Here is a 112,362-nt window from a genome sequence, read left to right on the forward strand (position 1 = left end):
GCCGCAAGCGGGATGGCAGCTTCAAGGACATCGCCTATCCCCTGAACAACCCCCTCCGCGAGCAGATCGAGGAGAAGGTGCTCCTGGCCTATGAGACCGCCACCGGCCACCGCGCCCTCAGCCGCCTTGAGCGCGGCGAAGCCGCCCAGGTGCGCCCCGACCTGCTGAGCGTCGAGGAATTCGGTTTCACCCCCAAGACCAACTCCTGAGGCCGCGCTCCGGGCCTCAGGGCTTGGGCGGGACGCGAACCCGCGCTATGCTTGCCTTTCCGCCTGGGGAGTAGCCAAGTGGTAAGGCAGCAGGTTTTGATCCTGCGTACCGAGGGTTCGAATCCTTCCTCCCCAACGAAAACGGCCGCCGCCAGGCGGTCGTTTTCGTTGGGGAGCGCCTGAAGGATTCGAATCAGGGATGGCGCGCAGGTAGGGCCAGGTGGGGACAGCCCGGGGGGCTGTCCCCGGCGGTCCGGCGGCAGCCGGAGGCCCGTGCGCAGCCAGCCCTGCGGCCGGAGCGTCACCCGCAGGGTGACGTGAAGGGAATCCTTCCTCCCCAACCAATGCGTCCGGGGGTTCCGCGCTTCGCGCATACCCCCGGGCCCCCGCGCGAAAGCCCGGCATGGCCGGGCTTTCGCTTGCACCTCTCCCCTGCGGTCAAGGCCCGGTCGAGGCTAAGCCGCGTCGTGGGGTCCGACCGGAGGGTGGAAGGACCGCGCATCGGTCCAGGCTTTGATGAGGTGGGGCTTGGCGTGCTGGTACCAGTAGCGGATCAGGTCGATCCGCCGGCGGTCCGATTCGCCGGCCAGGAAGGCTCCGTCGGCCATGGCGAAGGATGCGTCGACGCCCGGACCCAGGACATGGAAGCGGGAAGCCCCGCGTTCATCCAGCCCGATCACGATCCGCAGGCCACTCACGGCGCCCACGGTGCCCTGCCCCGCCAGCAGCAGGGGCTCCGCCCCATCGAAGAACACGCACACGCCACTGTTCAGCACGGTGGCGAGGTGCTCCTCGAACGCCTCGAAGCTGGAGAGCTCCTGCAGCCGATCCAACTGAAGAACCTGGCGGGCGTCGTCTGCCGCGGACCCTGCCAGGGGGACCTGCCACCCCGCCCGCTTCGGCCTGAGCCACGGGGCGTAGGCCGCCACGCGCGCTGGGGCCGAATGGGGCTGAAGATCGCTGGAAAGGAATGGCATAGCGGGCGGGCTCCTCGCGGGACCCACCCATGAAACCGGACCTGAGGCCGCTCAGCAGCAGAAACGGCCGAACGGTCGTTTCTGGGGGCCGAATGGTTGGAACGGCTTGAACCGTGCTGAGCGGCCAGTTGATGCAGCGGCAGGGCATGGCGCCAGTGGCCCCGCTTGCGCGGAGGCGTTGAGCGAATCTGAGGGCCTGAGAAGCCAAGCGAGGACATGAAGACGACGCATGCCGGACGCGAGCTGAGCAGAAGGGTGGGCTCACGCGCTGCCAACGGTTAAAAATGCACATTCCCAGTCATTTAGCGGGATCAATGACTGCTACAGCCTCGATCTCGATCAGCAAATCCGGGCGAGCGAGACGAGATACCTGGACGAGACTGCTCGCTGGGTGGTGTTGGGTGAAATAGGTGTCTCGGACATCCCGGAAGGCTTGAATATCTGAAACGTCGGTCATGAAGACTGTGATTTTAACAACATGATCAAGGGTCGCTCCAGACGCCCTGAGCGCTGATTGAAGGTTCTCGAACACCTGTCGAGTCTGGGTTTTTAGATCCCCCTTGCCAACGAGGGCCCCATCCTTGTCGAGCGCAATCTGACCGGAAACATATAAGGTTCTACCGCCTTCAACCTCCACGACATGAGAGTAGCCATTGGGTTTGGGTAAGGTGGCGGGATTCAGGTATCTCACGACTGGCTCCTTGTGAGCGCATCCGGCAAGGATGATGAGAAAACATGGAAATAGAAGGAGGATTCGTCGCTTCATGTCCACTCCCTTCAGCTGAGTGATTGTCTTGAATGCGGGCTTAGGCTGACGAAAGAAGCCAATCGACCCAACCGCGGCCGGGCGATGGGAGGAGGGCGGAAATCTCAGCCACCACGGAGCGCACGACAGGGGCGGCGGGGTCGCATTGAGCGAAAGGTTAGGCCCACAGGCCGAAGGTTCAAGCGCGCACCCCATGTCGAAGGAGGGCATCGACGCCAACGGAATGCCCAAACCGCTGCCCTTCCTCGAGCGGCGTGGCGTAATGATCGATGCGGGTCCGGGCGGAAGCATCCGCACCTCGGGAAAGCAGAAGCTTCACAGCGTCCCCATCCTCGTTCGAGACTGCAAAGTGCAAGGGAGTGTAATCGTTCACCCCCCGCTGCTGGATATCTGCGCCGAAATCGAGAAGCAGCTGGATTCGGCTGCATCGGTCCTGGTGATTGGACGTGAGCGCGGCAAACAAGGATGGAAAACCCGAGTCTGGGTAATTGGGATCAGCCCCTAATTGCAAAAGTTCCCTCACCAGAGAGATCGGCGAATGATAGAGCGCATAATCAAGGCAGTAATCGCCGCATTCCCCCCGTGGTGAATTGGGGAAGTCGATAGGGTCCCCGAGCTCGCTGCGAATCGCCCGCAGGTCACCTTCTAGGAATGCAGAATGGATCCGACCGTAGTTCATGTCTGGATGATGGTGGATGTCGGGCGAAGGAGGCTCACGGAACCGCTCGCATCAAGATGCTGTACGGTGACTAGGAAACGGGGGTCTGAGAGAACGAAAAACAATTCAGGGAGGGTCCGAGCTGAGCGGAGAGTTAGGCATCAATGCTATCGGGAGTGCCAAAATAGCGATCACGCGAGAATCGAACCTGAATAAATTTATCTAGGCCAGGATAGGGACGAGCTATTCGCTCTGCCCCTCGGTACTCAACACGATATGTCTTATAGGTCATATCCATGTAAGGGCCTCCCATTGTTAGAGCGACGCCTTCTTTGATCCGATAGCTGGGCATTAAATATTCGCGAACCATGTCGCAAACATAATTTACAGCTCTTGTCAGTTCAAGGGTCAGGTCTTGGACTAGGTCTACATGGAAATCGAATTCTTTGCTTAATTCATCATAGAGTTCTCGATCGTCGCGAACCTCACGATAAAATTTTGAAGTTTGCCAAAGGTGACCACCACGCAATTCTGCATGCTCATTAAATACAAGCATAAGATCTTGCAGAACTAACCTGAAATTTGAAAAAGATTCTTCGAGTCTTATATTTCTCTGCGGCCAAACTCTGGATAACAACCACCCGGTTAATTCCTCAAGGTCCATTTTGACTTCAGAATTTAAAGATGGTTGTCCGGAACCTAACAACCATGATGTCCATTCCTTCCATATTTTTAAATTTGCTTTTTCCGACCAAAGTTCGACATAATCGGCATATATTTCATCGTCTCGTTGCTTCTTGGGATCATAATCGAGTTGAGTGCGGACCCAGACCTCATGGTCCGATTTAATTGTTGTCAATCGATCAATAGTGAACAAATTGATTTGATCATCAATCTGCTTATGATGAACATTACACAGGAGAATCAAGTTGGAATATTTATCTCGTTGATCTAAGGGAAGATCACTGTCTCCTCTTGGACCATCAGCGTTTTGAGCAACGACGTGGCAGGCCTCGCCAACTATCGATTCATCATCCGTCTCGCTAGCATCCATAACCAATTCGCGGCGGCAGATCGCGCATCGGTTTGCGGATCTTCCCCAGAGCATTTTATGGGTTTTTAATGTAATTGTCATAAGAAAGCATCCTTGATGCCTAGTTATATCTGGAGGGCGATTTCAGTCGATTTCGAAACTGCCAAATCTGGCTCATGGTGAAATATAAATGCTGAAATAATCGTGAGATCAGAAAACAAGTATGACCGAATGGATGGACTAAATAACCTAAGTGGATGTGAATGGCTACAGGCAGGAAATAGCAATAGCGGTTAAAAGAATCTGAGAAGGTCCGAGGCCCTCCTTCCTTCTCTCAGCTCACAGCGGGAACCTCAACCCCTTGTCCCCTCGCACCTCCACGGTCTCGCTCTTGCTGCCTTTGGGGCCTCGGACGGTGATGGTGTGGCGGCCTTCGGCGAGCTTGACGCCGCTGCCGTCGCTTTCGATGCCGGTGTCCTGGCCGTCCACGAGGACCTTGCCGGTGCCGGGGAAGGTCTCGACGGTGAGGGTGGCGAGGGCGGGCAGGTTCAGGGGCAGGGTCTGGCCGGCGGTGACGCTGAGGCTCCGGCTGTCCTTGAAGTAGTGCCTGGCGCTGGCCAGCTCCACCTTGTGGGTGCCGGGAGGCAGGGGTAGCTTGGCGCCGGGGGCGAGATCGCCCATGTCCTTGCCATCCACCTTCACGCGCACGCCGAAGGCGCCGGCCAGCTTGAGGGTTCCGGGGGAGTTGGGGTCCAGGGCCGGTTCCTGGCGCGTGTCGGCGGTGGAGGCCTCCTTCAATTCGAAGGCACGGCCGGCCGGGACCTCGCCGGGGGCGAAATCCGAGGCGAAGCCCAGCTGCTCTTTGGTGAGGGTCAAGCGGTGGGGCTGGCCCTGGTTCCAGCGCACCTTGAGGGGCGTCACGCCCTCCTGGGCCTTCTCATCCAGCACCACCGTGGCTCCGGGCGGCACGGAATCGATGACCTCCTCGCTGATGATGGGCTCCAGTGGGAAGACGGGCGGGGCCTCACCGGGCTTGAAGGCATAGGTCAGGGGCCGGAAGCCCTTGAGCTCGAGCCGCAGGGTGTCGCCCGCCTGGAGGGGCTGGTTCATGGGCGTGGCGCCCACGGCCAGGTCGTTCACGAAGACCTTGGCGCCCGTGGGCTGCGAATTGATCTGGAGGCGGGCGGCCTTCGGGCCCCGGAACATGAACCAGCCACCCACGGCCAGGATGGCCACGGCGGCCGCCGCGATCCAGATCCGGCCGGCGCCGCGGGGCTCGGGACGGGCCACCACCATGGTCTCGTCGTAGGCGGTGGAGCGGATGGCCGGGATGGGAGCCTCGCCGTTCATCTTGAGGATGCCCAGAAGCTCGCGGCGGTCCTCCTTGGCGATGTCGGTCACGGCATCCAGCAGGTCGCGCACGAAGGCCGTGCAGGTGGGGTGGCGGTCCTCGGGATGCTTGGAGAGCACCTTGTCGAAGACCCGGTGCCAGCCGTCGGGAAGGACACCCAGCACCGGTGGCTGCACCTCCACGGGCGGCTCGTTGACGATGCGGTAGAGGATGGTGTTGATGGAGGTGCCGGGGAACGGGGACTGGCCGCTCATCAGCTCGAAGACCAGCACGCCGAAGCTGAAGATGTCCGAGCGGCTGTCCACCTTGCCTTCGCGGATCTGCTCAGGGCTGGCGTAGCTGGGCGTGCCGAGGAAGGTGCCCGTCTGGGTGAGGCTGGCGTCCTCGCGCTTGGCGATGCCGAAGTCCATGAGCTTGGTGCGCCCGTCTTCGCCCACCATGACGTTCCCGGGCTTCACGTCCCGGTGGACGATGCCCTTGGCATGGGCGTGGTCCAGCGCTTCGGCGATGCCCGCGGCGATGCGGAGCTTCTCCTTGTTCGGCAGCGGGCCGCCTTCCTTCATCAGCCCGTCCAGAGGCTTGCCGGGCACGTACTCCATGGCCAGGAAGGGGCCGTGGCCCTCCTCCTCGCCCACATCGTAGATGGCCACGATGCCGGGGTGGTTCAGCAGGCCGGACACCTCGGCCTCGCGCTGGAAGCGCATCAGGTGCTCGTGCTGGTCGGCTTCGGTCCGCACCGCATCCAGCTTCATGAGCTTGATGGCCACCTTCCGCTTGATGCGGGGATCCTCGGCGAGCACCACGCTGCCCATGGCCCCCGAGCCCAGGAGGCGAAGGACCTGGTAGCGACCGATGGTCCTGGGGAGGTTCAAGTTGTCGAGGTCGGCCATGCCAGCATCCTACCGGACGCATCGGGATGAAGTGGTAGATTGTCATGTTTTTCGTGGTTTTTCCGACTCCCCATGGCACAATAACGGCAGGTCCGCTGGCCCGGGCCGTGGGAGGTTTATTCCGTGATGGAAGTCGTCAAGACCATCGTGCTCGGCACCTACTTCACGCTGCTCACCATCCTGAGTATCTACGGGGCGCACCGCCTCTGGATGCTGCTGCTCTACTACCGCCACAAGAAGGACGTGCCGCAGCCCGTGGGCGACGCGACCTACCTGCCGGTGGTCACCGTGCAGCTGGCGGTGTTCAACGAGATGAACGTCATCGAGCGCCTCATGGACCACGTCGTGAAGATGGACTGGCCCAAGGAGAAGCTCGAGATCCAGGTGCTGGACGACTCCACGGACGAGACCGTCAAGGTGGCCAGCGCCGTGGTGGACCGCTACAAGGCCCTGGGCTTCGACATCCACTATCTGCACCGCACGGATCGCACGGGCTTCAAAGCCGGCGCCCTCTCCGAAGGCCTGAAGGTCGCCAAGGGCGAGCTGGTGGCCATGTTCGACGCGGACTTCTTGCCCACCGAGGACTTCCTCCGCAAGGCCGTGCCTCACTTCGCCGACGGGAAGGTGGCCTTCGTCCAGGGCTGCTGGGCCCACCTGAACCGCGAGTTCTCCCTGCTGACCCAGGTGCAGGCCATCCTGCTCGACGGCCACTTCGTCTTCGAGCACACGGCCCGCCACCGGTCCCATGCCTTCTTCAACTTCAGCGGCACCGCCGGCATGTGGCGCGTCTCCGCCATCGCGGACGCGGGCGGCTGGGAGCACGACACCATCACCGAGGACGCGGACCTGTCCTACCGCGCCCAGCTCAAGGGCTGGAAGGGCGTCTACCTCAAGGACCTCGTCGTTCCCGCCGAGCTGCCCGTGGAGGTCAACGCCTTCAAGAGCCAGCAGCACCGCTGGGCCAAGGGCAATGCCCAGGTCATCCGCAAGCTCATGAAGACCATCTGGAAGTCCGACGAGAGCCTGCACACCAAGCTGGAGTGCTGGTTCCACCTGACCGCCAACTGCAACTACATCCTGATGGTGATCCTCAGCGTCATCATGGTGCCGAGCATGATCTTCCGGGCCGGGACGCCTATGCACGTCCTGCTGCTCACGGACGGCCCCTTCTTCCTGCTGAACGCGGTGAGCGTCGGCCTCTACTTCGGCCTCTCCCAGAAGGAGCTGACCGACAACACCGGCTGGAAGACCCGCCTGAAGTACATCCCCGGCCTCATGGGCCTGGGCATCGGCCTCGCCCTGAACCAGGCCAAGGCCGTGATGGAAGGCTTCTTCACGGACGACAAGGAGTTCAAGCGCACTCCCAAGTACGGCGTGGATGCCAACGGCAAGTCCGTCACCAAGCGGGCCTACAAGGTGCCCAAGAGCCTGCTGACCTTCCTGGAGCTGGGCTTCGCGATCTACTACTTCGTCGCCCTCTTCGTGGCCATCTACATCCGCAAGTGGGCCTCCGTGCCCTTCCTCTGGCTCTTCTTCAGCGGCTTCTCCTACATGAGCATCCTGTCCCTGGCCGACGTGAAGCTGTTCCGCCGCCTGGCCATGGATGAGCCTGTGGACGACGCCCAGAGCGCCTCGAACTTCGTCCAGTAGCGCGAGCTTTCGAGCTGGGGCCCTGCCCCGCCCCGGGTCCTCGTTCCGGTCCGTGCCGGAGGCGTCCCCGGTGCGAGCCCATCCACCTGGTACCCCCCATCCACCTGGTACCCATTGATCGACCTCCACTGCCATACCCTCCATTCAGACGGCACTGATACGCCAGAGCGCTTGGCGCTGCTTGGCGAGGAAGCCGGGCTGACGGCCCTCTGCCTCACGGACCACGACACCCTGGGCGGCATCCCGGAGTTCCTGGCCATGCAGCCGAAGGTGAAGGTGCGCCTCCTGGTGGGCACCGAGCTGAGCTGTCGCTTCCTGGGCCGTTCCCTGCACGTGCTCGGTCTCCTGGTGGATCCCGCCGACGCCCGATTCCAGGACCGCCTGGACGAGCTAAGGCTGCGCCGGGATGATCGCAATCGCCGCATGCTCACCCGCCTGGCCGAGCTGGGCTGCCACATCACCTACGAAGATGTCCAGGCCCAGGCCGAGACCCCCCTCATCTCCCGGGTCCATTTCGCCAAGGCCCTCGCGGCCCGGGGCTTCGTCAAGCGGGCGCCCGAGGCCTTCGAGCGTCTCATCGGAGACGACTGCCCCGGCTTTGTGCCGCGGGAGGAACTGAGCCCCGCGGAGGCGGCGCGCTGGATCCGCGAAGCCGGCGGCGTGCCCGTCGTGGCCCATCCGGGACGCTTCGCGGGCGGCTCCTTCCGCTGGGACGAGGCCATGAAGGATCTCCAGCACGAAGGGATGGAGGGCCTGGAGGGCTACTACGGCGAATACCGGGCGGCGGAGCAGAAGCACTTCGTGGCCTTGGCGGCGCGCCTGGGCATGGTGGTCACCGGTGGCAGCGACTACCACGGCGCCAACAAGCCGGGCCTGCGCCTGGGCGCGGGCCGGGGCGGCCTCAAAGTGCCGGACAGCCTTCTGGACGACCTGGAAAGACAGCAAAAAGACGGAACTTACCACTGATTGCCGATAGGCTGGTGCAAACGAGGCAGCCATGGCAGAGCGAATCCTCCTGGTGGAGGACGACCCGATCAACATCAAGTTCATCCAGACCGTGCTGATCAAGAAGGGCGGTTACGAGGTGCTGGTGTCGGAGGAAGTTGATGAGATCCTCCGGCTCGCCCGGGAGGCCGACCTGAAGGCCATCATCATGGACGTGAGCCTTTCCCGCTCGAGCTACCAGGGCCAGAAGGTGGACGGGATCTTCATCACCAAGCTGCTCAAGGGGGACGAGGCCACCCGCCGGATTCCCGTGCTGCTGGCTACCGCCCACGCCATGTTCGGTGACCGGGAGAAGTACCTGGAGCTGACTGGCGCAGAAGGCTACATCTCGAAGCCGATCCACGATCCCGCGGCCCTCATCGAGGCGGTGAAATCCGTCGCCGGAGCCTGAAGGTGGCTGCGAAACCCGTGCCCTACACCGCCTTCCGCCTGCTGGTGGAATATGACGGCAGCCGCTTCCACGGCTGGCAGAAGCAAGGCCCCAAGCAGACCCGCGAAGGCGTCCGCACCGTGGCGGGCAGCCTGGAGCATGCGATCCACGAAGCGGGCCTGCGCCTCGTCTACCTGGGCGGCGCTGGGCGCACGGACGCCGGCGTGCACGCCCTGGGCCAGGTCGCTCACCTGCACCTGGAGACCAAGGGCGCGCCGAGGCCCGGCGAGCTGCGCCGGATCTTCGACGCCACCCTCCCCCAGGACATCGCCATCCGCGACGTCCGGTCCTGCGCACCGCGCTTCCACGCCAGGTTCGACGCCGTCGACCGCACCTACCTCTACCAGATCAGCCGACGGCGCAGCGCCTTCGGCAAGCCCTGGATCTGGTGGGTGAAGCGCAGCCTGGACCTGGACCGGCTGCGGAAGACCTGGACCGCCTTCGAGGGCGACCAGGATCTGGGCTCCTTCGCGGACCTGGACGCCGAGGAGGATGGGCTGAGCCGGATCCTCCGCTGCGAGGTCGCCGAATCCGGATCCCTCATACTGCTGCGGGTCCGAGCCACCCACTTCTTCCGCCGCCAGGTGCGGCGCATGGTCGGCGCCGCGGTGGCCTGCGCCCTGGGCGAGGAAGAGCCCCGCCGTGTGCTGGAGGACCTTCATGCGCCCACCGAGGCGGCGAACCTGTACTGGGCGGCCAAGGCGGCTCCGGCCTCCGGCCTGTTCCTGGAGTCCGTGCGCTATCCCGGGGATCCCGAACCCGCGCTGCCCAGCCCGGCCATCCCCATCTCCTGAGGCCCGTGATGCTCACCCGCGATGAAGCCTGGACCCTGCTCTGCCAGTGGACGCCCTCCGAGAAGCTGCGGACCCATGCCCGGGCCGTGGAGCTGGTGATGCGCGACCTCGCCGAGAAGCTGGGAGAGGACGCCGGGCGCTTCGGCCTGGCGGGCCTGCTGCACGACGCGGACTACGACAGTTGGCCGGAGGAGCACCCCAAGCGCATCGTCGCCTGGCTCCGAGAGCGGGGCGAGACGGAGCTGGCCCACGCCATCAGCGCCCACTACACCCGCTGGAACGTCCCCTACGACCACCTGCTGGATAAAGCCCTGCTGGCCTCGGACGAGATCACGGGCTTCGTCATGGCCTGCGCCCTGGTGCGCCCCACCCGCACCGAGGGCCTGGAGCCGAAGAGCGTGAAGAAGAAGCTCAAGGACAAGGCCTTCGCCGCGGGCGTGGACCGCTTCGAGGTCGCTGAGGGCTTCCGCATGCTCCTGGAGGCCGTGGGAGGCACCGAAGATGAGCACCTGGCCCGCATCATCGCCGTGCTGCACGAGAACCGAGCGGAATTGGGCCTGGCCTAGCGGACAAATGCCTCGCCCAGGGTCTCGGCGATCCGCCGCCGCCGGAGGATGAGCGTCCGGAGGTATTCTTGCCTCTCCAGAAGGGCCGCCCGGCGGGCCTGGGCTTCCGGGCCCTCCTGAGGCGTCGAGAGGGCCTCCACCTCCGCCCGTGCCCGGGCCTCGGCGGCAGCCACGCGGATGACGCGGATCTCGCGTTTCGCGGCGGGAGCCCCCCAGTTGTTCTCGGTCCACAGGGGCTCGAAGGAGGCTTCGGCCAGGGCCACGTGCGGCCGCCCATCCAGGTCCCGGCGCTGCTCGAAGATGGCCTGGAGCGCCGCGCCATCGCGACTATCGCCCCCCGCCACCGGGAACAGGTCGGCCCGGTACATGCGGTCCTGGTTGCTGATGAAGTTGCCCAGGGAATAGGCCACCAGGGCCTTGCGGCCACCTGCCTCCAGAATTTCCGCGGGCTGCAGGACGTGGGGATGGTGGCCCAGCACCAGGTCGCAGCCGGCTTCCACCAGCCGCCGGGCGATGTCCCGCTGGCGCTTCGTAGGCTGGCGCTGGTACTCGTTGCCCCAGTGGACGCTCACCACCACCAGGTCCGCCCGGGAGCGCGCGTCCCGCACGGCGGCCACCGCGGGTTCCAGGTCCAGGGGGCGCACCCAAGGCTCGGTGGCCTTGCGGTCGAGGTTCACATTGAAGATGTCCGTGAAGCCGAGGAAGGCCACCTTGAGGCCCTGCCGCTCCAGGATCTGGAGCGCCTCCGCCTTGGGCCGGTCCTCCCCGCTGCCCACCGCGAGCAATTGCTCGGCCCTCAGGCGGTCCAGGGTCTCGCGAACGCCCTTCGCCCCCTGATCGAAGGCATGGTTGTTGGCCGTGGAGAGCACGGTGAATCCGCTTGCCCGAAGGGCGCCCGGCAGGACCGCCGGGGCATTGAACTGGAAGGGCACGCCGGGACGGCCGGTGGTGGGCGCCACGGGCGTCTCCAGATTGCCGAAGGCCAGGTCCGCGCCACGGAAGAGGGGCACGAGATCCGCCCAGAGCGCCGGAAAACCCTGGGGGGCATGCTCGGCGGAGGCCTTGACGTCCTGGTGCATGAGGATGTCGCCCACGGCCACCAGGCGGAGGCGCGGCGGCGGAGATGGCGGCGGGGGCGTGCGGCGGGAACGGCAGCCCACCAGGGTGCCCAGCCCCGCCGCCAGGATCGCGGCGGCGAATGGCCATCGGGAGCGCATCAGCCCCAGGCCTCCGGCCCGTAGTAGACCTCGATCGGCAGGCTGGGCAGCCGGGTGCCCACCTGCGCCGCGAGGTCGTCCATCTCCTGCCGGGACAGCGGGCGGGCCTCGGCTTCCGGCGTGGGCCGGGCCACCGTGTAGAGCTGGATGGCCCGGAGCCGGCCGCCCTGGGCCAGGATGGCCTCGAGCCGGTCGCAGTAGGCCGCCACCTCGGCGGCGGAGGGCCCCTGCCCCTTCCAGCTGAGGAAGAGGGTCTGGATGAGGATGGGCCAGCGCCGCGCCGTGGCCAGGAGGTTGTCGAGGATCTTCTGGAAGGGCACCTGGCTGCGGCAGATCTCGCGGTAGAAGGCCTCGGTGCCTGCGTCGAGCTTGGCCCAGATCTCACCCTGGTTCGCCATGAGCGTCTCCAGACCCTTCACCACCTCGGGGGCCTGCAGACGGCTGGAATCCGTGATGAGCACGAGCTTCACCAGGTCGAGGCCGCGATGCTTCTTGAGGCTGGCGACCCTCGCCACCACATCGGCGAACTCGCGGGCCGTGGTGGGTTCGCCGTCGCCGCTGAAGGCGATGTCGTTGAGCCGCCGCTGTTCGGGGCGGGCCGAATCGAAGGGCGGGATTCCGTAGATCTCGCCGCTGGTGGCCAGATCCAGCAGCAGGCCCAGCTCCTTGTCCAGCAGGTCCAGATCCAGATCCTTCCGCTTGGCGGGCGTGAGGCGGTCCACCTCGCAGTAGACGCAATTGAAGTTGCAGACCTTGTCCGGGTTCAGGTTCACGCCCAGGCTCACCCCGCGGCTCCGGCGTGAAATCACAGGGTAGCAATAGTCGAAATCCCGCCAGACGCGGCGGTGATCCAGATGGGCCTTGATGAGATCCGTCATGCCACCAGGATACGCCCTTCAGGCCTGGCCGCTCCGCGCCCGGTGGGCCTCCGCCGCGGCCTGGACCGCCTCGGGTTTCCATAGGATGGGCTCGGGATGCTGCCCTTCGTCCACGGCCACCATGACGAATTCGCCGCTGGTGACGGCCCGCCGGGCATCAGACACCGGCTGGTAGACCTGCACTTCGATCTGGAGCGTCATGCTGGTGCGCCCCTGACGGGCGACCGCCACGTAGAACTCGATGATCTCCCCGGCCCGCACGGGGCTGTGGAAGACCAGCTCGGAGACCTTGAGGGTGAGGAACCGTCGGTTCCGGGACATGAGCGAGGCGGTGATCCCCGCCACCTTGTCCATGCGGGACATCATGTCCCCGCCGAAGAGGGTGGCGTTGAGTCCGATGTCCTGGTCCAGGACCATCTCTCTGGATATCAGCACGAGCCCTCCGTCCCCAGCATAGCGGCGCTACCAGGCTCTGGAGGCGACGAGGATGGCCGTGACCAGCCCACCCAGGGCCAGGATGGCGGACAGGAGGCGCGGGCCCGCCAGCCGGGTCCAGAGCAGCGTCCCGCTCAAGGCAAGGAAGACCAGGGCTCCCGCGAAGCAGTCCGTGAGCAGGATCCAGCCGGCCTGCCCGGCCTCGGCCTTGTGCAGCCGCTGGAGGGTCTCGACGACGTTCGCATCGCTCCGCTCCACCTCCACGGTCCGGTTGCCCGGCAGGTAGATGGCGCGGGAAAAGTGGGCGTGGCCTCCCACTTGGATCAGCCACTGGGCGGAGGCTTTCACGTCCTGGCCGCCGAATCGCGCGGATTTGGGAGGCAGCACCCGCGACCGGATGCGGCTCATGGGCACCCCGAACCGGGTGGCGAGGATGCCCGCCAGATCCTCGATGGTCGCCGGCGGCTGATCCAACTCAAGCTGCACCTTGTGAGCCTCCACCTGCCCCGCCTCGATCTTCATGACGGCGCGGTGGTTCTGGAGGAACCCAGTCAATCCGAACAGCAGGCCGAAGGCCGCTCCGCTCAGGCCCACCCAGGCATGGAAGCGCCGGAGATGGCGCAGGAATGCGCTCCGGCGGGGTTCGGATCGGGAACCAGAATTGGGCGTCATGACAGTCATCATGAAGCCTCCGGCCCCGCCCCGTGAAGGCGCAAAAACAGGGCGGCCCCGGTGGGGCCGCCCTGTTCCGGTCGTGGGCGAGCGGCTACTTCAGCCGCTCGGCCAGGGCCTTGCCCATGTCGGCGGGGCTCTGCACGACGGTGATGCCGGCGGCGGTGAGGGCCTTCATCTTCTCGGCGGCGGTGCCCTTGCCTCCGGAGATGATGGCGCCCGCATGGCCCATGCGGCGGCCCGGAGGGGCCGTCTGGCCGGCGATGAAGGCCACCACGGGCTTCTTCATGTTCGCCTTGACCCAGGCAGCGGCGTCTTCCTCGGCGCTGCCGCCGATCTCGCCGATCATGATGACGGCGTGGGTGTCGGGGTCGTTGTTGAACATCTCCAGCGCGTCGATGTGGCTGGTGCCGCTGACCGGATCGCCGCCGATGCCGATGCACGTGCTCTGGCCGATGCCGAGGGCGGTGAGCTGACCCACGGCCTCATAGGTGAGGGTGCCGGAGCGGCTGACCACGCCCACGTTCCCCTGCTTGTGGATGCGGCCGGGCATGATGCCGATCTTGGCCAGGCCGGGGCTGATGATGCCCGGGCAGTTGGGGCCGATGAGCCGGCTCTTGGGATAGTTGGGAAGCACCCGCTTGACCTTGACCATGTCGAGGACGGGGATGCCCTCGGTGATGCAGACGACCAGCTCGATGCCCGCGTCGAGGGCTTCGAGGATGGCATCCGCCGCGGCCACGGGGGGGACGAAGATCATGGTGGCGTTGGCGCCGGTCTTGGCCACGGCATCCTTGACGGTGTTGAAGACGGGGAAGCCTTCGATCTCGGTGCCGCCTTTGCCGGGAGTCACGCCGCCGACCACGTTCGTGCCGTAGTCACGGCAGCCCTTGGCGTGGAAGAGGCCTTCGCGGCCCGTGATGCCCTGGACGATGAGCTTGGTGTGGTTGCCCACGAGAACAGCCATGTCATACCTCTCGAAAATGTGATTCCGGGTTCCGTGGATGGACTACTTGATCGAAGCCACGACCTTTTCGGCGGCGTCCTTCAGGTCGGCTCCGACGATGAGGTTCAGGCCGCTTTCCGCCAGGATCCTCTTGCCCTCCTCGACATTGGTGCCCTCCAGGCGGACGACCACCGGCACCTTGATGCCGATCTCCTTGGCCGCATTCACGATGCCCGAGGCCACGATGTCGCAGCGCATGATGCCGCCGAAGATGTTCACCAGCACGGCCTTCACGGCCTTGTCCTGGAGGATGATGCGGAAGGCGTTCTTCACCGCGTCCTCGGTGGCGCTGCCGCCCACATCGAGGAAGTTGGCCGGGGAGCTGCCGCAGTACTTGATGATGTCCATGGTGGCCATGGCCAGGCCCGCGCCGTTCACCATGCAGCCGATGCTGCCGTCGAGCTTGATGAAGTTCAGGTTGTACTTGCTGGCTTCCACTTCCTCTTCCGCCTCTTCGTTGAGGTCGCGGTAGGCCAGGACATCCGGGTGGCGGACGAGGCCGTTGTCATCGAAGCCGATCTTGGCGTCCAGGGCGGTCACGTCGCCCTGCTTGGTGACGACCAGCGGATTGATCTCCACCATGGAGCAGTCCTTCTCCACGAAGAGCCGGTACAGGTTCTGCAGGAAGACCACGCCCTTCTTGAAGGCATCGCCCTCGAGGCCGAGGGCGAAGGCCACCTGGCGGGCCTGGAAGCCGCTGAGGCCCAGGGCCGGGTCGATGGCGACTTTGACGATCTTCTCGGGGGTCTTCTCGGCCACTTCTTCGATTTCCACGCCGCCTTCGGTGGAGGCGAGGATGGTGACCCGGCTGGTGACGCGGTCCACCAGGAAGCTCAGGTAGAGCTCGCGCTCGATGTCGATGGGCTTGGAGATGAACACCGTGCGGACCTTGCGGCCCTCGGCGCCAGTCTGCTTGGTGACGAGCTGCATGCCGATCATGGCCTTGAACAGCTCGGCGGCCTTGTCGGGATCCGTCGCGAACTTCACACCGCCGCCCTTGCCACGGCCGCCCGCGTGGATCTGCGCCTTGACGACACTGGCCCCGCCGAACTCCTTCGTGATCATGCGGGCTTCTTCAGCGTCCTGGGCGACCTTCCCGTCGGGCGTGGCCACCTTGTACTGCCGCAGCAGCTCTTTGGCTTGGTATTCGTGGATATTCATGCTCACTCCCGAAAAGGTCGCCTTCCAGTCTACCGCCCGGGCCGGCGCGGCCGAACCCTGAAGGCTGTGACTCGTGGCATCCTTTTAAGCAGGAGCTGTACATGCCCCAGATCGACCGGCTGTTGTCCCACGTCATCGCTCGCGGAGGCGGCCGCCTCCACCTGGTGGCCGACCAGAAACCCCGCCTCGAGCTCAAGAGCGGCGAGGCCATGGATCTCCTGCCCAACCCCCTCCCCGCGCTGATGGTGGAGGTGCTGGCCGGCGAGGTGGTTCCCGGTGACCTCAAAGCCTCCTGGCAGATGGAAGGAAAGGCCCAGTTCCAGCACGAGCTGGACGGTCAGATCTTCGGAATCCGGCTGGATCGGGAAGGTGGGATCCCGGTCCTCATCGCGGAGTGGCAGGGGCCGGTGCCTCCCCGTCCGGCCGCCCCCCCGCCTGCTCCGACGGCCTCACCCTTGCGGTCCGAGCGGAGTCAGGGCCATCCCCTGGCGGAACGTTTGTTCTCGGCGCTTCTCTCGAAGCAGGGCTCCGACCTCCACTGCACGTCCATGGAACCCCCCCTGGTCCGCGTCCACGGGGACATGAGGGAAATCGAGGGTTTCGATCGCCTGGAACCCGCCACCCTGCTGGAGATGATGGAGGCCCTGGCCACTCCAGCGGCCTGGCATCACTTCCAGGAACACCACGACGCGGATTTCGCGTACGCCTACGAGGCGGGCGGCTGCCGCCTGCGCGTGAACTACTTCATGGATCGCGTCGGCCCCGGCCTGGTCTGCCGGGTCATCCCGAACCAGCTCCCCGACCCCGACAAGCTGGGCCTGCCCGATCCCGTGCGGCGCCTCTGCGACCTCTCCAAGGGCCTGGTGCTGGTGACCGGCCCCACGGGCAGCGGCAAGTCCACCACCCTGGCGGCCATCATCGACCTGGCCAACCAGAAGCGCCATGACCACATCCTCACCATCGAGGACCCCATCGAGTTCGTGCATCCCCGCAAGGGCTGCCTCGTGAACCAGCGCGAGGTGGGCACCCACACGGACAGCTTCAAGAACGGCCTCCGCGCCGCCCTCCGCGAAGATCCCGACATCATCCTCGTGGGCGAGATGCGCGATCTCGAGACCATCGCCATCGCCCTGGAGACCGCCATCACGGGCCACCTGGTCTTCGGCACCCTGCATACCAGCAGCGCCATCGGCACCATCGACCGCATTGTGGACCAGTTCCCCGCGGACCGGCAGCAGCAGATCCGCGTGATGCTGGCAGACGCCCTCAAATGCGTGATCAGCCAGAACCTGCTCAAGAAGATCGGTGGCGGCCGCCTGGCGGCCCTGGAAACCCTCTTCATCACCCCCGCCATCGCCAACCTCATGCGGGAAGGCAAGAATTTCCAGATCCCCAGCGCCATGCAGACGGGCCGCAGCTACGGTCAGAAGCTCATGAACGATTCTCTGGTGGAACTCATCAAGGATAAGAAGGTGGAGCCCATGGAGGCCTACCTCAAATGCCCCGACAAGGAGAGCTTCATCGCGGCCTGCAAACGGGCCGGGATCCCGTTCGATCTGCGGCTGGGGGAAGTTGATGGCTAGAACCCTCCCCTTGCGCGGCTGAACCCGCATCCCATGCTGGATACCACCTGCGGGTGGGGGTGCGTGTGTCCATCCACCCCGGCCTCCGGTTTCCGATCCCGCCGATGGAGACACGCCAAAAGTCTCCTCTATTCATAATGATGCATCCAGCAAGCCTGGACCCGCACGGCATGACATCTGTCCTGGAGGTGGAACATGACCCTGCACCTGGGCAAGTCCCCCCGGTCATATGGATCGGCCGCCATAAAGGGATCCCTGCTCCATCCGAAAGCGCGAAGGGGGTTGGCGGTGGTCGCGGTCCTGCCCTTCCTGAACCCGCGACCGGATGGCGTCGACGACCATCTCGGCGAAGGCACCGCCGATGAGGTGCTTCAGGGCCTCAACCGGATCGAAGGTCTCCAGGTCCTGTCCAGGACCACCTCCTTCCGGTATGGAGACTCACCCTTCTCGCCCGCGGAGGTGGGTCGGCGGCTGCACGCCACCGCCATCCTGGCGGGCACGCTCATGCAAGAAGGGGCCCTCCTGACCCTGAACACGACCTTGGTGGATGTGAAATCGGGCAAGGTGGCCTGGGCCAAGCCCTATGTCTTCAGCCGCCCGGAACTCTTCGCCACCCTCGACGATGTCATCCGGTGCGTGGCCTCGGCCCTGCATGTTCCCGCCCCTGGGCATACCAGGCACACGGTGGGACTGGACGCCTATGACTACTACCTGAGGGGCCGCCAGTACTATTTCCGCTTCAGCCGGCAGGGCATGGGCTTCGCGGCCCAGATGTTCAGGCATTCCCTGGACCTGGACCCGGCCTTCCCTTCCGCCTGGGCAGGCCTGGCCAACTGCGCGGCCTACAGTTACATCTACCTCGATCGCGCCGAGACGCAGAGGGAACTGGCAGAGTCATGCAGCCGGAAGGCCCTGGAACTGGATCCCGGCCTGGCTGAGGCCCACGCCTCCCGGGGAGTGGCTCTCTCCGCGGCGGGCCTAGCCGATGAAGCGGAGGAAGCCTTCGAGACCGCCCTCCGGCTGGATCCCAACCTCTACGAGGCCGCCTATTTCTACGCGCGCCACTGTTTCGCCACCGGCAAGCCGGAGCGGGCCATCGAGTTCTTCGAATGGGCGGCGGCTCTCCGCCCGGAGGATTTCCAGGCGATCCTGCTCGTGGCGCAGGTCTACCACAGCCTGGGCCTGGAGGATGAGGCGGAACGCGCCCGCAGGGCCGGCCTCGCCTTAGTGGATGAGCGCCTGGAGCGGGTGCCCGACGATGTGCGGGCCCGCTACCTGGGGGCCAACGCCCTGGTGGCGCTGGGCGATCGGGAGAAAGGCCTGGCCTGGGCCCGGATGGCCCGGAGCCTGGACCCCGACGATCCCATGCTCCTCTACAACCTGGGCTGCATCCACGCCCTGGCTGGCGCCCCGGAGGAGAGCCTGGACTGCCTTGAACGCGCGGTGGCCGGCGGCCTGACCCAGAAGGGCTGGTTCCTCCACGACGGCGACCTGGATTCCGTCCGGTCGCACCCGCGGTTCCAGGATCTGATGGTCCGCCTCGGAGACTGAGGGCGGAACCTCACATGCTCCGCGACAGAAGGGCCTCGGGAATCTCCCGCAGCAGGCCTCCTGTGGCGTCATCCCCCTTCACGGCCGACACCTGGACGACGGCGTTCCGGGAGGCCTTGAGCGCCAGCTCCCTCGTTTCGGAGAGTGCGTCATGCCGCGCGATGAGATCCCTGAGCCGGGCCTCCTCGTCAGGCGGGATGGGCACTTCCTCGCCCCGGTCCCAGATGGTCCGGACCAGGGACCGGGCCTCGTCCGGGGCCTTCTCCAGCAGGGTGAGCATGGGCAGCGTGAGCTTGCCCTCGCGCAGGTCGCTGAAGGCCGGCTTGCCCAGCTGCTCGCTGGTGGCGGTGTAGTCCAGGAGGTCATCCACCAGCTGGAAGGCCCGGCCCACTTCCAGCCCGTACTGGCGCATGGCGACGCATTCCTCCTGGCTCCGGCCCGTGAGGACGGCACCCGTCTCCGTGCAACCGCTGAACAGCAAGGCGGTCTTCCGCTCCTGGATGTCGAAGTAGTCCTTCCGGCTGGTGTCCAGCTTGAAGAGGACGTCGTTCTGGATGAGCTCGCCCTCGATCATGCGGGTGGTGACCTCCGCGAAGATCTCCATCATCCGCCAGCTGCGGCCCGCGATGGCCTCGTTCATGGCCACCAGGTAGAGCAGATCGCCGAACAATACCGTCAGCGTGTTGCCCCAGAGGCGGTTGAGGGTGGGCATGCCCCGCCGGAGCTGGGCGTGGTCGATGACGTCGTCATGCACCAGGGTGGCCGTGTGGATCAGCTCGAAGACCGCGCCGAAGCGCACGTCCTCGTCGTTGGGCACCCCGCAGAACCGGGACGACAGCATCACGAGAGCCGGTCGCAGGCGCTTCCCCTGCCCGCCACGCACATGGTCGGCCAGCTTCTGGACCACCTCCACGTCGCTCTGGAGGATGCGCTGGAGCTCCGCCTCCACGCCCGCCAGCTTGGGGGCGATGGGGAGGAAGTAGCGGGAGAGGTCGAGTCGGCTCAACGAAGAACTCCTAGCCCCGGTAGTTGGTGAACTGCAGGTCCAATCCCTGATCATCCTTCTTGAAGAGGGCGATGACTTCCTGCAGGTCGTCCCGGCTCTTCCCGCTCACCCGGAGCTGGTCACCCTGGATGCTGGCCTGGACCTTGATCTTCGAATCCTTCAGCGCCTTGATGAGCCCCTTGGCCTTCTCCACGGGTATGCCCTGCTGGATGGTGACCTCCTGGCGGACGCTGCCTTTGGCGGCGGGCTCGATCTTGCCGTAGACCATGCTGCGGATGCTCACGCCCCGCTTGTGGAGCTTGGTCTGGAGCACGTCGATGACGGCCTTGAGCTTCACCTCGTCATCGCTGGTGAGCACCAGCACCTTGTCATCCTTCAGCTCGATCTTCGACACCGAGCCCTTGAAGTCGTAGCGCTGGCCGATCTCCTTCATGGCCTGGGACACGGCGTTCTTCACCTCGTCCAGGTCCACCTTGCACACCACGTCGAAAGAGCATTCGCTGGCCATGGGCACTCCTCATCTGGATACACCTTTCAGACTAGCGCTTCGCCTTGACTTAGGAAAAGGCCGAGACAGGATTAACAGGATGAAAAGCCGGATTAACAGGGTGGGTGCGGTGTTGTACCCCGCTTGAACCCTGTTAATCCTTAATCCTGTCTCCGCGGTTGGCTTGGGTTCTCCAGCCGCTCCTGCAGCTCGGACCAGCCGTCCCACAGGCTCAGGAGCTGGAAAGCGGCCAGGACCAGGGCGTGGTGGACCTCGCCGCGGGCCATGCGGGCGCGCCACTCAGGCCAGGCGCAGGCCCAGACCTGCAGTTCCTCGGCGGGATCCAGCGCCAGGGCTCCCTCCGGGTCGCAGTCCACGGCCAGGAAGGTGTGGCAGCGATTGTTCTGGGTGGCCGGATTCGGAGTGCACGAGCCCAGGGATACCCAGTGGTCGGATCGGAATCCCGTCTCTTCCCGCAGCTCCCGCCGGGCCGCCGACTCCGGGGCTTCGCCCGCGTCACAGCCCCCGCCCGGGATCTCCAACGTCGAGGCATCGATGCCGTGCCGGAACTGCTCCACCACCAGCAGGTCGCCCTCCCGTGTGAAGGCCACCACGTTCACCCAGTCCGGGCCCTGCAGGCGGTAGAACGCGTGCTGCCGCCCCGTGTGGGGGCTGCGCCGCTGGGCCACGATCTGCTTGAAGAGCCGCGAATCCTGACGCACGCTCTCGGACTCCTGAGTCCAGGCCGTGTTCGGATCGAATCCCTCCGGATGGCGGTGCAGCAGCCGCATCAGTACCTCGGCACGGAAGGATCCATGCGGCTGTAGGCGTCGATGCCTCCGGCCAGGTGCGCGATGTCCGTGAAGCCTGCTCCATGCAGGAACCGGAGCGCGTGGAGGCTGCGGGAGCCGTGGTGGCAGTAGGCGGCCACGGGGCGGGACGGATCCAGCTCACCTACGCGACTCGCCAGCTCGCCAAGCGGGATGAGGATGGCGCCCGGAAGGTGGGCCAGGTCGTATTCCCACCGCTCGCGCACATCGAGGCGCTGCACCGCCTCAGAAAGGTCCCGGTAGGTCTCGGGGGAAAGGTGGATGCCCTGCTCAAACACGAGGATGATCTCCATGGTCCAGCACACGGCTGAAGATGTGGTGGGTGATGACGTCCAGCGCCGTGCGGTTCTCCACCCCCGTCGGGACGATGAGGTCCGCCCAGCGCTTGCTCGGTTCCACGAACTCCAGGTGCATGGGGCGCACGCTCTGTTCGTACTGATCCATGACGCTCTCTAGGCTGCGACCCCGCTCCTTCGTGTCCCGCCGGATGCGGCGGAGGATGCGGATGTCGGCGTCCGTGTCCACGAACACCTTCATGTCCAGCTGGTCGCGCAATTCCGGCAGGGCGAAGAGCAGCAGGCCTTCCAGGATGACCACCTGCCCCGGCGGAAGCGGGTCGCCCCAGCCGGTCCGGTCGGAGATGGTGAAATCATAGGTCGGCTTGCGGATGCTCTCCCCGCGGCGCAGGGCGGCCAGGTGCGCGGCCATGAGCTCCAGGTCGAAGGCGTGGGGGTGGTCCCAGTTCACGGGCAGGCCGTCGAAGCGGGATTTCACCAGTTCCAGCGGGGCGTAGTAGGCATCCATGTCCAGCAGGAGGGTGACCACCGACCGGCGCTTCAGTCGCTTCACCAGTTCCACCGCCACGGACGTCTTCCCGCTGCCCGAGCCTCCCACGATGCCCACCAGCATCGGCCTGTCGATCATGTGTCCCCCAATCCCTCCATCCTACAATCGAGTAGCTCTGCTAAGGTTCATGCCATGAATCGCGCGCGCTTCGTCCCTGCCCTGGCCCTTCTCGCCCTGCTTGCCGGATGCAGTTCCGAGGACCCCAGACTCCCTGGGAACCTCTACGAAGAAGCCCGGAAACTGAACCTGGAGGGCCGGAGCCTCGAGGCCCGGGCCATGATGAAACAGCTGGTGGACCGCTACCCGGACTCGGAGGCCGCCCACCAGGCCACCAAGGATCTCTTCCTCATCGAGGCTTTCGTGAGCCGCGACTTGGCCGATCGCCAGAAGCAGGTCCGCGCCGCCCTCAAACGCATCACGGACGCCCTGATCCGCTACAAGGCCAAGACCGGCGAGTACCCCGAGACCCTGCAGGGCCTCGTGCCCGAATACCTCGACCAGGTTCCCGAAGCCCCCTGGGGTCATCCGTTCCTTTACCGGCCCTATGTCGCCCGGCCCATCGAGGACGTCCAGGTGAAGCGGGGTCCTGCGCGGCAGAAGTTCAACACCAAGCTGGACGGCTACTACCTTGCCTGCCTCGGCACCGACGGCCTCCCCGGTGGCGAGGGGCTTGCGGGTGACATCCTCATCAAGGACGGCGCCCCCTGGACCGACGGCCCCTACCCTCCGGTTCCCCAGCCCCAGCCGGTGCGCTGAGGTTCCAACCAACGTCTTGGCCAGCTGCGCACTGCGTGCGCAGCAAACAAAATGCGGCCATCGGCCGCATTTTGTTTGTGCCTCATGCAAGGATCTACTTCACGCCCCAGTCCAGGATGACCTTCCCGCTCTGTCCGCTCCGCATGGCATCGAAGCCCTTCTGGAAGTCGTCGATGCTGTAGCGGTGGGTGATGACGGGGGTGATGTCCAGGCCGCTCTGCACCATGGCGGCCATCTTGTACCAGGTCTCGAACATCTCGCGGCCGTAGATCCCCTTCAGAATCAGCCCCTTGAAGATCACCTGGCTCCAGTCGATGGCGCAGTCGCCGGGGAGGATGCCCAGGAGGGCCACCCGGCCGCCGTGGTGCATGGATTCCAGCAGGGACTCGAAGGCGTTGCGATTGCCGCTCATCTCCAGGCCCACGTCGAAGCCCTCGGTCATGCCCAGATCCTTCATGACCTCAGGCAGGCCCTTCTTCATGGGATTCACGGCCACGGTCGCGCCCATCTTCCGGGCCAGGTCGAGGCGGTACTCGTTCACGTCGGTGATGACCACATGCCGGGCGCCCACGTGCCGGGCGATGGCCACGGCCATGATGCCGATGGGGCCCGCGCCGGTGATCAGCACATCCTCGCCCACCATGTCGAAGCTGAGGGCCGTGTGCGTGGCGTTGCCATAGGGATCGAAGATGGAGGCCACCTCGTCCGGGACGTTGTCCGGCACCTTGAACACGTTGAAGGCCGGGATGGAGAGGTACTCGGCGAAGGAGCCCGTGCGGTTCACGCCCACCCCCACTGTGTTCCGGCACAGGTGGCGCTTGCCGGCCCGGCAGTTCCGGCAGTGTCCGCAGGTGATGTGCCCCTCGCCGCTCACACGGTCGCCAGGCTTGTAGCCTTCGACCTCGGCACCGACCTTCTCGATGACGCCGTAGTACTCGTGGCCCACCACCATGGGCACGGGAATGGTCTTCTGGGCCCACTCGTCCCAGTTGTAGATGTGCACGTCGGTGCCGCAGATGGCGCTCTTGTGGACCCTGATGAGCACATCGTTGGGGCCCATCTCCGGCATGGGCACCTCGCCCATCCAGATGCCTTCCTCCCGCTTGGTCTTCAACAGGGCTTTCATGGCGCCTCCAACCGCACCATTATCATCATCAACGGCAAGGCCGGCCACCTCCGCATCCATGCTTGACGGTTCGTGAAGCCTCCCGATATGGTTCTTTCAGGCGGCCCATGACCTTCTCCTCTCTGCGGACCAACCGCAACTTCAATAATCCGCTCCCTCGCGCGAATCGCGCGTGGGCCGGAGAGGGTCTCACCTAGACACCTGAATTCCCGGACCACCCCCGATTCGCGAGAGCGGATCGGGGGTTTTTCTTTTTGGAGCTCCCATGTGCGGCATCCTCACCATCCTCGACATCGATCCCTCGCGCTCGAACGCGGCGGAGCTCCGGCGCCAGGCCCTGGCCATGGCCCGGAAGATCCGCCACCGCGGGCCGGACTGGAGCGGCATCTACAGCGATGACCGGGCCATCCTCGTCCATGAGCGCCTCTCCATCGTGGATGTGGAGCACGGCGCCCAGCCCCTCGTCGACACCCTCCAGGGCACCGTCCTGGCCGTGAACGGGGAGATCTACAACCACCGCGAGCTGCGCCATGGGCTGCGGGAGGCCCACGACTTCCAGACTCTCTCGGACTGCGAGGTGATCCTCTACCTCTACGACGAGCTGTCGCCCAGGGACTTCCTCAACCGCATGAACGGGATCTTCGCGTTCGTGCTCTACGACCCCAAGCGGGAGACCTACCTCATCGCCCGGGATCCCATCGGCGTCATCCCCCTCTACCTGGGCTGGGACCGGGAGGAGCGGCTCTACGTGGCTTCGGAGATGAAGGCCCTCGTGGGCCACTGCGAGCGCATCCGCGAGTTCCCCCCGGGGCACTTCTACCTTGGCCACGAAGCGGACAAGGGCTTCCAGCGCTACTACGAGCCGGACTGGGCCCAGCCCGGCTACGTCCCCCAGGAGCCCTACGAACCGGTGAAACTCCGCGAAGCCCTGGAAGCCGCGGTGCGTCGACAGCTCATGTGCGACGTACCCTACGGCGTATTGATTTCCGGGGGCGTGGATTCCTCCTTGGTGGCGGCCATCGCCGCCCAGTACCGGGATGGACGGGTGGAGGAAGGGGGCACCACGCCCGCCTGGTGGCCCCGGATCCACAGCTTCGCCGTGGGCCTGAAGGGCGCGCCGGACCTTGCCCCCGCCCGGCTGGTGGCGGACCACATCGGCGCCATCCACCATGAAATCCACTTTACGGTGCAGGAAGGATTGGACGCCCTCTCGGACGTGATCCACCACCTGGAGACTTTCGACATCACCACGATCCGGGCCTCGACGCCCATGTACCTCATGATGCGGAAGATCCGGGCCATGGGCATCAAGATGGTGCTCTCCGGCGAGGGCGCCGACGAGATCTTCGGCGGCTACCTCTACTTCCACAAGGCGCCGGACGGTCCGGAACTGCATGCGGAGACAGTCCGCAAGCTCCAGAAGCTGCATCTCTACGACTGCGCCCGGGCGAACAAGTCCAGCGCGGCCTGGGGCGTCGAAGCCCGCGTGCCCTTCCTCGACCGGGAGTTCCTGGACGTGGCCATGCGCCTGGATCCCGCGGTGAAGCTGCCCCGGAACGCTCCGCGGCCCAGGCCCATCGAGAAGTACCCGCTGCGCCAGGCCTTCGACGGCCTCATCCCGGACGAGGTGCTCTGGCGGCAGAAGGAGCAGTTCTCGGATGGCGTGGGCTACGGATGGATCGACAGCCTCAAGGCCACCGCCGAGCGCGAGATCAGCGACGCCATGATGCGCGGCGCCGCGGAGCGCTTCCCGGTCAAGACCCCGGAGACCAAGGAGGCCTACTTCTACCGCCAGATCTTCGAGCACCACTTCCCCAGCGCCACGGCCGTCAACTGCGTCCCCTTCGAGCGCAGCGTGGCCTGCAGCACGGAAACCGCCCTGCGGTGGGACGCTTCCTTCGCGAACCAGGCTGACCCCTCCGGGCGGGCCGTGACCGATGTCCACCTTCAGGGCCATGGCTCCGCGCTATCATCACCGGGCCAGCCGAACCCGGAAGCCCATTGATGAGCGCGACTCCCGACCAGCGACAATACCCCCGCGTTCCCATCGCCTATCGCGTGAAGGTGGTGACCCCCGAACGTATCATCGCGTTCCCGTCGGCCATCAACATCAGCATGGGCGGCATCCTGATCGGCGGGCCGGATCGGCTGCCCGTGGGCACCACCTGCGGCGTGGCCATCCTGCTCGAAGAGGCGGAGGCCGGCAGGCGGGTGGTGACCCGGGGAACCGTGGTCCGCTCCGATCCCAACGGGATGGCCATCCAGTTCTCGCGGGAGCTCGAGCCGAATGGGGTCGAAGCGCTGAGGGCCTTGATCCGGTCCGTCTCCCCCGAGGCGGATCAGGCCTTCGAGGCCCGGAACCATCTCGGCGGATAGCCGTTCCTCCTCGAACCGTCCGCCTGTCCGAACCGATCGCCCGGAGCCTGCATGTCGAAACCTGAAGCCGCGCTGGCGCGCCTGCTGGATTACATCAAGCCAGGATCCGCGGCCAGGGGGGCCGGAGGCGAGGCCTGGGAGCCACCCGCCTTCGAGCGCTACGAGGACATCCGGGAGTGGCTGAAAGAGTCCGTCCTGAGCGCCACGATGTACGAGCGCTACCCGGACGGCCGCTGGACCATCCAGCTCCTGCTGAAGGAGCAGGAGCCGGGAATCTACCGCTACATCGTGCTGTAGGTCAGGCGATCACCTTCAGCTCGCGCCCCACCTTGGTGAAGGCGGCGATGGCGTGGTCCAGATCGGCCTTCGTGTGGGCGGCGCTCATCTGAGTGCGGATGCGTGCCTGGCCCTTGGGCACCACGGGGAAGAAGAAGCCGATAACGTAGACGCCTTCGTCCAGCAGGCGCTTGGCGAACTCCTGGGCCAGGGGGGCGTCGTAGAGCATGACGGGCACGATGGGATGCTCGCCGGGCAGCAGCTTGAAGCCGGCCTTCTCCATGCCGGCGCGGAAGTACCTGGCGTTCTCGTGGACCTGCTTGATGAGCCCCTGGCTGTTCTTCAGGAGGTCGAGCACCTTCAGGGTGGCGGCCACGATGGCGGGGGCCACGGAGTTCGAGAACAGGTAAGGACGGGCCTTCTGCCGCAGCCAGTCGATGGCGATCTGCTTCCCGGCGATGTAGCCGCCGGAGGCTCCGCCCAGAGCCTTGCCGAAGGTGCCGGTCATGAAGTCCACGCGGCCCATGACGCCGCAGTGCTCGTGGGTGCCGCGGCCGTTGGCGCCCATGAAGCCCACGGCGTGGCTGTCGTCCACCATGACCATGGCACCGTGCTTCTCGGCCAGATCGCAGATCTCGGCCAGCTTGGCGATGTAGCCGTCCATGCTGAAGACGCCGTCCGTCACCACCAGCTTGAACCGCGCCCCGGCGGCGTCCGCGGCCTTGAGCTGGGCCTCCAGGTCGGCCATGTCGGAGTTGGCGTAGCGGAAGCGCTGGGCCTTGCAGAGGCGGATGCCGTCGATGATGGAGGCGTGGTTCAGGGCGTCGCTGATGATCGCGTCCTCCTCACCCAGGAGCCCTTCGAAGATGGCGCCGTTGGCATCGAAGCAGCTGGAGTAGAGCTGGGTGTCTTCGAAGCCCAGGAAGGCCGCCAGCTTCTGCTCCAGCTCCCGGTGGATGTCCTGGGTGCCGCAGATGAAGCGCACGGAGGCCATGCCGAAGCCGTGGCCGTCCATCACGGCCTTGCCGGCGGCGATCACCTCGGGATGGTTCGCCAGCCCCAGGTAGTTGTTCGCGCAGAGGCAGACCACATCCCGCCCGTTGGCCTTCATCTGCGGCTGCTGGGGCGAAGTGATGACGCGCTCGGTCTTGTAGAGCCCGGCCTCCTTCAGCTGCTCGATCTCGCGGGTCAGGTGGGCCAGGTAGGCAGGGTTCACGGCGGTCTCCTAAGCGTCGAAGCTCCATAGGATACTGCGAGGTTGCGTGACGGGCGCCCGGTTGTGTCACCATCCTTGCGAACTGGAAAGGATCCATCCATGCGCCCTGCCCTGCTCCTGCCCGTCCTCCTCCTGACGCTGGCCTGCAGCTCCAAGCTGGAGCGGGCGAAGGCCGAGGACCTGATCCGCAAGGACTACCCCGTGGTGGTGCCCGTCACCGTGCCCGAGAAGGCCTCCGCCAAGAAGGGCAGCCCCGAGCACCTGCGCCTGGTGACGTTGAAGGAAAATCTGGACAAGAGCGGCTGGTTCGACAGTTCCGTCCAGGCTGACGGCGGGCGGGAGGCCTTCACCTTCCACTTGAAGCCGTCCGCTCCGAAGGACATCAAGGCCGCTCCCAAGGGCTTTTCCATGCCCGCGGCCGAGGCGGTCTTCGTGCGCGCGGTCCGCATGGAGCCCACCCGCGAAGGCGCCCGCGTGACCTACGAGGTCCGCCTGGACAAGCCCACCGCCCAGTTCCCGATCTTCCAGTCCCTGCACCCGGACGCCCGGATCGGCCAGACCAAGCAGCGCCACGCCACCTTCGAGCGGCGTCGGGGAGGCTGGGAGCTGACGGGCACGGACGAGGCCTTCCGCAAGGCGGAGTGATCCGCGTTACATCCTCGTTGCTTGGGTCCCGGGGAGCCCTCCACTACCCTTGAAGGCATCGAGGTTCCCTTGGATCACAGTCCCGCCTTCCGCTTCCGCCGGTTCCTGAACTGGTTCCCCCTGGGACTGACCTACGCGGCCATGTACATGGGCCGCTACAACTTCAACATCGTGAAGAACGACATCGGCGCCTGGTACCACCTGGACAAGGCGCAGATGGGCCTCATCGCCTCCGCCGGCTTCTGGACCTACGGCTTGGCCGTGGCGTTCAACGGCCCCCTGGCGGACCGCATCGGCGGACGCAAGGCCATCCTGGTCGGCGCCATCGGCGCGGCCCTCCTGAACCTGATGATCGGATTCATGTTCCTGAACAACCATGTGACGCAGATCCTGCTGAGCATGAGCCTGCTCTGGAGCCTGAACATGTACTTCCAGAGCTTCGGCGCCCTCTCCGTGGTCAAGGTGAACAGCACCTGGTTCCACGTCAGCGAGCGTGGGGTCTTCGGTGGCATCTTCGGCATCATGATCAGCTCGGGCTACTTCCTGGCGACGACCATCGGCGCCTGGCTGCTGGCCAGCTTCCGCAGCTGGACGGTCATCTGGTTCGTGCCCGCCGCCGCAATGGCCTTCATGTTCTGCGCGGACTGGTTCCTCGTCAGGAACCGCCCCAGCCATGCCGGCCACGCGGATTTCGATACCGGCGACGGCTCCAATGCCGCCTCCGCCGACGAGACGCCCCTGCCCCTCGGAGACCTCATGCGGAAGGTCTTCCACAACCCCATCGTCGTCTCCCTCATCTTCGCGGAGTTCTGCACGGGCTTCGTGCGCCAGGGCGTGATGCTCTACTTCACGGAGTACCTGCAGGAGGTCTACCACCTCGGGAAAAAGGACCATCTCTTCTGGTGGACGGGCATCGCCTTCATGGGCGGCGGCATTCTGGGCGGCCTGCTCTGCGGCTGGATGAGCGACAAGCTGTTCCAGTCGCGTCGCCCGCCGGTGGCCTTCCTCTTCTACCTGGTGCAGGTGGTGATGCTGGGGCTGCTGGGCATGGCGCTGGGCCAGGGGACCTGGGGCGGCCAGGTCTGGGCGGTGGTGCTGCTGGGCCTCACGGCCATGTTCATCTTCGGTGTCCACGGCATGCTCAGCGGCACCGCCAGCATGGACTTCGGTGGGCGCAAGGCCGCGGCCTCCGTGGCTGGCGCCCTGGATGGCATCCAGTATATCGGCTCGGGCCTCACGGGCTTCGGCCTGGGCTGGATCCTCAAGACCTACGGCTGGGACGGCATCGCCGCCGCCGGCCACCAGCCCGCCCACGCCTGGGTGTGGGTCGGCTCCATCATCCCCTTCAGCCTCATTGGCGCCTTCATCATGACCCGCATCTGGCACGCCAAGGCTGGCGCCGGGGCGCACTGAATTCAGGAGCTGTCAGCCATCGGCTATCGGCTGTCAGTTATCGTCCGGCGGACGCCAGCTGATCGAACGCTGCCTTGAGGCCGGTGTGGATGGCCTGCACGTCGGCGGGTTTCCAGAGCTTCTGGTCGTCGCGGACGAAGGTGGTCAGGTCGCTCCGGTTGTCGAAGCGGGCCACGGGCAGGTGGTAGACCTTGGTCTCGTGGCGGTCCCCGGCGGGAACGACGCGCTCCACGCGGATGGTGCCGGACCGGTCGCTCTGCTCCATGAGCCAGGCCATGTCATCCGTGCCGTACTGGCCCAGCATCACCTCCATGGGGACGCTGTGGTGGAGGATGCTGCCCTGGCCGTCCGGTCGGCCGCGCTCGATGTTCTTGCGGCGGCTCTCGGCAGGATCCACCCAGACGTAGAGCACAGCCGCCTTCTCGAGGATGGCGGGATCCAGGGTCTGGAAGGCAGTCTCGTAGCCGTGGGGGGGGCACAGGGGGAAGGCGGAACCATGGGCCCCGCCCCGGGCGGCCTCGATCACCAGGGTGCGGCCAGCCTTGTCCTGGGCGTTCTGGCGGTTGAGGGCATCCAGCTCGGCGCGGCACTCGGCCTCCAGGACCTCGGCCATGCGCACGCGGATGCGATGGGGGAGGTCGCCCAGGTATTCGTGCAGGCCCACCTTGGCGTGGGCGGTGTCCAGGCGGTCGAAGAGGTGCTGGGCGGCGCCGGCCACTTCGATCTGGCGGCTGGCCATGAGATTGGCATGGTCCTCGTTCAGCAGCTCGATGAGGACCGCCCAGGTCCAGTTATCGCGGAAGGGACGGTCCGGGCCGTGGTAGTAGGCGTAGCCCAGTCCGTTCTCCTTCAGCTCGTCGTCGATGCGATGCATCAGGTGCACGTACGGATAGTCGTCCAGCTGCAGCGTGGCGCCCATGTGGAAGTCGTTCCGGCACTGGTCCGGCGTCAGGCTGGCCAGGTAGCGGCGCACCTCCGACTTGCCCGAGGCAGGCAGGCTGAAGAGGAGGATCGTGTCGAGGAGCTGGCTCATGGGATTCACCGTACGAATCCTCAAGCATGCCATGAGCCATCATCCTGAGAATCCCGAAGGGTAAAACACACGCAGAGGATGCTGAGAAGGCGGAGGGTGCGGAGGTATGCTGGAGAAGGATTCTCCTCTGCGCCCTCCGCCACCTCTGCGACCCTCTGCGAGTGTGGTTTCATTTTTCAGGAAGCCTCCGAAACCATGCGTGATCGCGAGATCGTCGAGCGCGTCCGGGACGCGACGGACCTGCTGGCCCTGGTGGGCCAGGCGGTGAGGCTGCGCAAGCAAGGGTCGGCCTTCGTGGGCCTCTGCCCCTTCCACGCCGAGCGCAGCCCCAGCTTCCAGGTGGTACCCAACCGCGGCTTCTACCACTGCTTCGGCTGTGGCAAGCACGGGGACGCCTTCGCCTGGCTCATGGAGCGCGAGGGCATGACCTTCCCCGAGGCCCTGGAGCAGTTGGCCCGGGCCGCGGGCATTGACCTGCCCCAGCGCCGGGAGCGGCCGGCGGCCGAGGTGGACCTCGAAACCCGGCTTCGCGCCGCTCTGGAAGCCGCCCAGGCCTTCTACGAGCGGCAGCTGGAGCGCCACGAGGCGGCCAGGGCCTACTTGCGTCAGCGAGGCTACGAAGGCCCCTTCGTGGCCGAGGCAGGCTTCGGGATGGCGCCGGACGGCTGGGATCCCCTGGTGACCCACCTGCGCGGCCTGAACTTCTCCGGCGAGCTGCTGGAGCAGGCGGGCCTGGCCAGCCGCAGCGAGCGCGGCACCCAGATCGACTTCCTCCGCAACCGCCTGACCATCCCCATCCACGATGCCCGCGGCCGCCTGGTGGCCTTCGGCGGGCGGGTCATGGGAGAGGGCCAGCCCAAGTACCTCAACACCCGGGACACGGTCCTGTTCCACAAGGGCGAGACCCTCTTCGGCTTCCACCGTGCCAAAGGCGCCATGAAGGAAGGGGCCCTGGTGGTCGAGGGCTACTTCGACGTGCTGCAGCTCCACCAGCACGGCATCCACCAGGCCGTGGCGCCCCTGGGCACGGCCCTCACCGAGGAGCACCTCAAGGCTCTGGGCCGCTTCTCCCGGCGGGTCATCCTCTGCTTCGACGGCGACGCCGCCGGCCGCCGGGCCATGGAGAAGAGCCTCCGCCTGGCCCTCCCCCTCGGCTTCGAGGTGCGCCTGCTGGAACTGCCCCAGGGCGAGGACCCTGACACCTGGTGCCTCAAGCTGGGCGGCGAGGCCTTCCAGGACCTGCTGCGGACCGCGCCGGACTGGACGGCCTTCATGATCGACCGGGCCATGGAGGGCAAGGACCTGCGCCGCATCTCTGATCGCATGGGGGCCTTCAAGGACCTGCTGGACTTCCTGCCCTACCTGCCCCGCACCACCGAAAGCCGCGACCTCTTCGCCAGCCTGGCCCACCAGCTCCAGGTGCCCCTCCAGGAGCTGGATCGGGCGGTGCGCGGCCGGCAGGCTCCGGCGGGGGAAGCGGAGCAGGCCTCTCCTGGCGCCAGTCCCGTGCCCGTGATGGACGACCTGATCCGCAGCCTGCTGCTCCTCAGCACCGCTGGCCACTGCCACCGGGTGCAGGAGCTTCCACCCGCCTGGTGGGAAGGGTTGGACGGGGCCCCCCTGCTCCAGGCTCTGCTGGATGTCGATGGGGACCCGGCCCGCCTTCCCGAGGGGGCGTTGGCGGCGATCCGGAGGCTGGAGGCCCTGGCCAGCCGCCAGGATGAAGCTGGCCGGGACGCCGAGGCGCTCGTCGTGAAGCTGGAGGCGCGCTACGTCGACCGGGAGCTCCAGGCCAACAACCGGCTGCTGCAGGACCCGCGCACCCTCGTGGATGCCGCCCTCACGGATCGGATCATGACCCGCCAGAACGAGCTGCTGGCCCGCCAGAAGGATCTCTCACGCCGCCGGCGGGGGGCGGTGGGGGGACAGACCTGAAGATCCGGGCCTTGCCTGAACGTACAGATCTCCTATACTGAAAAGTTCCGGACTCGGCCCGGTACATTGGCCGTGTTCTGTTTTCCCCTCGGCCCCGGGTTCCCCCACCCCACCGGCCCGATGCATGCAGTGCTCTTTGAGGTCCGAATGGTTCCGACGCCGCCACGCGATGCCTACTACGCCCTGACCAAAGCCCTGATCTCCATCGGAAGGAAAAACGGATTCCTGCTGGTCGACCAGCTCAATGACTTCCTCCCCGATACCGCTTCCAGCCCCACGGACCTGGAACAGGTCATGGGTCTGTTCGCCCGTCTGGGCGTGGGCATCGGCGCCACGGAGGAGGAGGCCCAGGCCGCCCGCGAGGCCATCGAGCCCGAATTCGTCATGGTCGAGAGCGGCAAGGGCGACAAGGATCTCGAGATCGAGATCGACAGCCCCGACAGCGACAAGTTCAACGACCCGGTCCGCATGTACCTCAAGGAGATGGGCACGGTGCCCCTCCTCAAGCGCGAGGACGAGGTCGAGATCGCCAAGCGCATCGAAGTGGGCGTCCGCAGCGTCATGCGCGCCCTCTCCCGCAGCCGCCTGGCCGCCAGCCTGCTGATCGACATCGGCAAGATGCTGAAGGAGAACCCCGGCAAGATCCGCGAGGTCGTGGGCCTCTCCGACGAGGTGGACGACGACGAGGATGCCGAGAGCACCTCCGCCACCCAGCACGTGCACCACCAGTTCGAGAAGCTGCTGGTCTACGACCAGGCCCTCCAGGACCTGCTGGAGGTGAAGCTCCAGGTGGACGCCGGGACCAAGACCCTGCCCAAGAAGCGCAAGCTGGACCGCGAGATCCTCCAGGCCCGGGGCCGCCTGTCCCGCCAGATCCGCAAGCTGGGGCTCAACAGCCTCGCCGTCACGCGGCTCATCGACAAGATCACCCACCAGCACAGCCAGGTGATGGCCGGCGAGCGGAAATGCCGCGAGCTGCGGGACCGCCTCAAGAACCCCGCCTTCGCCAAGCTCAAGGACCGCTACAAGGACGAGCTGGCCCACATCGAGAAGACCCTGGCCGACTTCTTCGAGAAGTACGAGACCACCAGCGACAACTTCCACAAGGACTTCAACGGCCTCAAGGCCGCGGAGAGCATCAGCCGCGCCGCCAAGGCCGAGCTCATCGAAGCCAACCTCCGCCTCGTGGTCAGCATCGCCAAGCGCTACACCAACCGCGGCCTGCAGTTCCTGGACCTGATCCAGGAAGGCAATATCGGCCTCATGAAGGCCGTGGACAAGTTCGAGTACAGCCGCGGCTTCAAGTTCTCGACCTATGCCACCTGGTGGATCCGGCAGGCCATCACCCGCGCCATCGCGGACCAGGCCCGCACCATCCGCATCCCGGTCCACATGATCGAGACCATCAACAAGCTCATCCGCACCCAGCGCGAGCTGGTGCAGAAGCTGGGCCGAGAACCCTCCAGCGAGGAGATCGCCCACGCCATGGACATGCCCGTGGGCAAGGTCCGCAAGGTCATGAAGATCGCGCAGGAGCCCATCTCGCTGGAGACCCCCATCGGCGAGGAGGAGGACTCCCACCTGGGCGACTTCATCGAGGACAAGACCGTCGTCTCCCCCGTGGAGCAGGTCGTGCAGCAGCGCCTCAAGGAGACCGTCCGCAACGTGCTGAACACCCTCAGCGAGCGCGAGGAGCGCGTGCTGCGCATGCGCTTCGGCGTGGGCGACGACGGCTCGGAACACACGCTGGAGGAAGTCGGCAGCGAGTTCGCCGTCACCCGCGAGCGCATCCGCCAGATCGAATCCAAGGCCCTGCGGAAAATCCGGCACCCGCGTTACTCCAAGACGCTCAAGGCGTTCCTGGGGTAAGCCAATCCCACACGAAGAAGGGCCCCTCCCGGGGCCCTCTTCTTTCATGCCTATCCTTGGTCCACTTGACCGACTCTCATCGCGAGCCCCATGCGTGGACGTCTCCCCTCCACTTTCGGACGAGGCGGATCAAGGCCGCCCCTGTCAGAAGCGCGGGAATCACCTGCAGCACCCCTGTGGCTTCGAAAAAGACATCGTTCGGAAGCTCATAGGCCGGTGGCGGGAATAACCTCCGCATTAGGCCGGCCGGGGCGCCTGACATGTAAAGTGCGTCCTTCACGAAGTGGTTGTAGCCGCCCTCGAATAACCCGATGACGAAGACCGGAACGATCAGGGCCGTGCCTACGAAGATCCAGAAAGCGAGGCTGGAAGTGGCCCATCCCCTCTGTTGCCAAGCTACATGCCGGGCCCCGAATAGGATGCCGATGGTGACAACGCTGACCAGCGTCACATGCATGCGCCAGGGCGTGGCGTAGCGGATGGCGCCATAGGCGTGGTGGATGCTGGTCAACATCAGGACGGAGAAGGCCCACCATGCGGCTCGGGTCATCAGAACGGGAAGGGTTGGCGTGGTAGTACGGGACATCGGCAGGGCTCCAAGCGACAAGGCCAGGGTTTCAAGAGGGGGAGAAAGAACGGGAAGCCTCGGAGGAGGCGAGCCAGAGGAGTTCATCGACTGACCAGTGATCGTCCGCATGAGCGCCGTACTTGCAAGCGATGACCCGTCCGCCGGGCGCGATGAGGAAATCGGCGGGTAGTCCCAATCCGCTCTCACCGCGGTCCGGCGGCCCTGGACCAAAGACCGAAAGCCCATGGACGATGGCGCCCCAGGCCCGCGGATCCAGGATGGAACGCGCGGATCGCTCTATGCCGAAGGCCATGTACAGCCGCTTCTCGGGGTCCCCGATGACTGCAAATGGCAGGGCGCCGTCGTGCCTGCGCAGGGCCTCGGGCGCGGAATGGAAGACGGCGATTTCGCGGATGCCCGCTGCCACCAATTCATCATGGCGGACGGCGATGGATCGAAGGTGCAGCTTGCAGATGGGGCAACCGGCGAATCGCCGGAACTGAAGGTGCACCATCCGATCCGGGTCTGGAATCTGGATGGGCTCGGAGTGGATGCCGAGGAGTTCCAGAGGCTCCACCACTGTTCCCACCTTCAATCGCCGAGCCTTCCGGCCTCCGTGATGCTGTGCGTCCATCGTTTGCATGGGTGTCTCCGGAGCCAATCGAACACCTTGTTCGAAATTAAACACAGCGTCATAATCCACAACTCCGGTGGCCACGGCCAGTACGACGCCCCCCGGCGAGTTCAATTCCGATCAACTGACCCCGACTTGTTCGAAAGCGGAGCGGCCTCATGGCTAAAAAACCCGATCGGCGGGTGGAACGGACGCGGCAGTTGCTTCGCAGCGCGCTCTTCTCCCTGGTCAAGGAGAAAGGGTTCGAAGGGTTGTCGGTGCAGGAAATCATCGACCGCGCGAATGTGGGCCGCGCCACCTTCTACGCCCACTTCGACAACAAAGAAGATCTGCTTGTGAGCGGTTTCGACGACCTGCAAGCCGCCCTGAAAGCGAGGCAGCAGGAGGCCTTGGCGCAAGGGAAGAACCTGGAAGAGCAAGTGTTCGCCTTCAGCCGTGATCTGTTCGTGCACGCGGGCGAACATCGGGATATCTACAGGGCGATGGCCGGTCGGCAGAGCGGTGGCGTGATCAGGTACCACCTGCACAAACTCCTGACACATCTGATCCGAGAGGATCTGAAGATCATGCTCCCGCACCCGAATGCCGACAGCGTCCCGCGAGAAGCCCTCGTGCAGCACCTGGCCGGCGGTTCCTTTGGCCTGCTCATGTGGTGGCTGGACAGCAGGAAGCATCTACCCGTCGAGGAGGTCGAAGCCCTGTTCCGGAACCTGGCGATGCCCGCGGTGAAAGCCGCGACAGATCACGCGATCCTTCGGGAATAGGCACAGTGGCCGAACGCCCCATGACAGCCATCCCCCCGTTCCGTTAGCCTGAACTCGTGACCGACGCCAAGAGCCCCTTCGCCCCGCTTCGAAGCCGCATCTTCTTCGCGATCTGGATCGCGGCCATGGCCTCGAACGTGGGCACCTGGGTGCAGAGCGTCGGCGAGAAATGGCTCATGGGCGAGATCACGCGGTCCCCTCTGCTCATGAGCCTCATCGAGACGGGCGCCACCCTGCCCATGCTGGTGCTCTCCATGCCGGGCGGCGCCATCGCCGACATCGTGGACCGGCGCCGGATGCTGCTGGCCACCCAGGCCTGGATGCTGCTGGCCGCTGCCGCCATGGCGGTCCTCTCGGCCCTCCACCTGGTCACGCCCGGCGTGCTCATCGGCATGTCACTGCTGCTGGGGGTGGGAGCGGCCCTCAATTCGCCTGCCTGGCAGGCTTCGGTGCCCGACCTGGTGCCGAAGGAGCAGATCGCGGCCGGCGTCGCGCTCAACAGCGCCGGGTTCAACGTGAGCCGGGCCGTGGGTCCGGCCCTCGGCGGCCTGGTGGTGGGATGGCTGGGGGCCACGTGGGCCTTCGCCCTCAATGCCGTCTCCTTCGTCGGGGTGCTCCTGGTCCTCAAGGGGTGGAAGCGCCAGCCCACCACCACGGATCTGCCCGCGGAGCGGTTCAGCGCGGCCATGAAGGTGGGCCTGCGCTATGCCTGGCACAGCAAGCCGCTCCAGGTGATCCTCCTGCGGGGCGGCGGGTTCGTGTTCTTCGGCGGGCCGATCTTCTCGCTGCTGCCGACGCTGGCCATCCACCGGCTCAACCTCGGCTCCACGGCGTTCGGCCTCCTGCTGGGCTGCACCGGGGCCGGGGCCGTGGGCATCACCCTGGCCCTCCCCGCGCTCCGGCGGCGCTTCACCCCCAACACACTGATGGCTCTTGCCACGGCGACCTTCGCGGCGGGGCTCCTCGCGCTGGCCTTCCTCAACCACGCCCCCGCCGTCGGGCTGGTGCTCCTGGTGGGCGGGGCCGGCTGGCTGACCGTGCTGAGCACCTGCAACACCGGCGTCCAGCTGTCGGTGCCGTCCTGGGTGCGGGCCCGGGCGCTCGGGGTCTACATCACCGTCTGGGGCGGGGCCATGGCCGGAGGGGCGGCCTTCTGGGGGGCCGTGGGCGAGCGCTGGGGTGTCCACACCGCCTTCGCCTGCTCGGGCCTCGGCATGATCCTGTTCCTGCTGCTCACCGCCCGCCTGAGGATCCAGGCCCTCCACCAGCCCCTGGACTTGAGCCCCCACCGCCTCCAACCCCATTCCCCCGGCCCCATCGACCCCCACGAGGGCCCCATCCTCACGGTGCTCGAGTACCGCGTCCCCGAACCGAACAAGACCGCCTTCCGGGAGGCCATGCGCGAGGTCCGCCGCATCCGCAACCGGGACGGCGCCGTGCGCTGGTCGCTCTTCCAGGATCTCGTGCCGCCCGATCCGGGCCAGGTGCGGTTTGTGGAGAGCTTCCTCAGTTCCAACTGGGGCGAACACCTGCGCCAGCACCACCGCGCCACGGTGGAGGACCGCGCGTTCCTGCGCAGGGCCTACAGTCTGTGCGTGGAACCGAAGCCGCGAGTCCGCCACCTCACCGCCGCCTGGGAAGGACGGGACTCCATCCTGGACCGCATCCTGGAATAGGATTCGCAGTCCATTTCGGTCATGCTGGTTCCATCGCTTCGGAGCCCGCGCCCGTGCTTTCCAAGGACCAGACCCTGGGGAAATACCAGATCCTGGACCGCCTCGGCTCTGGCGGTTTCGGAGCCGTCTATCTGGCCATGGACACCTGGGTGAACCGCAAGGTGGCCCTGAAGGTGCCCCACCAGCAGCAGGACGAGATCGTGGACCTGCTGAAGGAGCCCCGCATCATGGCGGGCCTGAAGCATCCGAACATCGTCGAGCTCATCACCGTGGAGCGGAAGAACGGGATCTTCTTCATGGTGCTGGAATACATCGAAGGCGAGAGCCTCGATCGCATGATCCGGCGGGAACGCACCCTCCCTCCCACGCGGGCCCTGGAGATCGGCCTGGATGTCTGCAGCGCCATCGCCTTCGCCCACGGCCACCAGATCCTGCACCGGGACCTCCGCCCCGCCAACATCCTGGTGAACCGCGAAGGCGTGGCCAAGGTCACCGACTTCGGCACCTCCCGCGTGCTGGAGCTGCAGCACGTGCCCTACGCGCCCACACGCATCGGCTCGCCCCCCTACATGGCGCCCGAGCACTTCCGTGGCCGGGCCGTGTTCCAATCGGATCTCTGGTCCCTGGGCATCACCCTCTACGAGATGCTCACGGGCACCGTCCCCTTCTACGACGCGGATCCCCTCAAGATCGCCCAGGCCTTCACCAGCCAGCAGATCGTGGCGCCCCACCTGCGCAACCCCGTCGTCCCCAAGGCCTTCTCAGAAGTCGTCATGAAGGCCCTGGCCGTGAACCTCGGCGAGCGCTACCTGTCGGCCCAGGCCTTCCTGGAGGCGCTGCGCCGCCTCCGGGACAGCGTGGCCAGAGAGACCCGGCCCCTGGGCACGGCCGTGCTCTCCACGAACAGCTCCGGCCCCCACCCGACCCTTCGCGCCACCACCCAGGCCCAGCTCTGTCCCTACTGTTTCCGCCAGCTGCCACGCATGGCCAAGAGCTGCCCCAGCTGTCGCGAAAAGATTGAACGCTGATGGTCTGGCATCCCACCAAGGAAGCCGTGCAGCGACTCTGGGGTCGCCGCTGGGTACGGAGGATCTCCTACGTCCTGGTGGCCGGCGCCGCCACCGTGACCATCGTCCCCTGGGTGGCCACCCGGCCCGTGGTGCTGCGCTGGGCCATCTCGAAGCTGGATGGGCTGGTGCGGGAGGAGACAGGGCTCTCCCTGGAGGTCGGCCAGCTGGAGCTGCATCCGCTCTTCGGATCGGCCTCCATGCGGGACGTGCGGCTGGGTGGGGACCTCCTGACGGTCCAGCGGGTGGAGGTCCAGACAAACCTCACCTCCCTCCTCGCCCCCACACACCGCATCTTCTCGATCCGGGTGGAACATCCCCACCTTCGCCTGACGGAAGCCGGGCTGGCCGCCATCCACCTCAAGGAGCACCCCCCCCGTAAAGGTCCCCTGCCCCAGGTGCGCCTGGACCTGCTCAGCATCACCGGGGGCGAGATCGATATCCCTGAGCCGCTCCGGGGCCTGCCCCCCATGCAGTACCGGTTCGAGGTGAAGGCCACCGGCACGGCCCCCAACCAGCTCCGCGTGGACGTGGCGGGCCCGCACTGGATGGTCAAGGGTCCGAACGGATGGGAGAAGGGGCGCCTGGACCTGAACGGGGAGGTCACCGAACAGTTCGTGGTCCTCAAGGAGGGCTACTTCCGACTCGGGGAGAGCCAGATCCGGCTGCATGGCCGCTTCGACGCAAAGAAACCCGGCTCCTCCGAGCGCCTGGACGCCCGTGTGACCGGCGTACTGGCCCTGGCTCAGGCCGCCCACTGGGGCGGCATGAAGCGCCCCCCGCTCACGGGCGACCTCGACCTGAACGTCTCTGCCCGCGGGACATTCTCGGACCTCCGATGGACCGTGAGCGCTGAGGGCGCGGGGTTGCGGCCCGCGGAAGGCGCCCTGGCTCCGGGGAGCCTCGACCTTCGCGGCAGTGGAAACCTTGAGGGATTCCAGCTGAGCCACCTCCGCTGGCAGTCTTCCCAGGGCGACCTCTCCCTGGAGGGCGGCTGGTCCCGGAAAAAGCCAGCCAAGGGCACCCTCTTGGGACAGGACCTGGACCTGGAGGTCCTGGGCCGGCTCCTCCGGCTGCCGGAACTCCAGGGACTCCGCGGCAACCTCAAGGCTCAGGCGGAGGGGCCCGCGGATCCCGAGGCGCTCCGCCGGCCGGATCGCTGGCAGGGAACAGTCCAGCTCGGCCTGACCCAGCACGGCCTTGAGGCCGGGAACCTGCACGCCGCCCTCCGGAATGGCCAGGCCACCTTGGACCAGCTCCACCTGGACCTGGAGGCCCTCAAGGCCGATGGCACCGGATGGGCCCAGCTCGGGCCCCGGGGCCTGGTCCGACTGGAGGCCGATGGCACGGTGGATGTCGGCGCCGGTCAGGTGGCCCAGGCCCTCCGCGCCTGGAAAGTGGTGGACCTCGACATGGAAGGGCAGACCCGGGCCCGGGCCAAGGTGCGCTGGAGCCGCGGCACCGGCCTGGAGCTGGACGGCTCCGGGGAGGTCGCCCATCCCCGCTGGCATGGGGCCCGGGCTGAAAGCGTCGAGGCGAAGGTCCAGATCCGGGATACGGAGTTGCGGGTCACGGATATCGACCTGAAGAAGGATGAAGGCCGCGGAGGCGGCGAGCTCTGGCTCACTTGGGGCCGGACCGCCCCAGGCCAGAAGCAGATGGACATGTGCTACACGGCCTTCCGCCTCCCCGTGGCCGAAGGGCTCCGGGCGGCGGATGTGAAGGACGCCGACGGCCGGGAGCTGCCCATCACGGGGCTCGGCGGGGGGTGGGTCCGTCTCCAGGGCCCGTTCGATCACATTCTCATGAACGGGTCCGCCCAAGTCGAGTCGGGTGAAGTTTATGGAATCAAAGTTCCAGCGGCTTCTTCGGACTTCTCCATGGACATCGACCGTCTCCGGCTGCGGCTCGACGATGTGCGCATCGGCGAACGGCTGGACCTGCTGGGCGGGCCCAGCGCTGAGCCCGAGGGAGCCCTGGCCCTGGCGGGCAGGGCGGACATGGACTTCAAGCGCTGGACCTGGTGGGTGGACCTCGCCGGGCGCCTGGACTCCCAGCTCCTGAATCTGCCCGGACCCCGGGTGCAGGCACAGGTGGAATCCCGCCTGCTGGGGCCCATCACCAGCCCCTTCGGGTCCCTGGACCTGCCGGAAGGCCGGACCACCTTGACCCGGGGCCGCATATTCTTCGGCGGCCGCAGCTTGGAGGGACTCGAGGCCTCCGTGAAGCTGGAGCGGGGCCACCTGGAGGGCCGGCTCGCCATCGAGGGCATGGCCCGCCCCGTGGCGGAGGCCCAGGTCCGGCAGGACGGCCCGGACCTGGTGGGCCACCTGGCCCTGACCATCGCTCCGGACAGCGCCCGCACGGACACCCTGGCGCGGAGCCTCACGGAGGATCTGCTGGAGGACCTGAACCTCGAAGCCACCGCCGATGGACGCTGGGATGGGCGCGCCCTGGCGTGGACGGGCACCCTGAGCCGCCTGGCGGCCCAGTTCAACGTCTTCGAGCTGCACCAGGCGCAGCCCTCAGCCCTTCACGGCGATGCGGCCGGGGCCGCGGTGGACATCAGCCTGGAGGGTGGCGCGCGGAAGCCCGCGGACGCCTCCCAGGCCCAGGCCGCGGGACTGCGCCTGTCGGGCACCCTGCCCTTCTCCACGGCCGCGCCTCTCGGCCTCCGGGTCCAGGGCGGGGCGAACCTGGCCCATCTCAAGACCATCTTCGATCGCGTCATGGAGGTCGACGAGTACAGCCTGCTTTCCGAAGTCCGGATCCAGGGAACGAGCCGCTTCGACCTCCTGGTCCACGGGACCTATGGCGATCCCCTGCTGGATGGCCACCTCGCCCTGGAGAAGGGCCGGCTCAACCTGCGCGGCTACCAGGGGGTGGAGGATCTCCAGGCCGAGGTGATGTTCAAGGACCACACCATCTCCATCCCGGCCGAGAAGCCCCTGCAGGGCACCCTCGCCCATGGCGACCTGAAGGTTTCAGGCGGGGTCACCTGGAAGCTGGGCGGCCTGGACACCTATGCCCTGAAGGCCTCCCTGGCCAATTTCCAGCTCCGCGATGTGCCCGAGGGCCTGGAGATCCAAGGCACCCTGCGCGCCACCCTGGATGGCAACGAAGACGGGGGCGTGCTCAAGGGCCGGCTGCGCGCCGACCGCCTGAACTACCAGACCGAAGTGAAGCTGGCCGACCTCATCCTCCGCAGCGCCCTTAGCGATAGCGGCGGGCTGACGGGCCTGGACCTGGACGACCCCCTGGACCGCATCCGCCTGGACCTGGACCTGGACCTCAGGAATCCCTGGAGCTTCAACACCAATCTCTTGAAGCTCGATGGCCGGACCGAGGGCCCCTTCCAGGTGGTGGGCACCCTGGCACACCCCATCCCCAAGGGCATCCTGGTCTTCCAGCCGGGCGGCCGGGTCACCAACATCTTCCCCGCCGGCGACATGGTCGTGGACCGGGGCTCGCTGACCTTCTCCGAACTGCGCCCGCTGGATCCCGTCATCAGCCTCCAGGGCAGCGTGACCTCCATTCCCGGCTATACGGTGAACCTGGACATCCACGGCACCCTCAGCAACCTGGCCATCGTGCCCAGCTCCACGCCGAGCCTGCGCCAGGACGAGATCGTGGCCATCCTCATCAACCCCGGCAACGCCGCGAATGTGGGCACCGCCAGCGCCTCGTCCGGCGCCACCCAGGGCGCCATCACCTCGGGCCTGGCCAGCGCAGGCTCGGGCCTCATCTCCACCCTGGCCTTCGCGCCCTTCCAGGAGCAGCTGCGCCGCACCCTGGGCCTGGATCGCGTCAACGTGGCCGTGCGCACCACTAGCCTCGGCACCACGGAGACCGAGGTCACCATGGGCAAGAGCATCAACCTGTTCGGCCAGCGCAGCGCGTTCGTGGTCTCCCACAAGAAGAGCGGGAACTTGAGCATCACCTCGGGCCAGGTGGAGTGGCGCTTCGGCAACTTCATCCTCCAGCTGGGCGCCAGCAAAGGCGGCGGCGCCGGCCTGACCCCCTCGGGCGAGATCCGGCATTCCTGGAGCCCGAACTAGCTGGAGGCGGATGGCTGGAGGCGCTAGCGTGGAGGTGGAGGCTCCATGATCACGGTGAAGTGCTTCGCCCGGTACCGCGCCCTGCTGGGCTTCAGCGACCTCGGCCTGCCCGCCGCGCCCACCCTGGGCGACCTGCTGGCGGACCCGCGCTTCGCGGCCCTGCCCAAGGATGCCCTCCTGGCGGTGAACCAGAGCTTCGCGGACCGGAACACCGTCCTGGCGGACGGCGACGAGGTGGCCCTCATGCCTCCCGTGTCAGGCGGCTGATCACCCCTCGCGTCGGATCTCCAGCACTTCGCCGCCACTGAGGCGCAGCAGATCCTGGAAGCCGGGCTCGCGCCGCAGGCGGTCCTCAGGCCGCTCGGGCTGGGCTTCCGCCGGTTCCTCGTCGAAGCGGATCTCCAGCTCCCGCAGCCCCGGAAGCACGGCCGCCAGCGCGGCGAGCACATGGGGATTCGCCCGTTCGCGCTCCAGGTCCTGAAGGGTCTGCCGCACGTTGCCGGGAAAGCGGAAGCGCAGCACCGGCGGCTCCCAGCGCAGGTCCGTGGCCATCTGGGGGGCGGTGCCGAGGGAGCGCAGCCCGGGCAATCCCCGCAGCGCCTCGCTGCAGGCCATGCGCAGCTGGGGCGGGGCGGACGGACCCGGAGCCGAGATTGGGGCCGGGGCCGAGGCTGGGACCGGGGGCGCGGCGTGGACGCGCGCGGAGGCAGGGACCTGCGGGGAGGCCGGCGTGGGCCTGCGGGGCCCCTCAGGCGCCGGCGCGGCCTGGGGACCCTTGGAAGGGACCGGCGGCGGCCCGGCCGCTGGGGTCGACGGGCGGGCCTGAGCACCCGACACGAGGGCATCGAGGGGCGCCAGGTGGGGCAGCTGGGCCGCGGTCACCAGGGCCAGCTCCACCACTACACGCGGCAGGCTGCTGTCCCGCAGATCCCGTTCCCGGCTCAGCAGCAGCTGGAGCATGCGGGCCCAGCGCAGCAGGTCCTGGGGGCCCCGGGCGGCCCGGGCCTCCTGCTCCAGGCGATCCCGGAAAGCCAGCACCAGCTCGCGCCAGAACGTGGCCCAGTCCGCGCCCTGCTCGTTCAGCTCGCGGCAGGCTTCCACCAGGGCCGCCGTGTCGCCGATGGCCAGGGCCGACATCACGCCCTGCACCAGGTGGGCGCTGACGATGCCCAACTGCTCGCGGACGGACTCCTCCAGCACCTTCCCGTCCCCGGCGGCGATGACCCGGTCGAGGATGGTGAGCGCGTCGCGCATGGAGCCCTGCCCCGCCTCGGCCACCAGGCGCAAGCTGTTCCCCTCGGCCTCGACGCCCTCCTGCTCGCAGACGAGGCGCAGGCGGCCCTCGATGAGACCCACGGGAATGAGCCGGAAGGGGAAGATCTGGACCCGGCTCTTGATGGTGTCCGGCACGTCCTGCAGCTCGGTGGTGGCCAGCACGAAGATGGCGTGGGGCGGCGGCTCCTCGATGACCTTCAGCAGGGCATTGAAGGCCTCGGTGCTGAGCATGTGGACTTCGTCGATGATGTAGACCCGGTAGCGGCAGAAGGCGGGGCGGGTCTGCACCTGCTCCCGGAGGGCCCGCGCGTCGGCTACGGAGGCCCGGCTGGCAGCGTCGATCTCGACGATGTCCAGGTTCTGGTCCGGCTGCTCCGCGGCCCGGCAGGGGTCGCAGACGCCGCAGGGGGTGGCGGTGGGGCCTTCCACGCAGTTCAGGGCCCTGGCGAGGATCCGGGCCGTGCTCGTCTTGCCCGTGCCCCGGACCCCTGCGAAGAGGTAGGCCTGATGGATGCGCCCGCTCTCCTTCGCCCGCTTGAGGGCGTTGGCGAGCGCCTTCACGCTCCCCTCCTGCCCCACCAGGTCGGAGAGCAGGCGCGGGCGGTACTTGAGGGCGAGGGTGGTCATGGGACGTCCAGTCTCCCACAAGGTCCAGGGGACCGTCAGGGGCTATAAGCGCGCCTGATAACTCCATACGGCGTTTCAAAGGCACAGGGGCTCTGATTCTCGTTAGGATGGCTTGATCCCGAAAGGAAAAGACGATGCTTGAGGGATCGCGATCCGAGCACAGCGCATGCGGGGTTGGCTTCATCGCCAGCCGGACCGGCACGGCCAGCCGCGACATCCTGGAGGACGCCCTCCACGCGCTGAAGTGCGTGGAGCATCGCGGCGGCTGCGCGGCGGACCAGGTCAGCAGCGACGGGGCCGGCGTCATGGCCGACATCCCCTTCGAGATGCTGGGCCACCAGCCCGGCGACATCGCCGTGGCCAGCCTCTTCATGCCCCAGGATCCGGATCGCCTGCGCCGGTCCATGGAGATCTTCGAATCCACCCTCGCCTTCTTCGACCTGGATGTCCTGGCCTATCGCGAACTCCCCGTGGATCCCTCCGTCCTCGGCGAGGAGGCCCGGCGCTCCATGCCCTCCATGCGCCAGGCCGTCCTCCGCCGTCCGGTGCAGTGCCGGACGGACGCCTCCTTCGACAAGCTGCTCTATTCGGCCAAGCAGGTGCTCCGGACCAAGCTCGTCGAGCAGGGCATCCAGAACGAGTTCTTCTTCGCCTCCCTGTCGGCACGCACCATCGTCTACAAGGCCCTGACCCGGGCCGCGGACCTGGACCGCTTCTACCTCGACCTGCGCGACCCGCGATTCACCACGCGCTTCGCCATGATCCACCGGCGGTTCAGCACCAACACCCGGACGTCCTGGGACAAGGCCCAGCCCTTCCGCCTCATCGCCCACAACGGCGAGATCAACACCATCGCGGGCAACCGGTCCCGGGCCATCTCGCGCGAGATGTCCATCGGCCTCAAGGCCGACCAGCTCGTGACCCACGGCTCCATCAGCGATTCCGGCAGCCTCAACGAGATCGCCGAGGCCCTGCACTACCGCAGCAGCATCCCGCACATGGAGGACATCCTCGCGATCATGATGCCTCCCGCCGAGGGGCAGAGCGCCTTCTACACCTTCTGGAGCCGCGCCATGGAGCCCTGGGACGGCCCGGCCTTCCTGGTCTTCTCCGACGGGAGCAGCGTGGGGGCGCGGTTGGACCGCAACGGCTTCCGCCCGGCCCGGTGGGCCATGACCGATGACCGCTTCTACCTGGCCTCCGAGGCCGGCTCCTTCCCCGTGGACGAGGCCGCCATCCGCCGCAAGGGCATCCTCTACGCGGGCACCGGCGTGTCTCTCGACCTGGCCAGCGGCAGAGTCCACTTCCGCGACCCGGGCCGCTCCCGCGAGCACCGGGACGCCACCTTCGACGCCCGCACCCGGCCCATCGGATCGCTCCCGGGGACCGATGCGGCCGGCCCTGTCAGCGCCTTCAAGAAGACCCTCTTCACCTGTTCCCGCGAGGAACTGGAGAAGATCCTGTACCCCATGGCCGTCACCGGCAAGGAGGCCATCGGCTCCATGGGTGACACCGCCCGGCCCAACGTCTTCTCCTCCGAGCCCCGTCCCTTCTTCGACTACTTCTATCAGCACTTCGCGCAGGTCACGAACCCGCCCTTGGACTACATCCGGGAGGGCAATATCACCGACCTCCGGGTGTTCCTCGGCCGGGCGCCGAACATCTTCTTCCCCAAGGACCTGGTGCCCCTGAACGAGGCGCTGGAGCTGCCACGGCCCATCCTCGACCTGGGGCAGATGCGCTTCCTGGAGCGGATGCAGAGCCTGCGACCCTCGGAATCCCACATCATCCCCCGCACCTTCCCCATGGTCTTCCGGAGGGAGGACGGCGTGGCCGGCTTCCATGCGGCCGTCGAGCAGCTGGCCGCGGACGTGCGGAAGGCCGTCGAGCAGGGCACCAGCGTCATCATCCTCAGCGACCGGGAAGCCAGCGTCGAGCGGCCGCCCATCCCGGGCCTCATCGCCCTGCGGGCCGTCGTGCACACCCTCAACGAATCGGGACTGCGCCTCAACGCCTCCATCGTCATGCACACCGGCGAGGCCCGCACCTCCCACCATCTGGCGGCCCTCATCAGTTTCGGCGCCTCGGCGGTCTGCCCGTACCTGGCCCTGGAGATCGCCCGCCAGGACCAGCACCCCAGCTTCGGGAGCCTGACGCCGGACCAGCGCGAGAAGCATTTCGTCGGAGCCCTGGAATCGGGCCTCCTGAAGATCATGGCCAAGAGCGGGATCTCGGTGGTGCAGAGCTACATGAGCGCCAAGCTCTTCACCGCCATCGGTCTGGGGCCCGAGCTGATGGAGACCTTCTTCCCGGGCCACGCGAGCCCGCTGGGCGGCATCGGCTATGAAGAGCTGGCCGGCGACGTGCTTCGGAAGACCAGCCTGGCGGCCCAGGCCGGCTTCATGGACCGCCTGCTCCACACCCACCAGTTCCGTGAATCGCCCCGGCCCAGTGAAGGCGAGCACCACGGCATGACCTCTGCGCGGGCCCGGCTACTCCACCGCCTGGTGAAACTGGAACCGGGCTCGGAGGAAGCGAGGGCCTTGTACCAGGAATACCTGGCCTCGCTGAAGGACGACGAGCCCATCAACCCGCGCCACCTGCTGGCCTTCCGGACCGCCGCGACGCCCCTGCCCATGGAGGCCGTGGAGGACGTGTCGGCCATCCTGCACCGCTTCGGCGCCGGCGCCATGTCCTTCGGGGCCGTCAGCGCGGAGAGCCAGCGCGACCTGATCCTGGCCATGGAGGCCGTGGGCGGCCGCAGCAACAGCGGCGAAGGCGGCGAGAACCCCTTCTACTGGACGGACGGTATCACCGCCTCCACCAAGCAGGTGGCCTCGGCCCGCTTCGGCGTCACGGCGGAGTACCTCATCTCCGGGGAGGAGATCCAGATCAAGGTGGCCCAGGGCGCCAAGCCCGGCGAGGGCGGCCAGCTCATGCGCGTGAAGGTGGACGCCACCATCGCGAAGGCGCGGTTCTCCCTGCCGGACGTGGACCTGATCTCCCCGCCGCCTCTCCACGACATCTACAGCATCGAGGATCTCAAGGAGCTCATCCATGAGCTGCGGCAGGTCCACCCCGGCGCGAAGATCAGCGTGAAGCTGGTGTCCGGCACGGGCATCGGCACCATCGCCGTGGGCGTCGCCAAGGCCGGGGCGGACATCATCTACATCGCCGGCGGCGACGGCGGCACGGGCGCCGCCACGCTGGGCTCCATGAAGCATGCGGGCCTCCCCTGGGAGTTCGGTCTCATCGAAGCCCACCAGGCCCTGCGGGAGAACCAGCTCCGAGGCCAGGTGGAGCTGCGCGTGGATGGCGGCCTCCTCACGGGCAAGGACCTGGTGACCGCGGCCATCCTGGGCGCCGAGGGATTCGAGTTCGGCAAGCTCCTGCTCGTGGCCGAGGGCTGCATGATGGCCCGCATCTGCGAGAAGAACACCTGCCCCGCGGGCATCGCCACCCACGATCCGAAGTTCAAGGCCCGCTACACGGGAAGCCCCGAGGCGGTCCAGCGCATGCTCGTCCACCTGGCGGAGGATGCGCGCCGCCACCTCGCCTCCCTGGGCATCAGCTCCCTTTCCGAGCTGCAGGACCGTGTGGAGCTGTTCCAGGTGTCCCCCGAGCACGCGACCTTCGTCAGGGATCGAAAGCTGGACCTGTCGGGCTTCCTGGAGCCCCGCCCCGCGACGAACGGAGCCTCGCCGATCCCCTTCAACCAGGAGGGGGTCGCCCCGCTGAACCAGCAGATCTTGGCGGATGCGGAGGCCTTCCTCGCAGGAGGGGGGGGCCATCACCACAGCTACGCCATCACCACCGGCGATCGGGGCATCCTGGCCACCCTGGCCGGAGCCATCGCCCGCCAGGTGCGTGAGCGGCGCCGGCGGGGCGAGGATCCCACGGTTCCCGGCCAGCTGCGGCTCGACTTCATCGGCAGCGCGGGCCAGGGGTTCGGCGCCTTCCTCACCGAGGGGCTCGACGTCCGCCTGCAGGGCGAGGCCAACGACTCCGTCTGCAAGTCCATGTCCGGCGGCCGGGTCATCCTCGTGCCTCATCCGGAAGCCTCCTATACCCCCGAGACGAACGCCATCGTGGGCAACGGCGCCCTGTACGGCGCCACGGGCGGAACGCTGCTGGTGCTCGGCCTGGCCGGCGACCGTTTCGCAGTCCGCAACAGCGGCGCCTCGGCCGTGGTCGAAGGCGCGGGCCACCACGCCTGCGAGTACATGACCCGCGGAGCCGTGGCCATCCTCGGCCCCGTCCTCACCAACGCCGGTGCCGGCATGACCGGCGGCTGCCTGTTCCTTCGGCGGGAGCGCGGCGACCAGGTGAACCGCGACTACCTCGCCCCGATCTCCTGGCGGCCCGAAGAGGGGGCCCTCTTCCGCGACCTCCTCGAGGCCCACGCCGCTGGAACCGGGAGCCGCACCGCCACGGCCCTGCTGGAAGACTGGCCCGCAGCCCTCGCCGCCTTCGCACCCTTCGTGCCCGTGGCTGTGGCGAAGGTCGCCAGTCCCCAGGCCCAGGTTCTCTAGAGAGCCGCCTTGGAACGGAGGTTCCCCCTCCGCCCGCCCTACCCCACCCGGTCGAACAGGCCGGGCTGGCGGATGGGTGGCGGTGGAGGCGGCGCAGGCTTCACGGGCCGCTCGCGAACGCGCCGCCGCGCCGGAAACGCGGCCCGGAAGGCCTCCCGGATGCCTTCCGCATAGGCGGGATCCAACACCTTCAGCCAGCCATGGTCCGCCAGCACCTTGTAGAAAGGATCCTGCTTCAGGAGCCGGAGGCCGCCGACCCAGGCGCCGGAAGCTCCGCTGGCCTTGGCCCGCCGGGCGAAGGCCTGGGCGTCATGCACAGCCATGAGGGGGGCCACGGCCACGGTCACCCCGATACCCGCGGCGGCCAGGCGCTCGACGGCGGCCCACCGGCTGGGGATGGCGGGAGCGTGGGGTTCCACCGCCTGTCGCACGGTGTCGTCATCCGTGGGAATGGACAGGCCCACGGTCAGCCGATCGCCAAAGGCCCGCAGCAGGTCGAGATCCTGGAGCACCAGGGGCGACCGGGTGTGGACGATCACGTCGGTGGTGGGGCAGAGCAGCAGCACCTCCAGGCAGCGGCGACTGAGGCGGTACTGCCGTTCCAGCGGCTGATAGGGATCCGTGGCCGAGGCCATGAAGACCCGCTCGCCATGCAGCCGGTGCCGCTGGGACCAGAGCAGCTCCGGCGCGTTCAGCTTGGGCGTCACCCAGTTGCCCCAGTCCTCGGGCCGGTGAAGGGCGTTGGGGTATTCGCGGACATAGCAGTAGCGGCACCCGTGGCTGCAGCCGCGGTAGGGGCTGAGGGCGAACCCGAAACCGTAGCGCTCGTCCTTCTGGGGTCGCAGGATGGACCGCGCTTCTTCAGGCTCCACCAGCAGGCCCTGGAAGAGGGAGGGCGATTCCGAAGGCAGCGGCAGCGGCGTCATGCCTTCAGTTTTCGCTTTTTATTCGTCGAGTCAAGGGGTGGCTGGCGGTTTGGGGATCACATTGATGCGGCCGTTGGTCTCGAGGATGGCCACTCGCACGTCCGCGAGATCCGCCACGCCCGCCTGCCGGACCGCCGCCATGAGCTCATGGTGGGTGATCCGCTCGGCGGCGAGCATGGCCTCGTCCGGGACGCCATGATGCACGAGGATCTGGGGCCTCCCTTCCAGAAAGGTCTCCGCCCGCTTGCTGCGCCATGTGAACCATGCCATCAGGGCGTTCAGCACCAGGAGGGTGCCCACCAGGATGAAGCCCGCCGACACCGTGTTGTCGCCGGCGTTCATGCTGTTCTGGACGGCGTTGCTCAGGACCAGCAGCATCACGAAGTCGAAGGGGGCCAGCTGGCCCACCTGGCGCTTGCCCGTGAGGCGCAGCATCACCATCAAGAACCCGTAGACCAGCAGGGCCCGGAGGACGAATTCCCACCAAGGCTGCGCGAGGCGCCACATGGAAGAGCCCACAGGCAGGGCGTCGATGAGCGCGGCGACGGGCATGGGCCCTCCCACACGAAGGGGCGGTGCCGGCCGCGGCACCGCCCTCGTCGGACATCAGGATCGAGGCTGGCTTCCTACTGGATCTCGACGGAGAAATCCGCCTTGCCCAGTTCCGCCCCGTCCGCGCCCAGCACCTTCACCGTCCAATCGCCCGCATCGCCGGCCCGGAACGTGCGATAGGCGTTGGTGCGATAGGGCGAGCGGGGCACCTTCAGCTCCTGCTTCGAGGTGCGCTCGCCCTTGCTGAACACCACCGTGACCGTGCTGTCGGCGGCGCCGGCGACCTTCGTCCAGGCATAGATCTTCGTGCCGGCGGGCACCTTGAACGAGGTGGACTCGCCCTGGATCTCCATCTTCTCCACGCCGGTGCCGACCTTGACTTCGGCGCTGGCCTTGGTTTCCGCCTTGGCCTCCGCCATCGCCGCGGGCTTGGGTTCAGCCTTGGGCGCCGGCGCCTGGGCGAAGAGGGCCGCAGAGGCAAGGATGGGAAGGAACAGGTTCTTGCGCATGGGAGACTCCTGAAAAGGTGGCCCCATTCTGCGCCTGCCGGCGCCGGGTGTCACCAGGATCAGAAGCTGATCACCAGGGAGGTGGTGAACACGGTGTCGGTCTTCTTCAACTGGAAGGGCACCTGGCCCAGGATCACGGGGGGCGTGGCGACGGGCGTCTGCACGACGTCCACTCCTACGGAAGCGGGCTTGTTCTTGTAGGTCACGTCGTAGCCGACCTTCAGGGCCAGCCGCGAGGACAGGTTCGTGGTGAAGCCGTTCCGCCATACCGCCAGGTAGTTCTGGGTGTCCTTGAAGCTGTCGGAGAGGTTCAACTCCGAGGTGAAGGCGGAGGTGGCGAAGATCTTCTTTTCGAATTTGGCGCCCAGCCGGAAGGTGGCGAACCCGTCCTCCGTGCCCACGGGCCGGAACACCGGCGTCTCCTTGGTATAGCCCACGCCGGCATCCGTGAAGAACTTGGTGCGATCCTCCTTGATCCACCAGTACCCCAGGCCCGCCAGCCCCATGTAGCGTGCTTCCAGTCCCGCGGGGAGGTTGCGCTCCCATCCGGCGGCACCGAACCACAGGAGGCGCTCGGTGATGTTGTGGTCGTAGCGGAGGTTCGCGTAGTAGGTCTCCGTGCTGGTCTTGGTGGTGCGGGTCTCCTGGACCGTGGCCGTGGCCAAGCTCGATCCCAGGGCGCTGCGGTCGATGGTGGTGGTGGCCACCCGCACGCCCCCCACGTTGAAGGCGAAGGTCGCATCAACCCAGGTGTATTTGAACTCGTTGGTGAAGCCCAGGCTCTGGCTGGAGGCGTTCCCGCCCACGGCCACGTAGCTCAGGGCCGCCTTGTCCGACCAGGGCCGCTTGGGAGCTGCCGCCTCCTGGGCGGCCAGTGACAGTAGGGCCAGCGGAATGGCCAACAGGAAAAGGCCCGTCTTCATGGCCGGCTCCTGGAAATTCCCGGCCATGCTAGCAGCCTCGTGTCGAAAGCAGTCTCAGGAGACCCAGGTCTCCAGACCTTCCAGGATGTCCCGCACCCCCGGCCCGAAGCGGGCGTTGCTCAGCCAGTCCACGCCAGCGGGCAGGCCTTCCAGGGCGGTCTTCACCCGGGCGCGGTGGCCCAGCTCGGGGCGTGGGATGGCCCGCTCGGCGCGCTCGTGGCGCACGGCCGCAGGGTCGCTGAGGGCGGGGACCCAGTGCTTGAGGCGGGCGTACACGCCCTCCCAGGCCTCCAGGTCCGCCGGCTTGCCGAAGGCCCCGCCAATGAAGCTGCGGAGCTGCATGGCGCCCTCCGGCGCGCTCTGGGGATCCATCCAGGAGGGCACCAGGGAACCCAGGTAGCCCCGCCCTTCCGGGGGATGGATGAGGAAGCCGAAGCTGTCCTTCAGAGCGGGCAGCGGGGTGTGGCGGCTGTGCCAGAGGTCCACGGAGGTGTAAGGGATGGCCGCCAGGGCTTCGGCACTCTTCGGCGCCACGGGCCCGAGGAGGGTCGCCGCCTCGTAGGCGGGCAGCGCCAGCACCACGCGATCCGCCTCGCGCACCTCGCCCCCGCCGCTCACGCGCCAGCGGCCATCCGGCAGGGCCTCCAGGCGCTCGGCCCGCAGGCCCGCGCGCACGGCGCCGAGCTTCGAAGCCAGACGGATGGGCAGCTGCCCCATGCCGCCCTCAGGCACCACCATGTGGCTCACGCCGCCCTTGCGGATCCCGTTCACCAGGCTGCCCGTGGCTTCCCACTGACGCAGCTTGGGGATGGCGTCCACGGAGAGGACCTCCGCCGGGGCCGCCAGGACGCCAGCGATCATGGACGGCAGCAGCTCCGTGGCCACGCCCTTGCCCAGACGGCGCTCGATGAAGGCCGACAGGCCCTCCTCGGGCTCGGCCGGACGCACCGGCTGGAAGGGCTCCAGCATCATCCGGAGCTTGGCGCCGACAGACATCAGCGGCGAGGTCATCAGGCCCACGGGCGAAGCGGGAACGGGGATCAGGCGTCCGCCCTTCCCCACCCAGCGGGCGCCGGTCCCGGGTGACTTGAAGGGCAGCTCGATGGCGCTGAAGAGGCGGTCCACCGCGGTCCCCTTTTGCCAGAGCACGCCCTGGGGGCCCGTCTCGAAGTGGCCGCCTTCCCAGGGCAGGGTCTTCATCCAGCCGCCCACGGAGGCCGCGGCTTCCCACACTTCGACGGATTCGCCCTTCCGCTGCAGGTGCCAAGCCGCGGCCAGGCCCGTCACGCCGCCGCCGAGAATGAGGGTGCTCATGGGAGGATCTCCAGGACACGCCGCGTCAGGCAGCGGATGTAGGCCGGGTCGGTGCCCGGCGTGGGCACGCGGCGGTAGGTGCGGATGCCCGCCTGGTCGGCCACGTGGCGGTATTCGATATCGAGCTCGTGCAGGGTCTCGATGTGCTCGCTCACGAAGCTCATGGGCACGACGATCACGTCCTTGCCGCCCATGGATTCCAGCACCGACTTCAGGGGCGGCTCCAGCCAACGCACAGGGCCCGTGCGGCTCTGATAGGCCTGGAGGTAGCCGCCGGGAACGGGTCCGATGCGCGCGATCAGGGCCTCGCGGGTGGCCGTGATCTCCTTCTCGTAGGGATCCCCGGCCTCGATCTGGCGCACGGGCAGGCTGTGGGCGCTGAAGATCACCGTGGCCTCGGGCAGGTCTTTCAGCGCCGCGCGCAGGGGCCGTTCCAGAGCGTCCAGGTAGTCGGGGTCCGTGGCGTAGTGCTCAATCCCCGGCAGGATCTCGATCCCCGCCTTCGCGGCCTCGACGACCAGTTCGCGCAGACTGGAACCCGTGGTGGCGCGGCAGTCGTGGGGATACAGGGTCACGGGCACCAGCTTGCGGACGCCGTCGCGCTTCAGGGCCTTCAGCAGGCCCTCGGCCCGGGGGGCGGCATAGCGGAAGCACAGCTTCACCAGCTCGGGACGGCCGGCGGCGCGGAGGGCGGCCCGCAGCTCCGCGGCCTGGAGGGCGCTCTCCCGAAGCAGCGGTGAGCCGCCCCCGATCTGCCCGTAACGGACCTTCGCGCCGGGCGCCCGGAGTCGGGCGATGAGCCGCGACAAGGGGCCCTGGAGCCAGGCGGGCCCGGGCAGCCGGATCAGGTCCCGGTCGCCGAACAAGGCCGCGAGGAAGGGTTCAACCTGGTCCAGGTTCACTGGACCGCCGAGGTTCAGGAGCAGGATCGCCGTATCTCGCATCACCTTCCACCTTACGCGAGACATGGCGGAACTTTCGTCACGGAAACCCGGACTCGGCATGACGCCGGAATGACCGACATCCCATAAACTGTCCTGACACTGGAGTCCGCCATGGCCACCCCCGCCTCTCTGTCCGCCTTCGCCGCCTTGCCCGATGAGGCCCGGCTCTGGCTCGTGGCCTTCGACCGGCCGGTGGACGCGGCGCTCCTGGCCCCGGATCTGGACGCGCTCATGGGCCGCTGGCGCCACAAGGGCGTCCAGTACCAGGGGACCTGGACCCTGCTGGAGGATCGCATCCTGGCCATCGCGGAGCCCACCCTGGCTTCGAATCCCTCGGGCTGCGCCATCGACGGCATGCTCCGGAGCGTCGGGCAGACGGCCGGGCGCCTGGGTCTCGGGCTCCTCGATCCGCAGGTGGTGGTGGCCCGCCTGTCCGGGGCCCTGCGGGCCTTCACCCGCCCAGAACTCGAGTCCCGCCTTGCGGATGGCACGCTGGGCGCCACCACGCCGATCCTGGATCTGGCCCTGCTGACCCTCGGAGATCTGCGGCACGGCCGGTTCGAGCGTCCCCTCTCCACCACGTGGATTGGCCGTAAGTACAAGGTTCAGGCCCCGGTTTCCGCCGAGGCCTGAGTCAAACCGGCAGCTGCCGGCGGGCGGCTAGAAGATCGATTCGCCCGGCTTGCGGCGCCAGGCTTCAGAGCGCTTGGGCCCGTCGGTCTTGGGCTTGGCATCCTTGGCGGCAGCCAGGGTCTGCAGCAGGGAGCCGCCCACCTTGGAGGCCACACTCTTGGCCAGGGCCGGGGCGGCGGGGACCGCGGGGGCGCTTACCGGACCGGCGGCGGGGGCTTCAGGAGCGGCGGCCTTCGCCGTGATCTCCTTCAGGCGCTTCTCGTACCAGACCTTCCGCTTGGGATCGATGGTCCGAGTGTTCGCGGCCTTCTCCCCCTTCTTGAGAACCTTGGGCTTGGGCTTCTCGCGGTCTTCACGCAATACGGAATCGGGCTTTGCTGCTTCTTCGAGGATTTTCGCCAGGTTTCCAAGGCCACGCAGGTTCATCATGTGCGGTTGCTTCTCCCAATGGGGCCACGGGCCACCGTTGATCAGAATAACGGCAACGCATTTGCTTACATAGTGATTTTAGACACGAGGTGCGGTTTTTTGCCGCCGACGCCCGCCTGCTGGGACACTGGACGGGATGGGAACCTCGCGCTCCACCCTGAAAGCCCGCCTGGATGGTCTGTGCGACCGATACGACACGGCCGGGGCCCTGGCCAGGGATCCCCTCTCCGTGGCATTGGCTTATGACGCGCCGCTGGACAGGGAGGTGGCCGCGTTCGTGGCGGCCCATCTCGCCTATGGCCGGGTCGATCCCATGATCCGGGCCGTGCGGGCCGCGTTGGCGCCCCTTGGCCGCGCACCGGCCGCCTGGCTCCGCGAGCGGACCGAGGCGGAGCTCAGGCGGAGCCTGAGCCGCGCGCTGGCCGGTTGGGCCTGGCGGTTCCATACGGCCGACGATCTCGCGGCCTGGCTGCTGGCCTGGAAACGGCTGGATGCGGAGAGCGGGAGCGGCCTGGAGGCCCACCTCCAGCCCCAGCCCACCCAAGATCCCGATATCGCCCTCTCCGGGCTGGTGCAGCGCCTCCGGAACGAGCTGCCGGATTCCTACGGATCCCGGTTCTCCCTGCCCGACCCCCTGGAAGGCGCCGCCTGCAAGCGCTGGCGCATGTTCCTGCGCTGGATGGTCCGCCCGGGCTGGCCCGACCTCGGCCTCTGGAACCGCTATCCGGCCCGTCAGCTGGTGATCCCCCTGGATACCCACGTGGCCCGCGTCTCGCGGTTCATCGGTCTCACCCGCCGCGCCACCCCCGACGGCAAGATGGCGCGGGAGATCACCGAGGCCCTGCGCCGCCTGGATCCCGTCGATCCCCTCCGCTACGACTTCGCGCTCAGCCATCTCGGCATCCTGGGCGATTGCCCTGGGGTGCGTCACCGGAGCACGTGCGCGAAGTGTCCGCTGTACACCGTGTGTCGCGCCGGCTTGGAATCCGCCGCGCGGAGTCCAAGATAGGAAAAGCAAATCAAGTCCAGGGTCCGTATTCCAGTCATCTTGCGATCGTTGGAATCGAGGGCCGGGCGGGCCATGTGCGCGATCTAAGTGGGTCGCGGAGCAAAGCCCGGGGGGCTCTGCGGAGCGGGGACCCACTGGAAGCGTAGGCCAGTGCCGACCCGTGAGCGCAAGCCGCAGGCGCCGTGCGAACGGACGGCAAGCCCGGCCCTTCTGCGCAGGCGCAAAAGGGCCGGGCTTGCCACGGCACTCGGGGGAACGACTTAGGGCTGCTTCTTCCGACCTGACCCGGTTCATCGCACCCCGATGCATGGGGCCCGGCTTGGGTACAGGGTAGTCCGGAAGGGGGAGATCGCGCCAGGGAAAGGGACCGTCGCGGAGGCGCACCGGTTCTCGAAGTGACGGATTTCATGGGCTTTTTTAATTGCTGGAAAAATCCGGTGGGGCGCCCTTGACACCCCCACATGTTGGGGCCATCCTTTTCTCCCGGCACAACCCATAGAGGTCACCCCCCAAAGCGCCCCGGAACAGGGGATGGCTTTGCGCGCCTCCGGGAAAGCCTTCTCCTCGACCCGTCCCCCCCACCCCGACCCCCAGGACCGACCATGAAGATCTCCCGCCATTTCACCAAGGCTGGCCACGACCCCCTGGAAGGCTTCCGCTTCGTCCCCCGGACCAGCCGGATCTCCAAGCTCGACGGCACCGTGGTCTTCGAAGCCAAGGACGTGATGGTTCCGGAGGCCTGGTCCCAGGTGGCCGTGGACATCCTGGCTCAGAAGTACTTCCGCCGGAAGGGCATCGACGCCCAGAACGGCGGAGAGAAGGATGCGCGCCAGGTCTTCCACCGGTTGGCGGGCTGCTGGCGCCACTGGGGCGAGACCCACGGCTACTTCGATTCCGCCGATGACGCCCAGGCCTTCTACGACGAGCTGACCTACATGCTCGCGGACCAGATGTGCGCCCCCAACTCCCCCCAGTGGTTCAACACGGGCCTGCACTTCGCCTACGGCATCTCGGGCCCGGCCCAGGGCCACAGCTATGTGGACCCGCGGACCGGCGAGATGACCCGCTCCACCTCGGCCTACGAGCGCCCCCAGCCCCATGCCTGCTTCATCCAGAGCGTGGCCGACGACCTCGTGAACGAGGGCGGCATCATGGACCTGTGGACCCGCGAGGCCCGCATCTTCAAGTACGGCTCCGGCACCGGCACCAACTTCTCCAAGGTCCGCGGCTCCGAGGAGCCCCTCTCCGGCGGCGGCCGAAGCTCGGGCCTCATGAGCTTCCTGGCCGTGGGCGACCGCGCCGCCGGCGCCATCAAGAGCGGCGGCACCACCCGGCGCGCCGCCAAGATGGTCTGCCTCGACCTGGACCACCCCGACATCGAGGCCTTCATCGACTGGAAGGTGACCGAGGAGCGCAAGGTCGCCATGCTGGCCGCCGGCAGCGCCGTCGTGCGCCGCCACTGGGATGCCCTCTGCCTGTCCGTGGAGGGCTCCACCAGCAAGGATGCCGATCCCAAGACCAACGAGGCTCTGCGCAAGGCCCTGGCCCGCGCCAAGCGGGAGGGCGTGCCGCCGGCCTTCCTCACCCAGTGCCTGGGCCGCCTGGCCGAGGGCGACTTCGACCGCGACCTCAAGGGCTATGACACCTCCTGGGACGGCGACGCCTACTACACCGTGGGCGGCATGAACTCCAACAACTCGGTCCGCGTGCCCGACGCCTTCATGCGCGCCATGGAGGTCGACGGCGACTGGGAGCTGAAGCGCCGCATCGACGGCAAGACCAGCAAGAAGCTCCGGGCCCGGGACCTCTGGGAGAAGGTGAACAAGGCCGCCTGGGCCTGCGCCGACCCCGGCATCCAGTTCAACACCACCATCAACGACTGGCACACCTGCCCCGAGGACGGGCCCATCAACGCGAGCAACCCCTGCTCCGAGTACATGTTCCTGGACGACACCGCCTGCAACCTGGCCTCCCTGAACCTGTGCACCTTCCTCACGGACGATGGCGGCTTCGACCTGGTGGGCTACCGCCACGCCATCCGCCTCTGGACCGTGGTGCTCGAGATCAGCGTGCTCATGGCCCAGTTCCCCAGCGAGGCCATCGCCCAGCGCAGCTACGACTTCCGCACCCTGGGCCTCGGCTACGCCAACCTGGGCGCCATGCTCATGCGCATGGGCATTCCCTACGACAGCGCCGAGGGCACCCAGTGGTGCGCGGCCCTGACGGCCATCCTCACGGGCGACGCCTACGCCGCCAGCGCGGAGATGGCCCGGGAGCTGGGCCCCTTCCCCAGCTACGAGAAGAACGCCCCGCACATGCTGCGCGTCATCCGCAACCACCGCCGCGCCGCCTACAACGCCCCGGCCTCGGAATACGAGCAGCTCTCCATCCGGCCCCAGGGCCTCACCGGCACCGGCGTGCCCAAGAGCCTCGTCGAGGCCGCCCGCGAGAGCTGGGACACCGCCCTCGCCTACGGCGAACAGTGGGGCTACCGCAACGCCCAGGTGACGGTGCTGGCGCCCACGGGCACCATCGGCCTGCTCATGGACTGCGACACCACCGGCGTCGAGCCCGACTTCGCCCTGGTGAAGTTCAAGAAGCTGGCCGGCGGCGGCTACTTTAAGCTGGTGAACCGCGCCATCCCCGAGGCCCTGGCCCGCCTGGGCTACGCGCCCGCCCAGATCCAGGAGATCGAGCGCCACGTGGTGGGCTGGCTCCAGATCACCGACGAGACCCCCGGCATCACCCGCTCCATGCTGAAGGGCGCCGGCTGGGCCGAGGAGGAGATCGCCGCCGTGGAGCAGAAGCTCCCCACGGCCTTCGACCCTGCCTACGCCATCGACGTCGAACGCCTGAAGAAGGACTTCAGCGCCGAGCAGGTGGACGCCTTCCTGCTGGCCCTGGCCGGCACCATGACCGTGGAGGGCGCGCCCCACCTCAAGGACGAGCACCTGCCCATCTTCGACTGCGCCAACCGCTGCGGCCGCACGGGCCGCCGCTACATCGCGCCCATGGGCCACCTGCGGATGATGGGCGCCGCCCAGCCCTTCCTCAGCGGCGCCATCAGCAAGACCATCAACCTGCCCGCCGAGGCCACCGTGCCTGAGATCGGGAAGATCTACGAGGCCAGCTGGCAGCTCATGCTCAAGGCCGTGGCGCTCTACCGCGATGGCTCCAAGATGAGCCAGGCCATGGCCACCAACCTCGACCTGCTGGACGGCGCCGACACGCTGCTGGACGAGTCCGCCACCGCCACCGAGAAGGCCCCCGCGGTCGCCCAGGCCCTCACGCAGCAGCTGGTGCGCACCTACCGGCGCCGCATGCCCAACCGCCGGGGCGGCTACACCCAGGCCGCCACCGTGGGCGGCACCAAGCTCTACCTCCGCACCGGCGAATACGAGGACGGCAGCCTCGGCGAGATCTTCCTCGACATCCACAAGGAGGGCGCCGCCTTCCGCGCCGTGCTCAACTGCTTCGCCATCGCCGTGAGCATGGGCCTCCAGCACGGCGTGCCCCTGGAAGAGTTCTGCGACGCCTTCCTGTTCACCCGCTTCGAGCCCGGCGGCATGGTCATGGGCAGCGACACGATCAAGATGAGCACCAGCATCATCGACTTCGTGTTCCGCGAGCTGGCCATCAGCTACCTGGGCCGCTACGACCTGGCCCACGTGGAGCCCGAGCAGATCGTGAACGCCGCCACGGGCCTGCGCCCCGGCAGCCAGGCGCCCGGCCTGGCCGGCGCCCTGCCCAGCCTGCCCACGGGCACGCCCCTGCCCTTCCCCGAGGCCGAGGCCACGGGCGCGACGCCGGCCACCGCCCCTGCCCCCGTGCAGCCCGTTCTCCAGCCCGTCCTGGTGGGCGCCCGCGCGGCCGTCTCCGCGGCGCAGGCCGCCCGCGAGAAGGGTTACACCGGCGACCCCTGCCCCGAGTGCGGCCACCTCACCCTCGTCCGGAACGGCGCCTGCATGAAGTGCCAGACCTGCGGCGCGACGACGGGATGCAGCTAGCAGAGCCATATGTATTCGCTCTACGTGGATGACTCGTCGCAAGACCATCCGACTAGGGTGGGTTTGGGGCCCATGTTTTCTCTCGGTGGGGCAATCGTTTCTAACGAGATAAAAGTCACCTTAGAACATCAACTCGATACTCTTTGCGAACAGTTCGGATTCCCACCTGGGGAAGAATTCAAGTGGTCCCCAAGCCGTAAACATTGGATGATATCGAACTTAACAGGATCTCGCCGTGATGCATTCTTCAGAAGAGTGCTACTTCTGGCTACCATGCATGACGTAAGGGCGGTTGTAGTAGCGGAGGATTGCACCGCCAACTACTGCCGTGCCAATTGCCAAACAAGCCCTCAAGATGATGCTGTTGATCTGCTTCTAGAGCGAGCCGACCTTCACTGCCGTAGAAATAACCATCTATGCCAAATTATAATTGACAATCCAAGCGGTAATGGAAGAAATGCTCGAATCTTGACGAAACGTATTAAATCCTTGTTAAGAGATGGAACCAAAGTTTTGAAATTTAAAAAATTATCTAGTAATGTCATTACTAGTGACTCAAAGACCTTCAGATTGCTTCAATTAGCAGATGTTATTACAAGTTGTTCTTGCGCTCGAATATGTGGAGAATCTAGATTTTCACCTCAGCTATTTAAATTCATTGTCCCAATGTTACTCCGCCACCCAATTCATGATCAAATAGGCGGAGTAGGGCTAAAAATTCATCCTTCAAAATTCACCAATCTTTATCATTGGCTATGTGGTGATTCCTTCTATATCGCCAACAAAACACAGATACAACTACCCTCACCATTTCAACTGTATTATGCGGACCCAAATCAACGACCAGCTGAGATCGCCTAATTGCATCTACGGATGAAGACGGAAGGGCGGGAGCGATCCCGCCCTTCCGTCTTCATCCGTGTGAAGCCGTGTTCATCCGTGGCTGATCTGCCTTGCCCGCCACGGCCGCATCCAGCATCCACCTCGCGATGCTGAGGGGGGCGGGCAGGTCGGGGAGCGCGTCGAGGCGGAACCAGCGGGCGTCCTCCAGTTCGGTGGGATCGGGCCGCAGGTCACCGTCGAGGTGGTCCGCCAGGAAGGCCACCATGAGGCCGTTGGGGAAGGGCCAGGGCTGGCTGCCGAAGTAGCGCAGGCGGTGGACGCGGATGCCCAGCTCCTCGGCCACCTCCCGGTGGACGGCCTGCTCCAGGGATTCCCCGGGCTCGGTGAAGCCCGCGATGGCGCTGTACACGCCGGGCTTGAAGTGGGGCGAGCGTGCCAGGGCCAGCTCGCGCTCCGCCCCTGCCCCGCGCTGGATGAGCACGATGATGGCCGTGGCATTGGAGGGGAACACCGTGCGGCCGCAAGCCGGGCAACGGCGACCATGCCCTGCCTCGGGCCCTTCGCAAGGCTCCAGGGCCGTGGCGCAGCTCCCGCAGAAGCGGTGGCCGGCCGCCCACTCCAGCCACTGGTAAGCGCGGCCCGCCCGGGTCCAGTCCTCCGGGTCCATGCGGGGGAAGGCGTCGCGCAGGCCAAGGGCTTCCACGCCCTCGGGCAGCGGGTGGTCCTCGGCCACCTTCAGCGCCAGGTGGCCCTCGGGCAGGCGCAGCCGAAGCTCCGCCTCGACCTCCGGAAGGACCGCCTCTGGCGCGAGCCAGAGGCGGTTGCCCTGGAAGATGATCCGCCGTTCACTCACGCCGTCTCTCCTCCTCGGCCAATCTCTAGTGCCGGTCATGCCCCTTGCGCTCCCGGCCCTCACGCTTCTCCTGGCCCTTGTGCTTGCCGTGGCCACGCTCCCGGCTGGGCTTCCGCTCGGCGCGGCGGCCGTCCCGGCTCGGCGCGGGGCTCTTGGAGAGGCCCAGGGGATCCGGCAGGCCCAGGGGATTCGGGAGCTGCGCCATCAGCAGGGTGCCGCCGAACATCAGGGCGGCCAGGGTGCGGGCGAAACGGGTCACGGATGCTCCAGGAAGCGACGGGCGGCGGATGCGCCGCGCCGGAGGTCCATGGTACCCGGCCGCTACACAAACAGTACCGCATGCACCGGCGGCAGATGCTCCGCGAGGGTGATCCAGTCGTCGCCGGCGTTCTCGCTGATCCACACGGAGCCCGTGGTGGAGCCGAAGGCCAGGCGCTCGCCGCTGTCGTCGAGATCCAGCCCATGGCGGTAGACCAGGTCGTAGGCCCATGACTCGGGCAGGCCGCGACCCAGCGTCTCGAAGGTGCGCCCCCCGTCGCGAGTGCGGTTCACCACCACCCGGCCCTCCACGGGAATGCGGCGCTCGTCCTTGATGGCGGGCACGAACCAGGCCGTGTCGGGATCCTTCGGGTGCACCACCACGGGGAAGCCGAAGACCGAGGGCTTCACATCCTTGATCTCGGTCCAGGTCATGGCGTCATCGGTGCTGCGGAAGATGCCGTTGTGGTGCTGGACCCACCAGACGTTCGGCGCGCCGGGGCACTGCACCATGCGATGGGGGTCCTGGGATTCCGGCGCCTCCACCAGCTCGGGGGGCGCGTAGTCGGCGCGCATGCCCTTGGTGTGGGCTGTCCAAGTCTTCCCCAGGTCCTTCGTGTGCCACACGCCGCCGCTGGAGACGGCCACCACCACGCGGTTCCCGTCCCGGGGGTCCACGCAGATGGAGTGGATGCCGGGCGAGTCGGCGCCCCCACCGGCCCACTTGCGGCGCTCCGGCATGTGCCAGAGCGATTCCACCAGGTGCCAGGTGGCGCCGGAGTCCTCGCTCCAGAAGAGGCCGCCCGGCAGCGTGCCCGCCCAGAGCAGCCCCGGTTGCGAGGCCAGTCCCGGCGTGAGGCACCAGAAGCGGATGAGGCGCCAGGGGATCTCCCGGCCCAGGAAGTCCTTCTCCACGTGGCCCTCGGGAGGGGTGGGATAGGCGGGCACGCCGAGCTCCTCCCAGGTGGCGCCGCGGTCCTTCGAGCGGTGCAGCTTGGCCCCGAAGTGGCCGTGGTCCAGGGCGGCGTACCAGGCGCCATCGCGGGGGTCCTGCATGGCCAGCGAGACGTTGTCGCCCAGGAAGGACACGGACTCCAGGTCCCAGACACCACGCTTGGTACGGCGGGCGGAGAAGAGCCCCTTGCGGGTGGAAATCAGCAACTGGTCCATCTCAGCCTCCGGAAAGGGCCTGCATGACGTAGATCTCGCTGGTTGTGGACACGGGATCGCTGAGCCCCCGGCGATCCGCGATGGGCACGCCGTCCACGAAGACGGCCATGTGGAACCTCAGGGCGCCATGCTCATCCAGCACGTAGCCCCGCAGCCTCGGGTACAGGATGAACGCCGCCTCCAGGCTCTCCCGCACCGTGCCGCCCGCCACCGCGCAGGGCGGGCAGGCCACGTGGCGCTGGAGGTTGCGGGTGAAGGCGACGTGGGCCATGCGGATCCTGGAGGCCCGGCCACTGTCCTCCAGGGATTTCTACCTGTCAAGACACGAAAGAACTAGTCGAACCAGTCCGGATCATCCTTCGGTTCGCCTTTCCTGGCGGCCTTCTTCCTGGCCGCATCGAGTTCGGCTTGGGCGGCCACGAATTCCTCGTCCTCCAGCCGCGTGGGATCCGGCAGGGGATGTCCGGCCAGATCGTGCAGCGGCGCCGCCCGCCGCTCCACTCCGACAATCCGGCTCCAGGGCTTCTTGCGCCGTTCGACCTGTTCGATCATGGTCCACCTCCGGCTCAAACCAAGCATAGGTTCCAGGCATCGGTCTGCCATTGTAAAAAAGCGCAGTGGGATCGCTCCCCCTGCGCTTTCACTTGGTTTCCCCCTGAAGGGGATTCCTACTTGACCAGGCCCAGATCCTTCACAGCCTGGCGCTCCTCTTCGAGCTCCTTGGCGGTGGCGTCCATCTTGGCGCGGCTGAAGGCGTTGATCTCCAGACCCTTCACGATCTCCACCTGGCCGTTCTTCACGGTGACGGGGTAGCCGTAGACCAGGCCCTGGGGCACGCCGTAGCTGCCGTCGGAGGGGAAGGCCATGCTGGTCCAGTCGCCCTCGGGGGTGCCCAGCGCCCAGGAGCGCATGTGGGCGATGGCGGCGCTGGCGGCGCTGGCGGCGCTGCTGAGGCCGCGGGCCTCGATGATGGCGGCGCCGCGCTTGGCGACGGTGGGGATGAAGGTCTTCTCGTACCACTCGTGGTCATTGACCAGGTCGTAGGCGTTCTTGCCGTCCACGGTTGCGTGGTAGAGGTCGGGGAACTGGGTGGTGCTGTGGTTGCCCCAGATGGTCATCTTCTGGATGGCGGTGACGGGCTTGCCGGTCTTCTCGGCCAGCTGGGAGATGGCGCGGTTGTGGTCCAGGCGCACCATGGCGTGGAACTGGCTGGGCTTGAGCTTGGGCGCGTTGGAGAGCGCGATCAGGGCGTTGGTGTTGGCGGGGTTGCCCACCACCAGCACCTTCACGTTGCGGCTGGCCACTTCGCTCAGGGCCTCGCCCTGGGGCTTGAAGATGCCGCCGTTGGCGTTCAGCAGGTCGCTGCGCTCCATGCCGGCCTTGCGCGGCAGGGCGCCCACGAGCAGCGCGTAATCCGCATCCTTGAAGGCGACCTTGGGATCATCGGAGGTGACGACGCCCGCCAGCAGGGGGAAGGCGCAATCCTTGAGTTCCATCACCACGCCGTTCAGCGCCTTCAGGGCCGGGGTGATCTCCAGGAGCTGCAGGATCACCGGCTGGTCCTCGCCCAGCATCGCGCCACTGGCGATGCGGAAGAGGATGCTGTATCCGATCTGGCCGGCTGCGCCGGTGACGGCCACGCGAACGGGGGGCTTCATGGGATTCCTCCTGGGAGATGGATTATTCTATACCTCGCGCTGACACTGAAAACCGGCAGGTCGGGAATCCGTGATCTAGATCCTCCCACTGGTCAGTCCCATGGAAAGATTCGGTCATCCCACCAATAGGAAAGATCCGGCGTCCATCATCCGATAGGATGGAATCTGACCGGTCCATGCGCCTCCTACTCCACCTCGCCCGCCTCCTCCTGCTCGCCAGCCTCGCGCTGGGCGCTCCGGCTGCAGGCCTTCCCGTCTCCGGGCGCATGGTCTTCCGCAGCTATGGCCCGGCGGAGGGCCTGGAACACACGAGCCTCAGCACCATCGCCCAGGACGCGGAGGGCTTCCTGTGGGTGGGGACCGAAGGCGGCGCCTACCGCTTCGATGGGGCAGGTTTCCGCTTGTGGAGCCTCCCCGAAGGCCTGCCCTCGGCCTGGGTCCGCGCGTTCGGCCCCAACGAGGACGGCAGCCTCTGGATCGGCACCCGCGCAGGCCTCTGCCTGCTGCGCCAGGACAAGATCCAGACCCTCGATTCCGCGGATCCTCTGGCCAGGGCACAGATCCATCAGATCCTGCGCGACACCCAGGGCGGCGTCTGGGTCGCCGCGGAATCGGGCCTGTTCCAGAGCGAGGATGGCGGGCCCCACTTCAAACCGGCCGCGGGCTGGCCGGGCGGCCCGGCCTATTCGCTGGGCCTGGACGGCGAGACCCTCTGGGTGGGTGGATCATCCGTCCTCCACCAGCGCGGCGGGGATGGCACTTGGCAGACCTGGGCGGCCCGCGAAGGGGTGCCCGCCGAACCGGTGAAGGCCCTGGTGAAGACCCGCTCGGGCACCCTCTGGGTGCGGACGCCCAGCCAGCTGCGGGTGCTGGCCCCCAAGGCCGCGCGCCTGACCCTTCCGGCCCTGGGCCTCCCGCCCCTGGGCGTGAGCTTCTACGAGGAGTCCCTCTGCCCCGACGGCGATGGCGGCGTGTTCGTCCCCACCGCCAAAGGCCTCCTCCACTTCACCGACCGCTCCTGGAGGATCCTGGACGAAAGCCGCGGGCTGCCCTCGGGCTGGGCCAACCAGGCCTTCGTCGACTCCGCGGGCAACCTCTGGGTGGCCAGCCTGGGCCTGCACCGTCTCCTCGGCCACGGCGCCTGGGAGAACTTCACGCGGCTGGACGGCCTGCCGGCGGACAACATCTGGGGCCTGCTGCGGGACCGCTCCGGCGTGCTCTGGATCGACACCAGCGGCGGCCTCGCCCGCATGGAGGCCAAGGGCCCGGCACCCATCCCCGCCGCGGCAGGGCTGGTGCTCTATGCGCTCAGGGAAAGCCCGGATGGCTCCATCTGGGGGGGCGGCGAGCATCCCTTCCTGATCCGCATCAGCCCGGACCGGTCGCGGCTGACGCGGATACCGCTGCCTCCCTCGAAGGCTCCGGCGCTCCCCGTGGCGCTGGCTTTCGATCGGCACGGCGATCTGTGGGTGGGGACCAGCCATGACGGCCTGTGGCGCGTCTCGGATCCCGCCGGGCATCCCGAATTCCACCGGGTGGAGATCCCTGGAACCGCCACCGAGGACGCCATCACCGCCCTTCACGAGGACGCCCAGGGCCGTCTCTGGGCGGCCACGGGACAGGGACTGGCCCGCCGGGACGGCGACACCTGGCGGAGCTGGGGGGGGGACATCGGCCTCCGGCCAGCCCCCCTCGCGGCCCTGGCGCCTCTGCCCGACGGAACCGCCTGGGTGGCCTACCGGGAACCCATGGGCCTCACGCTCGTGGACCTCCGGGGCGAGGCGCCCAGGGTGGTGCGGCACTGGACCCGCAAGGAGGGCCTCGCCAGCGATTCGGTCTACAGCCTGGCGACGGATGCCGCAGGCCGCCTGTGGGTGGGTGGTCCCCGGGGCGTCCAGTGGGTGGAGGGGACGGAGCACCGCCTGTTCAGGCGGGAAGACGGCCTGACGAGCACGGACTGCAATCCCTTCTCCACCTGGGTGGACTCGGATGGAAGTGTCTGGTTTGGCTCCACGGCAGGGCTCCTCCATCACAGCCCCGAGCGGCGGTTCCAGGCCCAGAACCCGCCTTCGACCCTCTTCGTCTCCTTCAGGCTGGGGGACCGCCAATGGAACCACCCCTTCGCGGGCCCCGTGGACCTGGGGCCCGTGCCCTACGGGAACCGCACGCTGGCAGCCCACTTCACCTCCCTGACCTTCGAACACGAAGGACGGATCCGCTTCCAGTCCCGCCTGACCGGCCTCGACGAGGGCTGGGTGGACATCCCCACCCAGGACCTCCGCTACCAGGCCCTGCCGCCCGGTCCTTACCGGCTGGAAGTCCGGGCCCTGCTGGACGACGGCACGGCCGGGCCGGTGGCCGCCGTGACCTTCCTGGTGCTCCATCCCTGGTGGCTGCGCTGGTGGGCCTGGCCCGTCTGGGGCGGTCTGGCCGTGTGCGCCGGGTTGATGGCTTTCCGCTGGCGGCTGCGCCTCCTGGAGAAGCGCAACGAAGAGCTGAAGGTTCTGGTCTACCAGCGCACCGAAGCCCTGGAGCTGAGCAACCTCGCCCTGGCCACCATCTCCACGACGGACCCCCTCACGGGCCTGCGCAACCGGCGCTACCTGGAGGAGGAGCTGCCCCCGGTCATCGCCCTCGTCCTGCGCGCCCAGCGCGATCATCTGGCCGCGGAGCACAGTCCCGGCGAGACTTGCCTCGTCTTCGCCATGATCGACCTTGACCACTTCAAGCGCGTGAATGACACCTGGAGCCATGCCGCGGGCGACCTGGCCCTGAAGCAGGTGGCGGACGTCCTCCGCCACGAGGCCCGCGAGTCCGACTTCCTCATCCGGTGGGGCGGCGAGGAGATCCTCTTCGTGGGCCACACCGCCGATCTCGACGGCGCCGCCACGGTGGTGGCGCGCCTCCACCAGGCCATCCGGGAGCACGCCTTCAACCTGGGCCTGCCGCAACCGATCCAGATCACCTGCTCCATCGGCTTCTCGCTCTTCCCCTTCCAGTCGGACCACCTCGAGGCCGCGTCCTGGGAGGACCAGGTGCGCGTGGCCGATCGCTGCCTCTACGCCGCCAAGCGCTCCGGCCGGGACGGCTGGGTAGGCGTCGCGGCGCATCCCGGCCTGCCGGAGGGCCTGGCCCAGCGCTTCGATCAGGGCCCCGCCCTCTGCGCCCAGGCCGGTGCCGTGGAGCTGCGCCACAGCCCCCGCGAGGGGGATCTGGTCTGGCACTGAGGACAGCCCGGCGCCTCGGCTCGCCCAGGGAAAGCCCCCCTAGGAATGATCCGGGGCGGACTACAGCTTCGCCTCCATTTCCTTCACCATCTGCTCGCCGCCCAGCTGCCGCATCTGGTTCAGGATCCAGGCCTGGCGGCCCCGGATGTAGTCGCTGGGGGCGTTCGCGCGGAACTTGCGGGGGTTCGGCAGCACGGCCGCCAGCAGGGCCGCCTCGCCGGGCGTGAGGCGCTTGGCGGGCTTCCCGAAGTAGGTGCGGGCGGCGGCCTCGGCGCCGTAGACGCCATCCCCGAACTCCACGATGTTCAGGTAGACCTCCAGGATCCGCTTCTTCGACCAGCCCAGCTCGATCATCAGCGTGAACCAGGCTTCCGCGCCCTTCCGGGTCCAGGAGCGGCTGTTCCAGAGGAAGAGGTTCTTGGCCGTCTGCTGGGACACAGTGGAGGCGCCACGCTTCTTGCGGCTGTGCTCGTTGTGCTGGATGGCCTTCTCGATGGCGTCCCAGTCGAAGCCGAAGTGGTCCGGGAAGTTCTGGTCCTCGGCGGCGATCACCGCCGCGCCCAGGCTGGGCGAGATGTCCTCCAGGGGCACCCAGCGGTGGCGCGAGACGTAGGGCTTGCCGCTGGACCAGGATTCCACCCGGCGCTGCACCATGAGGGCCGACACGGGCACGGGCACGAAGCGGAATACCGCCACCAGCGTCACGCTGATCCCCACGAACAGGCCGATCATCCAGCCCAGGACCACCAGGGTCCGTCCGCCCCATCCGCGCTTCTTCTTCGCCATCTCTCCAGGATGCCAGCCCAGCCGCCCTGTGGCATCCTCGCTGGCGGAGGACGGCATGAGCGAAGCCCTGACGGGACCCGAACTGGTGGCGCTGGTGCGGCGGGTGTTCCAGCCGCGGCCAGAGGACAAGGCTCTGGCCATCCTGGTGGATCTTCCCGACTTGCAGGTGCCGGACGACGCTGGCTGGATCGAGCGCCGCGCCATCGCCCAGGCCTGGGCCGCGGAGCTGAACGCCCACCGCGATGAGCTGGGGATGGAGACCCGCCTGGTGATCTACCCCAACGTCCACACCAACAACGGCGACCTGCCCGAGCGTGCCTGGATCCACGCCGGCGGCCCCCTGCCCTCCGCCGATTCGCTGGATCCCGAGGCCTCCGTGAGCCTCGCCGACCTCTACGCCAGCCACCCCATCCTCATCGCCCTCACGAAGTTCTCCGCCACGGCGCCCCTCAAGCTGGCCGCCAAGACCCACCCCATCCGCGCCGCCACCATGCCCGGCTTCCGCTCGGACATGATCCCCGCCCTGCGCCTGGACTACACCGAGGTGAACCGCCGTGTGAACCTCCTGAAGGACCTGCTGGACCGGGCCGAGGGCGCCACCTTCCGCTTTGGCACCCCCGACGGTCCCTGCGACCTGCACGTGGACCTGCGCCACCGCACGGGCCACGCCTCCGGAGGCCTCCTGCCCACCCCGGGCGTGGCGGGCAACCTGCCCTCGGGCGAGGCCTACATCGTGCCCTACGAGGGCGAGCGCGACGGCGACCCCAGCCGCACGGTGGGCGTGATGCCCGTGCAGTTCGGATCCGAGGTGGTGCGCTACCGCATCGAAGGCAACAGGGCCCTGGAAGTGATCAGCGAAGGCCCCAGATCCCGGGAGGAAGCGGCCCACCTCGCCAAGGAGCCCGCCTACGGCAACCTGGCGGAGCTGGGCCTGGGCGTGCTTGCCGCCTTCGGCGTGAAGCCCATCGGCGAGATCCTCCTGGACGAGAAGCTTGGCCTCCACCTCGCCTTCGGCCGCAGCGACCACTTCGGCGGCCAGGTGGGACCCAAAGATTTCAGCGGCCCCGAGGCCGTCATCCACATCGACCGAGTCTACGTCCCCGAGACCCAGCCCGACGTGAAGCTGGAGGCCGTGGACCTGACCATGGCCGGCGGTAGCGCCGCGCCCCTCATGCGGGACGGAGCCTATTCGGTGGGGTTCTGAGGCGGGTCCAGCCCCTGGTCATCGGTTCCGCGTCAGCTCTGGCGCCATTTCCGCGAGCAGGTCCAAAGGGACCGGTTCGTGGATGAGGCCTGCAAAAAAAGCGACCAGATCAGCCCGGTCTTTCGGTGAGATCTCGGGGGCCACCTTCACCCCCGCGCGGTCGATGTAACCCTTCTCGAAGAGCGCCTCGAGGATTTTCCGCTGGGCGTCCGCGGGCCGGGTCATCTCGGCGGGAATCGCCTGGAACGCCTTCCCCAGGGCCTTGGACCAGGCCGAGCTGGTGGAGAAGAGCCCGGGGTCAGCGCCCTTCAAGCTGAGGGCGTAGGAGATCACCCGGACCGCGTCCGCTTTCGTGGTGATCCGCCGGCCCGTTCCCACGGCATAGGGCCAGAACTGCTGCAGTTTCTCTTCATAGGGGCGGTTCCCGGGAACCGATGAAGCCTCCGGGGACCTGCATCCGAGCCAGGCGAGCAGCCCGAAGGCAGCCAAAGCCGCGACCGGTCGGGTAGGGATAGGCATGACGCACCTCGCGCTCCGGGCGGACCCACGATCCCACCGGAATCCGACGCTGTCCAGCCTCGCCCCTTTCGACCGGGCCCATCAGGGTCGCGTTCCCGCCGGCGGCGCCTCGGCACAGCGGCGACAGAGGCAGACCACGTTCCGGAGTTCGTCTGGAACCAAGGCCAGGGAAGTCGGGTTGAAGGTGACGGTGGTGCACCAGCAGGGCACATCCGTGCGGCCGCAGGCGGAGGGCGCGCACCCGTTCGGCCCGCCGCAGAGGGGGCAGGTCTGCCTCTGGACGGCGGTCAGGCTCTGGTAGTCGAGGGGCATGGGGCGGAACTCGGGGAGATTCAGGGTCGGATGGTGGCGATGGTGGCCTGCATGAGGGCGACCACCTTGGGGGCGGCGGCCCCGGAGAAGGCCCGGACCTCGCCCGTGCAGACCGTGAGGGAGCGGCCCGCGTTCTGGACCCGCCCGATGGCCAGGAAGCGGTCGCCGAGGGCGGGCCGCAGCAGGTTGATCTTGAACTCGGCGGTGACGACCTCGCACCCCGGCGGCGCCTTCGTCAGGGCCGCGTACCCGCAGGCGCTGTCGAGGATGCTGGTGATGGCGCCCGCATGCATATACCCGTGCTGCTGCGACAGCCGCTCCGAGAAGGGCAGCGCGATGTGGACCTCCCCCTCTGACACCAGGGCCAGCTCCGCCCCGAGCGTCGTCATCAGACCCTGGGCCTGGAAGCTGGTGGTGATGCGGTCCTGGAGATTCGTCATCGGCATGGGATCGGTCGCGAAGGCAATGCAGCCGGCTGTGAATGGAGCGAAGGGTTGGGCATTGTGCTGATTGGGCCTGTCATGCGATCAGGTCAGGTCTACTGGCGCAAAATCTTGTCCATGGATCTGCCCTTTGCGAGCTCATCAATGAGCTTGTCGAGGTACCTGATCTTCTGAGTGATGGGGTCCTGGATGTCCTCGACGCGAATGCCACAAACGACACCCTTGATTTGAGAACTGTTTGGGTGAATCGCCGGGGCCTGGTCAAAGAAACGCTGGAAATCAATGTTGACCGCTGCGTGGTGGCTGAGCTGCTCGCGACTGTAGCCCGTCAACCAGCAGATGATGGTGTCCACCTCCTCCTTCGTCCGATTCTTGCGTTCGGCCTTCTGCACGTACAGCGGATAGACCGTCGTGAAAAGCAGCTTTGAGATTTCGCGTGTGGACATGGTGGCGTCTCTTGGCTCGATCGTTTCAGGGATGCCTAGAGAATGAAGCAAACCGGCCCCGCCTGCACCGAGGCGATGAGCAGAACCGAGGAAGCGCGAAGCAGAGAGAGGGCAGAAGGCAATCCAGGCTGGGTCCGGGTTGAGCGGAGGGTTAGGCCATGATTGACCCGTCTCCAAGTCTGGTGTGAAGCCATGTTGTTAGATGCTCAGGCACCGAGATATCCGTGGCTGCTTCATCTGAGGAGGGCCATTCGAACGATTCGAAATGCTCAAGCAACTGGGGCATGGATAGTGTTGGACGCTGTCCACTCAGGCTTAGCGCTGTGTGGCGAGCCTGAAGTTCTTCTTTCGTCACTGAGAGCAGCAATAGGTATGGCTTCAAACCATTGGCTTGAGCCTCATTCCGGAATCGGTCGCGAAGCCACCTGAAGCAGAGCGTGTCATCAATGATGATCGAGTGGCTCTTGGTGGCATGTTCGCGGATTCTGCCAAGCATCATTTCGAGCGTTTCAGCCCATACCGACTGAGGCAATCCTTCAGCACCGAAAGGCAAGCCTCGTTCATGGTTGATCTCATCAGCAGAAATCACGACTGCCTGAAGTTCCTGAGCAATTCGTGCGCAGGCCGTCGATTTTCCCGCCAACGATGGCCCGCAAAGAAGGTACATGCTTTTTGAGCGCTGCATGAACGGCCTAACGAATGAAGCAAACCGGCCCCGCCTGCACCGAGACGATGAGCGGAGCCGAGGAAGCGGGAAACAGAGAGAGAACGGAAGACAATGCAGGCGGGGTCCGAGTTGAACGGAGGGCTAGGCGCCGAAACTTAAACGCCCACCTATACTTTTTTTGGAGTGCGTTGCGCCGGGTCATAGAAAAACGTCTCTCCAATAATCCGCTGCCCATCCCAATTCTGATAAGCAATTTCTTCCATCTCAGTCACGGTTCCATCCAGCCACTCGAAACGAAAGACCCAGCGAATGACGACGCAATCTCCGTTTACGAAAACTGGCCTGATGCATGTAGAAGTGACGTTGCCGGCTCTCGCCATAAGTGCGCGCTCTCTACTTACAAGCGCCTCACGTCCAATCCTTGGCTCGGACTGGTTCTCCTGGATGTAGCCGTCCTCGGTATAGAACTCTTCGAGTGCCTCTGCGTGAGCATTCGATTCGATCCGAGCAATGAATCTCTCTAGTGTTTCGGGTGTCGGCATTGTGGTGACCTATGGAAATGTGCGGGTTTGCAGCCTAACCACCTTTAGACGGTGAGGAACGAAGAGAAATGTGATGGGATCACTCCCCCTCCACCGTTCCTCCTCGTCCATCAGCAGCTTGCTTGGTCTTTTCATGGTGCTTCGGTGTCTTCTCGGCATCAGCTGCGCTGATACGCGAGACATACAGATATCTAGTGGTGAATTCCATTTCAATGCGGACGGCTTACCGCTTCGGATAAGCCGGCACGGCCGGGAAACCCGGCGTCGGGTTCTCCTTGAGCTGCTTCAGCAGGGTCTCGATGCCCACTTCGAGCTGGCGGTCATGGCCCTGCAGGAGGCTGGCGGGGTCGTTCTCCACGGTGAGGTCGGGGTCGGCGCCGTGGTTCTCCACCCACCACTTCCCTTCCCGGCCGTAGAAGCCGTTGTTGCTCTGCTCGACGCGGCCACCGTCCAGGGTGAACTGCGTGTTGATGATGCCCACCAGGCCCCCCCAGCTGGGCACGCCCACGATGGTGCCGAGGTTCCGCGCCTTCACGTGCATGAGGAAGGCCTCGCCGTCGCTGCCATTCTGCTCGTTGGTGAGGAAGACGTAGCGGCCGTCGCTGGCGGTGCCGGGGTAGCGGAAGGGACCCATGCCGCGCAGCACGTTGAAGCCCACCTGCTTGCGCTCCAGCTTGTCGATCATGAAGAACTCGGTCCAGCCACCGCCGTTGCCGCGCACGTCCACCACGATGCCCTTCTTGTAGCGGAAGGCGCGCCAGTACTTGTCGAACTGGCCGATGTTCTGGTCGCCCATGGCCGTGAGGTGCATGTAGCCGAGCTGGCCATGGGAGGCCTTGTCCACGGCGGCGATGTTGTCGGCCACCCAGTGTTCGTAGCGCAGGGACCCGTCATTGGGGACGGGCTCGACCTCGATGGTGCGGGCGCCGTCCAGGGTGGGCTTCGCGTTCACCGTCAGCGTGACCTTCTGGCCCTTGATGACCTGGAGACGCGACTCGATGGCCTCGGGGGCCTTCAGGGGCTTGCCGTCGATGGCCAGCAGGTAGTCACCCTCCTTCACCTTGGGCGCGGGGTCGGCCAGCGGGGCCTTGAGGTCGCGGGCGTAGGCCGTGGGGCCATAGACCTTGGCGAAGCGGTAGGCGCCGTTCTCGGCCTTGAAATCGGCGCCGAGGAACCCCGGATAGACCGGGCTCGGAGCCAGCTTGGCCGGTCCCAGGTCGCCGCCGGACACATAGGTGTGGCTCACGCACAGCTCGCCCACCATCTGGCTCAGCAGCCAGTTCAGTTCCTGGCGGGAGTTCAGCTCGGGGAGCCAGGCGCGGTACTTGGCGCCGATGGCGGCCCAGTCGTTGCCGTTCATGTTCACGTCATAAAAGAAGTCCCGGTACCAGCGCCAGGTGTCCTCGAAGATCTGCTTCCACTCGGCCCGGGGGTCGGCGGTCATGATCATCCGTTCCAGGTCCAGCTTCTCGGGCAGGGCCTTGGAGGTGAACACGGCCGCGGCCTCGCCCACGTGGAAGTTGGGCCCCTTGCGGAGGAGCAGGCGCCTGCCCTCGGCATCGAAGGTCCAGTCGCTGATGGCGTCGGCCAGCACCACCTCCTTGTCCTTCTTGGCGGTGGCATCATAGAGGTGCAGCTTCCACTTGTCGGCGCCGCGCGGCGCGTAGAACTCCTCGACCACGTTGTCGTCCCAGCCCTCGACCTCGTCCCAGCCCACGATGCCGCGACCCGCCTTGAGGTGGAAGAGGTTGCCGGATTTCACCGGCAGGGGGGCGATGCGGTCGGAGAGACCCGCCACATCAATGCGGAAGGCCGAGGCGGACGAGAGCGATGACGCGGCCGACGCCTTGTCCTCGCCGGCCTTCAGCTTCACCGCCATGACCTGCACGGGCGCGGACTGGATGTGGTTGTCCTGGCTGGGGTCGAGCCTTGTATGGAAGTTGCTGTAGCTCAGGAAGTAGAGGGTGCTGCCGTCCTGGTCGAAAGTGGGGTCCACGCAGTCGTAGAACCCGTCCGTGAGGGCCACCTTCTGCTTCGTGGACAGATTGAAGAGGTGGATGCGGCCGTTGCGGCTGGGCTCCACCACCGAGTAGGCCACCCACTGGGAGTCCGGCGACCAGGTGTAGTCGCTCACCTCCCAGGTGAACTGGTCGTTCTTCAGGTCGTGGAACTCATCCACCTTGGTGAGCTTCTTCGTGGCCACGTCCATGACGTAGATGGCGAAGCTCTTGTCGCCGAAGAGGATCTTCGTGCCGTCGGGGCTCCACTCCAGGTGGTAGAAGGCGGTCTTGAGGCCCGTGGGAATGCGCTCCGCCGCGCCACCGTCCGCGGGCTGCACGTAGAGGTCGTAGTCGCCGCTGGCGTCGCTGAAATAGGCCACGCGCTTGCCATCCGGCGACAGGCGCGGGAAGCGCTCGCGCACGCCGGGTGTCTGCGTGAGGTTCTTCGCGGGCTTCGCCGCATCCGTGGGCAGGAGGAAGACCTCGCCCCGGGCCTCGAAGACGGCGGTCTGGCCCGTCAGGCTCATGGCCTGGATCCACTCCTTGGGGTTCACGGGATGGGGCGCCACCTTCCAGCTGTCGCTGGCGGTGGTGACGGGGACGGCATGGACGGCCTTCGTGGCCAGGTCGAGGGCGTGGAGATGGCCACCCTGCACGAAGACGACCGTACGGCCGTCCGTGCTGGGCTGCTGCACATCGAAGTCCTTGAGGTCCGTGAGCTGCTCCACCGCCTTGGTGGCGGGATCCACGGCGTAGAGGTTGGTGATGCCGTTGGCGCCGCGGTCGGATTCGAAGAGCACCCTGCCGTTCGCCCAGATGGGGGCGCCGTTGCGGCCCACGTAGTCCGTCAGCTTCGTGAAGCCGCCGGTCTTCAGGTCCGCCAGCCAGAGGTCCTGGTGCAGGCCTCCCTTGTAGCGTTTCCAGTAGTACTCGACATGCCCCTTGGAGCTGTAGGCCAGGCGCTGGCCATCTGGCGACAGGGTGCCCTGGACGGCGCGCGGAACCGCGAGGGCCGCGGGTTCGTGGCCTTCCAGATCGACGGTGAAGAGCCGTTCGATGGGACGACGGTCGTACCCACCGAGGGCCTTGATCACCACCTGGAGGCTATCCGGCGTCCAGCCCTGGACGGAGGCGTACCCGCTCCAGGTGAGGCGCTTCGGCGTGCCGCCCTCGGCGGGCATGACATAGGCCTCGGTGGCCCCGTCGTACTGGGCGGTGAAGGCGATCCACTTGCCATCGGGGCTGAAGCGGGCCGCGGTCTCCAGACCGGGATGCGTCGTCAGGCGACGGGCCTCGCCGCCCTTGAGAGAACCCAGCCAGAGGTCGCTTTCCCAGGTGAACACCACGCGGTCGCCGTGCACATCCGGCGAGCTGACGAAGCGGGGGGCGCGTTCCTGGGCCACGAGGGCGCAGGCCACGAGAAGCACAGCGGAAGCACGGAAGCGCGGCATCAAAGACTCCGGTGAGGGGTGGACCACTATACATCGCTTAACGATGAAGGAGCGAGCCCTGCCTTCGCGGGCACGCAAAATCGCCGTGGGCGGACACGCGAATCGCCTTGTGGCGCCTGGAAATCGGTGCTAGTTTGACCTTCCAACAGGGTTCCCATGTCCCACGCCGGTTCCGCCATCATTAGCGCCGCCATCGCGATCATTTCGTCGCGCGAGGGGGCATAGGCCGGATCCGATCCACGATTCCAAGCCCCCCGCACCGCAAGGTCGGGGGGTTCTTCTTTATCCAGGAGCACCCATGAGCCCAGATCCCGTCCAGCCGCCCACAGACCTCCTCGAGCGCATCCTCACGGCCCTTGTCTACGACGTGGCCATCGAGTCGCCCCTGGAGCATGCACCGCGCCTGTCGGGCCGGGTGGGATGCCCCGTGTGGCTGAAGCGCGAGGACCTCCAGCCGGTGTTCTCCTTCAAGCTCCGGGGTGCCTACAACAAGATCGCCCAGCTCGAGCCGGCCGAGCGGGCCCGGGGCGTCATCGCCGCCTCCGCGGGCAACCACGCGCAAGGCGTGGCCCTGTCCGCCCGCAAGCTGGGCTGCGACGCCGTCATCGTCATGCCCGTGACCACGCCCCGCATCAAAGTGGACGCCGTGCGCCGCCTGGGCGCAGAGGTGGTCCTCCACGGGGACTCCTTCGACGAGGCCTACGCCCACTCCCAGGCCCTCATGGCGGCCGAGGGCAAGGTCTACATCCACCCCTACGACGATCCCGACGTGATCGCGGGCCAGGGCACTATCGGCCTGGAGCTGCTGCGCCAGATGCCCCGGGGCCTGCGGGCCGTCTTCGTGCCCGTGGGCGGCGGAGGCCTCATCGCGGGCATCGCCGCCTACCTGAAGCGGCTCCGGCCAGAGATCCGGATCATCGGTGTGGAGCCCACGGACGCGGACGCCATGACCCGCTCCCTGGCGGCGGGCCATCGGGTGCGGCTGGAGCGGGTGGGCCTCTTCGCGGACGGTGTCGCCGTCAGCCAGGTGGGCGCCCTGCCCTTCGAGCTCTGCCGGCAGTACGTGGACGAGATGGTGCGGGTGGACACGGACGAGATCTGCGCCGCCATCAAGGATGTCTTCGAGGAGAACCGCTCCATCCTAGAGCCCTCGGGGGCCCTGGCCCTGGCGGGACTCAAGGCCTGGGCGGCCCGCCAGGGCACGGACCCCGCTGGAGGGAACCTGGTGGCGATCCTCTCCGGCGCCAACGCCAATTTCGACCTTCTCCGCTTCGTGGCCGAACAGGCCGAGCTGGGCGAGAAGCGGGAGGCCATCCTCGCCGTCACCATCCCCGAGCGGCCCGGCAGCTTCAAGGCTTTCTGCGAGCTCATCGGCGCCCGGGCCATCACCGAGTTCAACTACCGCCTGGCGGACCCGGACCGGGCCCACATCTTCGTGGGCCTGCAGATGGCGGACCGTTCGGAGCTGCCGCCCCTGCTGGCGCGCCTGCGGGCCGAGGGCTTGGAGGCCCAGGACCTGAGCGACAACGAGATGGCCAAGCTCCATGTCCGCCACCTGGTGGGCGGCCGGGCCCCTGCGGCGACCCACGAGCGGCTCTACCGCTTCGAGTTTCCCGAGCGGCCCGGCGCCCTGCTCCGCTTCCTGGAGCGCATGAGCCGCGGCTGGAACATCTCCCTCTTCCACTACCGGAACCACGGCGCCGACTACGGCCGCGTCCTGGCCGGCATCCAGGTCCCCCCCGAAGACCAGGCCCCCTTCCAGGCCTTCCTGGACGGCCTGGGCTACCGGTTCGTGGATGAAGGCGACAACCCGGCGTACCGGCTGTTCCTGGGCTAGAACAGCTTCCCCACCAGCGCCGCCAGGGCGGTCTCGGTGCGGAGGATGCGGGGGCCGAGGTCGAGTGGATGCAGGCCTGCCTTGAGGAGGCTCTGCACTTCGGCCTCCACCCAGCCGCCCTCGGGGCCGATGGCGAGGGTGACGGGGGCGGCCAGGACCTTCGGGGCCCCGGCGCCCGTGCCGGGATGGGCCATGAGGCCCGTGCCGCCCGCCAGCAGGCCGGGCAGCTCGTCCTCCACGAAGGGCCGGAAGAGGCGCGCCAGGCGCAGCTCCGGCAGCACCGTGTCCTTGGCCTGCTCCAGGCCCAGGATCAACTGCTCGCGCAGGTTCTCGGGCTTCATCTTCGGGCTGGCCCAGTAGGCCCTCTCCACCTTCCAGGCGTTCAGCAGGACGATTCGGGCCGCGCCCAGGCTGGCGGCCGCAGCCACCACGCGGTTCAGCACCTTGGGTCGCGGCACGGCGATGAGCAGCGTCAGCGGCAGCTTGGGCGGCGGCGCCTGGTCCAGCGTCAGATCCAGCTCCAGGGCCTCGTCGTCCAGGCGCAGCACCCGACCCCGGCCCATCTTCCCGTCCAGCAGGCCCACGGCCAGTTCGTCGTCCACCTCGGCGCGATGGACCTCGCGGACATGGGCCAGGCGCCGGCCCGTGAGGCGGGCCCGGGCCGGAGCCGTCAGATCCTCCGGCAGCAGCAGCACCAGGTTCAAGACAGGTCCCGGCCCAGGTCCAGGGCCATGATCAGGTCGCGATCGACCTGGTCCCCGATCTGGAAGATGTGCTCGCCCACCTCGCGGAAGCCCGTCCGGCCGTAGAAGGCCAGGGCTTTGTGGTTGTTCTCCCACACGCCCAGCCAGAGGGTATCCGCGCCCCAGGCCCGCGCCATCTCCATCGCCTCCGCCATCAGGGCCGCGCCGCGGCCGCCGCCCTGGGCCTCGCGCAGCACGTAGATGCGCTGCAACTCGACCGGGCGCTCGCCGGGGACGCCGGGCTCCCGATGGCCCAGGCGCAATTGGAGGAAGCCCGCAGGCACCCCATCGACCTCCAGGATCCGGGCGGGCCTGGAAGGATCCGTCAGCTCGGCGCGCTGGATGGCCTCGCCATAGGCGGCCGCCAGGAAAGCCTCCAGGTCCGGGCCGGAGGTGTGCGGCTCGAAGGTCTCACGGAAGGTGCGGGCGCCGAGATCCGCGAGGATGGCGGCATCCTTCGGGGTGGCGGTTCGGATGGTGATGGCGGACATGGGCACTACATTCCTTTGTTCCTGGGACGGGTTTTCGTTTTGGCGCGGCCGGCCACGGCGATGGCCTTGGCCATCCAGACCGCGAGCTGGTCCGGGTCCTCCAGCACCTCGACAGGCAGCTCGTAGTACTGCATGGGCCGCGCGGGATCGCCGAAGGGCATGAAGGGCCCCATGCCCGCGACCTCGAAGTCGGGGCGGTTCGTGTCGTCCGTCTTGAAGTAGAGCGTGTCGTCCGCGGCCAGGGCGAAGGCGCGTCCGTCGGCGAAGAAGCAGAGACCGCCGAACATCCGCCGGGAGTCCACGGGGCGGATCTGCCCCATCTGCTCCAGGAGGTATGTGCGGTAGCTCACGGAAACGGCCATGGCGCCATGGTACTCTCCTCGCGGCACCGCCGGGACGCCCGGCGTTTTCACAGGATCCCCCATGCGGATCAACACCCTCGACGACCTGCTCTGTGCCGTGAAGGACCGCCCCCGCAAGCGCCTGGTGGTGGCCTGGGCCAACGACGCCCACACCCTCGAGGCCGTGAACGCCGCCGTGGAGGCGGGCCTGGTGGAGGCCATCCTCGTGGGCGATGAACCCCTGATGGTGAAGGTCTGTGGCGAGCAGGGCATGCCGAAGGAGCGCTTCCGCATGGTCCACGCCGCCACGGACACGGAGGCCGCGGACAAGGCCGTGGCCATGGTGCGCTTCGGCGAAGCGGACCTGCTGATGAAGGGACTGCTCAGCACCGAGAAGTACATGAAGGCCATCCTGAACAAGGACCAGGGCCTGCTGGACCCCGGCGCCATCCTCAGCCACGTGACCGTGATGGAGCATCCCGGCCACCCCAAGCTGCTCATCGCGGGCGACGTGGCCGTAATCCCCGAGCCGGAGTTCAAGGAGAAGGTGGCCATCCTCGGCTACCTGGTGCGGACCGCGAAGGCCCTGGGCATCGAGACCCCCAAGGTGGCCGTGCTGGCCGCCTCCGAGCAGGTGCAGCCGAAGATGCGCGCTAGCGCCGAGGCGGCCCTGCTCTCGAAGATGGCGGACCGCGGCCAGATCAAGGGCGCCCTGGTGGATGGCCCCATGGCCCTGGACGGCGCCATCGACCCCGATTCCGCCCGCATCAAGGGCATGACCGGCCCCGTGGCCGGCGACGCGGACTGCCTGCTCTTCCCCAACCTGGAGGCCGGCAACACCTTCTACAAGGCCGGCACCAAGCTGGGCGGCGCCGAGATCGCCGCCGTGGTGGCCGGCGCCAAGGTCCCCTGCGTGCTCAGCAGCCGGGGCGACACCGCCAAGACCAAGCTCAGCTCCATCGCCCTGGCTGCCCTGCTGGCCTAGAGTGCCCAACATCACCCTGGCTTTCTCCCTCTGGGCGAGGGCCGACGGGGGTGAGGTTAGGCACTCTTAGCGTCTACTTCTTCTCCAGGGTCATCCCGGAAAAGGTCATCAGGATCTGCTGCCTGGCCCCTTCCCCCATCCAGACGCTGAGGTCCAGGGCCACGGGGAGCGGAAGGTCCTGGATGGCCTGGTTCCTGATCTGGACCTTCAGGCGCAGGGAGGAGGCCGTGGACAGGTACTCGGCGTCGTAACCAGCCAGCACCAGGCCGCCCGGCTGATGTTCGAAGGAGGGCCGGATGGTGGAGTCGAAGGCCGGGCTCTTCACCTTCATCTCGGTGATGGTGAAGGTCCGGTCCATCTGGAGGTGGACCTTGACGTCCCCCGTCTCCTCCCAGTCCACCAGGTAGTGGGAGCCTGTGTCCTCCACCCGGGCAGGGGTGCCCGCGGGTGGGAACGGGGTGTTCACCATGAAGGGGGCCCAGGTCTGGAAGAAGCCCGTGAGGGTCTGCTCCATGCCGCTGTAGACCTGGTTCAGCCCGGCCGTGGTCTGGGGATTCGGGCTGTCCACGGTGTTGTGCGAGACCTGGGCGTCGCCCTGGGGGCCCACCAGCACGTCGAACCGGACCTTCGCGAAGAGGTCCAGGGCCGCCCGGTATCCCTCCGGGTTCGTCTTCGCCTGCTCCGCCAGCATGGCAGCCCAATCCGGCGTCGCGACGAAGCGGCAGCGGTTGAAGCCCTTCCCGGCCAGGTTCACGTAGGCCGCGCGCGCCTTCTGGAGCACCCCTTCGGAGTCGGCCACGACCTTGGGTGCCGTTGCCTTGGATGCCGTCACCTTGGATGCCGCCTTGGGGGGCGCCGCCAGGAGCGCGGGTCCCCAGGCCGCCGGGCCAATCCCGGCCGAGGCGAGGAGGAAAATCGGGGCAAGACGGCGGCGGTGGCTCAAGGGGCCCTCCGGAAGGTCAGGTTTCGACGATGGATGGCCCCAGTCTAAGGGCGTTCTCAGGCCGGCGGGTAATCCTTGGCCGTTTCCCGGCCGGAGAGGACCCGCAGGGCACCCTTGGCGAGGGCGGCCATCTCGTTCTCGCCGGGGTAGACCTTCACGGGGCAGCCGAGGGCGGCGGTCAGGCGGGTCAGCTCCGCCACCAGCTTCGGGGAGCGGGCCATGCCTCCCGTGAGGAGGATGGCGTCGATGGAGGCGCCCTCGAAGGCGGGCGCCAGCGCCGTGATGGCCTTGGCGATCTGGTAGATCATGGCGTCATAGACCAGCGTGGCTTCGGCATCCCCGGCCTCCACGCGGCGCTCCACCTCGCGCATGTCCGAGGTGCCCAGCAGGTCGATCATGCCGCCGCGCCCCTTGTTCTTGAGCTTCAGCTCCGCCCGGGTGTACTTGCCGGAGAAGCAGAGGTCGATGAGCTGGCCCGCGGGCAGGGTCCCCGTGCGCTGGGGGGAGAAGGGCCCTTCCCCATCCAGGCCGTTGTTCACGTCGATGTAGCGGCCCTTGCGGTGGGCGCCCACGGTGATGCCGCCGCCCATGTGGGCCACGATGACATTCACGCGCTCGTAGAAAGTCTCGTGCTCCTCGGCGTAGCGCCGGGCCGTGGCGATCTGGTTCAGAGCATGGCTGATCACGCGGCGGGGCAGCTCCTTCAGGCCGGATATCTTCACCTTCGGATCGGCCTCGTCCACCACCACAGGGTCCACGATGTAGGCCGGAGTGCCCGTGCCGGCCACCAGCTCGGCGGCGATGAGGGCCCCCAGGTTCGAGGCATGCTCACCTCGGGTCCCTTGTTTCAGGTCCTCCAGCATGGGGGGTCCCACCCGCCAGGTGCCGTGGGGGATGGGCCGCAACAGGCCGCCCCGCCCCGCCACGGCGTCGAGGTCCGCCGGGGTGAGGCCCCGATCCCGCAGGAAGCACAGGACCGCCTCCTTGCGGAAGGCGAACTGCTCGGTGATGGGATGGCCCTCGAAGGGCTTCAGCTCTTCGGCGGAGTGCTGGAGCTCCTCCGTGAACCGCTCCTCGTCGCCTTCGAAGATCGAGGTCTTGGTGGATGTCGATCCGGGGTTCAGCACCAGCACGCGATGACGCCGGAAGAAGGTGTCCTTGGGCGTCCGCTTCCATTCGCCGTAGGCGTGGAGGCGCATGATGGACGCCTTGATGGCCAGGCGGATGTCCTCGGGCGTGCAGTCCATGGGCAGATCCACGCCCTGGAACCAGAGGCCGAACATGACGGGGAACTTCTTCGCCTCGGGGAAGCGCGTGGCGTAGAGGTGGTACAACAGGTTCCCCATGTCCAGGTTGGGGCACACGATCACGTTGGGCACGCCCTCCCAGGGCAGGCCGTCCGCGTGGTACAGATCCGCCGAGCGGCGCGAGAGGGCCACGCTGACCTTCACCTCGCCGCGGATGTGGATGCTGGCGTAGCGCGTGTGGTGGGCGATGCGTTCCGCGAGGATCTCCGGCACCAGCTCGGCGGCCTGCCGCACCAGCTCGGGCGAGGGCCCCTCGTCGCTGCCGCGGTTGGAGTAGGACACCATGGCGCAGCGGATCTCCGGCAGCACCTCCTCGGGAATGAGGTCGCGGGCCACCGCGCAGGTGCCCACGGCCACTTCCGCCAGCGTGCGCGGCGTCATCGTCGCGTTCACGCCCACGTCGCCGAACACCACGATGTTGCGGGGGTAGACCTCCTCGGGATGCTCGTCCGGCAACACGAACACGCCCGCCTCGCAGGCGACGCTGCGCTGGGACAGGATGTCCACCATGGGACGGAAGAAGGCCTTGGGCTCGTGGATGGCGCCACCCACCACCAGATCGGCATGCCCGAGCTTCACCGCCCAGATGCCGAAGCGACCCGGCTCCCGGACCAGGTCCCGGGCCTCCGCCATCCCGATGGGCCGCTGGTGGGTCCTCCCGAACTCCACGCAGGCCGCGGCGAAGGACTCCACCAGGTCCGGTCGGGAGGCGGGATCGACGAAGGCGCTCTCGGAGAGGGTGTAGGCCACCCGGTCCGCGCCAAGGTGCGCCAGCCGTTGGGCAGCCACGGCCCGGACCTCGGCCTCTGGCGCGAGGAAGACCGGGCGGATGAAGCGCCCAAGGAAACAGGCGGCTTCGAGGGTGCGGGGATCCAGGGCCTCCGGGAACATCACCGTGGGGCGGTTCCGGGGCACGGCCAGCAGACGGCTTTCGAGGGACGCTTCGATGTCAAACATGGGGCTCCGCATAGCTTGAAAAGCCTTGCAGCGCAGAGTCTAGCAGGCAGCGGATTCTATTTTGCCGATCCCTTGGTCACATATCCGGCGACCGGTCTGCGACTTGGGCCGACTCCACCCAGATCACCTCGCAGGAACCGTCTCCGGTATCCGTCCGGCTCAGGCTGCTCACCCAGTGCCAGCCGTCCTTCCCGTCCGCCCGAACAAGCCGGCCCTTCAGGTGGACCAGCTGTCCCACCCGGGCCGCCTTCAGGCGCCGGGCGACACCCTCGTCCGCAGGGATCATGTGCATGTTGGCGCTGTGGCTGACGACCTGGGCTTCCGGTATGGGCATGCGCTCCGATCGCCAGAAGTACCAACGGTCCCGCTGGTCGATGGTGAAGGCCCCCAGAACGCGCGAATCGGACATGGGCCCCCATCCCAGGGCCAGGTCCACGGGTGACAGCTCCGCCGGCCGATCGAAGCGGTAGCGCTCCTTGCCCAGGATGCGCGCATGGATGTCGAAGGCGGCGAGAGGCGTGAGGGTGTGGTTCTTGAAGGTCCATGCCGCCGTCGATTCCGGAGGTTCCTGGACCGGTTCCTCCGGCGCGAGGACGCCTGCGGGCTGGGATACGGCCCGCCCCTCCCACCACCAGAGACCGGCGATCAAGACCAGGGTCGCCATGACCAGGCTTGCCCGGCGTTCGCGCCATCTCTCGAGCCATTCATCCATGGCCCAAGGCTACCCTGACCGGAGGCCCGGGCCCCGGATCAGAACTTCACGACATCCGTGGCGACGAACTGGTGGTGCTCCGTGCCCGGCTCCCGAACCAGCGGGTAGGCGATGGTCAACAGGAACACCCGCCCGACCGAACTCTTCAGGTTGCCCAGGCGCAGGCCGCCCCCCACGTCCACGTAGGTGCGGCTCCATCGCCCGGTGTCGGTCCGGTGGATGGCGCCGGCGTCCGCGTAGGCCACGAACCCGAGCCGCAGGATGCCGAGCCAGTCGTAGGACGTATTGACCCGCTCCTCGAGGGAGGCCATCCACCGGCGATCACCCAGCAGCAGGTGATTCCCATACCCCCGCATCCCGTCCATCCCGCCCAGGTAGAGATAGGACTCGGGCTCCGGCCGGCGGACCGCGTCCAGCTGCACGTAGGCCGCCTGGGTCTGCGCCCGGAAACCCTGGTAGTAGCTGGTCAGGCTGAGGGTCGCGAAGGCGTCCCGCCAGCCGTCGGGCTCATGCCGGGCCGCTCCCTTGGTTCGAAGCAGGATGAGGGAGCTGTCTCCCAGCGCCCATCCCTTGGAGGCGCTGACCCGGAGGAAGGGCGAGTCGAGGTCGCTCCCCAGGCTCTTCAGGTGGGAGCCCACGCTGAGGTTCGCCTCCCACCCGAGGTTGTAGTCCTCGGAGTGGGTCATGCCCGCGAGGTCCCGGAAAGTCCGGAACTGGTCCTCGAAGAGGCTCCACGAGACATGGAGGCCCCGCAGCCGGCGATCCGTCAGCGCCGGGGCGGGAAGGTTCCCCGCATCCAGGGTCTGGATCGGTCCGTACTCGGACCGGCTCAGGTCCACCCCGCCGCCCAGCCTCACGGCCCGCCCGTCCACCACCCCGGTGGCCATGGAACCTTCGGCCAGGAGGCCCTCCTGCCGGGAGGCAAAGGCGTAGGCCGTGCGTTCCTGGTTGTAGACGGACTGGATGGCGTCCGAGGACGAGGCCCTGAACGTCATGGACCAGGGCGTTTCCAGCCCTCGGTACGGTTTCGAGAGCTCGAGGTAGCGCGTCTTCCCGTCCGAGAGCACCTGATAGCGTGAATCCAGCGTCCATTGGGTTCCCAGGATCTGCCGGTCCAGGTACTGCATCGTCTCGATGGAGCGCTCGGGAGTGCGCTCGTGGGACAGGATCAGGTCTTTCCCGTAGCCCAGGAAGTTGGCCTCGTGGAGGGAGAACCCGAAATTCCGCTGTCCCCCCACCTGGGTGAAGCCCGCGCTGCCCTTCAAGGTCCAGGCGTCCCGGGTGCGGACCACCGCCCTGACCGCCCCCGTCTCGTCCACCTGGGGATCGATCTGAGCGTCCTTGAAGAACCGGAAGGTCCGCAGGTTCCGCTCGGCTTCATGGATCAGCCGGGCGTTCACCGGATCGCCCGGCTTGAAGGGGATCTCCCGGCGCACCACCTGCTCGCGTGTCTGGATGTGCAGGAAGTTCGCGGTGCGTCCGATCCAGTGGTTCTCGTTGGGAAGGGAGAGATCGAAGACATCGCCCACGCGGACGTCGATGCCCGCGATGCGGGCCTGCCGGGCCTCCAGCTCCTCCCAGGTGGGCGGCGTCTGGGCGGCGAGCGTGGCGCCGGCCATGAACACCGCCACGATAGCCCTCCGGCAGAAGCGATCCGGACGTCGGCCCCTTTCCTGCGTGATGGACATGCCCAAGCCTAGGCGAAATGGTGACGGCCGTCACGGCGGATAGGCGGGATCCGCCTATGATTCGTGCCTTCGTATGGTTCTTTCCGCGCAGGATCCCAGCCATCCGCTCCGACAGGAGCCGGGACGCAGGACCGCGGAAAGCTCCCCGAATCCACGCGGGACGGCGCGCTGGACCGGTACACTTCCTGAAACCCGTCCCCTGGAGTCCTCATGGACCTCACCTGGCTATCCGCCAACCCCGGCCTGACCTTGCTGGCCTTTCTCGCCGCCGCCTTCACAGCGATCCTCCTCAGCAAGTGGATCCGCTACATCCCCAACAACCGCGTGGGCATCGTCGAAAAGCTCATCAGCCGGAAGGGCTCGGTCAAGACCGGCCTCATCGCCCTCAACGGCGAGGCCGGCTATCAGCCCCAGCTCCTGCGCGGCGGTTGGCACCTGCTCACGCCCTTCCAGTACCGCATCCACAAGATGCCCCTGGTGACCATCCCCCAGGGCAAGATCGGCTACATCTTCGCCCGCGACGGCAAGGACCTGCCCCCCACCCAGGCCCTGGCCAGCAACACCCACGGCGCGGACTTCCAGGATGTGGTGGCCTTCCTCCAGAACGGCGGCCAGAAGGGCCCCCAGCGCCAGATCCTGCGTGAGGGCATCTACGCCATCAACCTGGTGCAGTTCGTGGTGCTCACCGAGGACCGGCTCTTCTACCTCCCCCTGGATCCGGGTGAGCTGGACACCTTCCAGAAGATGAGCGCCATCATCACCGAGCGGGCCGGCTGGCGGCCCGTGATCATCAAGGGCACGGACGACGCCGTGGGCATCGTGACCGTCCATGACGGGCCCAGCCTGGCCAGCGGCGAGATCATCGCCTCCACCGTGGGCGAGGATCCCCACCAGGCCCCGACCTACCACAACAATTTCCAGGATGCCGACAAGTTCCTGGTGGCGGGCGGCCAACGCGGGCGCCAGTACCAGGTGCTGGTGGAAGGCACCTACTACATCAACCGCCTCTTCGCCACGGTGGAGCTGATCCCCAAGACCGTGGTGGAGGTGGGCACCGTGGGCGTGGTGGTGAGCTACACCGGCGCCATCGGCGCCGATATCAGCGGCCAGGAGTATCGCCACGGGGAGCTGGTGGCCAAGGGCAGCCGCGGCGTGTGGAGCGAGCCCCTGCTGCCCGGCAAGTACGCATTCAACACCTACGCCGGCAAGGTGCTCATGGTGCCCACCACCAACTTCATTTTGAAGTGGTCCAAGGGCGAGGTGGGCAGCCACAAGTTCGACGAGAACCTGGCGGAGGTGAGCCTCATCACCAAGGACGCCTTCGAGCCCAGCCTGCCGCTCTCCGTGGTGGTGCACATCGACTACCGAAAGGCGCCCCTGGTCATCCAGCGCTTCGGCGACATCAAGAAGCTGGTGGAGCAGACCCTGGATCCCATGGTCAGCGCCTACTTCAAGAACATCGGCCAGACGCGCACCCTCATCCAGCTCATCCAGGACCGAAGCGCCATCCAGGAACAGAGCGGCACCCAGATGAAGGAGAAGTTCGCCCAGTACAACCTCGAGCTGCAGGAAGTTCTCATCGGCACGCCCACCAGCGGCGCGCCCGGCGGGCAGATCGAGCAGATCCTCGTCCAGCTCCGCAGCCGCCAGATCGCCGATGAGCAGGTGGAGACCTATGGCCGCCAGCAGAGCGCCGCGGTGAAGGAGCGGGAGCTGCGCGAGGCCGAGGCCCGCGCCAAGCAGCAGACCCTGCTCACGGAATCCGCCATCGGCATCGAGGTGCAGAGCAACCAGGGCAAGGCCGAGTACGCCAAGGCCCAACAGCAGGCGGCCCAGATCCAGACACTGGCCGGCGCCGAAGCGGAGAAGGTGCGCCTCATGGGTGAAGGCGAGGCCAAGCGCATCAAGGTCATGGCCGAGGCCCAGGCCGAGCAGGCCGCCCGGGTGGGCATCGCCCAGGCCATGGCCATCGAGGAGCAGGTCCGCGCCTACGGCGGTCCCCAGTTCCAGCTGGTGCAGCAGGTCATGAACCGCTTCGCCGAGGCCATCGAGAAGTCCCAGGTGGATGTCGTTCCCAAGATCCATATGGGCGGCGGCGACAAGGGCGGCGGCAGCCTCATCGAGAGCCTGCTGGGCCTCCTCCTCAGCGAGAAGGCCGGCCAGCTCGCGGGCGTGGTGCCCACCGCGGCCAATCCCGAGGCCGAGGCGCTGAAGACGGCCCTGAGGCAGAACCTCACGAAGTAGACCGCGAACCGAGCACCCACCAGGGGCGGCACCCGCCGCTCCTGGCCCTGTGCTAGTTTGGTAACCGATTCCCGGCGCCTCTTCCCTTCCACCATCCTCCAGGGTGCCCTTTACCGATGCTGCTCCAATCCCCCCCGGCCCAGATCCAGACCCTGGCCATCCTCCCGCAGCTTCCGCCCGTCCCCGACGCTCTCGTCAAGGCGAAGGACTGGGCCGGCCTGGCCGATTGGTTCGAAACCGTCGCGCCCGCCACCCGCGGCGCCTACTATGAGTGGTGGCTGCTGGGCCTCAAACGGAGCCAGCGCTGGGATCGTCTCCTGACGGTTTGCGAGGCACTGCAACCCCAGGTTGAAGCCAAGACCGGCCCCCGCCTCGCCTCGTACCGGGTCTACCGGGCCCAAGCCCTGGGCCAGCTGGGGCGGCACGCCGAGGCGGCCCGGGCCCAGGCCGAGAATGGCCGGCTTGGCGACCTCGACGGCCTCTCCAATGCGTGCGTGGAGGCCCGGATGGCCGAGGACTGGGCGGCCCTCCTGACCTACGCCGACGAGCTGCGCGCCAAGAATCCGGAGGACGCCAACGGCCTGGCCTGGAAAGGCGAAGCCCTGGCCCGCATGAACCGCTTCACCGACGCCGAGCCCATCCTCAGGGAAGCGCTGGCGAAGAATCCAAAGATCGCCTATGCCTGGAACAACCTCGGCCGCTGCCTGAACGAGCGGAAGGCCTGGGCCGAGGCTGCCGAGTCGCTGGACCGCGCCCTCACTCTGGAACCGAACCAGCTCGAGGCTCTGTTCAACCGGGGTCGAGCCCGGTTCGAGCTGAAGCGCTACCAGGAGAGCCGTGACGACTTCCGCGCGGCCCTGGCCCTTCAACCTGACAATCTCGTGCTTGCCGAGAACCTCCGCCAGGCCGAGCGCTACGCCGCCCTCCCCGCGCCGAAGAAACGGCGCTGAGAGGGCGGCGGCGGGCCCATGCTCAGTCGTTCCGGCTGAGCATGGCCATGGACTTCTTGAGGCTCACCCGCATCCGCTCGAAGGCGCGGATGAGCAGGCCGATCTCATCCTCCCGCTCGGTTTCGAGCTTCAGCTCCACATTGCCCATGCTGATCTCCTTGGCCTGCCCGGCGAGCCGGACCAGGGGGCCGACGATCTCGGCCCGGAGGTAGGCCGCGCCCACCAGGAAGCTGCCCGCGAACACCAGGAGCGTGATGAGGACCAAGGTCCACAGGGCCATGCGCTCGTTCCGGACCTGGTCGGTCACGTCGTTGAGCGTGAGCACCACGCCCACCTGCTTGCCGGAGGAATCCTTGAGCGGGAAGGCCCCCTTGGCAAGGCTGGCCCCGCCCCGGTCCAGGGTTCCGAAGTACTCGGGCGCCGCCGTCTTGCGGAAGTCATCCTCGGAGACCAGAGCCGCCGCGGTCTTGGCATCCGGCAGGGTGGTGCTGACCATGACGAAGCCCTTGAACTGGTTCCAGGTGTCGGGCTTGCCCGAAGCCTTCATGGTCTTGTGGTACTGCTCCTCGTCCAGGAAGCGCTTGTCGACCATCACGGCCACGTCCACGCCGGTCTCACGCTTCACCAGCTGGTCGAAGTGGTCGATCTCCTCGCCGAATTCGAGGAACCCGATCAGGTTCCCGCCATGGAGGTACGGGGTGACCACTCGCAAGGCGAAGGCGGTCTTCCCAAGCTCGATCCCGCTGATGGTCTTCCCCGCGGCCCGGGACTGGAGGAACGTGTCCCGCTGGATCTGGTCCCCGAAGTTCCCCGTGTCATGGGCCCTCAGGAAGCAGGTGCCGTCCTTGTCGATGAAGTAGAGGTGGGTGATCCCGTAGCGGGTCTTGTTGATCCGGTAGGCGTCCTGCACGGCATCCAGGAGCTTCTGGCGATCCTGATGCTCCGCGTAGATCTGGCGCACCGCGGCGTTGGTGGCGAAACAGTCCATGGCCGCAGCGAGCATCTTGGCGTCGCCCTGGAGGATGAGGTTGTAGGCGCCCTGGGATCGCTCCACCGCCTTCGTGGCGTTCAGGGCGAGATCCTTGCGCGCGGACACCAGGAGGACCCCGGAGAAGACCGCCACCATCAACAGTTCCAGAATGAGGATTCCGCCCAGCATCTTGAAACGGATGCTTCGCTTGAGGGCTCCAAAGTCCATGCATGACCTCCAGGTGTCGGGTTCAGCCGAGGATGGCGCGGGCTTCCTGCAGGAAGGCCTTCTGGTCGGCGGGGTCGTCGAGTTCCTTCGCAAGGCGGGCCGCGAACTCGCTTGGATCCCCCGCCCCGCAGCCGGAGGACCAGTCGGCCTGGATCCTCGTGAAGAGGAGGTCGCCAATGGGGCCGATGCGGACCACGAAGGCCTCCTTCAGCGCACCCAGGGCCGAGTACTTCGGGGGGGCCGACGGAGGCAGGGATCGGGACGGTGCCGTCTCCGCCTTCTCGAGCCTGTGCGCGGCCTGGACCAGAGCCAGGCTCACGAGCTGGATATTGGTGGCGCCGCCGCAGAGGGCGAGGATCGCCCCTTTCGAGAAGGGGCGGAGGACCAGGCGTCCCCCGTTGTACCGGAGGTCCAGACCACCCCCATCACCCTGGAGGGCCTGCTGGACCATGAAGTCCTCTGCGAGGAGCCGGGCCATTCCCCGGAGGCTCTCCATGGGATAGCTGGCGGGAAAGTCAGCGGCCAGGATCGCACCTTCCGGACTGTAGGCCATGGCCCCGACCGCTCCCGGAATGCTGAGGACCTGATGGAGGATCTCGCGGGCGTCGGTCATCGACCGGCCCTCTGCGGCGCCAGGGCCCGTCGGATCCCGGCCTCCACGGCCTCATGGGCGGCTCCTTCCGCCAGGCTGACCGCGAGGCTCGTCTCCTTGGACCGGAACAGCAGCATCCGGTCCGGTCCGCCGTGCGTCGCGGCGACCTGGAATTCACCCAGGCCGAAGGCCTCCCCGAGCGGCTCCGCCACCATGCTCGCGAGATACGCCCCACGGGCTGCCAGCCCCTCGGTCTCGGAACCGGTGCGGCCGCGAGGTGAGCCGTGGCGGTCCATGAAGATGCCGAGGGCGACGCCGCTGACGTGTTCGACGGCCTTCAGGGGATCGTTGGAATGGGCGGAGGAGGAATGGTCGTGAGACACCCCGGCCCTGGACTCGGCCAGGCCATGGCGGCTCTCGTCGAGCCACTGGTGGGCCGACAGGAGCAGGTGCTCGCGGCGCTTCTGGATGGACCGGCGCAGGCTCGTCACATTGGGCTGCAGCCGGAAGTTCCCTCCAGGCCAGCCCATGATGTGGTTGAAGGCCTCCTCGCCGCTGAGGCTGCCCACCTCGGCATGCACCACCTCGCCCTGCTGGAAGAAGATCTGCCCTTCCCGCTCCTGGTAGGTGACGAGGATGGAACCCGAGAACAGGTTCTGCCCCTCCAGCTGGATCACGTCTGCCAGGGCGAGGTGCGAGATGGCCCCTTCGAACCCAGCCCGATCCTGGTCCCCGGGTTCCCCGACCAGGTCGGTCGAAGGTTCTGGATGGGTGGGAAACATGTCTTTCGCCGCCATCGCCATGGGAATGCCTCAAGAGGAGGTTTTCGAGAGAGGCCCATCCAGGATCTGCTTCTCCCCAGCGGGAGGGCAGCCGTATTCTTTACCAAAAGGTATTGTATTTTTTCACCCCTCCGGGTGAACTGTGCCCAAAATCACGCCCTTTCACGCCCCGGCCGGCCCAGACCCACGCTGCCTGGAGGCGGGCACCCTACACTGGATCCCATGTCCGACGCCCTCCTCATCGACCTCCTCGACGGCTGCCACCGGCTCCATGCGGGCGGTCTTCTGGCGGCCTCGGACGGCAACCTCTCGGTGCGCCTGCCCAACGGCCTCATCGCCATGACGCCCAGCGGCGTCCCCAAGGCCAAGGTGCGAATGGAGGATCTGGCACACCTCACTCTGGCCGGCGAGGTCCTCTCCGGCCGTCCCAGCAGCGAGCGGGCCATGCACCTGGCCATCTACCGGGCGGTACCGGAAGCGAAGGCCGTAGTCCACGCCCACCCGCCCACGGCCATCGCCTGGACCCTGGCCCGGCCTGACCTGGCGGAGCTGCCCTCGGACGGCCTGCCCGAGGTGATCCTCGCCGCGGGCCGCATCCCCGTCGTGCCCATGGCCATTCCCGGCACCGAGGCCATGGGGACGAACCTCCTGCCGTTCCTGCCCGGACACCGACTCATGCTCCTGGCCCGTCACGGCGGCCTCTGCTGGGGCGAGCACCTGGACGAGGCCGTGGGCGGCCTCGAGCGCCTGGAGCAGGTGGCCCAGATCCTGTGGAAGGCCGAGGCCCTGGGCGGCGCCAAGCCGCTGGCTCACTCCGAACTCGAAGAGCTTCGGGCCCTGCGCGCAAAGATCGGACCGAGGATCATCTGATGAACGCCTTCGAATCTCTGGGCCTGAAACACGATGGCCACGCCCTCTGGGTGCTGGATCAGACGCAGCTTCCGGACGCGGAGGTGTGGCTGGACGGCAGCGATCCGGCGGTCATGGTGGGTCTCATCAAGCGGCTGGCCGTGCGCGGGGCGCCGCTCATCGGCGTGGCGGCGGCGGCGAGCCTGGCCACCTTCGCCCAGCAGGGCGCCTCCGCTTCCGAGTACGCGACCGCTTGCGCGGCCTTGCGCGCGGCCCGGCCCACAGCCGTGAACCTCATGTGGGCCATGGACCGCATGAAGGGCGCCGCCGATCCCCTCACCGAGGCCCAGGCCATCTTCGAGGAGGATGTACGACTCTGCGAAGGCATGGCCCAGCACGGCGCGGTGCTCATCCAGGACGGCGAAGGAATCCTCACCCACTGCAACACCGGCGGCCTCGCTACCGCGGGCATCGGCACGGCCCTGGGCGTCATCCGGCGGGCGCACGAGCAGGGCAAGCGCATCCACGTGTATGCGGACGAGACACGGCCCCTGCTGCAGGGCGGCCGTCTCACGGCCTGGGAGCTGCGCAAGCTGGGCATCCCCTCGACGCTCATCACCGACAGCATGGCGGCCCTGCTCCTGCGTGACGGCAAGGTGCAGCGTGTGCTGGTGGGCTCGGACCGCGTGGCCGCCAACGGCGACTTCGCCAACAAGGTGGGCACCTATGGCGTGGCCGTGCAGGCACGGCACCACGGCGTGCCCTTCCATCCCGTGGCCCCTTCCAGCACGGTGGACCTCGCCTGCCCCAACGGCACCGCCATCCCCATCGAGCTTCGGGATGAGGCCGAGGTGCGCGGCTATGGGGCCTGGCGCTGGGCGCCGGAAGGCATGCCCGCCTGGAACCCCAGCTTCGACGTCACCCCCGTGGACCTCGTCACCAGCCTCGTTCTCGACCGCGGCGTGTATCCCCGCGCCGAACTCCAACGCGGCGTGCTTTCTGAAGCTCTGGGGAAGAAAAGAATCAGATAAGCGGAGGAAAGCAGAGCGACGGAGGAAAGCGGAGAAAGATTCATTTTCTTCTCCGCTTTCCTCCGCTTCTCCGTTGTCCTCCGCTTCAAGACTTCTTTTCTCAAAACCCTACCTCGCCTCCGGCGTGTTGGTCTTCGCGGCAAAGCCTTCGGGCGGGTAGATGTAGTCCAGGTCGAAGCAGGCCGTGCAGAACTCCTGGCGACGGCCCGGCAGCAGGCCCTCGAAGTCCGCCACGTCCAGCCAGCGCAGGCTGTCAGCGCCCAGGTACTCGCAGATCTCCGCTTCGGACATGCGGTTGGCGATGAGCTCTTCCCGGGTGGGGGTGTCGATGCCGTAGAAGCAGGGGCCGATGACCTTGGGGGAGCCGATGCGGACGTGGATCTCCTTCGCGCCGGCGGACCTCACCATCCGCACGATCTTGCGCAGGCTGGTCCCCCGCACGATGGAGTCGTCGATGAGCACCACCCGCTTACCCGGAAAGAAATCCGGCAGCGGATTGAACTTCTGCTTCACGCCCTCGTCCCGGCTGGCCTGGGTGGGCTTGATGAAGGTGCGGCCCACGTAGTGGTTCCGCAGCAGTCCCATGCCGAACTCGGCCTTCTTGGTCCTAGCGTACCCCAGGGCGATGAAGTTGGAGGAGTCCGGGACAGGCATCACCACCAGGTCCCCGCCGTTGGCCAGGGCGCCATCCTTGGCGGCCATGCAGGCTCCGATGCGCTCCCGGGCCTGGTAGACCGATTCCCCGAAGATGGTGCTGTCGGGTCGGGAGAAGTAGATGAGCTCGAAGACACAATGGCGGGCCTGAAGCGGGGCAGAGGCCACCGACACCACGGGCCGGCCCTTCTCCAGGCGCAGGATCTCGCCTGGCTTCACTTCCCGCAGACGGCGGGCTCCGATGATGCCGAAGCCGCAGCACTCGGACGCGAAGACTGTTCCCTCGCTGGCTGGCTCGCCCTCCCCATCGTGTCCCAGGTGGCCCATGACGAAGGGGCGGAAACCATGAGGATCGCGGAAGGCATAGAGGCGGTCCTTGTACATCAGCACCGTGGAGAACGCGCCCTTCAGCTCGCCCTGGACCCGGGCGATGGCCTGCTCGATGCTCATCCCGTCCCGCACGTGGTAGAGGGCGATGAGGCGGCCGATCAGCTCGGCGTCGTTGTCGCTCTTGAAGACCACGCCGTCCCGCTCCATGCGCGCCCGCAGCTCTCCATAGTTGATGAGGTCGCCATTGGAGGCGATGGCCATGACCGGCCCTTCCGCCAGTTCGATGGCGTGGGGTTGGGCGTTCGCCACGTCACTGCAGCCTGCGGTGGGATACCGGACGTGCCCGATCGCCGTCGCGCCGGAGAGACGGGCCTGGGCTTCCTCGTCGAGCACCTGCTTCACGAGTCCCATGCCCTTGTGGGCCACGATGCGGCCCGCGGTATCCCGGGCGGCGGCTCCGCAGCTCTCCTGCCCCCGGTGCTGGATGGCGAAGAGGATGGAGGAGACGATCGACGTGGCTCCCTCGGCTTCAAACACACCTGCGATGCCACACACGCTCAGCCTCCCGGGACAGATCCTCCAGGATACCAAGCCGGCCCGCGGCCTCCGGAGACCAGTATGTTCAGTGTCCTCGGCCGCTCAGGGCCTGAAGTCCCACGCCGACGACGATGATCGTGAGGGCCACCCAGCGCATGGGGGTCATGGCCTCGCCGAGGAAGGTCCGGGCCATGAGGGCGTTGGCGACGAACCCGAGCGCCAGGAAGGGATAGGCGTAGTTCACCTGCACCATGGACAGGGCGCCGAGCCACACGACCACGCTCACGGCGTAGCAGGCGAGACCGGCCAGCACCCAAGGCTCAAGCATCAGCCTGAACAGCGGCCCCACGGCCAGCTGCATGCCGCCTGCGGCCTGGAGGCCCTTCTTCAGGCAGATCTGCGCGGCCGCATTCAGCAGCACGCCCAGCACAATCAGGGGAATGGCCTTCACATTGGGGCTCACGGGGTCTCCGGGACAGGGGCGGCGAGGTGGGCTTCCAGGGCGTCCCAGATGATGCCGGCGGGCACCTGGGTCATGCAGGGGTGGTCGGGCAGCGGGCAGTGCCACTTCTGGCACTCGAGGCAGGCGAGGTCCTCCTTGCGCACCACGGTCACCTTCGGCCCCCGGGGCGCCGTATGCCGTGGGATGGTGGGCCCGAACACCACCACCAGGGGGGTGCCGACGGCCGCCGCCAGGTGGGCCAGCCCGGAATCGTTGGCCAGCACCGCCTGGGCGCCCGCCAGCCACGCGGCGCTCTGGGACCAGGGGATCCGCGCCGTCAGGTCCAGCGCCTCGGGCACACGCTGGCGGAAGGCCTCGGCCCGGGTCACGTCGTCCCCGGGGCCGCCCAGCACCACGATGCGCAAGCCTGCCGCCAGCGTGCGATGGGCGAGATCCACCAGGAGATCCAGGCCCAGTCGCTTGGCCCCCGCCGCCGCGCCCATGGCAAAGGCCACATAGGGATCCCGATCGAGGCCGTGGTCTCGACGGGCCGCCTCCACGCAGGCGAGGCTCTCCTCCCTGGGGCGGAAGGGGAGGAAAGCCGGGGAGCCAAGCTCGGGATAGCCGAGGCTCACGATGTCGCGGTAGCGGTCGAGGGAATGGTCATCCCGCTTCCAGTACTTGAGGCTGGACGTGAGCAGCAGGGAGGCCCCCCCGTCTCCGCAGCCCACCCGCCGCGGCACCCTCGCCACGAAGGCGGCGGCCGGGGCGCGCAGGCTCTTGGCCAGGGCCAGCACCGAGGCCGGCTGGTGGATCCGCAGCAACCGGGCTCCCTCCAGCAGGCCCGCCTTCTTCGGGGGATCGGCCACGACGCCGGCGTAGCCTGGGGATCCTTCGAACAGCTCCACCGTGGCCGCCGGCCCCCAGGCCACCAGGGGCTGGCCCGCGGCCAGAAGGGGCGCGGCGGCCTGATGCATCAGGATGGCGTCGCCTACGAAGCGCGGCATGCGGATCCAGTGGGCGCCGGCCGGTATCACGGCCTCCTCCTGAGGAGCAGGATCTCGCCACCGCCCGTGGGCACCGCCAGCAGCACCTCGAACCGGCCGCGCAGAGCCGGGGTCATGCCCCAGGCGTCCTGCTCCCACTCACTGCGCTGGGCCACCAGGCGGGCCTCCGGACCGAGGGTCTCCAGGGCTTCGGCCCGCCGCAGCTCGGGCATGAGGTGGTCCGTGTAGACCATGACCCCACTGCGGATGGTCTGCCAGTAGAAGACCTGCCGTCCGGCGATCAGGGGTTGGACAGCCACGGTCCAGCGGCGGTAGCTCTTCTGCGGATCCAGCAGTCGGAAACCCCAGGTGCCGCCCACCAGGTAGAGCAGCCCCAGACCCAGGGCCGCCGCCGGCACGAGGCTCCTGGAGCGCTGCCTCCAGGCCAGGACCGCCACGGCGATCGTTCCCGCCACCAGGACCAGGGCCATGAGGCGGATCGGTCCTTGGAAGGCCGCCAGCTGGGTCTGCATCTTCGCTCCGCCCGCCCCCGTCGCCGCGGCAGCCAGGGCCAGGGCCGGCAGCGCGAGGCCAGCCGTGAGCAGAAGGCCCAGCCGCCGGGCGCGGGCGCCCTCCAACCGCCGGAACAGGTCCCCGACGAGCAGGGCCAGGAAAGGGTAGCCCATGAGCAGGTACTTGCCCTGCTTGCTCTGCACAGCGCTGAGGAAGACGAAGGGCACCAGGAAGGCCAGTAGGGCGAAGCGCTTCGCGGGGTCTCCCAGGCACCGCTCCCGGCGCAGGTGCAGGGCCAGGGCCGGCAGCAGGAGCACCCAGGGGAAGAAGTCGCCCAAGAGGTATTCGAAGTACCGCCACCAGGGCTGGATGTGGTCCCAGGCATGCGTGGCGCGCTGGAAGTTCTGGAAGATGATCAGCTCGTAGGCGTAGTGGGCTCCGCCCTTGAGGCCCGCAGCCACGTACCAGGGCGCCACCAGCAGCAGGGTGAGGCAGAGGCCGGCGACGATGCCGGCGCGCCGCAGCACCGCGAGGTCCCTCTGCCAGGCCAGAAAGGCCGCCAGCACCAGTACGGACAGCACCGGTGCCAGCGGCCCCTTGGCGAGGAAGGCCAGGGCCAGCCAGAAATAGGCCTTGAGGAACCAGCGGCGGTGCTCGCCGGGCGTGGCCTCAGCGCTGTGGCCGCGCAGGAGGAGGTAGCCCCCCAGCCAGGCCAGCCAGCTCCAGGCCAGCAGGGCGGAAAAGAGCATGTCGATCTGGATGAACTGGGCCTGCCAGAACCAGAGGGGCGTGGTGGCGAGGACCAGAGCCGCGGGCTCCGCCGTCCCCGGCTCCAGGAAACGGACAGCCCAGCGCCGGAAGGCGGACAGGAAGGCCACCGCGGCGATCACGGAGGGAAGACGGAGGGCCCAGGCGGCCACGCCCTGGGTGAACCCGAGCCCGCCGGTGAGCGCGTCCAGCAGCACCGAGGAACCCTTCATCACCCAGTAGTAGAGGATGGGCTTCTCGCTGTAGGGAACCCCGTTCAGGTAGGGCAGCAGCCAGTCACCGCGAAGACGCATCTCCTTCACGCACTGAGCGAAGTCCGGCTCGTCCGGGGCCCAGAGGTCCCGCATGGGCAACACCGCCAGCAGCAGCAGGGCGAAGAGCAGCTCGGGCGCGTGGGCCCGCAGCCATTCCGCGAGGCGGCCCCTGGAGGGCGAGGCGTTCGGATGTCCGTCCATCCCTCCATCTTCCCCCATCGTGGGGAGATCCCCAAAGGGCTTACAATGAAGGCATGGCGCCCGCCCTCCTCAGCCTCCTGCTCCTGGCCGCCCCGGTTCCGGCGGATGGCGTGAAGGAGGATATCAAGCAGGCCGCCCGGCAGATCGGCCAGGGCTTCAAGAAGGGCGGCAAGGCGGTGGGCCACGCGGCCAAGGAAGGTGGCAAGGCCGTCGGCCGCGGCGCCAAGACCGCCGGCAAGGGCGTGGCCAAAGGCGCCAAGGAAGCCGGACACGGCGTCAAAGAGGCCGTGAAGTAGGCCAACTCTCCGCCGGGGCTGGAGTGCGAAGGGACCCGACCCGCAGGAGGGACGATGAAGGTGCGGACCTACCGCCGCCTTGCCACCACCGCGGCCGGGCTCTGGCCCACCACCTCCCAGCGCGCCCTTTCCTCCGGGGGGAGCCCCTTCCAGTTGGCGGCCTTGGCCATGACGAAGACGGGGCGCTCCGGCGCCTCGGCCCTCAGGCGATCGGCCATGCCACCCAGAGCCTCGGGGTTTTCATTGAACCAGCGGGGCGCCGCCGGACCCAGGTGATCGCGGCCATAGGCCAGCTCGCCGGTGCCCGCCACCACCACCGCCCGGGTGCGGGCGTAGAAGGGGAGGCCCTGGAAATAGTTGCCGTAGCTGATCCACTGGGCTCCCGGGGGCGCCGAGCGGGCGAGATCGGCCACGGACTTGCCGGGGCCCACGGCCACCTGAGCGGTGACCGTCAGCAGCCACAAGGCGATCCCCACGGAGACCATGAGGCGCGGCCCGGTGAGGGCCTTGAGATGACGGGCCCAGAGGCCCAGCCCGATGAAGGCCAGGCCGGGAAGCCCCAACCACCAGGATCCGCTCATGCCAGTGCGGAGGGCCACAGCGGCCAGGAGGAGGAGGGCGCCGAGCCCCATCAGCTCCCAGCCCATGCGACGCAGGGCCGCGGGAGCTTCATCCTCGCGCTCGAAGGCGCAGGCCAGGGCGGCCAGGGGCACAAGGACGGGCAGGATGTAGGGCGGCAGCTTGGAGCCGGACAGGCTGAAGAAGAAGAGGGGCCAGACGAATCCCACGAAGGTGGCGCCGACGATCCACCGGGCCAGGGGATCCAGGGCCTGCGGCCCCCTGCCCTTCAGGAAGGTCCAGGCACGCCTGAGGCCGGCCATTGAGATCGACAGCCAGGGCAGCAGCCCCACCGCGAGGATCCCGATGAAATAGAGCTTGTCCAGCAGCCAGTTGTTCGAGCCCTGGCGGGCATGTTCATGGGTCAGGAAGCGGGTGAAGTGCTCGTGGATGAAGAAGAAATGCGCGTGGCCGGGATTGGCGCGGTCCACGAACCAGAACCAGGGCGACACCAGGACCAGGTAGAGCAGCCATCCCAGGGGATCGAAGGCCGTCCGCAGGATGGCCCTGCGGAGGGCGGCGTCCTTCCAGCCGAAGGGCAGCGAGAACACCAGGATGCCGCCCACGAGGATCACCTGGGCCAGCCCCTTGGTGAGCATGGCCCCGGCCATGAGCGTGAAGGCCGCCAGCGTCCAGCCCAGGCCGCCCTTCCCTTCCCGGCGCTGAGCCACCGCCTCGACCAGGGCCGCCAGGGCCGCCACCAGGAAGGCGCTGAACAGAGCATCCAGCGTGAGGAGCTGCCCCACGAGGAACGCCAGCAGTCCGGTCGCGGCCATGAAGGGCGCCCAGCGGGCGTCCCGCGCGCCGAGGCGCTTGGCCAGCCGCCAGGCCGCCCAGATCATGAGCCCCGAGGCCAAGGCCAGGGGGAGCCGGGCGGCGGCGCCGTTCAGTCCGAAGAGCTTCATGCCGAGGGCGGACAGCCAGTACTGCAGCGGCGGCTTCTCGAAGTAGAGCACCCCGTTGAGGCGGGGTGTCAGCCAGTCGCCCGTGGCCAGCATCTCCCGCGGGATCTCCGCATAGCGCCCCTCGTCCGGCTCCCACAGGGGCCGCACCAGCAGGGGCAGCAGGCCCAGGAAGACCCAGAGGGCGAGGAGCGTGTAGCGTTCGCGGCGCGTCATGGGCGCGGATCAGGGCCTAATTCTCGGTCTCGACGACCTTCTCGAGGGCCTTGTGCTCTTCCACGAAGAAGTCGATGGCCTTCTTGAGGGAGTCCTTCATGGAGACCTTGGGCTGGAAGCCGAAGGTCTGCTGCATGCGCTTGATGCTGGGGGTGCGCCGGGCCACGTCCTGGTAGCCCTTGCCGTAGAAGTCGCCGCTGCTGGCCTCGACCATGCGGCCTTCCGGAATGCCGCGCTCGATGCGGAAGGGGTGGTCCTTCCAGATGGCGATCATCATCTCGGCGATCTCGCGCACGCTGTAGTCGTTGGCGGGGTTGCCGATGTTGAAAATCTGGCCGTCGGCCTTGCCGCCCTCGTTGCGCAGCACGGCCATGAGGCCGTCCAGGGCGTCAGCCACGTCGATGAAGCAGCGTCGCGCCGTGCCGCCGTCCACCAGCTGCAGAGGCTCGCCGTTGAACAGGTTCCAGCTGAACTGCGTCACCAGGCGGCTGCTGCCCTCCTTGGCGGTGTTCAGGCTGTCGAGCTTGGGGCCCATCCAGTTGAAGGGGCGGAAGAGCGTGAATTTCAGGCCCTGCTGGAAGCCGTAGGCCCAGATCACACGGTCGAGCAGCTGCTTGCTGGTGCTGTAGATCCAGCGGTTCATGGGGATGGGGCCCGTCACCAGGGGCGACTCGTGCTCGTCGAACTCCGCGTCCGGGCACATGCCGTAGACCTCGGAGGTGCTGGGGAACACCACGCGCTTCTTGTACTTCACGCACTGGCGGACCACCCGGAGGTTCTCCTCGAAGTCCAGCTCGAAGACGCGCAGGGGGTCGGTCACGTAGACCTTGGGCGTGGCGATGGCCACCAGGGGCAGCACCACGTCGCACTTCTTGATGTGGTACTCGATCCACTCCTTGGAGATCGTGACGTCGCCCTCCACGAAGTGGAAGCGAGGATTGGCGAGGTGGTCGGACACCTTGTGCGTGCCCAGGTCCAGACCGTACACCTCCCAGTCCGTGTCCTGCATGATGCGGTCCACCAGATGGGATCCGATGAATCCATTGACACCGAGGATGAGGACCTTCACGGGAGCTCCTTGCGCAAACGTTTCAGTCTAGCCGCTTGCCCGGATCGGCGCAGCAGGCGCCTATTTCAGCCAGCCCCTCCGGCGGAACCAGGCCCAGATGGCCAAGGCGGTGAGGAGCATGGCGCCGATGACCAGGGGGTAGCCGAAGCGGTGTTCCAATTCGGGCATCCGCCGGAAGTTCATGCCATAGACCCCCGCGATGAACGTGAGGGGCAGGAAAAAGGCGCTGAAGACCGTGAGCACCCGCATGACCTCGTTCGTCCGCTGGCTGGCCAGGCTGATCTCCAGGTTCATGAGGTGGGTGGCGCTCTCCAGCAGCTCGTCGGCCCAGGTGTGCAGGCGGTCGGCCTCCTCCACCACGTCCGCCAGCAGGCCCTGGTCGTCCCGGGCCTGCTCCTTGAGCGGGCCCAGGGCCGTCGTGATGCGCCCGAGGGTCCGCTTGATGACCGCGCAGCGGCGCTTGAGCCCGTAGACCTGCCGGACGCCCTGGTGGGGGATCTTGCGGTTGAAGAGGGCGGCCTCGATCTGGTCGAGCTTCTCCTCGCTCTCGCGCAGGGGCTCGTCGAAGGAGGCCACGGCCTTGGCGCAGAGGGCCAGCACCAGCTGTTCCGGGCGGAGGGGCTGCCCTGCGGCCGCGCGCTCGGCTGCCTGGGCGAAGAAGGGCTGCTCCCGGCGGTGGACGGTGATGACCGCACCCTCCATCATCAGCACCACCAGGCGGCGGGTCATGGCCTGGATGGTATCCCCTCGCTTGGCCACTTCGTCGTAGGCCCGCAGGATGAGCAACTGCTGCCCAGGTAGCCGCTCGAATTTGGGCAGGTGGGGCTGGTTGAGCAGGTCCCGCACCGCCGCGGGGTGGAGCCCGTACTGGCCGGCCACCTCGGCCATTTCGGCGGCCGTGGGGTCCACCAGATCCACCCAGGTGAAGGTCGAGCCTTCCGGAAGCGGCAGGTTCCTCAGCATCAGGGCACCCGGCACACCACCTTGCCGAAGCCCTGGCCGGCCTCGAGGTGGCGCTGGGCCTCGGGGTACTCCGCCAGGTCGAAGATGCGGTCGATGACGGGCCGGAAGGGCGGATTGGTGGGGTTCTTCTTCAGCAGGGACAGCAGGGTCCACAGGTGCTCGCGCCGGCCCATGTACGAGCCGCGGATCTGGATCTGCTTGGCGAAGAGGGCCCGCAGGTCGAAGGAGGTCTCGCGCCCCGTGGTGGCCCCGCAGGTGACGATGCGGCCCCCGCGCGCGCAGACGCTGAGGCTGGTGGCCCACGTGGCGGCCCCGGTGTGCTCGAACACCACGTCCACTCCGCGCTTGCCGGTCAGGTCGCGCACCTTGGAAGCCAAGGCCTTGAGGTCGCCCCGGACGAGGACATGCTCGGCGCCCAGGTCCCAGCACTTCATGGCCTTGGCCTCGCTGCCCACCACGGCGATGGCGGTGCCTCCCAGGGCCTTCACCAGCTGGATGGCCGCGCTGCCCACCCCGCTGCCCCCGCCCCACACGAGGGCGGTCTCGCCGGGCCGGAAATCGACTTTGTGGACAAGCATCTCCCAGGCCGTGAGGAAGACCAGGGGAAAGGCCGCGGCCTGGTCGAAGTCCCAGTTCGGTGGGATGGGCAGCAGGTTGGCGGCGGGCACCAGCACGTGGGTGGCCGCCGTGCCGTCGCAGACATGCCCCAGCACGCCGTAGGAAGGGCAGAGCATGTCGTCACCCCGCAGGCAGGCGGGGCACACGCCGCAGCTCAGGCCCGGCGCGATCATGGCGCTGCCGCCCACCTCCACGCCCGGAGGCAGGACCGTCCCGTCGCCCGCGGCCGCCACCACACCCGCACCATCGCAACCCGGGGTGAGGGGAAGCGGCAGGGGAAACCCCGGCAGGCCGAACGTGGTCCATAGATCCAGGTGGTTGAGCGCCATGGCCTTCAATTCCAGGCGGACCCAACCCGGTCTCGGCTCCGTGGGGGCGAAGGCTTCACGGACGGGCGAGCCCGCGGGGCCGTGCTGGAGGATGCGGAAACGGAACGGATCGGCCATGGGAGGCCTCCTATTCGGACTTCAACGACCTCGTCATCAACCGCCGCACGGCCTCCTCGGGGCGCTCGCCGTTGAGGAGGCGGTGGACTTCGGCGGCGATGGGCAGGTCCAGACCGTGTTCCTTGGCCAGGGCCAGGGCCGCGTCCGTGGTGAACATGCCCTCGATGATCTGGCCGCCGAGCGCGTCCCGGGCCGCCTCCACGCTGTTGCCCTTCCCCACCAGCTCGCCGAAGGTGCGGTTGCGGCTCTGGGGTCCCGTGGCCGTGAGCAGCAGGTCGCCCATGCCCGCCAGGCCCATCACCGTGGACGGCTGGCCGCCCAGCACCTCCACCAGGCGGGCCATCTCGGCCAGGCCGCGGGTGATGAGGGCCGCCCGGGCGTTGTAGCCCAGTTTCAGGCCGTCCACCAGGCCTGCCGCGATGGCGAGGACGTTCTTGAGGGCGCCGCAGAGCTCCGTGCCGACCACGTCCCGGCTGAGGTAGATGCGCAGTCTCTCGGAAGAGAGCTGCGCCTGGAGCGCCATGGCCCGCGCATCGCTCACGGTGGGCGGCAGGGCCATCACGATGGCCGAGGGCACCCCCCGGCTGACCTCGTCGGCGAAGGTGGGCCCGGAGAGGACGCCCACGGGCACGTCCAGCACCCCCGTCAGCGCCTGGGACAGGGTCTGGTGGGTGCTCTGGAGGATGCCCTTGCTGACGTGGATGACGAGCTCGGCCGCCTGCGGTGCCTTCGGACGCAGCATCCTCCAGGCATCCGGCGTCACCTGCGTCGGCATGGCCGAGATCCACAGCGGGGCGCGGAAGGCTTCGGTCGGATCGTCCGACGTCTGCAGGTTCTCGGGGAATGCCACGTCCTTCAGGCGGAGGTGCCTGCGCGTGGCGGCCATCTGGGCCATTTCGTCGGGGAAGTTGCCCCAGAGCGCCACCTTCGCGCCCGCCCGGGCCCAGGTGATGGCCAGGGCCGTGCCCCAGGCGCCGGAGCCGAAGACGCCGATGTCAGCCCTGGACATGGACATCCTCCTTCTTCGCGCCCCACAGCTTGGATTCCGTTCCCGCCTGCAGGCGCAGGATGTTCTCGCGGTGCTTCCAGATCACCAGGACGGCCAGGGCGGCCCAGGGAAGAACCGGCGCCGGCCCCTGGCCGAGCAGCTCCGCCACGGGGCGGTGCGCGCCCCGGGTCAGGAAGAGCTGCACGGGCACCATGGCCGCGGCCAGGATGCTGCCCAGGCTCACATGGCGGGTGAGCCACAGGGCGAAGATGAAGATGCCCAGTGGCAGGAGGACCATGGCGGCATCCGCGGCCAGGATCACGCCCAAGGCGGTGGCCACCCCCTTCCCGCCCTGGAATTTCAGCCAGGGGGTGAACACGTGCCCCAGCACGGCGGCCAGGGCCATGAGGGCCAGAAGGTCGACGCCCACACCCGCCTTCCTCGCCAGGAACACGGGCAGGAAGCCCTTGGCGATGTCGAGCAGCAGCGTGACGACGCCCAGGACCTTGCCACCCACCCGACTCACGTTGGTCGCGCCGATGTTGCCGCTGCCATGGGCGCGCACATCCCCCTTCCCGGCCAGCTTCACCAGCAGGAGGCCGAAGGGGATGCTGCCGCACAGGAAGGCGGCAAGGCACCAGAGGATCGGGGAAGGCACGAGTGGCGATGGCATGGACGCAGTGTATCAGCCGATCCGCGAGACCCGCCTTAGCAGGTCCAAAGCCCAGGCCATGCCCCGGAGCTGCACGTCCACCCGGTCACCGGGGATGGTCAGGGCTTTCGAGACCGTTCCCTCTGGTCCGGCCAGGGCGATGAACAGGGCCCCCACGGGCGCGCCCCCTTCGGCACTCGGGCCGGCATTGCCGGTGATCCCCAGGCCCCAGGCGGCGCCCAGCCGGGCCCGGACCTTCTCGGCCAGCTCGCGGCTGGTGGCTTCGGACACGGTGCCATCCTGGGCCAGTTGGGCCGCATCCAGCCCCAGCAGGGCCACCTTGGCTTTCGCTGAATAGACCGTGGCGCCCCCCAGGAACACCTCGCTGGCTCCGGGAATCGCCGTAAGGCGGGACGCCAGCAGGCCACCCGTCACGCTCTCGGCCACGGCCAGCGTCTCTCCCCGGGCCTTCAGGCCCGCCAACACCGCATCTTCGAGGTTGCCCTCCCCCACGCCCACCAGGTCCTCGCCCAGCACGGGCTGGAAGTCGGCCCGGGCGGCCTCCAGGGCTGCGGGATCGGAGCCGCGGGCCAGCAGCTCTACCTGGGTGAGGCTGGCGAGGATGGTCCAGTCCAGGTGGCTGTGCCGCTCCCGGACCGCGCGGATCCGCTCGTCCAGGGCGCTCTCGGGCACGCCCGCCACCACCATGCGCAGCGTATGCGTGGGAGTCCCCGCAAGGGCACGCAGGCGGGGCTCCACCTGGTCCTCCCACATGCGCTTCATCTCCCGGGGCACCCCCGGCATCATCACGATGCGCACGCCGGGATGCCCTTTCGGGTTCTCCCACCACACCCCGGGAGCGGTTCCCACAGGATTGCGCAGCGCCTCCGCCCCTTCCGGCAGCAGGGCCTGCTTGAAGTTGGAGGCCGGAGGCACCCGCTTGCGGGCGGCATAGAAAGCCAGCATGTCCTCGCGGCTCTGCGCGTCCTCGCGCAGTTCCGCGCCCAGGACTTCCGCGAAGCACTCCTTGGTGAAGTCGTCGAAGGTGGGCCCCAGCCCGCCGGTGGTGAGGATGAGATCGGAGCGCGTCAGGGCCTCGCGGAAGAGAGCCGCCAAGTCCTCATGGCTGTCCCCCACGGCGGTCTTGCGGTGGAAGGCCAGACCCAGGGAGGCCAGGCGTTCCCCCAGCCACACGGAATTCGTATCCAGGCGGCGCGTGGTGAGCAGCTCGGTGCCGATGGCGATGCATTCGATGCGCATGCCTGATGGAACCATGGCCGCGGCGAAAGCTCAAAGGCCGGTCAGGATTCCAGCCACCGCTGCGCAGCCCAGCGCCCCGCCCAGATGCCGGCGCCCGTGCCCACCATGCTGAGCACCACCGCGGTCGCGATCCCGACGAGGTCGCCCAGGTACCAGCCGACGAGGCTGCCCAGGGTGGCGCCGACGAACCCCATGAGCTTTTCCACGAAGAGGCCTCCAGGGAACTTAGGATGAAGGAACTGAGCGAGGTGTTCCCATGATCATCCCGGATCTCGACGACCTGGTGCTGGAATCCGACGAGGAGTCCGGCATCCAGGAGCTGGGCCGCCGGTTTCTGGCCCGCGGTCCCTGGACCACCGTGGCCTTCCTCGTGAAGACGAAGGCCGATCCCGAAGGCGACTGGGAGGGCCCTTCCCTCTGGCTGCACCGGTATCAGAAGGTGGCCCAGGGATGGAAGCTGGTGAGCCGCTTCCGCACCACGGAGCCCGCCCAGCTGGAGAAGCTGGCAGACGCCCTGGATGGCTGGAAGGGTTACTTTTAGAGTGCCTAACAACACCCCCACGGGGCCGGGCGAGGGCCGCCGGGCGAGCGAGGGAGGAAGGCGAGGAGACGCGTAGCGGGTACTACGTGCGACGAGCGTGACGCGGCATCGCGACGCCCGCCGGCCCTCGCCCGACGGGAGAAAGCCAGGCAGGCGCCCCGCGGCGTCATGGCCCTTGAACGATGAACCACATCGCCCTGCGGGCCCTTCCTTGCGGTGCATCTCGTCTGGCTTTCTCGCGGCCCCGTCGGGGTTCTGTTAGGCACTCTTAAGCGCCGGCAGGTAGCGCTCGCGGATCACCGTCAGGTGGTGGGCCGCGTGGCCCTGAGTGATGTAGGGGATGCAGCGGGCCGTGATGGCCCGGTTGTTGGTGGTGCCCTGGTTCCCCCAGGCTGCGTCCGGCAGGCTGCGGAACAGCGCGAGGCTGGCAGTCCGCAGGGCTCGCCATTCCGCGATCAGATCGGCCAGGGACCGTCCGTCGGCTCCGGCGGCCGCAGCGTAGTCGTCCTCCTCGAAGCCTGGCATGGGGGTGGCGTCCCCCCGTCCGATGCGCAGGCAGCGGTAGGTGAAGATGCGCTCGGCATCGATGATGTGCTGGAGCAGGTCCTTCAGGCTCCACTTCCCGGGGGCGTAGCGGAATCCGCCCTGGGCGTCGGACAGCCCCTCGAACAGGGCCACCACCTCCTCCAGTTGCGCCTGGAGGAGGGCCAGCACATCGCCCTCGCCAGCCTCGGCGATGTAGGTCGCATAGCCTTCGGCGTATTCACCGGGGAGCGGACGTGTGAGGCTCATGGGCCCTCCTTCAGAAGGTCATCACCTTCATGGTGTTCGTGCTGCCGGTCTTCCACAAGGGCAGACCCATGGTCATGACGACGCGATCGAGGCCCCCCAGCTCATGCTTGGCCACCAGCAGCTCGCGCACCACGGACACCATCTCGTCCGTGCTGCTCACCCGGGGGATCAGCAGGGCCGTGACGCCCCGCAGGAGGCCCATGCGCCGAGCGGTGACCTCGTCCACCGTGGCCCCCAGCACCGGTGTCCGGCCCGCCAGGCGGCTCACCATGCGGGCCGTGCCGCCACCCTCGGTGAAGGCCACGATCCAGCGGGCGTTGATCTCGTCCGCCGTGCGGCAGGCGGCGAAGGCCACGGAAATGTCCGTGCGGGAAAGCACCTTCTCGGCCAGCTCGTCGGGCAGTGTGGGGGTGCGCTGCTTCACGTTGCTGTCCGCCTCCGCCGCGATGCGGGCCAGCCACTGGACGGCTTCCACGGGGTGGGCTCCCGTGGCGCTCTCGGCGCTGAGCATGACGGCGTCCGTGCCGTCCCAGATGGCGTTCGCCACATCGCTGGCCTCGGCGCGGGTGGGCTGCGCGTGCTCGATCATGCTCTCCAGCATCTGGGTCGCGGTGATCACCGGCTTCAGGGCCCTGCGGGCGGCCCGGATGATCTCCTTCTGCAGGCCGGGAACCCGCTCCACGCCGAGCTCCACGCCCAGGTCGCCGCGAGCCACCATCACGCCCCAGGAGACGTCGAGGATCTCGCCCAGGTGGGCCAGGGCCGTGGGGTGCTCGATCTTGGCGATGATGGGCTGAGTTCCGCCCAGGTGCTGGATGATCGCCTGGAGCTGCTGCACGTCGGAGGCCCGGCGGACGAAGCTCTGGGCGAAGAGATCCACCTCGTGCTCCACCCCCCACCGGATGTCGGCGTGATCCTTCTCGGTCAGCGGATCCACATTGATGTCCATGCCGATGGGATGGACGCCCTTCCGCGCCTTGAGGGGGCCGCCGATGACCACCTGGGCCTTCAGCAGGTCCGCGCTCTTCGCGAGGATCCTCACCGTGATGGCGCCGTCGTCCAGGAGCCAGAGCTGGCCCGGCTCGGCCCCCTCGAAGAGCTCGGGATGCGGCAGGGGCGCGGCCCAGGCCACGCCGGCGGGGACGGTGGCGCCGGGCGCGTGGAAGACCCCTTCGCTGCCCTCGGCCAGGTCCGCGGGCGTTTCCAGGAGGCCCACCCGCCACTTCGGGCCCTGGAGGTCCAGGAACACGGGAATGGAGCGGCCGAGTTCCGCGGCCAGGGCCCGGACCTTCTGGAGAGCTTCCAGGCGCGTCGCGGGATCCCCATGGCTGGCATTCAGCCGGACCGCATCCGCCTCGCGAAGGGATTCCCGCAACCGGTCGCCTTGCATCAGGGCGGGTCCCAAGGTCATCACGAGTTTGGTCTTGCGCACATCAGCTCCCATCGCATGCACAGGCATTCCACACACTTTTCCACAGTCTGCGCCTGCGTTTTGAGGTTGTCACGGGGCTTTCACTCTTTTCATCGCGGTGCTACCTTCTTGATCCCGATACGGATGATGGAGAAGACGGAATGCGCGAGAAGCTGCGTATCCTCGTGGCGGAGATGGTGCGTGGCGGTGTGCCTCTGGAGCTGGCGCGCCGCGAGTTCGAGCGGGTGTACCTGGAGGAGGTGCTGGCGACCCACGAGGGGAACCACAGCGCCGCGGCCCGCGAGCTGGGCATCCATCGGAACACGCTCGCCAAGAAGCTGGAGGCCCCGACGAGCCGGCTCAAGCGCGTCAGCCTCGCCAGCTGACCTCTGGACCACCCGCGGACGAAAACCCGGTTGCGCCGGGTTTTTCATTTTGCATACCGCGCCCGCTTTTCTTTCGACAGGACCGCCCCGGATCGGTACAACTGGGAATCGGAGGGCGCCATGAAGAAGGTGGCCATCAACGGGTTGGGGCGGATCGGGAGGCTGGTGCTGAGGCACCTCATGAAGGTGCCCCATGTGCGTGTGGTGGCGGTGAACGACCTCACGGACGCCGCCACCTTGGCCCACCTCATGAAGTACGACTCCGTGCATGGGCCCGCGGACTTCCCGGTGGCCTCCGACGGGAACTACCTGGTGCTGGACGGACGCCGCATCCGGGTTTACGCGGAGAAGGATCCCCAGCTCATCCCCTTCGGCGCCCAGGGAGCCCAGGTGGTCCTGGAATGCACCGGGAAGTTCACCAAGCGGGTCCAGGCCGCCGTCCACCTCCAGGGCAGCGTCAGCCATGTGATCATCAGCGCGCCCTCCGGCGACGCGGACCGCACCATCGTCATGGGCGTGAACGAAGCGACGCTGGATCCCGCCAACGAGCACGTGATCTCCAACGCGAGCTGCACGACCAACTGTCTCGGCCCCCTGGTGAAGGTGATGGACGAGGCCTTCGGCATCGACTACGGCTTCATGACCACGGTGCACAGCTACACCAACGATCAGCGCGTCCTCGACCTTCCCCACAAGGATCTCCGGAGGGCGCGGGCCGCGGCCCTCAGCATGATCCCCACCAGCACCGGCGCGGCCAAGGCCATCGGCCTGGTGCTGCCCCACCTCAAGGGCCGCATGGATGGCCTGGCAGTGCGCGTCCCCACCCCCGATGTGAGCATCGTCGACCTCACCGCCACGCTCAAGTCCGACGCCACCCTGGAAGCCGTGCAGGAGGCCTACCGCCGGGCCGCCGAGACCGGCCCCCTGGCGCCCTATCTGGAGGTTCTCGACGCGGAGCTGGTGAGTGCGGACCTGCGCGGACGGACCGCCAGCACCCTGTACGACCCCTACCTCACGAAGGTGCTCGGGCCCCGGATGGTCAAGGTCTTCGCCTGGTACGACAACGAGTTCGGCTACGCCGCCCGTCTGAAGGACCTCTGCGTCCACCTGCTGGAGCGCCTCTAGCCGATGACCGCCCTAGCCCTGAATGGCCTCGGCCGCATCGGCCGTTTGCTGGTGCGTCGCCTCACGGCGACCCGGCCCGGCGCGCTCGGCGCCGTGAACGACCCGGCCCCCATGGACCAGCTGGTCCACCTGCTCCGCTACGATTCCGTCCACGGCCCCAGCCTCGAGCCCATCGAAGGCCTCACGGAGGGCGGGCAGGATTTCCTTCTGCTGGGTGGGCGCCGGGTGCCCCTCTTCCACGCCGCGGATCCGGCCCTGATCCCCTTCCCGGC

Annotated in this window: 106 protein-coding genes, 1 tRNA gene, 1 other RNA gene and 1 pseudogene (2 of these 109 only partly in view); 40 read left to right on the top strand and 69 right to left on the bottom strand. The window is 67.5% G+C overall.

The annotated features are described in order from the left end of the window. Positions 1-209 carry the 3' portion of a SpoVG family protein gene (locus tag MLE42_RS02120; protein WP_243286223.1) on the top strand. It extends 151 nt beyond the left edge of the window, so only the last 209 of its 360 coding nucleotides appear in the window; its start codon lies off the left edge, out of view; the stop codon is at positions 207-209. 64 nt (positions 210-273) lie between these two features. Beyond that, a tRNA-Gln gene (locus MLE42_RS02125) sits at positions 274-345 on the top strand. A 319-nt stretch (positions 346-664) separates the two neighbouring features. Here MLE42_RS02125 and MLE42_RS02130 read toward each other — a convergent pair. From MLE42_RS02130 to MLE42_RS02145, 5 genes are all read right to left on the bottom strand, one after another. Beyond that, positions 665-1,042 carry a hypothetical protein gene (locus tag MLE42_RS02130; protein ID WP_243286224.1) on the bottom strand — a complete coding sequence of 126 codons (378 nt, stop codon included), beginning with the start codon at positions 1,040-1,042 and terminating at the stop codon, positions 665-667. Positions 1,043-1,484: 442 nt separating this feature from the next. Beyond that, positions 1,485-1,952, bottom strand: coding sequence for a RidA family protein (locus MLE42_RS02135; RefSeq protein WP_243286225.1), 468 nt, complete (start codon positions 1,950-1,952; stop codon positions 1,485-1,487). Positions 1,953-2,130: 178 nt separating this feature from the next. Beyond that, entirely contained in the window at positions 2,131-2,631 is a 501-nt protein-coding gene (locus MLE42_RS16320) for an ankyrin repeat domain-containing protein (RefSeq protein WP_420843055.1), read from the bottom strand. 133 nt (positions 2,632-2,764) lie between these two features. Next, entirely contained in the window at positions 2,765-3,745 is a 981-nt protein-coding gene (locus tag MLE42_RS02140) for an HNH endonuclease (protein ID WP_243286226.1), read from the bottom strand. Positions 3,746-3,982: 237 nt separating this feature from the next. Beyond that, the gene (locus tag MLE42_RS02145) at positions 3,983-5,884 is read right to left on the bottom strand and encodes a serine/threonine-protein kinase (protein ID WP_243286227.1); all 1,902 of its coding nucleotides are present in this window, start codon (positions 5,882-5,884) and stop codon (positions 3,983-3,985) included. Positions 5,885-6,010: 126 nt separating this feature from the next. Between MLE42_RS02145 and MLE42_RS02150 the strand changes: the two genes are divergently transcribed. From MLE42_RS02150 to MLE42_RS02170, 5 genes are all read left to right on the top strand, one after another. Continuing rightward, complete coding sequence (locus MLE42_RS02150; RefSeq protein ID WP_243286426.1) at positions 6,011-7,534, top strand: cellulose synthase family protein; 1,524 nt, start codon at positions 6,011-6,013, stop codon at positions 7,532-7,534. A gap of 114 nt (positions 7,535-7,648) precedes the next feature. Continuing rightward, positions 7,649-8,500, top strand: coding sequence for a PHP domain-containing protein (locus MLE42_RS02155; RefSeq protein ID WP_275975638.1), 852 nt, complete (start codon positions 7,649-7,651; stop codon positions 8,498-8,500). A gap of 31 nt (positions 8,501-8,531) precedes the next feature. Continuing rightward, positions 8,532-8,930, top strand: a complete 399-nt coding sequence (locus MLE42_RS02160) for a response regulator (RefSeq protein ID WP_243286229.1) — start codon at positions 8,532-8,534, stop codon at positions 8,928-8,930. Positions 8,931-8,932: 2 nt separating this feature from the next. Continuing rightward, the gene (locus MLE42_RS02165; RefSeq protein ID WP_243286230.1) at positions 8,933-9,763 is read left to right on the top strand and encodes a tRNA pseudouridine synthase A; all 831 of its coding nucleotides are present in this window, start codon (positions 8,933-8,935) and stop codon (positions 9,761-9,763) included. Between the two features lie 8 nt (positions 9,764-9,771). Next, on the top strand, positions 9,772-10,329 hold the full coding sequence (locus tag MLE42_RS02170; RefSeq protein WP_243286231.1) for an HD domain-containing protein: 558 nt from the start codon (positions 9,772-9,774) through the stop codon (positions 10,327-10,329). Here the strand turns inward: MLE42_RS02170 and MLE42_RS02175 are convergent. From MLE42_RS02175 to sucC, 6 genes are all read right to left on the bottom strand, one after another. Then, positions 10,326-11,546: a CapA family protein gene (locus MLE42_RS02175; RefSeq protein ID WP_243286232.1), complete on the bottom strand. Its 1,221-nt coding sequence runs from the start codon at positions 11,544-11,546 to the stop codon at positions 10,326-10,328. The genes MLE42_RS02170 and MLE42_RS02175 overlap by 4 nt on opposite strands. Continuing rightward, positions 11,546-12,424: a radical SAM protein gene (locus tag MLE42_RS02180; RefSeq protein ID WP_243286233.1), complete on the bottom strand. Its 879-nt coding sequence runs from the start codon at positions 12,422-12,424 to the stop codon at positions 11,546-11,548. Before MLE42_RS02180 ends, MLE42_RS02175 begins: the two co-directional genes overlap by 1 nt. An 18-nt stretch (positions 12,425-12,442) precedes the next feature. Then, positions 12,443-12,859, bottom strand: coding sequence for an acyl-CoA thioesterase (locus tag MLE42_RS02185; protein ID WP_243286234.1), 417 nt, complete (start codon positions 12,857-12,859; stop codon positions 12,443-12,445). Positions 12,860-12,886: 27 nt separating this feature from the next. Continuing rightward, positions 12,887-13,543 carry a PepSY-associated TM helix domain-containing protein gene (locus MLE42_RS02190; protein ID WP_243286235.1) on the bottom strand — a complete coding sequence of 219 codons (657 nt, stop codon included), beginning with the start codon at positions 13,541-13,543 and terminating at the stop codon, positions 12,887-12,889. Between the two features lie 82 nt (positions 13,544-13,625). Beyond that, positions 13,626-14,498 carry a succinate--CoA ligase subunit alpha gene (gene sucD, locus MLE42_RS02195; RefSeq protein ID WP_243286236.1) on the bottom strand — a complete coding sequence of 291 codons (873 nt, stop codon included), beginning with the start codon at positions 14,496-14,498 and terminating at the stop codon, positions 13,626-13,628. Positions 14,499-14,540: 42 nt separating this feature from the next. Then, positions 14,541-15,698 carry an ADP-forming succinate--CoA ligase subunit beta gene (gene sucC, locus MLE42_RS02200; protein ID WP_243286237.1) on the bottom strand — a complete coding sequence of 386 codons (1,158 nt, stop codon included), beginning with the start codon at positions 15,696-15,698 and terminating at the stop codon, positions 14,541-14,543. A gap of 101 nt (positions 15,699-15,799) precedes the next feature. Here sucC and MLE42_RS02205 point away from each other — a divergent pair, with 101 nt between their 5' ends. Together MLE42_RS02205 and MLE42_RS15970 are read left to right on the top strand one after the other, a co-directional pair. Next, a complete protein-coding gene (locus tag MLE42_RS02205; RefSeq protein ID WP_243286238.1) occupies positions 15,800-17,281 on the top strand; it encodes a type IV pilus twitching motility protein PilT in 1,482 nt (493 codons plus the stop codon). 195 nt (positions 17,282-17,476) lie between these two features. After that, positions 17,477-18,832: a TPR end-of-group domain-containing protein gene (locus MLE42_RS15970; RefSeq protein WP_275975639.1), complete on the top strand. Its 1,356-nt coding sequence runs from the start codon at positions 17,477-17,479 to the stop codon at positions 18,830-18,832. 10 nt (positions 18,833-18,842) lie between these two features. Here the strand turns inward: MLE42_RS15970 and MLE42_RS02215 are convergent, their stop codons facing one another. The 5 genes from MLE42_RS02215 to udk all read right to left on the bottom strand — a co-directional run bounded on the left by MLE42_RS02215 (position 18,843) and on the right by udk (position 22,079). Further along, positions 18,843-19,838 (bottom strand): polyprenyl synthetase family protein, encoded by a 996-nt coding sequence (locus MLE42_RS02215; RefSeq protein ID WP_243286239.1) that lies wholly within the window; start codon positions 19,836-19,838, stop codon positions 18,843-18,845. A gap of 10 nt (positions 19,839-19,848) precedes the next feature. Next, positions 19,849-20,346 (bottom strand): YajQ family cyclic di-GMP-binding protein, encoded by a 498-nt coding sequence (locus MLE42_RS02220; protein WP_243286240.1) that lies wholly within the window; start codon positions 20,344-20,346, stop codon positions 19,849-19,851. Positions 20,347-20,486: 140 nt separating this feature from the next. Beyond that, positions 20,487-21,116 (bottom strand): NUDIX hydrolase, encoded by a 630-nt coding sequence (locus MLE42_RS02225; protein WP_243286241.1) that lies wholly within the window; start codon positions 21,114-21,116, stop codon positions 20,487-20,489. Then, a complete protein-coding gene (locus MLE42_RS02230; protein ID WP_243286242.1) occupies positions 21,116-21,448 on the bottom strand; it encodes a rhodanese-like domain-containing protein in 333 nt (110 codons plus the stop codon). The genes MLE42_RS02225 and MLE42_RS02230 overlap by 1 nt, the downstream gene beginning before the upstream one ends. Next, a complete protein-coding gene (gene udk, locus MLE42_RS02235; protein ID WP_243286243.1) occupies positions 21,426-22,079 on the bottom strand; it encodes a uridine kinase in 654 nt (217 codons plus the stop codon). The genes MLE42_RS02230 and udk overlap by 23 nt, the downstream gene beginning before the upstream one ends. A 54-nt stretch (positions 22,080-22,133) precedes the next feature. Between udk and MLE42_RS02240 the strand changes: the two genes are divergently transcribed. Further along, positions 22,134-22,757 carry a type II secretion system protein GspG gene (locus tag MLE42_RS02240; protein ID WP_243286244.1) on the top strand — a complete coding sequence of 208 codons (624 nt, stop codon included), beginning with the start codon at positions 22,134-22,136 and terminating at the stop codon, positions 22,755-22,757. Positions 22,758-22,851: 94 nt separating this feature from the next. Here the strand turns inward: MLE42_RS02240 and tdh are convergent, their stop codons facing one another. Then, positions 22,852-23,883, bottom strand: coding sequence for an L-threonine 3-dehydrogenase (tdh, locus tag MLE42_RS02245; RefSeq protein WP_243286245.1), 1,032 nt, complete (start codon positions 23,881-23,883; stop codon positions 22,852-22,854). Positions 23,884-24,148: 265 nt separating this feature from the next. Between tdh and asnB the strand changes: the two genes are divergently transcribed. From asnB to MLE42_RS02260, 3 genes are read left to right on the top strand one after another with little or no spacing between them, the layout of a single operon-like run. After that, complete coding sequence (asnB, locus tag MLE42_RS02250) at positions 24,149-25,888, top strand: asparagine synthase B (protein WP_243286246.1); 1,740 nt, start codon at positions 24,149-24,151, stop codon at positions 25,886-25,888. Further along, positions 25,888-26,259: a PilZ domain-containing protein gene (locus tag MLE42_RS02255; protein WP_243286247.1), complete on the top strand. Its 372-nt coding sequence runs from the start codon at positions 25,888-25,890 to the stop codon at positions 26,257-26,259. The genes asnB and MLE42_RS02255 overlap by 1 nt, the downstream gene beginning before the upstream one ends. Before the next feature lie 51 nt (positions 26,260-26,310). Further along, a complete protein-coding gene (locus MLE42_RS02260; protein ID WP_243286248.1) occupies positions 26,311-26,556 on the top strand; it encodes a hypothetical protein in 246 nt (81 codons plus the stop codon). Position 26,557: 1 nt separating this feature from the next. Here the strand turns inward: MLE42_RS02260 and MLE42_RS02265 are convergent, their stop codons facing one another. Continuing rightward, positions 26,558-27,751 carry a glycine C-acetyltransferase gene (locus MLE42_RS02265; protein WP_243286249.1) on the bottom strand — a complete coding sequence of 398 codons (1,194 nt, stop codon included), beginning with the start codon at positions 27,749-27,751 and terminating at the stop codon, positions 26,558-26,560. Positions 27,752-27,850: 99 nt separating this feature from the next. On the opposite strand from MLE42_RS02265, the gene MLE42_RS02270 reads away from it, so the two are divergent. Together MLE42_RS02270 and MLE42_RS02275 are read left to right on the top strand one after the other, a co-directional pair. Continuing rightward, entirely contained in the window at positions 27,851-28,396 is a 546-nt protein-coding gene (locus tag MLE42_RS02270; RefSeq protein WP_243286250.1) for a hypothetical protein, read from the top strand. Positions 28,397-28,465: 69 nt separating this feature from the next. Beyond that, positions 28,466-29,809, top strand: a complete 1,344-nt coding sequence (locus MLE42_RS02275) for an MFS transporter (RefSeq protein WP_243286251.1) — start codon at positions 28,466-28,468, stop codon at positions 29,807-29,809. Between the two features lie 37 nt (positions 29,810-29,846). Here the strand turns inward: MLE42_RS02275 and MLE42_RS02280 are convergent, their stop codons facing one another. After that, entirely contained in the window at positions 29,847-30,842 is a 996-nt protein-coding gene (locus MLE42_RS02280; protein ID WP_243286252.1) for a hypothetical protein, read from the bottom strand. A 195-nt stretch (positions 30,843-31,037) separates the two neighbouring features. Here MLE42_RS02280 and dnaG point away from each other — a divergent pair, with 195 nt between their 5' ends. After that, positions 31,038-32,777, top strand: coding sequence for a DNA primase (gene dnaG, locus MLE42_RS02285; protein WP_243286253.1), 1,740 nt, complete (start codon positions 31,038-31,040; stop codon positions 32,775-32,777). A 147-nt stretch (positions 32,778-32,924) separates the two neighbouring features. Then, on the top strand, positions 32,925-34,646 hold the full coding sequence (gene rpoD / locus MLE42_RS16260; protein ID WP_338029956.1) for an RNA polymerase sigma factor RpoD: 1,722 nt from the start codon (positions 32,925-32,927) through the stop codon (positions 34,644-34,646). Positions 34,647-34,722: 76 nt separating this feature from the next. Here rpoD and MLE42_RS02300 read toward each other — a convergent pair whose 3' ends face one another. Further along, positions 34,723-35,232 carry a hypothetical protein gene (locus MLE42_RS02300; RefSeq protein ID WP_243286254.1) on the bottom strand — a complete coding sequence of 170 codons (510 nt, stop codon included), beginning with the start codon at positions 35,230-35,232 and terminating at the stop codon, positions 34,723-34,725. Between the two features lie 31 nt (positions 35,233-35,263). Further along, positions 35,264-35,857 (bottom strand): peroxiredoxin-like family protein, encoded by a 594-nt coding sequence (locus tag MLE42_RS02305; protein WP_243286255.1) that lies wholly within the window; start codon positions 35,855-35,857, stop codon positions 35,264-35,266. Between the two features lie 149 nt (positions 35,858-36,006). On the opposite strand from MLE42_RS02305, the gene MLE42_RS02310 reads away from it, so the two are divergent. The 5 genes from MLE42_RS02310 to MLE42_RS02330 are packed head-to-tail and all read left to right on the top strand — an operon-like array spanning position 36,007 to position 43,680. Further along, positions 36,007-36,612: a TetR/AcrR family transcriptional regulator gene (locus tag MLE42_RS02310; protein WP_243286256.1), complete on the top strand. Its 606-nt coding sequence runs from the start codon at positions 36,007-36,009 to the stop codon at positions 36,610-36,612. Positions 36,613-36,668: 56 nt separating this feature from the next. Continuing rightward, the gene (locus tag MLE42_RS02315) at positions 36,669-38,288 is read left to right on the top strand and encodes an MFS transporter (protein ID WP_243286257.1); all 1,620 of its coding nucleotides are present in this window, start codon (positions 36,669-36,671) and stop codon (positions 38,286-38,288) included. Between the two features lie 53 nt (positions 38,289-38,341). Next, complete coding sequence (locus tag MLE42_RS02320; RefSeq protein ID WP_243286258.1) at positions 38,342-39,316, top strand: serine/threonine protein kinase; 975 nt, start codon at positions 38,342-38,344, stop codon at positions 39,314-39,316. Beyond that, on the top strand, positions 39,316-43,413 hold the full coding sequence (locus MLE42_RS02325) for a translocation/assembly module TamB domain-containing protein (RefSeq protein WP_243286259.1): 4,098 nt from the start codon (positions 39,316-39,318) through the stop codon (positions 43,411-43,413). Before MLE42_RS02320 ends, MLE42_RS02325 begins: the two co-directional genes overlap by 1 nt. A gap of 45 nt (positions 43,414-43,458) precedes the next feature. Then, positions 43,459-43,680 carry a MoaD/ThiS family protein gene (locus tag MLE42_RS02330; protein ID WP_243286260.1) on the top strand — a complete coding sequence of 74 codons (222 nt, stop codon included), beginning with the start codon at positions 43,459-43,461 and terminating at the stop codon, positions 43,678-43,680. Here MLE42_RS02330 and dnaX read toward each other — a convergent pair whose 3' ends face one another. Further along, positions 43,681-45,315, bottom strand: coding sequence for a DNA polymerase III subunit gamma/tau (gene dnaX / locus MLE42_RS02335; protein ID WP_243286261.1), 1,635 nt, complete (start codon positions 45,313-45,315; stop codon positions 43,681-43,683). A 134-nt stretch (positions 45,316-45,449) separates the two neighbouring features. On the opposite strand from dnaX, the gene gltB reads away from it, so the two are divergent. Further along, positions 45,450-49,847 carry a glutamate synthase large subunit gene (gltB, locus tag MLE42_RS02340; protein WP_243286262.1) on the top strand — a complete coding sequence of 1,466 codons (4,398 nt, stop codon included), beginning with the start codon at positions 45,450-45,452 and terminating at the stop codon, positions 49,845-49,847. 38 nt (positions 49,848-49,885) lie between these two features. Here the strand turns inward: gltB and MLE42_RS02345 are convergent, their stop codons facing one another. The 6 genes from MLE42_RS02345 to hemH all read right to left on the bottom strand — a co-directional run bounded on the left by MLE42_RS02345 (position 49,886) and on the right by hemH (position 55,015). After that, positions 49,886-50,773, bottom strand: a complete 888-nt coding sequence (locus MLE42_RS02345) for an SPL family radical SAM protein (protein WP_243286263.1) — start codon at positions 50,771-50,773, stop codon at positions 49,886-49,888. Positions 50,774-50,803: 30 nt separating this feature from the next. Beyond that, on the bottom strand, positions 50,804-51,280 hold the full coding sequence (locus MLE42_RS02350; RefSeq protein WP_420843062.1) for a DUF421 domain-containing protein: 477 nt from the start codon (positions 51,278-51,280) through the stop codon (positions 50,804-50,806). Positions 51,281-51,399: 119 nt separating this feature from the next. Beyond that, positions 51,400-51,834 (bottom strand): DUF2914 domain-containing protein, encoded by a 435-nt coding sequence (locus tag MLE42_RS02355; protein ID WP_243286265.1) that lies wholly within the window; start codon positions 51,832-51,834, stop codon positions 51,400-51,402. 59 nt (positions 51,835-51,893) lie between these two features. After that, complete coding sequence (locus MLE42_RS02360) at positions 51,894-52,757, bottom strand: DUF481 domain-containing protein (protein ID WP_243286266.1); 864 nt, start codon at positions 52,755-52,757, stop codon at positions 51,894-51,896. Between the two features lie 54 nt (positions 52,758-52,811). Further along, entirely contained in the window at positions 52,812-54,071 is a 1,260-nt protein-coding gene (locus tag MLE42_RS02365; RefSeq protein WP_243286267.1) for a protoporphyrinogen/coproporphyrinogen oxidase, read from the bottom strand. Beyond that, entirely contained in the window at positions 54,068-55,015 is a 948-nt protein-coding gene (gene hemH, locus MLE42_RS02370) for a ferrochelatase (RefSeq protein ID WP_243286268.1), read from the bottom strand. Before hemH ends, MLE42_RS02365 begins: the two co-directional genes overlap by 4 nt. A 111-nt stretch (positions 55,016-55,126) precedes the next feature. On the opposite strand from hemH, the gene MLE42_RS02375 reads away from it, so the two are divergent. Beyond that, a complete protein-coding gene (locus MLE42_RS02375) occupies positions 55,127-55,648 on the top strand; it encodes a hypothetical protein (protein WP_243286269.1) in 522 nt (173 codons plus the stop codon). Positions 55,649-55,675: 27 nt separating this feature from the next. Here the strand turns inward: MLE42_RS02375 and MLE42_RS02380 are convergent, their stop codons facing one another. Further along, positions 55,676-56,077, bottom strand: coding sequence for a hypothetical protein (locus MLE42_RS02380; protein WP_243286270.1), 402 nt, complete (start codon positions 56,075-56,077; stop codon positions 55,676-55,678). Positions 56,078-56,213: 136 nt separating this feature from the next. Between MLE42_RS02380 and MLE42_RS02385 the strand changes: the two genes are divergently transcribed. Beyond that, positions 56,214-57,086 (top strand): TIGR02757 family protein, encoded by an 873-nt coding sequence (locus tag MLE42_RS02385; RefSeq protein ID WP_243286271.1) that lies wholly within the window; start codon positions 56,214-56,216, stop codon positions 57,084-57,086. Between the two features lie 224 nt (positions 57,087-57,310). On the opposite strand, the gene ffs is transcribed toward MLE42_RS02385, so the two are convergent. After that, positions 57,311-57,406: signal recognition particle sRNA small type (gene ffs, locus MLE42_RS02390), an RNA gene on the bottom strand. Between the two features lie 282 nt (positions 57,407-57,688). On the opposite strand from ffs, the gene MLE42_RS02395 reads away from it, so the two are divergent. Beyond that, positions 57,689-61,093 carry an adenosylcobalamin-dependent ribonucleoside-diphosphate reductase gene (locus MLE42_RS02395; protein WP_243286272.1) on the top strand — a complete coding sequence of 1,135 codons (3,405 nt, stop codon included), beginning with the start codon at positions 57,689-57,691 and terminating at the stop codon, positions 61,091-61,093. 9 nt (positions 61,094-61,102) lie between these two features. Further along, the gene (locus MLE42_RS16325) at positions 61,103-61,954 is read left to right on the top strand and encodes a DUF3800 domain-containing protein (RefSeq protein ID WP_420843056.1); all 852 of its coding nucleotides are present in this window, start codon (positions 61,103-61,105) and stop codon (positions 61,952-61,954) included. A gap of 52 nt (positions 61,955-62,006) precedes the next feature. On the opposite strand, the gene nudC is transcribed toward MLE42_RS16325, so the two are convergent. The 6 genes from nudC to MLE42_RS02425 form a co-directional block, all read right to left on the bottom strand. Next, positions 62,007-62,789: an NAD(+) diphosphatase gene (nudC, locus tag MLE42_RS02400; RefSeq protein WP_243286273.1), complete on the bottom strand. Its 783-nt coding sequence runs from the start codon at positions 62,787-62,789 to the stop codon at positions 62,007-62,009. A gap of 25 nt (positions 62,790-62,814) precedes the next feature. Further along, positions 62,815-63,048 (bottom strand): hypothetical protein, encoded by a 234-nt coding sequence (locus tag MLE42_RS02405; protein ID WP_243286274.1) that lies wholly within the window; start codon positions 63,046-63,048, stop codon positions 62,815-62,817. 62 nt (positions 63,049-63,110) lie between these two features. Continuing rightward, a complete protein-coding gene (locus tag MLE42_RS02410; protein WP_243286275.1) occupies positions 63,111-64,217 on the bottom strand; it encodes a WD40/YVTN/BNR-like repeat-containing protein in 1,107 nt (368 codons plus the stop codon). A gap of 1 nt (position 64,218) precedes the next feature. Further along, the gene (locus MLE42_RS02415; RefSeq protein ID WP_243286276.1) at positions 64,219-64,488 is read right to left on the bottom strand and encodes a MoaD/ThiS family protein; all 270 of its coding nucleotides are present in this window, start codon (positions 64,486-64,488) and stop codon (positions 64,219-64,221) included. Between the two features lie 62 nt (positions 64,489-64,550). Then, complete coding sequence (locus MLE42_RS02420; protein WP_243286277.1) at positions 64,551-64,769, bottom strand: hypothetical protein; 219 nt, start codon at positions 64,767-64,769, stop codon at positions 64,551-64,553. A gap of 116 nt (positions 64,770-64,885) precedes the next feature. Continuing rightward, positions 64,886-65,875 carry a malate dehydrogenase gene (locus MLE42_RS02425; RefSeq protein ID WP_243286278.1) on the bottom strand — a complete coding sequence of 330 codons (990 nt, stop codon included), beginning with the start codon at positions 65,873-65,875 and terminating at the stop codon, positions 64,886-64,888. 176 nt (positions 65,876-66,051) lie between these two features. On the opposite strand from MLE42_RS02425, the gene MLE42_RS02430 reads away from it, so the two are divergent. Next, a complete protein-coding gene (locus MLE42_RS02430; RefSeq protein ID WP_243286279.1) occupies positions 66,052-69,102 on the top strand; it encodes a ligand-binding sensor domain-containing diguanylate cyclase in 3,051 nt (1,016 codons plus the stop codon). Between the two features lie 60 nt (positions 69,103-69,162). On the opposite strand, the gene mtgA is transcribed toward MLE42_RS02430, so the two are convergent. Then, on the bottom strand, positions 69,163-69,834 hold the full coding sequence (gene mtgA / locus MLE42_RS02435; RefSeq protein WP_420843063.1) for a monofunctional biosynthetic peptidoglycan transglycosylase: 672 nt from the start codon (positions 69,832-69,834) through the stop codon (positions 69,163-69,165). 109 nt (positions 69,835-69,943) lie between these two features. Between mtgA and MLE42_RS02440 the strand changes: the two genes are divergently transcribed. After that, entirely contained in the window at positions 69,944-71,092 is a 1,149-nt protein-coding gene (locus tag MLE42_RS02440) for a M29 family metallopeptidase (protein WP_243286281.1), read from the top strand. An 18-nt stretch (positions 71,093-71,110) separates the two neighbouring features. On the opposite strand, the gene MLE42_RS02445 is transcribed toward MLE42_RS02440, so the two are convergent. From MLE42_RS02445 to MLE42_RS02470, 7 genes are all read right to left on the bottom strand, one after another. After that, positions 71,111-71,611: a hypothetical protein gene (locus MLE42_RS02445; RefSeq protein ID WP_243286282.1), complete on the bottom strand. Its 501-nt coding sequence runs from the start codon at positions 71,609-71,611 to the stop codon at positions 71,111-71,113. Positions 71,612-71,692: 81 nt separating this feature from the next. After that, positions 71,693-71,923 carry a cysteine-rich CWC family protein gene (locus MLE42_RS02450; RefSeq protein ID WP_243286283.1) on the bottom strand — a complete coding sequence of 77 codons (231 nt, stop codon included), beginning with the start codon at positions 71,921-71,923 and terminating at the stop codon, positions 71,693-71,695. Between the two features lie 20 nt (positions 71,924-71,943). Then, the gene (locus tag MLE42_RS02455) at positions 71,944-72,363 is read right to left on the bottom strand and encodes a PaaI family thioesterase (protein ID WP_420843064.1); all 420 of its coding nucleotides are present in this window, start codon (positions 72,361-72,363) and stop codon (positions 71,944-71,946) included. Positions 72,364-72,461: 98 nt separating this feature from the next. Next, positions 72,462-72,812, bottom strand: coding sequence for a DUF2200 domain-containing protein (locus MLE42_RS02460; RefSeq protein ID WP_243286285.1), 351 nt, complete (start codon positions 72,810-72,812; stop codon positions 72,462-72,464). Positions 72,813-72,963: 151 nt separating this feature from the next. Beyond that, a complete protein-coding gene (locus MLE42_RS02465) occupies positions 72,964-73,497 on the bottom strand; it encodes a P-loop nucleotide/nucleoside kinase family protein (RefSeq protein WP_243286286.1) in 534 nt (177 codons plus the stop codon). Between the two features lie 149 nt (positions 73,498-73,646). After that, positions 73,647-74,021 (bottom strand): nuclear transport factor 2 family protein, encoded by a 375-nt coding sequence (locus MLE42_RS16330; protein ID WP_420843057.1) that lies wholly within the window; start codon positions 74,019-74,021, stop codon positions 73,647-73,649. A gap of 223 nt (positions 74,022-74,244) precedes the next feature. Beyond that, a complete protein-coding gene (locus tag MLE42_RS02470) occupies positions 74,245-77,472 on the bottom strand; it encodes a S41 family peptidase (protein ID WP_243286287.1) in 3,228 nt (1,075 codons plus the stop codon). A gap of 298 nt (positions 77,473-77,770) precedes the next feature. Here MLE42_RS02470 and ilvA point away from each other — a divergent pair, with 298 nt between their 5' ends. Next, complete coding sequence (ilvA, locus tag MLE42_RS02475) at positions 77,771-79,309, top strand: threonine ammonia-lyase, biosynthetic (protein WP_243286288.1); 1,539 nt, start codon at positions 77,771-77,773, stop codon at positions 79,307-79,309. Here the strand turns inward: ilvA and MLE42_RS02480 are convergent. From MLE42_RS02480 to MLE42_RS02490, 3 genes are read right to left on the bottom strand one after another with little or no spacing between them, the layout of a single operon-like run. Continuing rightward, positions 79,306-80,013 (bottom strand): 16S rRNA (uracil(1498)-N(3))-methyltransferase, encoded by a 708-nt coding sequence (locus tag MLE42_RS02480; protein ID WP_275975641.1) that lies wholly within the window; start codon positions 80,011-80,013, stop codon positions 79,306-79,308. The genes ilvA and MLE42_RS02480 overlap by 4 nt on opposite strands. Then, entirely contained in the window at positions 80,010-80,543 is a 534-nt protein-coding gene (locus tag MLE42_RS02485) for a GNAT family N-acetyltransferase (protein WP_243286289.1), read from the bottom strand. The genes MLE42_RS02480 and MLE42_RS02485 overlap by 4 nt, the downstream gene beginning before the upstream one ends. A gap of 5 nt (positions 80,544-80,548) precedes the next feature. Next, the gene (locus MLE42_RS02490) at positions 80,549-80,905 is read right to left on the bottom strand and encodes a TfoX/Sxy family protein (RefSeq protein ID WP_243286290.1); all 357 of its coding nucleotides are present in this window, start codon (positions 80,903-80,905) and stop codon (positions 80,549-80,551) included. Between the two features lie 61 nt (positions 80,906-80,966). Here MLE42_RS02490 and MLE42_RS02495 point away from each other — a divergent pair, with 61 nt between their 5' ends. Then, complete coding sequence (locus MLE42_RS02495) at positions 80,967-81,869, top strand: phosphate acyltransferase (RefSeq protein ID WP_243286291.1); 903 nt, start codon at positions 80,967-80,969, stop codon at positions 81,867-81,869. Positions 81,870-81,942: 73 nt separating this feature from the next. Here MLE42_RS02495 and MLE42_RS02500 read toward each other — a convergent pair whose 3' ends face one another. The 5 genes and pseudogenes from MLE42_RS02500 to MLE42_RS02515 form a co-directional block, all read right to left on the bottom strand. Then, the gene (locus tag MLE42_RS02500; protein WP_243286292.1) at positions 81,943-82,812 is read right to left on the bottom strand and encodes a hypothetical protein; all 870 of its coding nucleotides are present in this window, start codon (positions 82,810-82,812) and stop codon (positions 81,943-81,945) included. A 56-nt stretch (positions 82,813-82,868) separates the two neighbouring features. Beyond that, the gene (gene buk, locus MLE42_RS16335; protein ID WP_420843065.1) at positions 82,869-84,011 is read right to left on the bottom strand and encodes a butyrate kinase; all 1,143 of its coding nucleotides are present in this window, start codon (positions 84,009-84,011) and stop codon (positions 82,869-82,871) included. Positions 84,012-84,047: 36 nt separating this feature from the next. Then, a pseudogene (locus tag MLE42_RS16340) lies at positions 84,048-85,088 on the bottom strand (phosphate acyltransferase); the annotation flags it as partial. 64 nt (positions 85,089-85,152) lie between these two features. Next, positions 85,153-85,740, bottom strand: coding sequence for a hypothetical protein (locus MLE42_RS02510; protein WP_243286294.1), 588 nt, complete (start codon positions 85,738-85,740; stop codon positions 85,153-85,155). Between the two features lie 86 nt (positions 85,741-85,826). After that, positions 85,827-87,419: a BamA/TamA family outer membrane protein gene (locus MLE42_RS02515; protein WP_243286295.1), complete on the bottom strand. Its 1,593-nt coding sequence runs from the start codon at positions 87,417-87,419 to the stop codon at positions 85,827-85,829. A 267-nt stretch (positions 87,420-87,686) separates the two neighbouring features. On the opposite strand from MLE42_RS02515, the gene MLE42_RS02520 reads away from it, so the two are divergent. Continuing rightward, positions 87,687-89,720, top strand: coding sequence for an SPFH domain-containing protein (locus MLE42_RS02520; RefSeq protein WP_243286296.1), 2,034 nt, complete (start codon positions 87,687-87,689; stop codon positions 89,718-89,720). Positions 89,721-89,836: 116 nt separating this feature from the next. Next, entirely contained in the window at positions 89,837-90,670 is an 834-nt protein-coding gene (locus MLE42_RS02525; RefSeq protein WP_243286297.1) for a tetratricopeptide repeat protein, read from the top strand. A gap of 22 nt (positions 90,671-90,692) precedes the next feature. On the opposite strand, the gene MLE42_RS02530 is transcribed toward MLE42_RS02525, so the two are convergent. The 3 genes from MLE42_RS02530 to MLE42_RS02540 are packed head-to-tail and all read right to left on the bottom strand — an operon-like array spanning position 90,693 to position 93,242. Further along, a complete protein-coding gene (locus MLE42_RS02530; RefSeq protein ID WP_243286298.1) occupies positions 90,693-91,868 on the bottom strand; it encodes a cache domain-containing protein in 1,176 nt (391 codons plus the stop codon). Positions 91,869-91,890: 22 nt separating this feature from the next. After that, positions 91,891-92,481, bottom strand: a complete 591-nt coding sequence (locus tag MLE42_RS02535; protein WP_243286299.1) for a DUF8082 domain-containing protein — start codon at positions 92,479-92,481, stop codon at positions 91,891-91,893. After that, the gene (locus MLE42_RS02540) at positions 92,478-93,242 is read right to left on the bottom strand and encodes a DUF4388 domain-containing protein (protein WP_243286300.1); all 765 of its coding nucleotides are present in this window, start codon (positions 93,240-93,242) and stop codon (positions 92,478-92,480) included. The genes MLE42_RS02535 and MLE42_RS02540 overlap by 4 nt, the downstream gene beginning before the upstream one ends. Before the next feature lie 222 nt (positions 93,243-93,464). Between MLE42_RS02540 and MLE42_RS02545 the strand changes: the two genes are divergently transcribed. Continuing rightward, the gene (locus tag MLE42_RS02545; RefSeq protein WP_243286301.1) at positions 93,465-94,112 is read left to right on the top strand and encodes a class II aldolase/adducin family protein; all 648 of its coding nucleotides are present in this window, start codon (positions 93,465-93,467) and stop codon (positions 94,110-94,112) included. Continuing rightward, positions 94,112-95,122, top strand: a complete 1,011-nt coding sequence (mtnA, locus tag MLE42_RS02550) for an S-methyl-5-thioribose-1-phosphate isomerase (protein ID WP_243286302.1) — start codon at positions 94,112-94,114, stop codon at positions 95,120-95,122. The genes MLE42_RS02545 and mtnA overlap by 1 nt, the downstream gene beginning before the upstream one ends. Positions 95,123-95,230: 108 nt before the next feature. Here the strand turns inward: mtnA and purF are convergent, their stop codons facing one another. The 4 genes from purF to MLE42_RS02570 all read right to left on the bottom strand — a co-directional run bounded on the left by purF (position 95,231) and on the right by MLE42_RS02570 (position 99,807). Next, the gene (purF, locus tag MLE42_RS02555; protein ID WP_243286303.1) at positions 95,231-96,661 is read right to left on the bottom strand and encodes an amidophosphoribosyltransferase; all 1,431 of its coding nucleotides are present in this window, start codon (positions 96,659-96,661) and stop codon (positions 95,231-95,233) included. 67 nt (positions 96,662-96,728) lie between these two features. Then, positions 96,729-97,106 (bottom strand): DMT family transporter, encoded by a 378-nt coding sequence (locus MLE42_RS02560; RefSeq protein WP_243286304.1) that lies wholly within the window; start codon positions 97,104-97,106, stop codon positions 96,729-96,731. Next, positions 97,103-98,092, bottom strand: coding sequence for a glycosyltransferase family 9 protein (locus MLE42_RS02565; protein WP_243286305.1), 990 nt, complete (start codon positions 98,090-98,092; stop codon positions 97,103-97,105). The genes MLE42_RS02560 and MLE42_RS02565 overlap by 4 nt, the downstream gene beginning before the upstream one ends. Positions 98,093-98,118: 26 nt before the next feature. Then, positions 98,119-99,807: an ArnT family glycosyltransferase gene (locus MLE42_RS02570; protein ID WP_243286306.1), complete on the bottom strand. Its 1,689-nt coding sequence runs from the start codon at positions 99,805-99,807 to the stop codon at positions 98,119-98,121. 53 nt (positions 99,808-99,860) lie between these two features. On the opposite strand from MLE42_RS02570, the gene MLE42_RS02575 reads away from it, so the two are divergent. Continuing rightward, positions 99,861-100,103 (top strand): hypothetical protein, encoded by a 243-nt coding sequence (locus MLE42_RS02575; RefSeq protein ID WP_243286307.1) that lies wholly within the window; start codon positions 99,861-99,863, stop codon positions 100,101-100,103. 68 nt (positions 100,104-100,171) lie between these two features. On the opposite strand, the gene MLE42_RS02580 is transcribed toward MLE42_RS02575, so the two are convergent. From MLE42_RS02580 to MLE42_RS02615, 8 genes are read right to left on the bottom strand one after another with little or no spacing between them, the layout of a single operon-like run. Continuing rightward, a complete protein-coding gene (locus MLE42_RS02580) occupies positions 100,172-101,839 on the bottom strand; it encodes a glycosyltransferase family 39 protein (RefSeq protein ID WP_243286308.1) in 1,668 nt (555 codons plus the stop codon). A gap of 16 nt (positions 101,840-101,855) precedes the next feature. Then, positions 101,856-102,908 carry a bifunctional UDP-4-keto-pentose/UDP-xylose synthase gene (locus MLE42_RS02585; RefSeq protein WP_243286309.1) on the bottom strand — a complete coding sequence of 351 codons (1,053 nt, stop codon included), beginning with the start codon at positions 102,906-102,908 and terminating at the stop codon, positions 101,856-101,858. Positions 102,909-102,968: 60 nt separating this feature from the next. Next, complete coding sequence (locus tag MLE42_RS02590) at positions 102,969-103,871, bottom strand: CorA family divalent cation transporter (RefSeq protein ID WP_243286310.1); 903 nt, start codon at positions 103,869-103,871, stop codon at positions 102,969-102,971. After that, entirely contained in the window at positions 103,871-104,935 is a 1,065-nt protein-coding gene (locus tag MLE42_RS02595) for a zinc-binding dehydrogenase (RefSeq protein WP_243286311.1), read from the bottom strand. Before MLE42_RS02595 ends, MLE42_RS02590 begins: the two co-directional genes overlap by 1 nt. A gap of 10 nt (positions 104,936-104,945) precedes the next feature. After that, a complete protein-coding gene (locus MLE42_RS02600) occupies positions 104,946-105,944 on the bottom strand; it encodes an NAD(P)H-dependent glycerol-3-phosphate dehydrogenase (protein ID WP_243286312.1) in 999 nt (332 codons plus the stop codon). Further along, entirely contained in the window at positions 105,931-106,596 is a 666-nt protein-coding gene (plsY, locus tag MLE42_RS02605; RefSeq protein WP_243286313.1) for a glycerol-3-phosphate 1-O-acyltransferase PlsY, read from the bottom strand. Before plsY ends, MLE42_RS02600 begins: the two co-directional genes overlap by 14 nt. Before the next feature lie 12 nt (positions 106,597-106,608). Then, positions 106,609-107,835 carry a CinA family nicotinamide mononucleotide deamidase-related protein gene (locus MLE42_RS02610; RefSeq protein ID WP_243286314.1) on the bottom strand — a complete coding sequence of 409 codons (1,227 nt, stop codon included), beginning with the start codon at positions 107,833-107,835 and terminating at the stop codon, positions 106,609-106,611. Between the two features lie 41 nt (positions 107,836-107,876). Beyond that, entirely contained in the window at positions 107,877-108,041 is a 165-nt protein-coding gene (locus tag MLE42_RS02615) for a hypothetical protein (RefSeq protein WP_243286315.1), read from the bottom strand. Between the two features lie 50 nt (positions 108,042-108,091). Between MLE42_RS02615 and MLE42_RS02620 the strand changes: the two genes are divergently transcribed. Then, complete coding sequence (locus MLE42_RS02620; protein WP_243286316.1) at positions 108,092-108,376, top strand: hypothetical protein; 285 nt, start codon at positions 108,092-108,094, stop codon at positions 108,374-108,376. 258 nt (positions 108,377-108,634) lie between these two features. Here the strand turns inward: MLE42_RS02620 and MLE42_RS02625 are convergent, their stop codons facing one another. Further along, positions 108,635-109,168 carry a DinB family protein gene (locus tag MLE42_RS02625; protein WP_243286317.1) on the bottom strand — a complete coding sequence of 178 codons (534 nt, stop codon included), beginning with the start codon at positions 109,166-109,168 and terminating at the stop codon, positions 108,635-108,637. Positions 109,169-109,178: 10 nt separating this feature from the next. After that, positions 109,179-110,600, bottom strand: a complete 1,422-nt coding sequence (pyk, locus tag MLE42_RS02630) for a pyruvate kinase (RefSeq protein WP_243286318.1) — start codon at positions 110,598-110,600, stop codon at positions 109,179-109,181. A gap of 140 nt (positions 110,601-110,740) precedes the next feature. Between pyk and MLE42_RS02635 the strand changes: the two genes are divergently transcribed. The 3 genes from MLE42_RS02635 to MLE42_RS02645 form a co-directional block, all read left to right on the top strand. Beyond that, positions 110,741-110,965 (top strand): helix-turn-helix domain-containing protein, encoded by a 225-nt coding sequence (locus MLE42_RS02635; RefSeq protein ID WP_243286319.1) that lies wholly within the window; start codon positions 110,741-110,743, stop codon positions 110,963-110,965. 120 nt (positions 110,966-111,085) lie between these two features. Continuing rightward, positions 111,086-112,090, top strand: coding sequence for a type I glyceraldehyde-3-phosphate dehydrogenase (gene gap / locus MLE42_RS02640; RefSeq protein WP_243286320.1), 1,005 nt, complete (start codon positions 111,086-111,088; stop codon positions 112,088-112,090). 3 nt (positions 112,091-112,093) lie between these two features. After that, positions 112,094-112,362, top strand: partial view of a type I glyceraldehyde-3-phosphate dehydrogenase gene (locus tag MLE42_RS02645; RefSeq protein ID WP_243286321.1) — the beginning only. It continues 742 nt past the right edge of the window; the window shows 269 of its 1,011 coding nt (coding positions 1-269); the start codon lies at positions 112,094-112,096; its stop codon lies beyond the right edge, outside the window.

The organism is Geothrix terrae (assembly GCF_022808775.1).
In the GTDB taxonomy this organism is placed as follows: domain Bacteria; phylum Acidobacteriota; class Holophagae; order Holophagales; family Holophagaceae; genus Geothrix; species Geothrix terrae.

Coding starts and splice junctions, on each gene's coding strand:
- MLE42_RS02225 (WP_243286241.1), bottom strand. CDS start 21,116: ATGCGGCTGCTGCACCGCCATCCGGAGGGATTCGATCCGAACACGGCC.
- tdh (WP_243286245.1), bottom strand. CDS start 23,883: ATGAAAGCCCTGTTGAAGACCAAGCGGGAGGAAGGCATCTGGATGGGC.
- MLE42_RS02595 (WP_243286311.1), bottom strand. CDS start 104,935: ATGGCCGATCCGTTCCGTTTCCGCATCCTCCAGCACGGCCCCGCGGGC.
- MLE42_RS02385 (WP_243286271.1), top strand. CDS start 56,214: ATGGGAACCTCGCGCTCCACCCTGAAAGCCCGCCTGGATGGTCTGTGC.
- udk (WP_243286243.1), bottom strand. CDS start 22,079: ATGATCGACAGGCCGATGCTGGTGGGCATCGTGGGAGGCTCGGGCAGC.
- MLE42_RS02620 (WP_243286316.1), top strand. CDS start 108,092: ATGATCATCCCGGATCTCGACGACCTGGTGCTGGAATCCGACGAGGAG.
- MLE42_RS02465 (WP_243286286.1), bottom strand. CDS start 73,497: ATGCAGCGCTCAAAAAGCATGTACCTTCTTTGCGGGCCATCGTTGGCG.
- MLE42_RS02535 (WP_243286299.1), bottom strand. CDS start 92,481: ATGACCGACGCCCGCGAGATCCTCCATCAGGTCCTCAGCATTCCGGGA.
- rpoD (WP_338029956.1), top strand. CDS start 32,925: ATGGTTCCGACGCCGCCACGCGATGCCTACTACGCCCTGACCAAAGCC.
- MLE42_RS02625 (WP_243286317.1), bottom strand. CDS start 109,168: ATGAGCCTCACACGTCCGCTCCCCGGTGAATACGCCGAAGGCTATGCG.
- MLE42_RS02140 (WP_243286226.1), bottom strand. CDS start 3,745: ATGACAATTACATTAAAAACCCATAAAATGCTCTGGGGAAGATCCGCA.
- MLE42_RS02240 (WP_243286244.1), top strand. CDS start 22,134: ATGAATCGCGCGCGCTTCGTCCCTGCCCTGGCCCTTCTCGCCCTGCTT.
- MLE42_RS02600 (WP_243286312.1), bottom strand. CDS start 105,944: ATGTCCAGGGCTGACATCGGCGTCTTCGGCTCCGGCGCCTGGGGCACG.
- MLE42_RS02190 (WP_243286235.1), bottom strand. CDS start 13,543: ATGATGACTGTCATGACGCCCAATTCTGGTTCCCGATCCGAACCCCGC.
- MLE42_RS02175 (WP_243286232.1), bottom strand. CDS start 11,546: ATGCGCTCCCGATGGCCATTCGCCGCCGCGATCCTGGCGGCGGGGCTG.
- MLE42_RS02380 (WP_243286270.1), bottom strand. CDS start 56,077: ATGATGAACCTGCGTGGCCTTGGAAACCTGGCGAAAATCCTCGAAGAA.
- dnaG (WP_243286253.1), top strand. CDS start 31,038: ATGCGTGATCGCGAGATCGTCGAGCGCGTCCGGGACGCGACGGACCTG.
- hemH (WP_243286268.1), bottom strand. CDS start 55,015: ATGCGAGATACGGCGATCCTGCTCCTGAACCTCGGCGGTCCAGTGAAC.
- MLE42_RS02580 (WP_243286308.1), bottom strand. CDS start 101,839: ATGACGCGCCGCGAACGCTACACGCTCCTCGCCCTCTGGGTCTTCCTG.
- sucD (WP_243286236.1), bottom strand. CDS start 14,498: ATGGCTGTTCTCGTGGGCAACCACACCAAGCTCATCGTCCAGGGCATC.
- MLE42_RS02450 (WP_243286283.1), bottom strand. CDS start 71,923: ATGCCCCTCGACTACCAGAGCCTGACCGCCGTCCAGAGGCAGACCTGC.
- MLE42_RS02280 (WP_243286252.1), bottom strand. CDS start 30,842: ATGAGCCAGCTCCTCGACACGATCCTCCTCTTCAGCCTGCCTGCCTCG.
- MLE42_RS02150 (WP_243286426.1), top strand. CDS start 6,011: ATGGAAGTCGTCAAGACCATCGTGCTCGGCACCTACTTCACGCTGCTC.
- MLE42_RS02635 (WP_243286319.1), top strand. CDS start 110,741: ATGCGCGAGAAGCTGCGTATCCTCGTGGCGGAGATGGTGCGTGGCGGT.
- MLE42_RS02495 (WP_243286291.1), top strand. CDS start 80,967: ATGCGGATCAACACCCTCGACGACCTGCTCTGTGCCGTGAAGGACCGC.
- MLE42_RS15970 (WP_275975639.1), top strand. CDS start 17,477: ATGACCCTGCACCTGGGCAAGTCCCCCCGGTCATATGGATCGGCCGCC.
- MLE42_RS02445 (WP_243286282.1), bottom strand. CDS start 71,611: ATGCCTATCCCTACCCGACCGGTCGCGGCTTTGGCTGCCTTCGGGCTG.
- plsY (WP_243286313.1), bottom strand. CDS start 106,596: ATGCCATCGCCACTCGTGCCTTCCCCGATCCTCTGGTGCCTTGCCGCC.
- MLE42_RS02170 (WP_243286231.1), top strand. CDS start 9,772: ATGCTCACCCGCGATGAAGCCTGGACCCTGCTCTGCCAGTGGACGCCC.
- MLE42_RS02525 (WP_243286297.1), top strand. CDS start 89,837: ATGCTGCTCCAATCCCCCCCGGCCCAGATCCAGACCCTGGCCATCCTC.
- MLE42_RS16330 (WP_420843057.1), bottom strand. CDS start 74,021: ATGCCGACACCCGAAACACTAGAGAGATTCATTGCTCGGATCGAATCG.
- MLE42_RS02415 (WP_243286276.1), bottom strand. CDS start 64,488: ATGGCCCACGTCGCCTTCACCCGCAACCTCCAGCGCCACGTGGCCTGC.
- MLE42_RS02350 (WP_420843062.1), bottom strand. CDS start 51,280: ATGTGGCGCCTCGCGCAGCCTTGGTGGGAATTCGTCCTCCGGGCCCTG.
- MLE42_RS02360 (WP_243286266.1), bottom strand. CDS start 52,757: ATGAAGACGGGCCTTTTCCTGTTGGCCATTCCGCTGGCCCTACTGTCA.
- MLE42_RS02530 (WP_243286298.1), bottom strand. CDS start 91,868: ATGGACTTTGGAGCCCTCAAGCGAAGCATCCGTTTCAAGATGCTGGGC.
- MLE42_RS02540 (WP_243286300.1), bottom strand. CDS start 93,242: ATGTTTCCCACCCATCCAGAACCTTCGACCGACCTGGTCGGGGAACCC.
- MLE42_RS02590 (WP_243286310.1), bottom strand. CDS start 103,871: ATGCTGAGGAACCTGCCGCTTCCGGAAGGCTCGACCTTCACCTGGGTG.
- MLE42_RS02160 (WP_243286229.1), top strand. CDS start 8,532: ATGGCAGAGCGAATCCTCCTGGTGGAGGACGACCCGATCAACATCAAG.
- buk (WP_420843065.1), bottom strand. CDS start 84,011: ATGCGCCTCCACGCCTACGGCGAATGGAAGCGGACGCCCAAGGACACC.
- MLE42_RS02145 (WP_243286227.1), bottom strand. CDS start 5,884: ATGGCCGACCTCGACAACTTGAACCTCCCCAGGACCATCGGTCGCTAC.
- MLE42_RS02485 (WP_243286289.1), bottom strand. CDS start 80,543: ATGTCCGCCATCACCATCCGAACCGCCACCCCGAAGGATGCCGCCATC.
- MLE42_RS02305 (WP_243286255.1), bottom strand. CDS start 35,857: ATGCAAACGATGGACGCACAGCATCACGGAGGCCGGAAGGCTCGGCGA.
- MLE42_RS02510 (WP_243286294.1), bottom strand. CDS start 85,740: ATGGCGACCCTGGTCTTGATCGCCGGTCTCTGGTGGTGGGAGGGGCGG.
- dnaX (WP_243286261.1), bottom strand. CDS start 45,315: ATGACCACCCTCGCCCTCAAGTACCGCCCGCGCCTGCTCTCCGACCTG.
- gap (WP_243286320.1), top strand. CDS start 111,086: ATGAAGAAGGTGGCCATCAACGGGTTGGGGCGGATCGGGAGGCTGGTG.
- ilvA (WP_243286288.1), top strand. CDS start 77,771: ATGAGCCCAGATCCCGTCCAGCCGCCCACAGACCTCCTCGAGCGCATC.
- MLE42_RS02420 (WP_243286277.1), bottom strand. CDS start 64,769: ATGATCGAACAGGTCGAACGGCGCAAGAAGCCCTGGAGCCGGATTGTC.
- MLE42_RS02490 (WP_243286290.1), bottom strand. CDS start 80,905: ATGGCCGTTTCCGTGAGCTACCGCACATACCTCCTGGAGCAGATGGGG.
- MLE42_RS02575 (WP_243286307.1), top strand. CDS start 99,861: ATGGCGCCCGCCCTCCTCAGCCTCCTGCTCCTGGCCGCCCCGGTTCCG.
- MLE42_RS02395 (WP_243286272.1), top strand. CDS start 57,689: ATGAAGATCTCCCGCCATTTCACCAAGGCTGGCCACGACCCCCTGGAA.
- MLE42_RS02520 (WP_243286296.1), top strand. CDS start 87,687: ATGGACCTCACCTGGCTATCCGCCAACCCCGGCCTGACCTTGCTGGCC.
- MLE42_RS02205 (WP_243286238.1), top strand. CDS start 15,800: ATGCCCCAGATCGACCGGCTGTTGTCCCACGTCATCGCTCGCGGAGGC.
- MLE42_RS02310 (WP_243286256.1), top strand. CDS start 36,007: ATGGCTAAAAAACCCGATCGGCGGGTGGAACGGACGCGGCAGTTGCTT.
- sucC (WP_243286237.1), bottom strand. CDS start 15,698: ATGAATATCCACGAATACCAAGCCAAAGAGCTGCTGCGGCAGTACAAG.
- MLE42_RS02460 (WP_243286285.1), bottom strand. CDS start 72,812: ATGTCCACACGCGAAATCTCAAAGCTGCTTTTCACGACGGTCTATCCG.
- MLE42_RS02180 (WP_243286233.1), bottom strand. CDS start 12,424: ATGACGGATCTCATCAAGGCCCATCTGGATCACCGCCGCGTCTGGCGG.
- asnB (WP_243286246.1), top strand. CDS start 24,149: ATGTGCGGCATCCTCACCATCCTCGACATCGATCCCTCGCGCTCGAAC.
- MLE42_RS02570 (WP_243286306.1), bottom strand. CDS start 99,807: ATGGACGGACATCCGAACGCCTCGCCCTCCAGGGGCCGCCTCGCGGAA.
- MLE42_RS02565 (WP_243286305.1), bottom strand. CDS start 98,092: ATGCCGCGCTTCGTAGGCGACGCCATCCTGATGCATCAGGCCGCCGCG.
- MLE42_RS02270 (WP_243286250.1), top strand. CDS start 27,851: ATGCGCCCTGCCCTGCTCCTGCCCGTCCTCCTCCTGACGCTGGCCTGC.
- MLE42_RS02545 (WP_243286301.1), top strand. CDS start 93,465: ATGTCCGACGCCCTCCTCATCGACCTCCTCGACGGCTGCCACCGGCTC.
- MLE42_RS02375 (WP_243286269.1), top strand. CDS start 55,127: ATGGCCACCCCCGCCTCTCTGTCCGCCTTCGCCGCCTTGCCCGATGAG.
- mtgA (WP_420843063.1), bottom strand. CDS start 69,834: ATGATCGGCCTGTTCGTGGGGATCAGCGTGACGCTGGTGGCGGTATTC.
- MLE42_RS16325 (WP_420843056.1), top strand. CDS start 61,103: ATGTATTCGCTCTACGTGGATGACTCGTCGCAAGACCATCCGACTAGG.
- MLE42_RS02365 (WP_243286267.1), bottom strand. CDS start 54,071: ATGAGCACCCTCATTCTCGGCGGCGGCGTGACGGGCCTGGCCGCGGCT.
- MLE42_RS02135 (WP_243286225.1), bottom strand. CDS start 1,952: ATGAAGCGACGAATCCTCCTTCTATTTCCATGTTTTCTCATCATCCTT.
- MLE42_RS02455 (WP_420843064.1), bottom strand. CDS start 72,363: ATGACGAATCTCCAGGACCGCATCACCACCAGCTTCCAGGCCCAGGGT.
- MLE42_RS02610 (WP_243286314.1), bottom strand. CDS start 107,835: ATGCGCATCGAATGCATCGCCATCGGCACCGAGCTGCTCACCACGCGC.
- MLE42_RS02430 (WP_243286279.1), top strand. CDS start 66,052: ATGCGCCTCCTACTCCACCTCGCCCGCCTCCTCCTGCTCGCCAGCCTC.
- MLE42_RS02325 (WP_243286259.1), top strand. CDS start 39,316: ATGGTCTGGCATCCCACCAAGGAAGCCGTGCAGCGACTCTGGGGTCGC.
- MLE42_RS02425 (WP_243286278.1), bottom strand. CDS start 65,875: ATGAAGCCCCCCGTTCGCGTGGCCGTCACCGGCGCAGCCGGCCAGATC.
- mtnA (WP_243286302.1), top strand. CDS start 94,112: ATGAACGCCTTCGAATCTCTGGGCCTGAAACACGATGGCCACGCCCTC.
- gltB (WP_243286262.1), top strand. CDS start 45,450: ATGCTTGAGGGATCGCGATCCGAGCACAGCGCATGCGGGGTTGGCTTC.
- MLE42_RS02260 (WP_243286248.1), top strand. CDS start 26,311: ATGTCGAAACCTGAAGCCGCGCTGGCGCGCCTGCTGGATTACATCAAG.
- MLE42_RS02410 (WP_243286275.1), bottom strand. CDS start 64,217: ATGGACCAGTTGCTGATTTCCACCCGCAAGGGGCTCTTCTCCGCCCGC.
- MLE42_RS02440 (WP_243286281.1), top strand. CDS start 69,944: ATGAGCGAAGCCCTGACGGGACCCGAACTGGTGGCGCTGGTGCGGCGG.
- MLE42_RS02230 (WP_243286242.1), bottom strand. CDS start 21,448: ATGGAGATCATCCTCGTGTTTGAGCAGGGCATCCACCTTTCCCCCGAG.
- MLE42_RS02300 (WP_243286254.1), bottom strand. CDS start 35,232: ATGTCCCGTACTACCACGCCAACCCTTCCCGTTCTGATGACCCGAGCC.
- MLE42_RS16320 (WP_420843055.1), bottom strand. CDS start 2,631: ATGAACTACGGTCGGATCCATTCTGCATTCCTAGAAGGTGACCTGCGG.
- MLE42_RS02255 (WP_243286247.1), top strand. CDS start 25,888: ATGAGCGCGACTCCCGACCAGCGACAATACCCCCGCGTTCCCATCGCC.
- MLE42_RS02345 (WP_243286263.1), bottom strand. CDS start 50,773: ATGACGCCGCTGCCGCTGCCTTCGGAATCGCCCTCCCTCTTCCAGGGC.
- MLE42_RS02220 (WP_243286240.1), bottom strand. CDS start 20,346: ATGGCCAGCGAATGCTCTTTCGACGTGGTGTGCAAGGTGGACCTGGAC.
- MLE42_RS02355 (WP_243286265.1), bottom strand. CDS start 51,834: ATGCGCAAGAACCTGTTCCTTCCCATCCTTGCCTCTGCGGCCCTCTTC.
- MLE42_RS02330 (WP_243286260.1), top strand. CDS start 43,459: ATGATCACGGTGAAGTGCTTCGCCCGGTACCGCGCCCTGCTGGGCTTC.
- MLE42_RS02470 (WP_243286287.1), bottom strand. CDS start 77,472: ATGCCGCGCTTCCGTGCTTCCGCTGTGCTTCTCGTGGCCTGCGCCCTC.